Source organism: Luteimicrobium subarcticum, from assembly GCF_002798015.1.
GTDB classification, from domain to species: domain Bacteria; phylum Actinomycetota; class Actinomycetes; order Actinomycetales; family Cellulomonadaceae; genus Luteimicrobium; species Luteimicrobium subarcticum.
Window position 1 is genome coordinate 397791 of sequence record NZ_PGTZ01000006.1, and the last position, 115343, is coordinate 513133.

At 73.8% G+C, this 115343-nt stretch carries 98 protein-coding genes and 1 tRNA gene (2 of these 99 cut by a window edge); 50 read left to right on the top strand and 49 right to left on the bottom strand.

Annotated features, from left to right (window positions below; translation table 11 throughout):
- Nucleotides 1-216, bottom strand: the 5' end (the start) of a protein-coding gene (ychF, locus tag CLV34_RS02490; protein ID WP_100348652.1) for a redox-regulated ATPase YchF. 870 nt of this gene lie to the left of the window's left edge; 216 of the gene's 1086 nt are visible here — the first part of the coding sequence; the start codon lies at nt 214-216; the stop codon falls past the left edge of the window.
- A 68-nt stretch (nt 217-284) separates the two neighbouring features.
- Nucleotides 285-1139: a C39 family peptidase gene (locus CLV34_RS02495; RefSeq protein ID WP_100348653.1), complete on the bottom strand. Its 855-nt coding sequence runs from the start codon at nt 1137-1139 to the stop codon at nt 285-287.
- Between the two features lie 131 nt (nt 1140-1270).
- On the opposite strand from CLV34_RS02495, the gene CLV34_RS02500 reads away from it, so the two are divergent.
- Nucleotides 1271-1846: a GNAT family N-acetyltransferase gene (locus CLV34_RS02500; RefSeq protein WP_100348654.1), complete on the top strand. Its 576-nt coding sequence runs from the start codon at nt 1271-1273 to the stop codon at nt 1844-1846.
- 35 nt (nt 1847-1881) lie between these two features.
- Complete coding sequence (locus tag CLV34_RS02505; protein WP_100348655.1) at nt 1882-3381, top strand: DNA recombination protein RmuC; 1500 nt, start codon at nt 1882-1884, stop codon at nt 3379-3381.
- A gap of 18 nt (nt 3382-3399) precedes the next feature.
- On the opposite strand, the gene CLV34_RS02510 is transcribed toward CLV34_RS02505, so the two are convergent.
- On the bottom strand, nt 3400-4452 hold the full coding sequence (locus CLV34_RS02510) for a 4-hydroxy-3-methylbut-2-enyl diphosphate reductase (protein ID WP_245858995.1): 1053 nt from the start codon (nt 4450-4452) through the stop codon (nt 3400-3402).
- A gap of 162 nt (nt 4453-4614) precedes the next feature.
- Here CLV34_RS02510 and xseA point away from each other — a divergent pair, with 162 nt between their 5' ends.
- The 6 genes from xseA to CLV34_RS02540 all read left to right on the top strand — a co-directional run bounded on the left by xseA (nt 4615) and on the right by CLV34_RS02540 (nt 10354).
- Entirely contained in the window at nt 4615-5949 is a 1335-nt protein-coding gene (gene xseA, locus CLV34_RS02515; RefSeq protein ID WP_211289326.1) for an exodeoxyribonuclease VII large subunit, read from the top strand.
- A complete protein-coding gene (locus CLV34_RS02520; RefSeq protein ID WP_100348657.1) occupies nt 5946-6263 on the top strand; it encodes an exodeoxyribonuclease VII small subunit in 318 nt (105 codons plus the stop codon). The genes xseA and CLV34_RS02520 overlap by 4 nt, the downstream gene beginning before the upstream one ends.
- A complete protein-coding gene (locus CLV34_RS02525) occupies nt 6260-7270 on the top strand; it encodes a carbohydrate kinase family protein (RefSeq protein ID WP_342747192.1) in 1011 nt (336 codons plus the stop codon). Before CLV34_RS02520 ends, CLV34_RS02525 begins: the two co-directional genes overlap by 4 nt.
- A 59-nt stretch (nt 7271-7329) precedes the next feature.
- The gene (locus CLV34_RS02530; RefSeq protein WP_100348658.1) at nt 7330-8019 is read left to right on the top strand and encodes a carbonic anhydrase; all 690 of its coding nucleotides are present in this window, start codon (nt 7330-7332) and stop codon (nt 8017-8019) included.
- Between the two features lie 15 nt (nt 8020-8034).
- Nucleotides 8035-8847, top strand: a complete 813-nt coding sequence (locus tag CLV34_RS02535; protein ID WP_100348659.1) for a TrmH family RNA methyltransferase — start codon at nt 8035-8037, stop codon at nt 8845-8847.
- An 88-nt stretch (nt 8848-8935) separates the two neighbouring features.
- Complete coding sequence (locus CLV34_RS02540) at nt 8936-10354, top strand: class II fumarate hydratase (RefSeq protein ID WP_100348660.1); 1419 nt, start codon at nt 8936-8938, stop codon at nt 10352-10354.
- 121 nt (nt 10355-10475) lie between these two features.
- On the opposite strand, the gene CLV34_RS16260 is transcribed toward CLV34_RS02540, so the two are convergent.
- Nucleotides 10476-11540: an ABC transporter permease gene (locus CLV34_RS16260; protein WP_157803669.1), complete on the bottom strand. Its 1065-nt coding sequence runs from the start codon at nt 11538-11540 to the stop codon at nt 10476-10478.
- Nucleotides 11541-11640: 100 nt separating this feature from the next.
- Between CLV34_RS16260 and CLV34_RS02550 the strand changes: the two genes are divergently transcribed.
- Nucleotides 11641-12285: a TetR/AcrR family transcriptional regulator gene (locus CLV34_RS02550; protein WP_100348661.1), complete on the top strand. Its 645-nt coding sequence runs from the start codon at nt 11641-11643 to the stop codon at nt 12283-12285.
- Nucleotides 12286-12298: 13 nt separating this feature from the next.
- Here CLV34_RS02550 and CLV34_RS02555 read toward each other — a convergent pair whose 3' ends face one another.
- A complete protein-coding gene (locus CLV34_RS02555; RefSeq protein WP_100348662.1) occupies nt 12299-12790 on the bottom strand; it encodes a MarR family winged helix-turn-helix transcriptional regulator in 492 nt (163 codons plus the stop codon).
- A gap of 69 nt (nt 12791-12859) precedes the next feature.
- Here CLV34_RS02555 and CLV34_RS02560 point away from each other — a divergent pair, with 69 nt between their 5' ends.
- From CLV34_RS02560 to CLV34_RS02585, 6 genes are all read left to right on the top strand, one after another.
- Nucleotides 12860-13960 carry an FUSC family protein gene (locus CLV34_RS02560; protein ID WP_100348663.1) on the top strand — a complete coding sequence of 367 codons (1101 nt, stop codon included), beginning with the start codon at nt 12860-12862 and terminating at the stop codon, nt 13958-13960.
- 191 nt (nt 13961-14151) lie between these two features.
- On the top strand, nt 14152-17451 hold the full coding sequence (locus CLV34_RS02565) for an FtsX-like permease family protein (protein WP_100348664.1): 3300 nt from the start codon (nt 14152-14154) through the stop codon (nt 17449-17451).
- Entirely contained in the window at nt 17448-20366 is a 2919-nt protein-coding gene (locus tag CLV34_RS02570) for an FtsX-like permease family protein (protein ID WP_100348665.1), read from the top strand. Before CLV34_RS02565 ends, CLV34_RS02570 begins: the two co-directional genes overlap by 4 nt.
- An 85-nt stretch (nt 20367-20451) precedes the next feature.
- Nucleotides 20452-21435 carry an ABC transporter ATP-binding protein gene (locus tag CLV34_RS02575; protein WP_100349169.1) on the top strand — a complete coding sequence of 328 codons (984 nt, stop codon included), beginning with the start codon at nt 20452-20454 and terminating at the stop codon, nt 21433-21435.
- Nucleotides 21432-22148 carry an ABC transporter ATP-binding protein gene (locus CLV34_RS02580; protein ID WP_100349168.1) on the top strand — a complete coding sequence of 239 codons (717 nt, stop codon included), beginning with the start codon at nt 21432-21434 and terminating at the stop codon, nt 22146-22148. Before CLV34_RS02575 ends, CLV34_RS02580 begins: the two co-directional genes overlap by 4 nt.
- 77 nt (nt 22149-22225) lie before the next feature.
- The gene (locus CLV34_RS02585; RefSeq protein WP_100349170.1) at nt 22226-25837 is read left to right on the top strand and encodes an ATP-binding cassette domain-containing protein; all 3612 of its coding nucleotides are present in this window, start codon (nt 22226-22228) and stop codon (nt 25835-25837) included.
- A gap of 65 nt (nt 25838-25902) precedes the next feature.
- Here CLV34_RS02585 and phoH2 read toward each other — a convergent pair whose 3' ends face one another.
- The 3 genes from phoH2 to CLV34_RS02600 form a co-directional block, all read right to left on the bottom strand.
- On the bottom strand, nt 25903-27315 hold the full coding sequence (phoH2, locus tag CLV34_RS02590) for an RNA 5'-3' helicase PhoH2 (protein ID WP_100348666.1): 1413 nt from the start codon (nt 27313-27315) through the stop codon (nt 25903-25905).
- A 340-nt stretch (nt 27316-27655) separates the two neighbouring features.
- Nucleotides 27656-29302, bottom strand: coding sequence for an MDR family MFS transporter (locus tag CLV34_RS02595; protein WP_100348667.1), 1647 nt, complete (start codon nt 29300-29302; stop codon nt 27656-27658).
- Entirely contained in the window at nt 29299-29943 is a 645-nt protein-coding gene (locus CLV34_RS02600; RefSeq protein ID WP_100348668.1) for a PadR family transcriptional regulator, read from the bottom strand. The genes CLV34_RS02595 and CLV34_RS02600 overlap by 4 nt, the downstream gene beginning before the upstream one ends.
- An 84-nt stretch (nt 29944-30027) precedes the next feature.
- Between CLV34_RS02600 and CLV34_RS02605 the strand changes: the two genes are divergently transcribed.
- Together CLV34_RS02605 and nhaA (CLV34_RS02610) are read left to right on the top strand one after the other, a co-directional pair.
- Nucleotides 30028-31533 carry an amidase gene (locus CLV34_RS02605; protein WP_245858918.1) on the top strand — a complete coding sequence of 502 codons (1506 nt, stop codon included), beginning with the start codon at nt 30028-30030 and terminating at the stop codon, nt 31531-31533.
- Nucleotides 31534-31787: 254 nt separating this feature from the next.
- Nucleotides 31788-33059 carry a Na+/H+ antiporter NhaA gene (gene nhaA / locus CLV34_RS02610; RefSeq protein ID WP_245858919.1) on the top strand — a complete coding sequence of 424 codons (1272 nt, stop codon included), beginning with the start codon at nt 31788-31790 and terminating at the stop codon, nt 33057-33059.
- Between the two features lie 12 nt (nt 33060-33071).
- Here nhaA (CLV34_RS02610) and CLV34_RS02615 read toward each other — a convergent pair whose 3' ends face one another.
- Nucleotides 33072-34559 (bottom strand): XRE family transcriptional regulator, encoded by a 1488-nt coding sequence (locus tag CLV34_RS02615; protein WP_245858920.1) that lies wholly within the window; start codon nt 34557-34559, stop codon nt 33072-33074.
- A 202-nt stretch (nt 34560-34761) separates the two neighbouring features.
- On the opposite strand from CLV34_RS02615, the gene aceA reads away from it, so the two are divergent.
- Both aceA and aceB read left to right on the top strand, forming a co-directional pair.
- Nucleotides 34762-36126 (top strand): isocitrate lyase, encoded by a 1365-nt coding sequence (gene aceA / locus CLV34_RS02620; RefSeq protein ID WP_425436164.1) that lies wholly within the window; start codon nt 34762-34764, stop codon nt 36124-36126.
- Nucleotides 36127-36142: 16 nt separating this feature from the next.
- Nucleotides 36143-37918 (top strand): malate synthase A, encoded by a 1776-nt coding sequence (gene aceB / locus CLV34_RS02625; protein WP_100348671.1) that lies wholly within the window; start codon nt 36143-36145, stop codon nt 37916-37918.
- Between the two features lie 117 nt (nt 37919-38035).
- Here aceB and CLV34_RS02630 read toward each other — a convergent pair whose 3' ends face one another.
- Together CLV34_RS02630 and CLV34_RS02635 are read right to left on the bottom strand one after the other, a co-directional pair.
- Nucleotides 38036-38272, bottom strand: a complete 237-nt coding sequence (locus CLV34_RS02630) for a hypothetical protein (RefSeq protein WP_100348672.1) — start codon at nt 38270-38272, stop codon at nt 38036-38038.
- Nucleotides 38273-38389: 117 nt separating this feature from the next.
- Nucleotides 38390-39925 (bottom strand): type I restriction enzyme endonuclease domain-containing protein, encoded by a 1536-nt coding sequence (locus tag CLV34_RS02635; protein WP_100348673.1) that lies wholly within the window; start codon nt 39923-39925, stop codon nt 38390-38392.
- A gap of 231 nt (nt 39926-40156) precedes the next feature.
- On the opposite strand from CLV34_RS02635, the gene CLV34_RS02640 reads away from it, so the two are divergent.
- The 5 genes from CLV34_RS02640 to CLV34_RS02660 all read left to right on the top strand — a co-directional run bounded on the left by CLV34_RS02640 (nt 40157) and on the right by CLV34_RS02660 (nt 43660).
- Complete coding sequence (locus CLV34_RS02640) at nt 40157-41869, top strand: polymorphic toxin-type HINT domain-containing protein (RefSeq protein ID WP_157803670.1); 1713 nt, start codon at nt 40157-40159, stop codon at nt 41867-41869.
- The gene (locus CLV34_RS02645) at nt 41827-42330 is read left to right on the top strand and encodes a hypothetical protein (protein WP_157803671.1); all 504 of its coding nucleotides are present in this window, start codon (nt 41827-41829) and stop codon (nt 42328-42330) included. Before CLV34_RS02640 ends, CLV34_RS02645 begins: the two co-directional genes overlap by 43 nt.
- A gap of 207 nt (nt 42331-42537) precedes the next feature.
- Nucleotides 42538-42867: a transposase gene (locus tag CLV34_RS02650; RefSeq protein WP_100348676.1), complete on the top strand. Its 330-nt coding sequence runs from the start codon at nt 42538-42540 to the stop codon at nt 42865-42867.
- 51 nt (nt 42868-42918) lie between these two features.
- A complete protein-coding gene (locus tag CLV34_RS17315; protein ID WP_100348677.1) occupies nt 42919-43197 on the top strand; it encodes a toxin C-terminal domain-containing protein in 279 nt (92 codons plus the stop codon).
- Nucleotides 43198-43240: 43 nt separating this feature from the next.
- Nucleotides 43241-43660 (top strand): hypothetical protein, encoded by a 420-nt coding sequence (locus tag CLV34_RS02660; RefSeq protein WP_211289327.1) that lies wholly within the window; start codon nt 43241-43243, stop codon nt 43658-43660.
- A gap of 18 nt (nt 43661-43678) precedes the next feature.
- Here the strand turns inward: CLV34_RS02660 and CLV34_RS02665 are convergent, their stop codons facing one another.
- From CLV34_RS02665 to CLV34_RS02680, 4 genes are all read right to left on the bottom strand, one after another.
- Nucleotides 43679-44056 (bottom strand): hypothetical protein, encoded by a 378-nt coding sequence (locus tag CLV34_RS02665; protein WP_100348678.1) that lies wholly within the window; start codon nt 44054-44056, stop codon nt 43679-43681.
- A gap of 29 nt (nt 44057-44085) precedes the next feature.
- Nucleotides 44086-44718, bottom strand: a complete 633-nt coding sequence (locus tag CLV34_RS02670) for a nucleotidyltransferase domain-containing protein (RefSeq protein ID WP_100348679.1) — start codon at nt 44716-44718, stop codon at nt 44086-44088.
- 127 nt (nt 44719-44845) lie between these two features.
- Nucleotides 44846-46033 (bottom strand): MFS transporter, encoded by a 1188-nt coding sequence (locus tag CLV34_RS02675; RefSeq protein WP_245858921.1) that lies wholly within the window; start codon nt 46031-46033, stop codon nt 44846-44848.
- 52 nt (nt 46034-46085) lie between these two features.
- Nucleotides 46086-46370 carry a DUF3175 domain-containing protein gene (locus CLV34_RS02680; RefSeq protein ID WP_100348680.1) on the bottom strand — a complete coding sequence of 95 codons (285 nt, stop codon included), beginning with the start codon at nt 46368-46370 and terminating at the stop codon, nt 46086-46088.
- A gap of 115 nt (nt 46371-46485) precedes the next feature.
- Here CLV34_RS02680 and CLV34_RS02685 point away from each other — a divergent pair, with 115 nt between their 5' ends.
- Nucleotides 46486-47391 (top strand): sulfurtransferase, encoded by a 906-nt coding sequence (locus CLV34_RS02685; RefSeq protein ID WP_100348681.1) that lies wholly within the window; start codon nt 46486-46488, stop codon nt 47389-47391.
- 139 nt (nt 47392-47530) lie between these two features.
- Nucleotides 47531-47995: a SufE family protein gene (locus CLV34_RS02690; protein WP_211289328.1), complete on the top strand. Its 465-nt coding sequence runs from the start codon at nt 47531-47533 to the stop codon at nt 47993-47995.
- Between the two features lie 14 nt (nt 47996-48009).
- Here CLV34_RS02690 and CLV34_RS02695 read toward each other — a convergent pair whose 3' ends face one another.
- Genes CLV34_RS02695 through CLV34_RS02705 form a run of 3 tightly spaced genes read right to left on the bottom strand, consistent with a single transcriptional unit; the run spans nt 48010 to nt 50875 of the window.
- Complete coding sequence (locus CLV34_RS02695) at nt 48010-49344, bottom strand: sensor histidine kinase (protein WP_100348682.1); 1335 nt, start codon at nt 49342-49344, stop codon at nt 48010-48012.
- Nucleotides 49341-50027, bottom strand: a complete 687-nt coding sequence (locus CLV34_RS02700; protein ID WP_211289329.1) for a response regulator transcription factor — start codon at nt 50025-50027, stop codon at nt 49341-49343. The genes CLV34_RS02695 and CLV34_RS02700 overlap by 4 nt, the downstream gene beginning before the upstream one ends.
- Nucleotides 50024-50875, bottom strand: coding sequence for a COG4705 family protein (locus CLV34_RS02705; protein ID WP_100348683.1), 852 nt, complete (start codon nt 50873-50875; stop codon nt 50024-50026). The genes CLV34_RS02700 and CLV34_RS02705 overlap by 4 nt, the downstream gene beginning before the upstream one ends.
- 93 nt (nt 50876-50968) lie before the next feature.
- On the opposite strand from CLV34_RS02705, the gene CLV34_RS02710 reads away from it, so the two are divergent.
- The 4 genes from CLV34_RS02710 (at nt 50969) to CLV34_RS02725 (ending at nt 53927) form a co-directional block, all read left to right on the top strand.
- Nucleotides 50969-51649, top strand: a complete 681-nt coding sequence (locus CLV34_RS02710) for a phosphatase PAP2 family protein (protein ID WP_100348684.1) — start codon at nt 50969-50971, stop codon at nt 51647-51649.
- Nucleotides 51646-52299: a DedA family protein gene (locus tag CLV34_RS02715; RefSeq protein WP_245858923.1), complete on the top strand. Its 654-nt coding sequence runs from the start codon at nt 51646-51648 to the stop codon at nt 52297-52299. Before CLV34_RS02710 ends, CLV34_RS02715 begins: the two co-directional genes overlap by 4 nt.
- A 104-nt stretch (nt 52300-52403) precedes the next feature.
- Complete coding sequence (locus CLV34_RS02720) at nt 52404-53147, top strand: COG4705 family protein (protein WP_245858925.1); 744 nt, start codon at nt 52404-52406, stop codon at nt 53145-53147.
- Nucleotides 53148-53156: 9 nt separating this feature from the next.
- The gene (locus CLV34_RS02725; protein WP_100348686.1) at nt 53157-53927 is read left to right on the top strand and encodes an ABC transporter permease; all 771 of its coding nucleotides are present in this window, start codon (nt 53157-53159) and stop codon (nt 53925-53927) included.
- A gap of 6 nt (nt 53928-53933) precedes the next feature.
- On the opposite strand, the gene efeB is transcribed toward CLV34_RS02725, so the two are convergent.
- The 5 genes from efeB to eda form a co-directional block, all read right to left on the bottom strand.
- A complete protein-coding gene (efeB, locus tag CLV34_RS02730; protein WP_245858927.1) occupies nt 53934-55220 on the bottom strand; it encodes an iron uptake transporter deferrochelatase/peroxidase subunit in 1287 nt (428 codons plus the stop codon).
- Nucleotides 55217-56449, bottom strand: coding sequence for an iron uptake system protein EfeO (efeO, locus tag CLV34_RS02735; RefSeq protein ID WP_100349179.1), 1233 nt, complete (start codon nt 56447-56449; stop codon nt 55217-55219). Before efeO ends, efeB begins: the two co-directional genes overlap by 4 nt.
- A gap of 32 nt (nt 56450-56481) precedes the next feature.
- Nucleotides 56482-58140 (bottom strand): iron uptake transporter permease EfeU, encoded by a 1659-nt coding sequence (gene efeU, locus CLV34_RS16545; protein WP_100348687.1) that lies wholly within the window; start codon nt 58138-58140, stop codon nt 56482-56484.
- A gap of 156 nt (nt 58141-58296) precedes the next feature.
- The gene (locus CLV34_RS02745; RefSeq protein ID WP_100348688.1) at nt 58297-59409 is read right to left on the bottom strand and encodes a sugar kinase; all 1113 of its coding nucleotides are present in this window, start codon (nt 59407-59409) and stop codon (nt 58297-58299) included.
- Nucleotides 59406-60113: a bifunctional 4-hydroxy-2-oxoglutarate aldolase/2-dehydro-3-deoxy-phosphogluconate aldolase gene (gene eda, locus CLV34_RS02750; RefSeq protein ID WP_100348689.1), complete on the bottom strand. Its 708-nt coding sequence runs from the start codon at nt 60111-60113 to the stop codon at nt 59406-59408. Before eda ends, CLV34_RS02745 begins: the two co-directional genes overlap by 4 nt.
- A 146-nt stretch (nt 60114-60259) precedes the next feature.
- Between eda and CLV34_RS02755 the strand changes: the two genes are divergently transcribed.
- A complete protein-coding gene (locus CLV34_RS02755) occupies nt 60260-60937 on the top strand; it encodes an IclR family transcriptional regulator (RefSeq protein ID WP_245858929.1) in 678 nt (225 codons plus the stop codon).
- Nucleotides 60938-60955: 18 nt separating this feature from the next.
- On the opposite strand, the gene CLV34_RS02760 is transcribed toward CLV34_RS02755, so the two are convergent.
- Complete coding sequence (locus CLV34_RS02760) at nt 60956-61345, bottom strand: universal stress protein (RefSeq protein ID WP_100349180.1); 390 nt, start codon at nt 61343-61345, stop codon at nt 60956-60958.
- Nucleotides 61346-61447: 102 nt separating this feature from the next.
- Between CLV34_RS02760 and nhaA (CLV34_RS02765) the strand changes: the two genes are divergently transcribed.
- Entirely contained in the window at nt 61448-62854 is a 1407-nt protein-coding gene (gene nhaA / locus CLV34_RS02765; protein ID WP_245858931.1) for a Na+/H+ antiporter NhaA, read from the top strand.
- 33 nt (nt 62855-62887) lie between these two features.
- Here nhaA (CLV34_RS02765) and CLV34_RS02770 read toward each other — a convergent pair whose 3' ends face one another.
- Entirely contained in the window at nt 62888-63430 is a 543-nt protein-coding gene (locus CLV34_RS02770) for a DsbA family protein (RefSeq protein ID WP_100348691.1), read from the bottom strand.
- A 110-nt stretch (nt 63431-63540) separates the two neighbouring features.
- Between CLV34_RS02770 and CLV34_RS02775 the strand changes: the two genes are divergently transcribed.
- On the top strand, nt 63541-66186 hold the full coding sequence (locus CLV34_RS02775) for a phosphoenolpyruvate carboxylase (RefSeq protein WP_100349182.1): 2646 nt from the start codon (nt 63541-63543) through the stop codon (nt 66184-66186).
- A gap of 113 nt (nt 66187-66299) precedes the next feature.
- Nucleotides 66300-68132, top strand: a complete 1833-nt coding sequence (locus tag CLV34_RS02780; RefSeq protein ID WP_100348692.1) for an ABC transporter ATP-binding protein — start codon at nt 66300-66302, stop codon at nt 68130-68132.
- Nucleotides 68133-68141: 9 nt separating this feature from the next.
- Here CLV34_RS02780 and CLV34_RS02785 read toward each other — a convergent pair whose 3' ends face one another.
- The 7 genes from CLV34_RS02785 to CLV34_RS02810 are packed head-to-tail and all read right to left on the bottom strand — an operon-like array spanning nt 68142 to nt 74903.
- Nucleotides 68142-68756 (bottom strand): class I SAM-dependent methyltransferase, encoded by a 615-nt coding sequence (locus CLV34_RS02785; RefSeq protein ID WP_100348693.1) that lies wholly within the window; start codon nt 68754-68756, stop codon nt 68142-68144.
- A gap of 58 nt (nt 68757-68814) precedes the next feature.
- Nucleotides 68815-69363: a CAP domain-containing protein gene (locus tag CLV34_RS02790; protein ID WP_100348694.1), complete on the bottom strand. Its 549-nt coding sequence runs from the start codon at nt 69361-69363 to the stop codon at nt 68815-68817.
- 3 nt (nt 69364-69366) lie between these two features.
- Nucleotides 69367-70449 (bottom strand): glycosyltransferase, encoded by a 1083-nt coding sequence (locus tag CLV34_RS02795; protein WP_100348695.1) that lies wholly within the window; start codon nt 70447-70449, stop codon nt 69367-69369.
- Complete coding sequence (locus tag CLV34_RS02800) at nt 70446-71447, bottom strand: glycosyltransferase (protein ID WP_100348696.1); 1002 nt, start codon at nt 71445-71447, stop codon at nt 70446-70448. Before CLV34_RS02800 ends, CLV34_RS02795 begins: the two co-directional genes overlap by 4 nt.
- The gene (locus CLV34_RS02805) at nt 71437-72237 is read right to left on the bottom strand and encodes a glycosyltransferase (protein WP_157803672.1); all 801 of its coding nucleotides are present in this window, start codon (nt 72235-72237) and stop codon (nt 71437-71439) included. The genes CLV34_RS02800 and CLV34_RS02805 overlap by 11 nt, the downstream gene beginning before the upstream one ends.
- The gene (locus tag CLV34_RS16270; protein WP_157803673.1) at nt 72143-73438 is read right to left on the bottom strand and encodes an O-antigen ligase family protein; all 1296 of its coding nucleotides are present in this window, start codon (nt 73436-73438) and stop codon (nt 72143-72145) included. The genes CLV34_RS02805 and CLV34_RS16270 overlap by 95 nt, the downstream gene beginning before the upstream one ends.
- Nucleotides 73428-74903 (bottom strand): sugar transferase, encoded by a 1476-nt coding sequence (locus tag CLV34_RS02810; RefSeq protein ID WP_245858933.1) that lies wholly within the window; start codon nt 74901-74903, stop codon nt 73428-73430. The genes CLV34_RS16270 and CLV34_RS02810 overlap by 11 nt, the downstream gene beginning before the upstream one ends.
- Before the next feature lie 218 nt (nt 74904-75121).
- Between CLV34_RS02810 and CLV34_RS16275 the strand changes: the two genes are divergently transcribed.
- Complete coding sequence (locus tag CLV34_RS16275) at nt 75122-76687, top strand: tyrosine-protein kinase domain-containing protein (protein WP_170044547.1); 1566 nt, start codon at nt 75122-75124, stop codon at nt 76685-76687.
- 31 nt (nt 76688-76718) lie between these two features.
- The gene (locus tag CLV34_RS02825) at nt 76719-77741 is read left to right on the top strand and encodes a glycosyltransferase family A protein (protein ID WP_100348699.1); all 1023 of its coding nucleotides are present in this window, start codon (nt 76719-76721) and stop codon (nt 77739-77741) included.
- Between the two features lie 6 nt (nt 77742-77747).
- Here the strand turns inward: CLV34_RS02825 and CLV34_RS02830 are convergent, their stop codons facing one another.
- Nucleotides 77748-78281 carry a peptidase gene (locus CLV34_RS02830; RefSeq protein WP_100348700.1) on the bottom strand — a complete coding sequence of 178 codons (534 nt, stop codon included), beginning with the start codon at nt 78279-78281 and terminating at the stop codon, nt 77748-77750.
- 118 nt (nt 78282-78399) lie between these two features.
- Nucleotides 78400-80130 carry a DUF4012 domain-containing protein gene (locus tag CLV34_RS02835; protein WP_170044549.1) on the bottom strand — a complete coding sequence of 577 codons (1731 nt, stop codon included), beginning with the start codon at nt 80128-80130 and terminating at the stop codon, nt 78400-78402.
- A gap of 214 nt (nt 80131-80344) precedes the next feature.
- Here CLV34_RS02835 and CLV34_RS02840 point away from each other — a divergent pair, with 214 nt between their 5' ends.
- Nucleotides 80345-80968, top strand: a complete 624-nt coding sequence (locus tag CLV34_RS02840) for an arsenate reductase/protein-tyrosine-phosphatase family protein (RefSeq protein ID WP_245858934.1) — start codon at nt 80345-80347, stop codon at nt 80966-80968.
- 74 nt (nt 80969-81042) lie between these two features.
- On the opposite strand, the gene CLV34_RS02845 is transcribed toward CLV34_RS02840, so the two are convergent.
- On the bottom strand, nt 81043-82191 hold the full coding sequence (locus tag CLV34_RS02845; RefSeq protein ID WP_100348703.1) for a DUF2235 domain-containing protein: 1149 nt from the start codon (nt 82189-82191) through the stop codon (nt 81043-81045).
- 85 nt (nt 82192-82276) lie between these two features.
- Nucleotides 82277-82549, bottom strand: coding sequence for an acylphosphatase (locus CLV34_RS02850; RefSeq protein WP_100348704.1), 273 nt, complete (start codon nt 82547-82549; stop codon nt 82277-82279).
- An 81-nt stretch (nt 82550-82630) separates the two neighbouring features.
- Here CLV34_RS02850 and CLV34_RS02855 point away from each other — a divergent pair, with 81 nt between their 5' ends.
- From CLV34_RS02855 to CLV34_RS02870, 4 genes are all read left to right on the top strand, one after another.
- The gene (locus CLV34_RS02855) at nt 82631-83062 is read left to right on the top strand and encodes a DoxX family protein (protein WP_100348705.1); all 432 of its coding nucleotides are present in this window, start codon (nt 82631-82633) and stop codon (nt 83060-83062) included.
- A gap of 55 nt (nt 83063-83117) precedes the next feature.
- The gene (locus CLV34_RS02860; RefSeq protein ID WP_100348706.1) at nt 83118-83624 is read left to right on the top strand and encodes a phage tail protein; all 507 of its coding nucleotides are present in this window, start codon (nt 83118-83120) and stop codon (nt 83622-83624) included.
- 89 nt (nt 83625-83713) lie between these two features.
- Entirely contained in the window at nt 83714-84640 is a 927-nt protein-coding gene (locus tag CLV34_RS02865; protein WP_100348707.1) for a Ppx/GppA phosphatase family protein, read from the top strand.
- A 38-nt stretch (nt 84641-84678) separates the two neighbouring features.
- Nucleotides 84679-85986 (top strand): ion channel protein, encoded by a 1308-nt coding sequence (locus CLV34_RS02870; RefSeq protein WP_245858935.1) that lies wholly within the window; start codon nt 84679-84681, stop codon nt 85984-85986.
- Here the strand turns inward: CLV34_RS02870 and CLV34_RS02875 are convergent.
- From CLV34_RS02875 to CLV34_RS02900, 6 genes are all read right to left on the bottom strand, one after another.
- A complete protein-coding gene (locus CLV34_RS02875) occupies nt 85974-87632 on the bottom strand; it encodes an MFS transporter (protein WP_100348708.1) in 1659 nt (552 codons plus the stop codon). The genes CLV34_RS02870 and CLV34_RS02875 overlap by 13 nt on opposite strands.
- A 33-nt stretch (nt 87633-87665) precedes the next feature.
- Nucleotides 87666-88163, bottom strand: coding sequence for a hypothetical protein (locus CLV34_RS02880; protein ID WP_100348709.1), 498 nt, complete (start codon nt 88161-88163; stop codon nt 87666-87668).
- Between the two features lie 141 nt (nt 88164-88304).
- A tRNA-Met gene (locus CLV34_RS02885) sits at nt 88305-88378 on the bottom strand.
- An 88-nt stretch (nt 88379-88466) separates the two neighbouring features.
- Entirely contained in the window at nt 88467-91499 is a 3033-nt protein-coding gene (locus CLV34_RS02890; protein ID WP_100348710.1) for a UPF0182 family membrane protein, read from the bottom strand.
- Nucleotides 91500-91637: 138 nt separating this feature from the next.
- The gene (locus CLV34_RS02895) at nt 91638-92858 is read right to left on the bottom strand and encodes a YlbL family protein (protein ID WP_245858936.1); all 1221 of its coding nucleotides are present in this window, start codon (nt 92856-92858) and stop codon (nt 91638-91640) included.
- Between the two features lie 46 nt (nt 92859-92904).
- Nucleotides 92905-93957: a Rossmann-fold NAD(P)-binding domain-containing protein gene (locus CLV34_RS02900; protein ID WP_100348711.1), complete on the bottom strand. Its 1053-nt coding sequence runs from the start codon at nt 93955-93957 to the stop codon at nt 92905-92907.
- A 175-nt stretch (nt 93958-94132) separates the two neighbouring features.
- On the opposite strand from CLV34_RS02900, the gene CLV34_RS02905 reads away from it, so the two are divergent.
- Nucleotides 94133-95596 carry a zinc-dependent metalloprotease gene (locus tag CLV34_RS02905; RefSeq protein WP_100348712.1) on the top strand — a complete coding sequence of 488 codons (1464 nt, stop codon included), beginning with the start codon at nt 94133-94135 and terminating at the stop codon, nt 95594-95596.
- A gap of 9 nt (nt 95597-95605) precedes the next feature.
- On the opposite strand, the gene CLV34_RS02910 is transcribed toward CLV34_RS02905, so the two are convergent.
- Nucleotides 95606-96172: a M48 metallopeptidase family protein gene (locus CLV34_RS02910; protein WP_211289330.1), complete on the bottom strand. Its 567-nt coding sequence runs from the start codon at nt 96170-96172 to the stop codon at nt 95606-95608.
- A gap of 201 nt (nt 96173-96373) precedes the next feature.
- Here CLV34_RS02910 and CLV34_RS02915 point away from each other — a divergent pair, with 201 nt between their 5' ends.
- Nucleotides 96374-97498, top strand: a complete 1125-nt coding sequence (locus CLV34_RS02915; RefSeq protein ID WP_245858937.1) for a ThiF family adenylyltransferase — start codon at nt 96374-96376, stop codon at nt 97496-97498.
- Between the two features lie 55 nt (nt 97499-97553).
- On the opposite strand, the gene CLV34_RS02920 is transcribed toward CLV34_RS02915, so the two are convergent.
- Nucleotides 97554-97970, bottom strand: a complete 417-nt coding sequence (locus CLV34_RS02920) for a WhiB family transcriptional regulator (protein ID WP_100348714.1) — start codon at nt 97968-97970, stop codon at nt 97554-97556.
- Nucleotides 97971-98396: 426 nt separating this feature from the next.
- On the bottom strand, nt 98397-100448 hold the full coding sequence (locus tag CLV34_RS02925; RefSeq protein WP_100348715.1) for an ATP-dependent DNA helicase UvrD2: 2052 nt from the start codon (nt 100446-100448) through the stop codon (nt 98397-98399).
- A 191-nt stretch (nt 100449-100639) separates the two neighbouring features.
- Between CLV34_RS02925 and CLV34_RS02930 the strand changes: the two genes are divergently transcribed.
- Entirely contained in the window at nt 100640-100858 is a 219-nt protein-coding gene (locus CLV34_RS02930) for a mycoredoxin (RefSeq protein ID WP_100349186.1), read from the top strand.
- A gap of 49 nt (nt 100859-100907) precedes the next feature.
- Here the strand turns inward: CLV34_RS02930 and nudC are convergent, their stop codons facing one another.
- Nucleotides 100908-101879: an NAD(+) diphosphatase gene (gene nudC, locus CLV34_RS02935; RefSeq protein WP_100348716.1), complete on the bottom strand. Its 972-nt coding sequence runs from the start codon at nt 101877-101879 to the stop codon at nt 100908-100910.
- Between the two features lie 116 nt (nt 101880-101995).
- On the opposite strand from nudC, the gene CLV34_RS02940 reads away from it, so the two are divergent.
- Nucleotides 101996-102910, top strand: coding sequence for a phosphotransferase (locus CLV34_RS02940; RefSeq protein WP_100348717.1), 915 nt, complete (start codon nt 101996-101998; stop codon nt 102908-102910).
- Nucleotides 102911-102936: 26 nt separating this feature from the next.
- Here the strand turns inward: CLV34_RS02940 and CLV34_RS02945 are convergent, their stop codons facing one another.
- The gene (locus tag CLV34_RS02945) at nt 102937-106422 is read right to left on the bottom strand and encodes an ATP-dependent helicase (protein ID WP_100348718.1); all 3486 of its coding nucleotides are present in this window, start codon (nt 106420-106422) and stop codon (nt 102937-102939) included.
- Nucleotides 106419-109802, bottom strand: coding sequence for a UrvD/REP family ATP-dependent DNA helicase (locus CLV34_RS02950; protein WP_245858938.1), 3384 nt, complete (start codon nt 109800-109802; stop codon nt 106419-106421). The genes CLV34_RS02945 and CLV34_RS02950 overlap by 4 nt, the downstream gene beginning before the upstream one ends.
- Before the next feature lie 136 nt (nt 109803-109938).
- On the opposite strand from CLV34_RS02950, the gene CLV34_RS02955 reads away from it, so the two are divergent.
- Together CLV34_RS02955 and CLV34_RS02960 are read left to right on the top strand one after the other, a co-directional pair.
- Complete coding sequence (locus CLV34_RS02955; protein ID WP_100348719.1) at nt 109939-110616, top strand: TetR/AcrR family transcriptional regulator; 678 nt, start codon at nt 109939-109941, stop codon at nt 110614-110616.
- A gap of 154 nt (nt 110617-110770) precedes the next feature.
- The gene (locus CLV34_RS02960; RefSeq protein ID WP_100348720.1) at nt 110771-110995 is read left to right on the top strand and encodes a DUF3107 domain-containing protein; all 225 of its coding nucleotides are present in this window, start codon (nt 110771-110773) and stop codon (nt 110993-110995) included.
- 49 nt (nt 110996-111044) lie between these two features.
- On the opposite strand, the gene CLV34_RS02965 is transcribed toward CLV34_RS02960, so the two are convergent.
- The gene (locus CLV34_RS02965) at nt 111045-111686 is read right to left on the bottom strand and encodes a ferritin-like fold-containing protein (protein ID WP_157803675.1); all 642 of its coding nucleotides are present in this window, start codon (nt 111684-111686) and stop codon (nt 111045-111047) included.
- A 249-nt stretch (nt 111687-111935) separates the two neighbouring features.
- Here CLV34_RS02965 and CLV34_RS02970 point away from each other — a divergent pair, with 249 nt between their 5' ends.
- From CLV34_RS02970 to CLV34_RS02980, 3 genes are all read left to right on the top strand, one after another.
- Nucleotides 111936-113672 carry a DEAD/DEAH box helicase gene (locus CLV34_RS02970; RefSeq protein ID WP_425436165.1) on the top strand — a complete coding sequence of 579 codons (1737 nt, stop codon included), beginning with the start codon at nt 111936-111938 and terminating at the stop codon, nt 113670-113672.
- Nucleotides 113673-113796: 124 nt separating this feature from the next.
- On the top strand, nt 113797-114576 hold the full coding sequence (locus tag CLV34_RS02975) for an SH3 domain-containing protein (protein ID WP_170044551.1): 780 nt from the start codon (nt 113797-113799) through the stop codon (nt 114574-114576).
- Between the two features lie 116 nt (nt 114577-114692).
- A protein-coding gene (locus CLV34_RS02980; protein ID WP_100348723.1) for a uracil-xanthine permease family protein crosses the window boundary here: on the top strand, nt 114693-115343 show its start. It continues 783 nt past the right edge of the window; the window shows 651 of its 1434 coding nt (coding positions 1-651); the start codon lies at nt 114693-114695; the stop codon falls past the right edge of the window.

Here is a 115343-nt window from a genome sequence, read left to right on the forward strand (position 1 = left end):
GTCGACGAACGACACCGTCGCCGGGAGCGTGCGCTCGCTCGTGAACACCTCGGCGAGCTTGTCCAGCCGCGGGTCCGGGAGCGGGACGACGCCGACGTTGGGCTCGATCGTCGCGAACGGGTAGTTCGCCGCGAGAACCTGGTTGCGCGTCAGGGCGTTGAAGAGGGTGGACTTGCCGACGTTGGGGAGGCCGACGATCCCGATGGTGAGTGCCACGGGAGCCAAGTCTACGGGGGCGTCCGGGCCGGTGGGCACAGGCGAGCCTGCCCCACCGGCCCGTCGCGTCAGCCGACGACGCCGCGGTCGTCGGCCCGCAGGGACAGGTCCGACACCGAGATGTCGAACGTCTTCGCCGACTTCTCGTACCCACCGGCCAGGCCGGCCGCGGGGTCGACGATCGTCACGGTGCTCCCGCCGTTGCGGTACCCGACCGCGATGACGAAGTGCCCGATGTCGCGGTTCGGGTGGTTGTTGTAGTGCGTCTTGACCTCGTGCGTGTTGATCACGACCGGGATGTGGTAGCCACCGATGTCCGCCCGGATGATGGCCTTGAGCTCCGTCGCGCTCGGAGCGGAGATCGCCTCGTACTGGGAACCGCGGGACCCGGCGACCCACCGCATCCCGTTGCGCACCTGGAGGCGGTCGCTCCCGGCCGTCGTCGTCTTGATCTTCGCCGCGACCTCGGCCTGCGTCTTGTTCGTGTGGAAGTACTTGGACGCGATCGCGACCGACGTCGGACCGCACCAGTAGCCGGTCTTCTGCTGCTGCCAGAGCGCGACCGCGCTCTTCGTCGGGTTGCTGCTGCTGCCGACCAGCGAGTACTGGCTCGGGATCGGGCGGTAGCACACACGGGTCGTCGCGGCCGCCACGCTCCCCGGCCCGGCGGCGACGGAGGCCGAGGCGCACGGCGAGGTGAGCGCACCCAGACCACCCGCGCTGCTGCCGGAGCTGACAGGCACCCCCTTCGACGAGACCGACTTGAGCGTCGAGAGCCGGTGGGTGGCCGCGGAGCTCCGCGCACCCCAGGACTTGCCCTGGTCACCCGTGACGGTCACGGCCGACGCCGCGACAGGAGCGGCCACCAGTGCGAAGCCCACCGCCGCCGCGGCGGCGCGAATCGCTACGGTTCGAATCTTCATCTTGTCCCCTTGCTCGGCGAACAGGGTCGCCCGTTTTGCGGCCCTTCGGGCGGATGGTACAGGCGCGAACCACGCACCGGCGCCGCCGTCCGCCCGGCCCGGCTCGTCGACGGCAGGGGTACCGTCGGGCCATGTCCGGCCTGCTCACCCCCCGCCTCGTCCTGCGCCCCTGGGACCCCTCCGACCCCGCCGACGTCGACTTCCTCTTCGACACGTACTCACGCTGGGACGTGCAGCGGTACATCGGGCGCGTGCCGCGCGTCATGGAGGACCGGGCCGAAGCTGTCACGCTCGCCAGGCGCTGGTCCGACACGGCTTACCAGCAGCCCCTGGGCATCCGTGCCGTGACCCGAGCGAGCGACGGGCAGCGGCTCGGCTCAGTGCTGCTCAAGCCGATCCCCGCGTCCGGCACCGCGGACCCTCCGCAGCCGTCGGGCGACGTCGAGATCGGGTGGCACCTCCACCCGGACGCGTGGGGCCACGGGTACGCGACGGAGGCCGCGTCGGCGGTGCTCGCCGCCGGGTTCGCGTCCGGGCTGGACCGCGTCGTGGCGGTCACGCACCCGGACAACGTCGCGTCGCAGGCCGTGTGCCGTCGCCTCGGGATGCGCTCGCTCGGCCTCAGCGACGCCTACTACGACGTCACGTGCGCCCTGTTCGAGGCGCGCTCGGACGCGGTGCCCGGGGCGGCAGCGCGTGGCGAATGACACGGGTGTCAGTAGCGCCTGACACCCTGTGACCCATGACGACAGTGCTGCTCGCCGCCGGTGCCCTCCTCGTCGGTCTCGTCCTCGGTCTGCTGCTCGCGCAGGTCCGCCAGGGCGGCCGCTCGCGCGACCTCGAGATCCGCGCCGCGCGCGCCGAAGAGGCCCTGAGCGCCGTCCAGGAGTCGGGCCGCCAGCAGCTCGAGAGCTCCCGCACCACCGCCCTGCACCAGCTCGAGGACCACCGGCGACAGACCGCCGAGCAGGTCGCAGCCCTCCAGCGTCAGGCCGACGAGCGGGTCGCCCAGGCCGACCGGGGAGCGAAGGAGCAGGTCGCCCTCGCCGAACGTGCGGCGGCGCAGCGGGTCGCCGCGGTCGAGGCCGACCAGGCACGGCTCGCCGAGCAGTTCCAGGAGGTCGCGAACAAGGTCCTGTCGGTGAACAACGAGCAGTTCCTCGCCCTCGCCACCGAGCACCTCGGCAAGGCGCAGGTCGCCGGCAAGGCCGACCTGACCGCCCGCCAGGAGGCCGTGCAGGCGCTCGTCGGGCCGCTCGCCGAGAGCCTGCAGAAGATCCAGCAGCAGGTCGAGGAGTCCGAGAAGCAGCGCCTCACCGGCACGCTCGACCTCAAGCACCAGGTCGTCGAGATGCGCACCGAGGCCGAGAAGCTCCGCAACGAGACCTCGCAGCTCAAGAACGCGCTGAGCAAGTCCCAGGTGCGCGGGGCGTGGGGCGAGATGCAGCTCAAGCGGCTCGTCGAGTCGGCGGGCATGCTCGACCGCGTCGACTTCGAGGAGCAGGTCCAGGCCGCCGGCGGGTCCCTGCGCCCCGACATGGTCGTGCGGCTGTCCGGCGGCAAGAGCGTCGTCGTGGACGCCAAGGTCTCGCTCGCCGCCTTCCTCGAGGCGCAGGCCGCCGAGGACGACGCGACCCGTGCCGAGCGCCTCGCCGCGCACGCCCGGCACATGCGCACGCACGTCGACGACCTGCACCGTAAGGAGTACTGGGAGCAGTTCTCCCCCACGCCCGAGTTCGTCGCGATGTTCGTGCCCGCCGAGTCGTTCCTGTCGGCCGCGCTCGAGCAGGACCCGGCTCTGATGCAGTACGCGCTCGAGCGCAACGTCATCCTCGCCACCCCCATGACGCTCCTGGCGCTGCTGCGGACCGTCGCCTACTCGTGGCGCCAGGACGCGCTCGCCGAGAACGCCCAGCAGGTGCTCAAGCTCGGGCGCGAGTTCCACAGCCGGCTCGTCACCATGACCGGGCACGTGACGCGCGTCGGCAAGTCGCTGACCAGCGCGACCGACAGCTACAACAAGTTCATCGGCTCGCTCGAGCGCAACGTCCTGACGTCCGCGCGCCGCTTCGCCGAGCTCGACGTCATCGACCGCAGCCAGGTCATCGGCGAGCTCGACGGCATCGACGAGGCCGTGCGCCCCATCACCAAGGCCGAGCTCCTGCCCGCCGAGGCCGGCGACGTCGTCGCCATCGACGACAAGCCCGAGCCCGTCGACGGGACCGCGCGCGCTGCCGGCTGACCTGCAGGCAGGCCGCGGTCAGCCGGGCTGGATGCCCAGGTTCCGACGTCCGCCGCGCTCGGGGCGCCCTGCTGTCTCCGACCCCTCGAGCGAGGCACGCAGCTCGCGCGGCAGCGAGAACATGAGGTCCTCGGTCGCGGTGCGGACCTCCTGCACGTCGCCGTAGCCGCGCTCCGCGAGGTACCTGAGGACGTCCTCGACGAGGATCTCCGGCACAGACGCGCCGGAGGACACGCCGACGGTCGTGACGCCGTCCAGCCACGCCGGGTCGATCTCCGCCGCCCGGTCGATGCGGTACGACGTGCGGGCGCCCGCCTCGAGCGCGACCTCGACGAGCCGCACCGAGTTCGACGAGTTCGCCGACCCGACCACGATCACCAGGTCGCACTCGGGCGCCAGCTTCTTCACCGCCACCTGACGGTTCTGGGTCGCGTAGCAGATGTCGTCGCTGGGCGGGTCCTGCAGCGTCGGGAACTTGTCGCGCAGCCGGCGCACCGTCTCCATCGTCTCGTCGACCGAGAGGGTCGTCTGCGAGATCCAGATGACCTTGTCGGGGTCGCGGACCGTCACCGAGTCGACGTCGTCGGGCGAGTTCACGATCTGGATGTGCTCCGGCGCCTCGCCCGCCGTGCCTTCCACCTCTTCGTGCCCGGTGTGGCCGATGAGCAGGATGTCGAAGTCGTCGCGCGCGAACCGCACCGCCTCGCGGTGCACCTTCGTGACGAGCGGGCACGTCGCGTCGATCGTGTCGAGGTTCCGTGCCTCCGCCGCCTCGCGGACCGCCGGGGACACCCCGTGCGCCGAGAAGACCACGCGCGCACCCTCGGGCACCTCGTCCGTCTCGTCGACGAACACCGCGCCACGCTCGCTCAGCGTCGCGACGACGTGCTTGTTGTGGACGATCTCCTTGCGCACGTACACCGGCGCGCCGTAGTGCTCGAGCGCCTTCTCGACCGCCACGACGGCCCGGTCCACGCCCGCGCAGTAGCCGCGCGGCGCCGCGAGCAGGACGCGGCGGGCGGCGGTCGTGTCACGGGCGCCGGCCACGGTGGCGTCGGACGGGACGCGCACGGCGGTCGGCACGAAGGGCACGGGAGAGGTGGTGGTCACACCCCGATTCTAGGTGAGCACGCCCGAGGCTCCCGGGCGCCCGCTGTGCGCACGGTCACGTCGAGCCGCCCGGTGCGCCGGTCTCGGGTGCGACATGTCGGTGCCGTCGGGCACAGTGGGGCCGTGCCGCCGCCCTCCACACCCGCGCCCACCCCCGCACCCGACCTCCCTGCGCGCGCCCTCGACACCACCCCCGAGAACCCGTGGCCCGTGCGGCTCCTGTCCTCCAAGATCGAGGACTACGTGAGCCGTATGTCGCCGCTCTGGGTCGAGGGACAGGTCGTCGAGCTCAACCGCCGACCGGGCGCCGGCCTGCAGTTCATGACGCTGCGCGACACGGACGCCGACATGTCGTTGACGGTCGCGATGAGCACCCACGTCCTCGCGGGGCACGGGGACGACGTCGCTCCGGGAGCACACGTCGTCGTCCACGCGAGGCCGGGCTTCTGGCCCCGCCGCGGCACCCTCCAGCTCCAGGCGCGGGAGATCCGCGCGGTCGGGCTCGGCGAGCTGCTCGCCCGCATCGAGCACCTGCGTCGCGTGCTCGCTGCCGAGGGACTGTTCGACCACGACCGCAAGAAGCCGCTCCCGTTCCTGCCGGGCACGGTCGGCCTCGTCTGCGGGCGCGAGTCCAAGGCCGAGCACGACGTCGTCGTGAACGCGCGCGAACGGTGGCCCCAGGTCCGCTTCGAGATCCGTGAGGTCGCGGTCCAGGGTCCGTCCGCGGTGCCGCAGGTCAGCGCCGCGATCGCCGAGCTCGACGCCCGCCCGGACGTCGACGTCATCGTCGTGGCGCGTGGCGGCGGGGCCGTCGAGGACCTCCTGCCGTTCAGCAACGAGACCCTCGTCCGGGCGGCGGCCGCCTGCAGCACCCCCCTGGTGTCGGCCATCGGGCACGAGACGGACGCCCCCCTGCTCGACCTCGTCGCCGACTACCGCGCGTCCACCCCGACCGACGCCGCGCGCCGGATCGTGCCCGACGTCCGCGAGGAGCGTCGCGGGGTCGCGCTCGCCCGCGAGAGGTTGAGGTCCGCCGTCCGGACGCGCGTCGACCGGGAGCAGGCCGGGCTCGACGCCTTCCGCTCGCGGCCCGTCCTCGCCGACCCGGTGACCATGATCGACCGGCACGAGGAGCTGGTCGCCCACCACCTGCGCATGGCGCGGCGGGCGTTCGGTGACCGGGTCACCGCGGCGTCGGCGCAGGTCGACCGGCTCGCCGCGCAGGTCCGTGCACTGTCCCCCGCCGCGACGCTCGCACGCGGGTACGCCGTCGTCCACGGCCCGGACGGCCACGTCGTCCGCCGGCCGGACGAGGTGTCCGTGGACGACCGGCTGCGACTACGGTTGGCCGACGGGGAGCTCACGGCCACCGTGACCGCTCCCGCGCCCGGCACGGCGCCTCCACCCACCCCGAAGAGCAAGGACCGCACGACCAGGACGAAGGGAACGCGACCGTGACCCCCCGCTCCACCCCCGAGACCGGCAGCAGCGTCGGCAGCACCGAGACGACCGAGAACGTCGACGACGTCGCCGCCCTCGGCTACGAGGACGCGCGCGACGAGCTCGTGGCCGTCGTCGCACGGCTCGAGGCCGGCGCGTCGACCCTCGAGGAGTCGCTCGCCCTCTGGGAACGCGGCGAGGCCCTCGCGGCCCGCTGCCAGCAGTGGCTCGACGGTGCCCGCGAACGACTCGCGAGCGCCCGGGACGGAGACCGTGGGAGCCACGACGTTCCTGACGACACCGGCGTGCCGTCCGACCAGGAGGACCAGTGACCGGCATCATCCCCGCCACCACCCCCGCCACCGCGGACGGCACCACTGACGGCGAAGCACGGACCGGGAGTGCGCTCGTCGTCGGCGAGGCGCTCATCGACGTCGTGAACCGCCCGGACGGGACCGTCGACGCGCACCCGGGCGGCAGCCCCGCGAACGTCGCGCTCACGCTCGGCCGGCTCGGCCGCCCCGTCCGGCTGCTCACGTCGTTCGGGCGTGACGCGTACGGCGAGCAGGTCCGGGCGTGGCTCGACGAGTCGTCGGTCGAGCTCGTCCCCGGCTCGGACGACGCCGAGCGCACGTCCACCGCGACCGCGACGCTCGACGCGACCGGCTCGGCGTCGTACGAGTTCGACATCACGTGGCCGGCACCCGAGGCGCCGGCCACCCCCAGCAGCGCCGACGGGAGCACGACCGCGCCCCTCGTCGTGCACACGGGCTCCATCGCGACGTTCCTCGAGCCGGGGGCCGCGGGCGTGCTCGAGCTCGTCCGCGCGGCGCGCGCGACGTCGACGATCACGTTCGACCCGAACATGCGCCCGTCCCTGCTGCCCGAGCCCGACGTCGTGCGCCCGGTGGTCGAGGCGTTCATCGCCCAGTCGGACGTCGTGAAGGCGTCGGACGAGGACCTCGCCTGGCTGTTCCCGGACGTCGACCCCGTCGAGGTCGCGCAGACGTGGCTCGGCCTCGGGACGTCGCTCGTCGTCGTCACGCTCGGCGGCGACGGCGCGGTCGCGGTGACCGCGGCGGGCACGGTCCGGGTCGATCCCGTGCGGGTCGACGTCGTCGACACGGTCGGCGCGGGCGACTCGTTCATGGGCGCGCTCGTCGACGGCCTGTGGCACGCCGACCTGCTCGGTGCCGGCCGACGCGGCGCCCTCGCCGCGATCGACGACCGCACGGTCGAGGCGGTCCTCGGCCAGTGCGTCCGCGTCGCCGCGATCACCGTGTCCCGCGCGGGCGCGAACCCGCCCCGGCGCCACGAGGTCGCCGCGACCGAGCTCTGAGGCCGCTCGCGCGACCCCGAACACACCACCGACCCTCGACCAGGACAGGACCGGACACCATGCCCGAGAACCACGCCTCACTCCCCTCGACCACCCCGGACGTCGCGCCCGGCTCGCCCGCCATGGCGTGGGGTCAGCTCCGCGAGGGAAACCGCCGGTTCGTCTCGGGCGACGTCATGCACCCGTCGCAGGGGGTGGACCGCCGGCGCGAGCTCGCAGCGTCGCAGGCGCCGTTCGCCGTGGTGTTCGGCTGCTCGGACTCGCGGGTCGCCGCCGAGATCATCTTCGACCGGGGTCTCGGCGACCTGTTCGTCGTGCGCACGGCGGGGCACGTCATCGACACGACCGTGCTCGGCTCGATCGAGTACGGCGTCGAGGTGCTGGGGGCGAGCCTGATCGTCGTGCTCGGACACGACTCGTGCGGCGCGGTCGGCGCCGCCGTGCACACCCTCATGACGGGTGAGCAGCCTGCAGGCTTCGTCCGCGCCGTGACCGACCGGGTCATCCCGTCGATCGTCGGCGTCACCAAGGGAGGGGCCGAGGCCGTCGCCGCGATGAGTCCGGCGACCCTCCTGACGGAGCACGTCAAGCACACCGTCGAGATGCTGCACTCGTACTCGGGTGCGCTCGCGAGCGCGGTGGCCGAGGGGCGACTCGCCATCGTGGGCGTCCAGTACGACCTCGCCGAGGGCGTCGCGAACCTCGTCGAGGTCGACGGCGACGTCGCCGAGCAGCCGATCAGCCGCTGACCCGAGGAGCCCGCCGTGCAGCGCGTCACCGTCCGCAACGCCACGTTCCAGCAGTGGCAGACCCTGCTGACGAACCGGAACAAGCGTCACCGCGCCGGGGCGACCGTCGTGCAGGGCGTGCGGCCCATCACGCTCGCCGTCGAGGCGGGCCTGCCGGTGCGCGCCTGGCTGATCGACGGTGAGGGCAGCCTGTCGTCCTGGGCGAGCGAGCTCACCAGCCGGGTGCGCGCGGAGCGGTTCGCGGTCGCCCCGGAGCTGCTGCGTGAGCTCGGCGGCAAGGACGACGACACCCCCGAGCTGCTCGCCGTGGTCGGGCTGCCGTCCGACGACCTCGACGGGATCGCCTCCCGTGCCGGCGACGACGCGTTGCTCGCCGTCGCGCTCGACCGGCCGACCAGCCCGGGGAACGTGGGCACGGTCGTCCGGTCGGTCGACGCGTTCGGCGGCCACGGCGTGATCGTGACGGGTCACGCAGCCGACCCCTACGACCCGAAGGCGGTGCGCGCGAGCACGGGCTCCGTGTTCGCGGTGCCGGTGGTCGGAGCGGCGTCGGCCGCCGCCGTCACGGACCGGATCGACGCGCTCGGCGACGGCGTGCAGGTGGTCGGCACCGACGAGGACGGTGACGTCGACCTGCGCGACGTCGACCTCACGATGCCGACCCTCGTGGTGACCGGCAACGAGACCCGTGGGCTGAGCGCACCGTGGCGCGAGGCGTGCGACGTGGTGGCACGTATCCCGATGCGGGCCAGCGCGGCCAGCTCGCTCAACATGGCGACCGCGACGTCCGTCGTGCTCTACGAGGCGCTGCGTCAGCGCGGGGTGTGACTGCGAAGGGTGTGCCGGCAGACGGTGTGACCCCCGTCACGGGGTGCTGGCGCCGGAGCACCCGGACGGGTGCGGCACGATAGAGAGCATGACTCTTCCAGTGACCGGCGACGACGCCGCGTACCGCATCGAGCACGACACGATGGGCGAGGTCCGGGTCCCCGCGGACGCCCTCTACCGGGCGCAGACGCAGCGCGCCGTGGAGAACTTCCCCATCTCCGGCACCCCGCTCGAGCGGTCGCACATCGAGGCGCTCGCCCGCATCAAGAAGGCGGCGGCGCGCGCCAACGCCGAGCTGGGCGTGCTCGACCAGGACGTCGCCGACGCCATCGTCGCCGCGGCGGACGAGGTCGCGAGCGGGCGCTACGACAGCCACTTCCCGGTCGACGTCTACCAGACCGGGTCTGGCACGAGCTCGAACATGAACACCAACGAGGTCCTCGCGACGCTCGCGACGCGCAGCCTCGGCCGTGACGTCCACCCGAACGACCACGTCAACGCGTCGCAGTCGTCGAACGACGTGTTCCCGACGTCCGTGCACGTCGCCGCGACCGCCGGCGTGGTCGGCGACCTCGTGCCGGCTCTCGAGCACCTCGCGGACGCGCTGGGCGCCAAGGCGACCGCGTGGGCAGAGGTCGTGAAGTCGGGCCGCACCCACCTCATGGACGCGACGCCCGTCACGCTGGGCCAGGAGTTCGGCGGCTACGCGGCCGCGATCCGCTACGGCGTCGAGCGCCTGCAGTCCGCCCTCCCCCGCGCGGCCGAGGTCCCCCTCGGCGGCACGGCCGTCGGCACGGGCATCAACACGCCGGCCGGCTTCCCGCAGCGCGTCATCGCCCTGCTCGTCGAGGACACGGGTCTGCCGCTCACCGAGGCGCGCGACCACTTCGAGGCGCAGTCCGCACGTGACGGGCTCGTCGAGCTGTCGGGCGCGCTGCGCACCGTCGCGGTGTCGCTCACGAAGATCTGCAACGACCTGCGCTGGATGGGCTCGGGCCCGAACACGGGCCTGGGCGAGATCTCGATCCCGGACCTCCAGCCGGGCTCGTCGATCATGCCGGGCAAGGTCAACCCCGTCATCCCGGAGGCCGTCCTCATGGTCGCCGCGCGCGTGGTCGGCAACGACGCGACGGTGGCGTGGGCGGGCGCGAGCGGCTCGTTCGAGCTCAACGTGCAGATCCCCGTGATCGCGCAGGGCGTCCTCGAGTCGATCCGCCTCCTCGCGAACGCGTCCCGCGTGCTCGCCGACAAGACCGTCGACGGCCTCGTCGCCAACGTCGAGGCCGCCCGTGCGTACGCGGAGTCGTCGCCGTCGATCGTCACACCGCTCAACCGGGTCATCGGGTACGAGGCGGCCGCGAGGGTCGCGAAGCACGCCGTCGCGAACAGCCTGACGGTGCGTCAGGCCGTCATCGACCTCGGGTTCGTGGAGCGAGGCGAGGTGACCGAGGCGCAGCTCGACACCGCGCTCGACGTGCTGTCGATGACGCGTCCGCCGCAGGGCTGACCGACCCGCTCGGTGCCCACGAGGTGCCCCTCGAGAACGTGATCGTGGCCCCTCCAGCGTGCTGGAGGGGCCACGATCACGTTCTCGACAGGTGGGGGTGCGTGCCTGGGAGTGATCCCGGTCAGGCGGGCGTCGGCAGGAGCCGGTGACCGTGCGCCTCCCCCGCTCCGGACGCCTCCTCCTCCTCCGCCCGCTCTGCGTCGGACGCCCCGGTGGCCCCCCTCCCGGCGCGCCCGAGCAGCAGCGCCGCACCGAGGACGACGACCCATGCGGCGAGCGTCAGCAGCGGTGCCGCGGCGTGCGCGCCACCGAAGAAGGTGACCTCGCGCAGGGCCGAGACCATCGCCCCGGCGGGGAGCCAGGGCCCCACCGCACCCCACGCACCGGGCAGCAGCTCGGGAGCCGACGCCGCCGCGGACGACGGGTTGCCCATGAGCATCACGAGCACGCCGCCGACGACGAGCCCCGCGCGGCCGAGGACGGACCCGAGCCCGGCGACGACGAGCGCGCCGGCGGCGGTCCCGAGGGCGACGATCCCTGCGACGGCCGCGTAGGAGCCGGGGAGAGCGCCGAGCCACGGACCGAGCACCGCGCCGACGAGCAGGCCGGCGGCGACCGAAGCCACACCGATCGCGGCGAGCCGTCGGGTGCGACCGCGCACGACGAGCGAGGCGAGGATCCCCGTCGCCATCGAACCCATGACGGCGGGCAGCACGCCCGCGGCGAGCACGGCTCCGCGGGCGTCGTCGGCAGGTGACGGCACGACGTCGGTCACGGTGACGACCGGGGCGGGGACGTCCCGGCCCGCGGCCTGGGCGGCGGCGGTCGCCGTCCCGGTCGCGGCCTGCTCGAGGAGCTGCGCGACCGCGGGGCTCGCGGCGGACGCCACGTCGAGCCGGACGCCGTCCTGCGCGAGGACGAGCGCGCCGTCGACGTCGTGGTCGGCGACGGCGGCCCGCGCGGCGTCCTCGTCGGCGTACCGGGTGACGTCGAACGCGCCGGGTGCACGGGTGTCGAGGGCCCGCTCGACCTGCGCGGCGCTCGTGTCGGGGGCGACGAGCGCGAGCGGGACGTCGTGCGCGCCCGCGCGCGCGGCCGGGTAGGCGAACGCGGTGACGAGCAGCGTGACGAGCAGGGCGAGCGCGCCCCCGAGCCCGATGGCCTTGCGCCAGGTGGTGGTGCTCATGACGACCCTTCCTTTAAAACGAACGTTCGTTCTTCTTGATCCAGCATCGCACCGCGGTGGTCCCCGGTCAAGAACGATCGTTCGGTTTAGAGTGAGAAGCATGTCACCACGCGTCTCCGAGGAATACCGCGAAGCACGCCGCACCGAGATCCTCGACGCCGCGCGCGCCCGCTTCGCCCGCGACGGCTTCCACCAGACGTCCATGGACGACGTCATCCGCGAGGCCGGGCTCTCCGCCGGCGCCGTCTACGGCTACTTCCCGAGCAAGACGGCGCTCGTGCACGCCGTCGTCGACGACGCCCTCGCCCGCGTGCTCCGCGCGTTCGACGCCGCGAGCGCCGAGATCACGCAGACCGCCGGGGATCCTGGCGCCGAACCCCTCGACGGCGCCGAGGTCGCCGGGGCCGTCGTGGACCGCGTCATGCAGCTGCTCTCGGGAGCCGGGATCGACACGTCGCGCATCGCGCTGTTCGCCTGGGCCGAGACGATGTCCGACGAGGAGCTCCGCGTCCAGGTCGCCGCCCGCCTCGTCGAGCTGCGCGGACGGTTGCGCGGGCTCGTGACCGCCGCACCCTGGAACCCGTCGGCGCCCGTCCCCGACGACGCCGCCGACGACGCCGCGCTCGCCCTGCTCGCCGCACCGATCGGCACGATCGTCCAGAGGCACGTCGTGGGTGACGCCGACGGCGCCGCGCTCGCCCGCGGGCTCGCGGCGCTCGCGCGGTCCTGGGCGCCCCGCCCGTAGCGGGGGGCTGCAGTCAGCCGCCGTCCGGGAGCTCGAGCCGCCCCAGGACGCGCGCGAGCAGGCCGGCGAGGACGTCCACCTCGTCGTCGTCGAGGTCGGCGAGCACCGAGCGCTCGCGGGCGACCTGCTGCGGGAACAGGGTGTCGACGAGGTCGCGCCCGGCAGCGGTCAGCCCGACGAGCACGCCGCGGCGGTCGTGGTCCGGGACGGTGCGCTTCACGAGACCGGCGCCCTCGAGGCGGTCGAGCCGCTTGGTCACGGACGCGGCGGGCGCCCGCGTGACGGTCGTGATCTCGCGGGCGCGCAGCAGCCGGTCGGCCCTGCGCAGCACCGCGAGGACGTCGAACTCGGCCCGCGTCGTGCCGTGCGCGGCGAACGCCCGGTCGGCGAGCTCGTCGAAGAGCGCGGAGATGCGCGTGACCCGTGCCATGACCGGGACGGTCGACGTGTCGACGTCCGGGAGGCGCTCGGCCCACTCGGCGCGCAGCCGGTCGACGTAGTCCATGGCACGAGGATACGGAACAGTTCGTTTACTAGTGAACTATCTTTGAATCAACCGGTAGACTGGGGGGCGATGACCTCCTCCGCCACCCTGCCCGACGCACCCTCGACGCCCGCGCGCACCGCCTGGCGCTCCACCTGGCGCGCCAGCCTCGTCGTCCACCCCGGGAACGCCGACCACGCCGACCTGTTCGTCGCCCTGCGCGCCGGGCTGACCGTGCTCGTCGCCATCGCGCTCGCCGCGCTCGCTGGCCACCGCGACGTCTCCGGGTTCGCCGCCCTCGGTGCGATCGCCGCGGTCTACGGCCGCCTCGCCGACCCCGTCGGCCGCGCCCGTCTTGTCGGTGCCGCCGGGCTGCTCCAGGTCGCCGTCGTCGCGACCACGAGCGCCGTCGCCTGGGCCCTCGCCACGCACGGTTCTGCGACGTTCGCGACGTGGGCCGTGCCCGTCGTTCTCGGCGCCGTCGCGTGGCTCGCCTGCGCCGGCTCCGCCGCCCTGCGCACCGGACCGCCCGGAGCCACCCTGCCGGTGTTCGCCGCCGCCGCCGGCCTGCTCGGCGACCCCACGGGCGCCGTCGTCGCCCAGCGCACGGTCGCGACGGTCGCGGGCGCGCTCGTCGCCGTCCTCGTCGTGGCCGCCGTCGGCGCGCGCACCGCCGCCGGACGCGCCCGCGCCCGCATGCCCCTCGCCCCCGCGCTGCCGCCCGTCGCCGACTGGCAGCTCACCGCCGCCCGGACCGGGCTCGGCGCACTCGTCGGTGCCGTCGCCGCGCAGGCCGTCGGCCTCGGTCACCCCGGCTGGGCCGCCGTCGGTGCGACCGCCGTCCTGCAGGGCACCTCGCACACCCAGGTCGTCGTGCGGGCCCTGCACCGCGGAGCCGGGACCGCCGTCGGCGCGGTGCTCGCCTGGGCGGTCCTCGACGTCCACCTGCCCTTCTGGGCCCTCGCGCTGGTCATCGCGTCGCTCCAGGTCGTGACCGAGCTGATCGTGGCGCGGCACTACGGCATCGCCATGCTGACCATCACGCCGATGGCCCTGCTCATGGTGTCCCTCGCCGGTTCGGTCGACCCCGCCCAGCTCGCCGGGCAGCGGGCGTTCGACACCCTCCTCGGTGTCGCGGTCGGCGTCCTTGTGCTGCTCGTCCTCCCGCACCGGGCTGCGAGCGCCGCGTAGCTGCCGCGCCCGCGGCCCGTCTTCACGCGTCACCGCGTTACCCGGCGCACCCCGACCTGTGCCTATCATGTGCCCCAGCAGGCAGGGGCGTAGCAGGTCACAAGCTTGGGAGCGCTCCCACGAACTTCGGTCGGAGCCTGCTCCCGGCGCCGCCACCCTTGGCCCAGTCGACGACGAGGCGGAGGGGCTCTGTGCGCTGGACCTGGAACGTGCTCCGGCACCGCGCGCTCGCGCAGCGTGCCCTGTTCCTGCCCGTGCTGGCGGTGACGGTCGTGAGCGCGACGCTGCTCGGCACCTTCGCACTCCTCCTCTCCGCGGGCCAGCACCGCGCGCTCGAGATCGGCCTGGAGCGCCAGCCCGTCGCGCAGCGCGAGATCGACGCCCGGTACATGCTCGAGGACGACACGGCCGGGCCCTCGGTCCTCAGCACGGGGAACGCCGCGCTCGACGACTTCCTCGGGTCGCTGCCCGTCGACCGCACCGCGTGGCTCTCCTCGCAGATGTACGAGGTCGACGGCACCGCGGAGGCGCGAGCCCCGTACGTGTACGTCGCCTCCTACCCGGTGGTCGCGGACGGCACCCGGCTCGTCGACGGCAGCCTGCCGACGTCGGCGACGGACGCCGCGGGGCACCTGCAGGTCGCGATCCCCCAGGAGGCCGCCCAGGCCTACGGCTGGCACGTCGGCTCGGTGGTGCGGGCGAGCGACGCCGCCGGGTCGGGACCCGCGACGTTCGTCGTGACCGGCACGTTCGAGCGGACCGGCGCGCTCGCCCCGTGGTCGCGGGACGTGCTGGCCGGAGCCACGCACGACCCGTCGCACCCCGTGGTCGGGTCGTCGCACACCGCCCGCACCCAGGCGTGGGGCCCGTTCCTCGTGACGCCCGACGCGTTCACCTCGGGCAGGGCGACGCTCGTCCAGGCCGACCTCGTCGCAGCGCCGCGCTTCGGGGACACGGCCGCCGCCGAGGTGACCTCGCTGCGCGACCGCCTCGGGACCGCCCGCGCGACGCTGTCAGCGGCGACGCCCGACGGCGTCGCGAGCTTCCTGCTGACGACACAGCTACCCCAGACCATCGACGCTGCAGAGACCGCGCTGGGCATCACCCAGGTGGGCCTCGTGATCGTCGGGCTCGTCCTCGTCGTGCTGACCGTGACGGTCCTCCTGCTCGCGGCCCGCCTCCTCGCCGAGCGTCGCGCCGCCGAACAGTCCCTCATGGCGTCGCGCGGCGCGACGAACGGCCAGATCCTCCGGCTCGCCGCGCTCGAGTCCCTCGCCGTCGCGGTCGTCACGACCGCGATCGCGCCGTGGCTGTCGTCGCTGCTCTACCGGGTCGTCACCGGCGTGGGGCCGTTCGAGCGCGCCGGTCTGCACACCGACCCTGGACTCCCCCGGGCGCTCTGGGTGACCTGCGCCGCCACGGCCCTCGTGCTCGCCGGCGTCCTGCTCGGACCGGTGCTGACGCGTCGCGCCGACGTCGTGGACGCGGACCCACAGGTCGTCCGCCGGAACCGCGGCGGCGGGCTCGCGCGCACGGGCGCCGACCTCGCGCTCGTGGTGCTGGCCGCGATCGCCCTCGTGCAGCTGCGGACCTACCGCACGCCCGCTCCGGGCGGCGTGGACGGCATCGGCTCGCTCGACCCCGTGCTCGTCGTGACGCCCGCGCTCGTGCTGCTCGCGGGGGGCGTCCTGGCGCTCCGGCTCCTGCCGCACGTCGCGCGCCTGTGGGAGCGGGCCGCCGCACGCAGCCGCGCGCTCGTCGGGCCGCTGGCCGCGTGGGAGGTCGCCCGCCGCCCCGGGCGCGCCGCGGGCGCCATGCTGCTGCTGACCCTCGTCGTGGGGGGCGGCACGTTCGCCCAGTCGTTCCTCGCGACGTGGCACGGCTCGCAGCTCGACCAGTCCGACCTCGCCGTCGGCACCGACGTCCGCGTCGTCTCGGCGGCCCGCACGCCGCTCGCGGCATCGGCCACCGTCTCGTCCGCGCCGCACGTGCGCCGCGCGGCCGCGGTGACGGACCGGTCGGTCACCGTGGGCTCCCCGTGGGCCACCAGCAGCTTCGTCCAGGAGCAGCTCGTCGCGGTGGACACGACGCACGCCGACGACCTCCTGCGGGGACGCACCGACGCCGCCGGCTGGTCGCGCTCGACCGCCGCGCTGCACCCGACGACCGCGCTCCAGGGCGTGCCGCTGCCGGGCGCACCGACCGACCTCGTGCTCGACCTCACCTCCTCGAGCACGCCGGCCCTGGCCGGCGGACTCTTCGTCTCGCTCGTCGTGCAGGACGCGCACGGCGGCCTGACCTCTGTCGACCTGCGCACCCAGGAGATCGACGGCACGGCGTCCGACGTGGTCGTGCCGCTGGGGTCGGCCGCCGCCGGGTCGACGCTCGTCGGCGTGAAGGTGGCGGTCATGCCGACAGCGGCCGACGAGATCACCCTCGCCAGGACGGCGGACGGCCTCGGCCTCGACCTGACCGTCAGCAACCTGCGCGTGGTCCCCTCCGGCGGGGACGCGACCGACGCCGCCCCGGTGCCGCTCGACAGCGTGGACTGGACCGCGAGGGGCCTCACCGGGCCGATCACGGGCCCGGACGCGGGCTCCTCCGTCACGCACGTCGCGCACGACGGCGACGCGCTCCGCCTGTCGGAGTCGGTCGACGCGGTGCGTGCGCGCTCCAGCGGCATGGGTCTCTTCGCCGTCACCACGCCCGCGGCGACGTCGAGCGGCCCCGTGCTCGTGACGCCCGGTCTGCTGTCGTCCGTCGGGAGCAAGGTGGGCGACCAGCTCACGGTCGACCTCGGTGACGCGACCGTGGACGTGACGGTCGCCGGAACGGTCGACCACCTGCCGGGCGAGCCCGGGACCGACGGCATCCTGGCCGACTCCACCACGCTGGCCCGTGCGTACCTGCTCGCCGGCGGCACCGCGTCGCTCACCGACGAGTGGTGGCTGCAGGTGCCGGACGCCGACGCGGACGCCGTCGCGGCGGACCTCGTCGACGTCGGTGCGGCCACGACGCGCGTCGCAGCGCGGGAGGACGCCACCGTCGGGCCGCTCCACGTCGGCGTCGTGGCCGCACTGTGGATCGTCACGGTGGCCGGCGTCGGCCTCGCGGTGGCCGGCCTCGCGCTGAGCGCGACCTTCTCGGTCCGGACGCGACGGCTCGAGCTCGCGCGGCTGCAGGCGGTGGGCGCCTCGCGCCGCGGGCTGGTGCGGTCCGTGCTGACCGAGTACGCCGTGCTCGGCAGCCTGGGCGTCGTCGCCGGGCTCGCGCTCGGCGCGCTGCTCGGGCGCGTGATCGTGCCGCTCGTCACCGTGTCGGCGTCCGGCGGCCCTCCCGTGCCGTCGGTGCTCCTGCACGCGGCCTGGACCACGCAGCTCCGGCTGCTGGTGGTGCTCGTCGTGCTCGTGGGCGTCACCGTCGCGACCACGACCAACGCACTGCTGCGCCGTGCCTCCGGCGAGCTGCTCCGCCTGGGGGACGACCGATGACGACGACCACCCGTCCCCGCTCGGGCCGTCGCCCGTCGGCGCCCTCCGTGCGCCGCAGGCTGCGCGCGACGACCGCCGACGCGCTGCTCGTCCCGCGTCGGCGCGCGGGCGCCGACATCGGCCTGCTCGCGCTGGCCGCCACGCTGCTCGCGGCGACCGTCGCGCTCGCCCTGCTGATGCCGCGGGTGCTGCTGCGCTCGGCGGACGACGCGGCGCACGGCATGGTCGCCGCCGCCGGCCACGACGCCGACGTCGTCGTCGAACCCGGAGGGCCGGTCACGAGCGACGACGACCCCGGCTCCGCCGACGGCACCGACGCCGCCCTCGGGCTCCAGGACGACGCGAACGCCGTCGGGGACAACCTCACGGGCGCGGTCGGCGACCTGTACGCGCCCGCGGTCTCCTCGATCACCAGCCAGCCGGCGACCGCGACCCGGACCGACGCCTCGGGCGCCGCGCACCACCTCTCCACCCGTCTCGCCTACGTCACCGACGGCACGTCCACCACGCCGCCCGTGCGCTGGGTCGCGGGGTCGGCGCCCGCCGTGGTCCCGGTGCACGAGACCTCCGGCCAGGACGTGGACGACGACGCCGCCGTCGTCCACGAGGTCCAGGTCGGCCTGTCGAGCACCGCCGCGCACCACCTCGGGATCGACGTCGGGACCTCGCTGGCCCTCACCCTGCCGGCGCACGGCGCCGCCACCCACGTCGTCGTCAGCGGCCTGTACACGCCGGTCGACCCCTCGGCCGCAGTCTGGGTCGACCACCCCGATCTGCTCGCCGCCACCCCTCCAGCGCCGCACGCGACGACCGAGGGCACGGTCGGGCTGCTCCTGACGGCGGGCTCGCTCGAGGACGCCGAGCGCTGGTACATGAACCAGAGCTTCACGGAGAGCCTCCGGTTCCCCGTCGCCCCGGACACGATCGACGCGGGCTCGACGCAGTCCCTCGAACGGTCGTTCCGGCGGGTCTTCGCCCAGCCCCACGTCCTGACGCAGTGGCTCGTCTCCGCCCCGACGGTCCGGACGACGCTCCTCGACGTCCTCGTCGCGTACGACGCCCGGCAAGCCGCGGCCGACGCGCAGAGCTCGGTGCTCGTGCTGGGCCTGGCCGGTGTCGGTGCGCTCGCCCTCGTGCTCGCAGCCCGCCTGCTGGTCGAACGGCGGCGCACGTCCCTGCTGGCCGAACGCGCCCGGGGCGCGTCGACCGCGTCCGTCGCCCTGCGCGCCGCGGTCGAGAGCGTCCCGCTCACGCTCGGAGCCGCGGGCGTCGGCGCGCTCGCCGCCTGGCTGATCCTGCCCGACGCCCGGGGCTCGTGGACCGCCGCAGCAGCGGTCGCCGTGGTCGCCGCACTCGCACCACCCGTCACGGCGGCCGCGCTCGTGCACCGCGCATGGTCGGGCCGGCGGCTTCCGGCGAACCGCGCCGACCGCCGGCGCCTCCTCGGCCGACGTCGCGCCCGGCGCGTGACGGCCGAGCTCACGCTCGTCGTCGTCGCGCTCGCTGCGCTCGTGTCCGTCCAGCGCCGCGGACTGCTCGAGACCCGGACGGCGCACGTCGACCCGCTGCTCGCAGCGACCCCGCTGCTGCTGGCCGTCGCCGCCACGATCGTCCTGCTGCACGTGATGCCACCCGTGCTGCGCGCCCTCTCCCGACGCGCGCAGGCGGGCCGCGGGCTCGTCCCGGTCGTCGCGACCGCACGCGCCGGGGCGGCGTCCGGGACGGCGATCCCGCTGCTGACGCTCACGGTGGCCGTCGCGCTCCTCGTCTTCTGCGGCACGACCGTCGAGACCGTCCGGCACGGCCAGGAGCACGCGGCACGGTCCGTGGTAGGCGCCGCGGTGCGCGTCGACGGGCCCGCGACCGAGGCCGACGTCACCGCGCTGCGCCAGGCGCCGGGCGTCACCGCGGTGGCCGCCGTCGCGCTCAGCCACGCCCGGTCGCTCGGCGGCGACAGCGGGGTCACGGCCGACGTCGAGGCCGTCGACGTCGACGCGTTCGCGACGATCCTGCGCGCCCACGGCTGGAACCCCGCCCCGGGCATGACCGACCTCGACCAGGCGTCCGACGGGGAGATCCCGGTGCTCGTCTCGCCGTCCCTCGCGGCGGCGACCTCGGCCTACCAGCCCGAGGTGCTCACCCGTTCGGGCGAGGTGCGGCTCCGGGTCGTCGGCGAGGTCCCCGAGGGTCCGGACGTCGAACCGATCGTCCCGGGAACCGCCACGACCTCCACCACCCCGACGGTCGCCGACGGCCTCGTCCTGGTCGACCGCACGACCCTCGACGCCTTCGACACCGCCCGGGCGGCCGACGGCACGCAGGCCGCCGACCAGGGCGAGGAGCCCGCCCCGACGACGATCACGACCGTCTGGGTCGACGGCCCCGGCGCCGCCTCGGCCGTGCACGCCGCGGGCCTCGACGACCGAGCGGACCTGCACGTCACCACGCACGCCGGCTGGGTCGACGCGACGCGCACCGCACCGCTCAACGCGACGCTCGTCGCGCTGCTGGTCGGCACGGGGCTCGCGCTCGCGCTGCTCGCCGCGCTCGCCCTCGCGCTGACGGTCGTCGCCACGTCGGGCGAGCGCGGACGGACCATCTCGGCGCTGCGCACGCTCGGTCTCGACGCGCGCACCGCCCGGTCGATGACCTTCGGCGAGCTCGTCCCCCTCGCGGTCGCGACGCTGGTCGCGGGGACGCTCGTCGGCATCGCCGTGCCCGGGCTGCTCACCCGGTCCCTCGGGCTCGACGTCGCGACCGGGCGTCCCGGCACGGTCGCGCTCGCCGTGTCGTGGCTCCCGCCCGCGCTCGCGGTCGTGGTCGTGGGCGTCTCGCTCGTCGTCGCGGTCCGCGTGGAGTCCGCGGCGCGGCGGCGTGACCGGCTCGGCGACGTGCTCCGGGTGGGCGAACGATGACGGGGCGACCGACGACACGGACGAGACCGCCGGCGCCCCGGGCGGCGACGGACGCGGTGGACAGGATCGACGAACGGATGCGGCGATGACGACGAAGCTCGACGAACCCACGTTGGGCGCCCTCGAGGAGCGCGCCCTACGACGCCCCGGCACGTTCGGCGAGCACGCCCTCGTGGCGTGCGACTCGCTCGTGCGGATCTACCAGTCGGAGGGCATCGAGGTGCAGGCCCTGCAGGGCCTCGACCTGCTGGTGGACGCGGGAGAGCTCGTCGCGATCGTCGGGGCGTCCGGGTCGGGCAAGTCGACCCTGCTGGCGGTGCTGTCGGGCCTCGACGCCCCGACCGCGGGCCGGGTGCGCGTGGGCGACTGGGACCTCATGGCCATGAGCGCGCGCCAGCGCGTCGACTACCGCCGCTCGATGGTCGGGTTCGTCTGGCAGCAGACCGCGCGCAACCTCGTCCCGTACCTGACGGCGGCCGAGAACGTCGACCTCCCCATGGCGCTGGCCGGCGTCCGGCGCAAGGAGCGCGCGACGCGCACCGCCGACCTGCTCGCGATGCTGGGCGTCGCGTCCTGCGCCGACCGCCGGCCGGGCCAGCTCTCGGGCGGCCAGCAGCAGCGCGTCGCGATCGCCGTCGGCCTCGCGAACCGCCCGCAGGTCCTGTTCGCCGACGAGCCGACGGGCGAGCTCGACACCGCGACGTCGGCCGACGTGCTCGACGGCCTGCGCACCATCAACCGCGAGCTGGGCACGACGGTCGTCGTCGTCACGCACGACGCCGGCGTGTCCGAGCACGTGCAGCGCACCGTCGCGATCCGCGACGGTCGCACGTCGTCCGAGGTGGTACGCACCACGCGCACGCACGAGGACGGCACCGAGCACACCGTGGCCGAGGAGTTCGCGGTGCTCGACCGCGCGGGCCGGGTCCAGCTCCCGCAGGAGTACCGCGAGACGCTCGACCTCGTCGGCCGCGTGCGGCTCGCGCTCGAGGACTCGCACATCTCCCTGTGGCCCGACCGGCCGCGTGCGGCCACCCCGACCGTGCCGGACGAGGAGACGACCCGATGACGACGACCGTGACCTCCCCCGCCTCCGCGGCCACGACCGACGCGATGGTCCGCGTCGAGTCGCTGGCCCGCACCTACGGCACCGGCGACACCGCCGTGCACGCGCTGCGCGACGTGTCGTTCACGATCGCCCCGGGCGAGCTGGTGGCGCTGGTCGGCCGCTCGGGGTCGGGCAAGACGACGCTGCTGAACTGCGTCGGCGGCCTCGACCGCCCGGACGGCGGACGCGTGGTCGTCGCCGGCCGCGAGGTGTCGTCGCTCGACGAGGACGGCCTCGTCGACCTGCGCCGCGACGTGGTGTCGTACGTGTTCCAGACGTTCGGGCTGGTCCCGGTCCTGTCCGCCGCCGAGAACGTCGGCGTCCCGCTGCGCCTGCGCAAGCTGCCCGCGTCCGTGCGCGAGGAGCGCGTCGCGCTGCTGCTCGACCTCGTCGGGCTGGGCGACCACGCCGAGCAGCGCCCGGGCGAGATGTCGGGCGGCCAGCAGCAGCGCGTGGCGATCGCGCGCGCACTCGCGAGCTCCCCGCGCCTCCTCATCGCCGACGAGCCGACCGGTCAGCTCGACACCGCGACCGGCCAGGCCGTGATGGCGCTGCTGCGCGCCGTCGTGGAGGCCGAGGGCATGACCGCGATCGTCTCGACGCACGACCCCCTGATGATGTCGCTGTCCGACCGTGTGATCCGGCTCGCGGACGGCCGCGTCCTGGCCGAGTGACCCGCTGCCCCGCGGACGACACCGACCGGACAAAGTCCGAGCGCAGGACCCGGTCGATCGCCTACCGTCGGGACACGATGACCCTCACCCCCACGGCGGACACGCACGCGCCCGACCCTGACCGTACCGCCGCCGCTCGTCCCGCGTCCGACGACCCCGCCCGCCGGGTCGACTGGCGACGCCTGCGCTCCCGCGCGTCGCTCGCCGCCCTCCTGGTGCTCGTCGTCGCGGCCGTGCTGCAGACCCTCGGCACCGTGGTCGCCGGACGGCTCGCCGAGCAGCCGACCGGGCGCGGAGTCGTCGCGCTCCTGGTCTGTGCCGCCGGGTCGGCCGTGCTCTTCACCGGCGGCAGCTTCGTGTGGTCGACCGTGGCCGACCGTGCGGAGGGCCGCCTGCGCACCGACCTGCTCGCCGCGGCCCTGCACCAACCGCTCGAGACGCTGACCGAGCAGGCCGTCGGCGAGGTCCTCGACCGTGTCGACGACGACACCCACGAGATCGGCTCCCTCGTCCGCCTCCAGGTGTGGATGGTGCTGCGCACCGCGTTCGCGCTGGTGCCCATGTGGGTCGTCGCGGGCCTGACGTGGTGGCCGTCGTGGTTCGTGTTCCCCCTGATGTCCCTGGCGACGTGGTGGCTGATCCGCGGCCTGCTTCCCCGCATCGCGGAGCGCAAGGTCCTCGAGGAGATGGCCTGGACCGACCACGCCGCCGCCCTCGAGGAGGGCGTGGCCGGCGCCGACGACCTGCGCACCAGCCTCGGCCAGCCGTTCGCGGTCCGGCGCCTGGCGCGCCTGTCCGCGGTCGTCCACGAACGCTTCGAGCGGGTCGTCGACCTCGAGCGCCTCCTGACCCGTCGCGCCGGCCTCCTGCTGTACTCCGCGCTGTCCCTCGTGGGGATCGCCGGGGTCGAGCTCGTGTCGCGGGGCAGCCTCTCGGTCGCACAGCTCGTCACCCTCTTCCTCGTCACGACGACGTTCGTGGGGCAGTTCGCCCGCGTGGCCGAACAGCTCCCCGACATCCAGGCCGGCCTCGGCGCCGTCGTGCGCATCCGACAGATGTTCGCCGCGCCCGTCGAGCCCGTCGGCGGGCGGCCGGTCCCTGACACCGGCCTCGACCTCGAGCTCCGCGCGCTCGACTTCGCGTACGCGGAGGGCACGTTCCGCCTGCACGACGTCAACCTCACGGTCCCGGCAGGACGGACCGTCGCGCTGCTCGGCCGGACCGGCTCCGGCAAGTCGACGCTCGCGTCCCTCGTGTCGCGCGCGGTGGAGCCACCGGCCGGCACGGTGCTGCTCGGCGGCGAGGACGTGCTCGACCTCGACCTGCACGACCTGCGCACGAGCGTCGGGACCGTCACGCAGCGCACCGAGATCCTCGCCGGGACGCTCGCGGAGAACATCACGCTGTTCGCCGACGTCCCGCGCGCACAGATCCAGGACGCCGTGGCGACGCTCGGGCTCGCCGAGTGGGTCGCCGGGCTGCCCGACGGCCTCGACACGACGCTCGGACCGGGCGGCACCAAGCTCTCCGCGGGCGAGGAACAGCTCGTCGCGTTCGCCCGCCTGCTCGTGAGCGACGTGCGGGTCGTCGTGCTCGACGAGGCGACCGCCCGCATGGACCCGCTCACCGAGGCCCGCGTGGTCGCCGCGTCGCAGCGCCTCCTGGCCGGACGCACCGGCATCCTCGTCGCGCACCGGCTCACCACCGTGGCCCGCGCCGACCTCGTCGCCGTGCTCGACGGGGGACGCGTCGTCCAGACGGGCCCGCGCGCCGAGCTGGCCGCAGCGCCCGGACCGTTCCGCGACCTCCTGCGCGCGGGCTCGGTCGACGGCTCGGTCGACAGTCCCGTCGACGGCGTCGTCGAGGATGCCGCCCCGTCGCGCGACGAGCACCCGCCCGGTGCCGCGTCGGGGCGCCCGGGCGCCCCTCGCAGCGTGCCCGACGACGCGCGGGCCGTCGGTGGACGCCGACGCACCGGGACCGCCCCCGTGCTCCCCGCCCCCGGCGACGGGCCGTCGCTGGCACGCGGCATCGCCCACGCGCTCGTCGTGCGCCCCGCGTGGGGACTCGTCGCCGTCCTCATGTTCACGATCACGTCGCTGTTCGGCGCGCTCGGCGCCGTCACCGGGCTCGTCTGGGGCACCATCGTGCAGGACCTCCAGGCGGGCACGGTCGACCGACGGCTCGACGTCCTGCTCATCCTGTGCCTCCTGATCGCGCCCGTCACCCTCGCCGTGGCCGTACACCGGTACCCCCGCTGGTGGATCGAGGTGCTGCTGCGTGTCCGGATGAGCGTGCTCGTCGGTCAGACCGGCCGCCGTCGCCTCACCCGGACTCCGCCCGGCGAGGTCGTCGCGCGCGCCATGGACGCCGACCGGTTCGCCCGCTATGCCGACCGGTGGGTCGACTTCAGCACCGGGCTCGTCATCGCCGTCGTGACCGCCGTGGCGGCGGGGACCGCGATCGCCGGGCTCGTGCTCCTCGCGGTGATGGTGGCGTCCGCGCTCGCCTCCGCGCTCGGGCGGCCCGTCGCCGGACGGTCTGCGGCCCGCTCGTCGGCCGCGCGCGCCCGCTTCGGCCGGTCGCTCGTCTCGGCGCTCGAGTCCGCCCGCACCGTGAAGCTCGCCGGCCGGACCCCGCAGGTGCACGCCCACCTCCAGGACGTCGACAGCGGACGCGTGCGCGCCGCCGTCTTCGAGCACCGGGTCCAGGCGCTGCTCGACGGCGTGCCCGTGGTCATGGTCCAGCTCGGCGTCGTGGCCGCGTGGGCCGCGTACCTCGCGGGCGTGTGGGACCTGGCCGTCGCGATCCTCGTGGCGAACGCCGTCAACGGGTTCGACTGGTTCGGGCGGGTCGCGGGCGCCGTCGTGACCGAGGCGCCCGGCACCCGCGCCTGGCAGCGGGCGACCGCGCGCCTCGCCGGCGGCGGGGACCTCATGGACGTGCCGGACGGCGTCGACCTCGTCACGGGCGACGCGCCCGCGCCCCCACCCGTGACCCGCACCCCGCTGCAACGCCTCGAGCTGAGCGGTCTCGACGTCGTCCACGAGGACGGCACCGTGGGCGTGAGCGGCGTCGACCTCGTCGTGCAGCGTGGCGAGCTCGTGCTGCTGCTCGGGCAGGTGGGCTCCGGGAAGTCGAGCCTGCTGTCGGCGCTCGCCGGTCTGCTGCCGCACACCGGCGCGATCCGGTGGAACGACCGCGACGTCACCGAGCCCGAGGTGTTCCTCCGCCCCGGCCAGGTCGCGCACATCGCGCAGGCGCCGCGCGTGCTCTCGGGGACCTTCGCCGACAACGTGCGGCTCGGTCACGAGCGCGAGCTCGAGCGACCGGTCGACGACGCCCGCCTCGGCCGCGACGTCGAGGACGCCGGCGGCCTGCACGCCGTGGTCGGTCACCGTGGCGTGCGCCTCTCCGGCGGTCAGGTCCAGCGGCTCGCGCTCGCTCGAGCGCTCGCCGCCGACACCGAGCTGCTGCTCGCGGACGACGTCTCGAGCGCCCTCGACGCCACTACCGAGGTCGAGCTGTGGCGTGCGCTGCGCGCCCGGCGGACCACGGTCATCGGCTCGACCTCGAAGCGGGCGGCGCTCGCGCAGGCCGACCGGGTCGTGGTGCTCGTCGACGGACGCGTCGCGGCGACGGGACCGTGGTCCGAGCTCGCGCCGACGTGGGGCTCGCTCGCCGGCTGACGAGCGAGCCCGCGTCCGGTGCTGGAGATGCCGGACAGGCGGTTGGTGGGACGGGTCGCGGACTCTCAGACCTCGATCTGCTCCAGCATGTCGGTGACGAGCGCGGCGACCGCCGAGCGCTCCGACCGCGTGAGGGTGACGTGCGCGAACAGCGGGTGCCCCTTGAGCGACTCGATGACCGCCGCCACGCCGTCGTGCCGCCCGACGCGCAGGTTGTCGCGCTGCGCGACGTCATGGGTGAGCACCACGCGGGACGACTGCCCGATGCGCGACAGCACCGTGAGCAGGACGTTCCGCTCGAGCGACTGCGCCTCGTCCACGATGACGAACGCGTCGTGCAGGGAGCGTCCGCGGATGTGGGTCAGCGGGAGCACCTCGAGCAGGTCGCGCTCGATGATCTCCTCGACGACCTCCTTCGAGACGACCGCGCTCAGGGTGTCGAAGACGGCCTGAGCCCACGGGTTCATCTTCTCGGCCTCGGAGCCCGGCAGGTACCCGAGCTCCTGGCCGCCCACCGCGTACAGGGGGCGGAACACCATGACCTTGCGGTGCTGGCGGCGTTCCAGCACCGCCTCCAGCCCCGCGCACAGGGCGAGCGCCGACTTGCCCGTCCCGGCGCGGCCGCCGAGCGACACGATGCCGACGGCCTCGTCGAGCAGCAGGTCGATCGCGACGCGCTGCTCGGCCGACCGTCCGTGCAGCCCGAAGACGTCCTGGTCGCCGCGCACGAGCTGCACGTGCTTGTCGGCGGTGACACGGCCGAGCGCGGACCCGCGCGGCGAGTGGATCACGAGACCCGTGTGGCACAGCAGCGGCCCGGCGGTCTCGACGGTGGTCGGGTCGAGGTGCGCGAGCTCGAGCGACTCGTTCTCCCACAGCTGCGACATCTGCTCGTCGGACAGGTCGATCTCGGTCATGCCCGTCCAGCCGGAGTCGACGGCGAGCTCGGCGCGGTACTCCTCCGCCTGCAGGCCGACGGCCGACGCCTTGACCCGCATGGGCAGGTCCTTCGACACCACCGTCACGAGGTGCCCCTCGGCGGCGAGGTTGGCCGCGACCGAGAGGATCCGCGTGTCGTTGTCCCCCAGCCGGAACCCGGCGGGCAGCACGGACGAGTCGGTGTGGTTGAGCTCGACGCGCAGGGTGCCGCCCGCGTCGCCGACCGGGATGGGGGTGTCGAGGCGACCGTGCTGGATCCGGAGGTCGTCCAGCATCCGCAGGGCGGACCGGGCGAAGTAGCCGAGCTCGGCGTGGTGCCGCTTGCCCTCGAGCTCCGTGATCACGACGACCGGCAGGACGACGTCGTGCTCCGCGAAGCGAAGGATCGCCCGCGGGTCGGACAGCAGCACCGACGTGTCGATCACGAACGTCCGACGCGGTTCGCCGTCGGCGTCCGTGCCGTCCGGTGCCGCGACCCGCACCGGCTCCCGCGTCGGTGCGGGCACGGTCTGGGTCAGGTCCTGCTGGGTCTCGTCCATGGCTCGGCTCCCTCCGGCGCGTGACGCGCCTCGGTACCGCGCACGGCGGGCGTCGGGTCCCACCCGACAGCCGCCGTCGCTCGGCGGTGGGTTGGGACAGTCGGCCGGTCCCGACGAAGGACCGGTGCCGGCCCTCCCCCGCGGAGCATCAACTCCATGGATCGGCCTCCCGGCGGGCGACGAGCGTCGCCCTTGTCGGCAAACTACGCCCGTGTGGTTCCCTGGCGCGAGCGATCCGTGCGCGCGCCGCGAAGACGTCACGAGAAGTTAACCCGGGCCCGGACGCGCCAGCGGCCCGGCCACGCGCGCACGCGTGACCGGGCCGGGACGAGTCCGCAGGTCAGACGGTCGCGGGCTGCTCGTCGTCCTCGGTGTCGACGGCGGCCGGGCCGGACGCCGGTGCGTCCTGCCCTCGACGGGTCGACGACATGAACAGCGCGGCGACGCCACCCACGACGAGCGCGGCGATGACGAGGAGCAACGTGTCCTTGACCGCGACGGTGAACCCGTCGCCGACGGCCTGCTGCGCCGCGGCGCCGATCTGCTTCGCGGCCGAGGCCGGCACGTCGGCGGGCGGCTGGAATCCCTGCTGCAGGCTGTCCGCGGAGAGCTCGCTGCTCGCGAAGATCTTCTCGAACGGCGCCTGCAGCTGGCTCGGCAGGGTGGACGCCACCGAGCGGGCCGCGTCGGGGATCGTGGTCGCGAGGCGACCGGTGAGCATCGCCACGATCGCGGCGGACCCGACGACGCTGCCGACCTGGCGGATGGCGTTGAACGCGCCCGCTCCTGCTCCCGCGGTGCGGTGGTCGAGGCCCGCGGTCGCGAGGTTGACCAGGGGCGAGAAGACCATGCCCGTCCCGATGCCGAACGGGAGCATGCAGAAGATCAGCGTCGCCTCGGAGACCTCGGGCGAGAGCACCGCGTACACGAGGGCGAGCGACACACCGATGAACGCGAATCCTGCGGCCACGACCCACTTGCCGTTGACCTTGTCGGACAGGCGCCCGGCGAACGGCGCGACGACGCCCGACAGCAGCGACGCAGGCAGGTTGACGTAGGCGGCGTGCAGCGGGCTGAGGCCGAGGATCGTCTGCAGGAAGATCGTGAGCGGGAAGAAGATCCCCAGCATCGCGAACGAGATCATGAACGCGGAGACGTTCGCGAGCGAGAAGTTCCGGTAGTGGAACAGGCGCAGCGGCAGGAGGGCCTTCTCGCCCAGCCGGTGCTGCCGCAGGACGAACACCGCGAGCACGACGAGGCCGACGCCCACGAGCTCCCAGATGGTGACCGGGCCCCAGATCTTCCCCCACTCGTAGGTCTCACCCTCCTGGAGGGCGAACACGACGAGGAAAAGCCCGGCGACGGCCAGCACGGTGCCGATGACGTCGAAGTACCGCTTGTGGGTCTCGAGGTGGGGGACGGTCATGACCGTCCAGACGAGGGCGACGACACCGACGGGGATGTTGACCCAGAAGATCCACTCCCAGCCCCAGCTCTCGACGAGGATGCCGCCGAGCACCGGGCCGGCGATGGTCGCGACACCCGCGACCATGCCCCAGACGCCGAGCGCGGCGCCGCGGCTCTTCGGCGGGAAGACGCGCGTGATGACGGCCATGGTCTGCGGCGTCATCGCGGCGCCGCCGACGCCCTGGATCACTCGCGCTGCGATGAGGACGCCGATGGACCCGGCGAACCCGCACGCTGCGGAGGCGACGGTGAACACGACGAGGCCGACGAGGAACATGCCGCGGGGGCCGTAGCGGTCACCGAGGCGACCGGCGGGCAGCATGAGCACGGCGAACGACAGCAGGTAGGCGCTGTTGACCCAGCCGACGTCGGTGTAGGACGCGCCGAAGGCCTTCTGGATGGACGGGACGGCGATGTTCACGATGGTCGTGTCGACCATGATCATGAAGAAGCCCAGGACGAGCGGCGGCAGCACGCTCCAGGGGCTACGACCCTTGAGGTCGACGACGGGGGCGCTCATGCGTGGTCCTTCGTGGGGGTGGTCGCCGGGAGGGCGACGGGATGGATGTGGGGGTCGGTCGTGCCGGGTGGCACGGCGGACCAGTCGAGGTCGCCGGACTCGATCTCGGCGACGGTGCGGCGCAGCCACGCGATCTGCGCGCCGCGGAGCTCGAGCTCGTAGAACGCGTCCAGGAGGTACCGGCGTGGCACCCCACGGGCGACGGTGCTGTCGAGCACCGCGGCCATGCCGGCCCGCTCGTCCTCGACGGTCGAGAGCCGCTCGCGCAGCAGCGCGGCGACGTCGTCTGCTGCGAGCGCGTCGGCCTGGCTGAGGCCGACGTCGAACGCCGGGTACTCGCGGGCGAGGGTGCTCAGCAGGTGGCGGGTGCGCTGCGTGTGGGCGGCGCGTCCGGCGTCGGTGATGGCGTAGGTGGTCCGTTCGGGACGGGCGCCCTCGCGCTCCGTGGCGACGGGGGCGGCGAGCGCGGTCCGTTCGAGCCGCTCGACGGCGTGGTAGATGGACCCGACGGACACGGGCATGCGCAGGTCGTCGTGGTGCTTGCGCATGATCCGGAGCAGCTCGTAGGGGTGCTTCGGACCCTCGCGGAGCAGGCCGAGGACCACGAGGGCCATCGTGCTGAGCTCGCGCGGAGCCATCATCGTCTTCCCCTTGGAGTGTTCCGACCGGAATAGTTCACTCGGAAGTGTACGCCATTCGTCGACGGTGGCCTACCGTCGATCCCTGTGTCCCCCCTGTCGACCCCTCCGACCACCACGACGGCACCGCAGGACCACCACGACCTCCCTGCGCTCGACCTCGCCGCCGCGCTGCGGTCCGGCGACCTGTCGCCCGCGGAGGTCCTCGACTCCACTCTCGACCGAGCCTCCGACATCGGCGAGCGAGTCGGCGCCTTCGTGACCCTCGCCCCGGAGCTCGCCCGCACCCAGGCCCGCGACGCCGAGCGGCGGCTCGTCGCCGCACGCCGGTCGGGCCGCGACGGCGTCGCCGACCTCCCGCCGTTCCTCGGGGTGCCGTGCCCCGTCAAGGATCTCGACCAGGTCGCTGGGGTCCCCATGGCCGCCGGGTCACGGGCGTTCGACGGGTTCGTCCCCGACACCGACGACGGCGTGGTCAGTCTGCTGCGGGCCGCCGGCACCGTGATGGTCGGCAAGACCAGCACGCCCGAGCTCGGGCTCCCCTGCTACACCGAGCCCGACGTCGGGCCGACCGCCCGCACCCCCTGGGACCTGACGCGGTCCGCCGGCGGGTCGAGCGGCGGGGCCGCCGCAGCGGTCGCCGCGCGCATCGTCCCCGTCGCGCAGGGGTCGGACGGCGGGGGCTCGATCCGGATCCCCGCGAGCGCCTGCGGTCTCGTCGGGCTCAAGCCGTCCCGCGGCCGGGTCAGCCCCGGGCCGGCCGGGGTCGACGGCCCCGGGCTCGGCGTCGCCGGCGTCCTGACCCGGACCGTGCGGGACACGGCCGCCTTCCTCGACGTCCTGGCCCAGCCATGGCCCGGCGACTGGTTCTCCACCCCGCCGGGGCCGCCCGGACGGTTCCTCGCGGCCTGCGACGCCGACCCCGGGCGGCTGCGCGTCGGCGTCCTGACGCAGCCGGTGATCGTCGACGACGCACCCGTCGCGGACGCCTGCCTGGCCGCCGCCGAGCAGACGGCCCGCCTCCTCGCAGACCTCGGACACACCGTGGACGCCGCGCCCGTGCCCTTCCCCGCGGAGGCGTGGTCGTCGTTCGAGGCGCTGTGGGCCGTGGGGGCGCTGTCGGCGCCGGTGCCGCCCGAGCGCGAGCACCTGCTTCGTCCCCTGACCCGCTGGCTGCGCGAGACCGGACGGGCCACGTCCGGCCTCGCCTACGCCCAGGCCGCGTCGGGGGCGCAGCGGATCACCCGCCAGGCCGCGGCCGCGTGGGCGTCCTTCGACGTCGTGCTCACCCCGACGCTGGCCCAGCTCCCCGCGCCGGTGGGCAGCATCCGGGACGACGACGACCCCGCCGCGGACTTCCTCGCGCAGTGCCGCTTCACCCCGTGGACCAGCGTCGCGAACCTCACCGGACGACCGTCGGTGAGCCTCCCCCTGCACCGGGCCGCCGGCGCGGCCGAGGGCGGCGGCGAACTGCCCGTCGGCGTGATGCTCACCGGACGATGGGCCGACGACGCACGCCTGCTGTCCCTCGCGGCGCAGCTCGAGGCGGCGCGCCCGTGGACCGGACCGGCCCCGACGCTGCCCGGCCGATAGGATCGCCGAGGTGCGCCGGGAAGTCTGGTCGGCAACGTCGGGCGCTGGCGCGTCCCGACGGCTCTCGTGACCCATCGCGCCCTGCGGGGTGCCAGCCGACGGAGGACCGACCCGCCACCATGACGGACCACACCGACCCGCACCGTGATTCCCCCGGCGGTTCCCCCGCAGACGGCTCCGCCGACGGCTCTGCCGACCGCCCTGCTGACGGGCCTGCCGCGCCCGGCGCCCCCGCTGCGCCCGACCGGGGAAGCGTGCGCGCACGCTACGACCGGGCCGCGCGCTGGGTCACCGGCGAGCGCACCGGAGGTCTGCTGCTCGTCGTGGCCGCGGTCCTCGCCCTCGCCTGGGCGAACTCCCCCTGGCGCGACGCGTACCACGACCTCGTCGCCGCGGAGGTCGGTCCGGCGTCTTGGCACCTGCAGCTCACCCTCGGTGAGTGGGCGGCCGACGGGCTGCTCGCGATCTTCTTCTTCGTGGTCGGGCTGGAGCTCAAGGAGGAGATCGTCGCGGGCAGCCTGCGCGACCCGCGCCGGGCTGCGGTCCCCGTGCTCGCCGCCGTGGGCGGGATGGTCGCGCCCGCGGTGGTGTTCGTGGCCGTGGTGCACCTTGCCGGCGACCCTGCGGCCGCGCACGGCTGGGCGATCCCCACGGCGACCGACATCGCGTTCGCGCTCGCCGTCCTCGCGATCTTCGGACGCGGCTTGCCCACCCCGGTCCGCACGTTCCTCCTCACGCTCGCCGTCGTCGACGACCTGCTGGGCATCACCGTCATCGCGACCGTGTACACCGAGACGGTCCGCCTCCCGCTGCTCCTCGCGGCGGTCGCGGGCGTCGTCCTGTTCGGGGTGCTGGTGCGGTTGCGGCGCCCCCGTTGGTGGTACCTGCTGCCGCTCGGGCTCGCCGTCTGGGCGCTCGTGCACGCGTCGGGCGTCCACGCCACCGTCGCGGGCGTCCTGCTCGGCTTCGTCGTGCCCGTGCGCGCCGTGCACGGCGAGCTCGTCGGACGGGCCGAGCGCTACGACCACCTCTGGCGTCCCGTGTCGGCCGGGCTCGCGCTCCCGCTGTTCGCGTTCTTCGCGGCGGGTGTCACGCTCGTCGGCGGCGAGGGCGTCGTCCACGTCCTCACCGAGCCCATCGCGCTCGCCGTGATGGCGGGGCTCGTGATCGGCAAGCCCGTCGGCGTCATGCTCGTCACCTGGGCCACCGTCCGGCTCACGCCCCTGCGGCTCGCCCCCGGGGTCGGGGTCCGCGACCTGCTGCCGGTCGGGATGCTCGCCGGCATCGGCTTCACCGTGGCGCTGCTCATCTCCGAGCTGTCGTTCACGGACGGCACGCCCGCCGACCTGCTCCACACGGAGACGGCCAAGGCGGCCGTCCTCGTGGGAACCGTGATCGCCGCGGTGCTGTCCGCGTTCCTGCTGCGGCACGACGCGAAGGGCGTCCGCCCCGCGGACGTCAACGAGGACGGCGTCGACGACGGCGAGTCCCCGCGCATCGGCGCCCCCGACGACCCGGGCTACTGAGCGGAGCGCAGTTCAGGCGGCGCCGTGCGGCCGGTGCCGCTCGAGGAACATGTAGACCTCGGTCGTGTCGACGCCCGGGAACGACCCGACGGGCAGCGCCGCGAGCATCGACGCGTGCGGTGCGGGCGCGGGCCACACCTGCCCCTCCCAACGGTCCGCGAGCACCCCGGCGGGACGTCGGCAGCACGACTCGTCGGGGCAGCGCGACACGTCACGGTGCGGCGTGTCCCGGCCCAGGAACCAGCGCACCTCCGCGAACGGGACGCCGACGCTCACGGAGAACTCGCCGTCAGCCGTGCGCTGCGTGCGCGTCGTGCACCAGAACGTGCCCGCCGGGGTGTCGGTGTACTGGGAGAACGGGCTGAGCCGGTCCTCGACGTCGAAGATCGTCCGGGCCGTCCAGTGCCGGCACACCGGCTGCCCCTCGACCGCCCCGAGCGGGTCGGCCGGGAACCGGACGCCGTCGTTCTCGTACGCCTTGTGGATGACCCCCGACTCGTGGACCTTCATGAAGTGGACGCGCAGCCCGAGGCGTGACGTCGCGAGGTTCGTGAAGCGGTGGGCCGCGGCCTCGTACGAGACGGCGAACGCGTCGCGCAGGTCCTCGATCGAGATCTCGCGCCGTGCCTTCTGCCCGGCGAGCAGCTCGCCCGCCGCGTCCTCGGGCATGAGGACGGCCGCCGACAGGTAGTTCGACTCGACGCGCTGGCGCAAGAACTCGGCGTAGTCCGCGGGTTCGGTGTGCCCCAGGACGTGGCTCGCGAGCGCCTGCAGCACGGCCGTGCGGGAGAACCCCGTGGCCCGCGACCCGCCCGGCAGGTACAGCCGGTGGTGGCGGCGGTCGATGACCGAGCGCGTCGTCTGCGGCAGGTCGCTCACGTAGTGCAGCGAGAAGCCGAGATGGGCGGCGATGTCGGACGCGACGCGCTGCGAGATCGGCCCGCCGGTGTGCCCGACCGCGTCGAGCAGCTCGCGCGCGGCCTGTTCGAGGTCCGGGAAGTAGTTGTCCTGCGCGCGCATCTGCGCCCGGAGCTCGGTGTTGGCCCGCCGCGCCTGCTCGGGCGTGGAGCGACGCTCACCGTGCAGCTCGACGATGGCGCGCTGCAGGCCGACGAGCGCCTCGAGCGCGTCCGTGGGCAGCGCCTTGCCCACCCGGACCGCTTTGATGCCCAGCGCGTCGAACAGGGGGCCGCGCTGCGCCCGTTCGAGCTCGATCTCGAGCGCGGCCCGGGGGCTCGGCGCCTCGGTCGAGAACAGGTCGTCCAGGCTCGCGCCGAGCGCCTTCGCGATCTGCTGGAGCTGCGAGAACTTCGGCTCGCGGCGGCCGTTCTCGATCATCGACACCTGCGAGGGGGCGCGGTCGATCGCGGCGGCGAGCTCCTCGAGCGTCATGCCCTGCCGGGTGCGCAGGTGCCGGACGCGGCGCCCGATCGTCAGCGCGTCGGGCTCTTCGTCGAACGTGCCGCCCGCGGGGACCGTCTGACCTGTCGAGGTAGCCATGACCCATGGTGACATCGCCACAGGGTTGCGCGGGACAGAAGAACCGAAGAACTTCTGCCGTTCTTCTGTCCCCGGACGGTTGCCGGCGGGTCGAAGGTCGTTCCACCGGGCCGTTCGGCAGAAGGTAGGCCGGACCCTCGGTAGCCGGTACATGCCGGTCCCGGGCGCCCCGCCCGGGCACAGCACGCAGAGGAGAGACGCCGTGAGCACCCCGACGATCGTGACCCGCCGCCCCGAGCCCCGTCCCGCCACCCGCCCCGGGGACCAGCGCGAGACCGCCGCCGACATCGAGCGCGCCTGGCGCCACGACCCCCGCTGGGCCGGCGTCGAGCGCACCTACTCGGCGCAGGACGTCGTCGACGTGCGAGGTCCGGTCCGCGAGGAGCGCACGCTCGCCCGCCGCGGCGCCGAGCGGCTCTGGGAGCTCCTGCACGCGTCCGAGCGGTCGGGCCGCAACGAATGGGTCGCCGCGCTCGGTGCGCTCACCGGCAACCAGGCCGTCCAGCAGGTGCGCGCCGGCCTGCAGGCCATCTACCTGTCCGGGTGGCAGGTGGCCGCCGACGCCAACCTGTCCGGGCAGACCTACCCCGACCAGTCCCTCTACCCGGCGAACTCCGTGCCCGCCGTGGTGCGGCGCATCAACAACGCGCTGCTGCGGGCCGCGCAGGTCGAGTCGACGGACGCGTCCGGCCCCGGCGTCGACCAGCCGAGCGACTGGCTCGCGCCGATCGTCGCGGACGCCGAGGCCGGGTTCGGCGGTCCGCTCAACGCCTACGAGCTGATGCACCAGATGATCGAAGCCGGCGCGGCGGGCGTGCACTGGGAGGACCAGCTCGCGTCCGAGAAGAAGTGCGGCCACCTCGGCGGCAAGGTGCTGATCCCGACCCAGCAGCACGTGCGGACGCTCAACGCGGCCCGGCTCGCGGCCGACGTCGCGGGGGTGCCGTCGATCATCGTGGCCCGCACCGACGCCCTCGCCGCCGACCTGCTGACGTCCGACGTCGACGAGCGCGACCAGGAGTTCTGCACCGGCGAGCGCACCGCCGAAGGGTTCTACCGGGTGCGGAACGGCATCGAGCCCGTCATCTCCCGCGGCCTCGCGTACGCGCCGTACGCCGACCTGCTCTGGGTCGAGTCCGGGGAGCCGGACCTGCAGCTCGCCCGCAAGTTCGCCGAGGCGGTCCACGAGCGGTACCCCGACAAGCTGCTCGCGTACAACTGCTCGCCGTCGTTCAACTGGAAGCGCCACCTGTCCGACGCGGAGATCGAGAGCTTCCAGCGCGAGCTGTCCGCCATGGGCTACAAGTTCCAGTTCATCACCCTCGCGGGCTTCCACGCCCTCAACCACTCCATGTTCCAGCTCGCGCGCGGCTACAAGGAGCGCGCCATGAGCGCCTACGTCGAGCTGCAGGAGGCCGAGCTCGCCTCCGAGGCCGACGGGTACACCGCCACCCGCCACCAGCGGGAGGTCGGCACCGGCTACTTCGACCGGGTCGCCACGGCCCTCAACCCGGACAGCGCCACCCTCGCGCTCGCCGGGTCCACCGAGACCGCCCAGTTCCACTGAGCCGAAGGACGAGACCATGACCACCCTGACCGACCACACCGACCACCGCTCGACGACACCGGGCGCCTGCCCCACCGAGGACCGGGGGGACGGGCCGACCGGCCGCGCCGACCGTCCCGGCACCGCCGGCGCGGGCAGGCTCACGATCTGCACCACGCGCGGCCTCCCCCACCGGTACGACGAGATCCTCACGCCCGAGGCGCTCGCGTTCGTCGCCGCGCTGCACGACGAGTTCCTGGCCCGCCGTCACGACCTGCTGCTCGAGCGGCAGCGGCGGCGCCGGCAGATCGCCGACGGCATCGACCCGGACTTCCGCCCCGAGACGCGCCCCGTGCGCGACGACCCGACCTGGCAGGTCGCCGGGCACCGCGGCGCACCGGGGCTCGAGGACCGGCGCGTCGAGATCACCGGCCCGACCGACCCGAAGATGACGATCAACGCCCTCAACTCCGGGGCGAGCTGCTGGCTCGCCGACGCCGAGGACGCGTCCTCCCCCACCTGGGGGAACGTCGTGGGCGGGCAGCTCGCGCTGCACGACGCGATCCGCGGCCGTCTCACCCACACCGCGCCGCCCGCGCCGGACGGGTCGTTCGGCAAGGTCTACCGCGTCACCGCGGGCGACGAGGGCCAGGACCTCACCGGCCTGCCGACGATCATCTTCCGGCCGCGCGGCTGGCACCTCACCGAGAAGCACCTCCGGTACACGGACCGGGCGGGGCGCCCGCAGCAGGCGTCCGCGGCGCTCGTCGACTTCGGGCTGTACTTCTTCCACAACGCGACCGAGCTCGTCGAGCGGGGACGCGGGCCGTACTTCTACCTGCCGAAGCTCGAGGGGTACCGCGAGGCGCGGCTGTGGAACGACGTGTTCGAGCGCGCCCAGGACTGGATCGGGATGCCGCACGGGACCGTCCGCGCGACCGTGCTGATCGAGACGCTGCCGGCCGCGTTCGAGATGGACGAGATCCTGCACGCGCTGCGCGACCACTGCGCGGGACTCAACGCCGGCCGCTGGGACTACCTGTTCTCCGTGATCAAGTGCTTCCGGACCCGTGGGCCGCGGTACGTGCTGCCCGACCGCGGACGGGTGTCCATGACGGTCCCGTTCCTGCGCGCGTACACCGAGCTGCTCGTGCAGACCTGCCACCGGCGGGGCGCGCACGCGATGGGCGGCATGAGCGCCTTCATCCCCGACCGCCGCAACCCCGAGGCGAACGCGCGGGCGTTCGCGCAGGTCTCCGCCGACAAGCGGCGCGAGGCCGGTGACGGGTTCGACGGGTCGTGGGTGGCGCACCCCGACCTCATCCCGGTGGCGATGGCCGAGTTCACGTCCGTGCTCGACGGACGACCGCACCAGCTCGACCGGCAGCGTCCCGACGTGCACGTCACCGCCGACGACCTGCTCGACGTGGCCTCGGCGCGACCCGCCGACGGGACGTCCGGGGTGACCGCCGCCGGGCTGCGCGCGAACGTGTCCGTGGGCGTCCGGTACGTCGAGTCGTGGCTGCGGGGCGTGGGCGCCGCGGCGATCGACCACCTCATGGAGGACGCTGCCACAGCCGAGATCTCCCGGTCGCAGGTGTGGCAGTGGGTGCACAACGGGACGTCGACCGAGACGGGGGTGCCGGTCACGCGCGAGCGGGTCGAGGCGATCCTCGCCGAGGTGGCCGACGACCTGCCCCGCCCCGAGGGCAACCGGGTCGACGACGCGGTGGCGCTGTTCCGGCACGTCGCGCTGGACGACGAGTACCCGACGTTCCTCACGATCCCCGCGTACGCGCAGTTCCTGGGCTGAGCGGTCCTTCCCCGGCCTCCTGGCCCACCGTTCGTCCGGGGGCGTCGTGCCGGGTGATCTCGTCCCCCGCAGCACCGTGCGAGGGATGAGATCACCCGGCACGTGGGCGGTGCACGGTCAGCAGGCCTCGAGGAACCAGCCCTGGTACCAGACGCCGTCCTCCTTGAACCAGCCCTTGTACCAGCACTGCTCCTTCTTCATGGCGACGACGGACCCGCCGCCGCCGTCGTGGTGCGCTCCGAGGACGCCGGAGCTCGCCGCCGCGCCCCCGGCGACGACGAGCGACGCGGCGAGCGCGCCGACGACCAGCCGGTGGCGCAGCGGTGAGCCGGTGCGAGCAGACGTGGTGTACATGTCGATCTCCCCCTTGCCGATCCTGAAACCTGGCCAGGGCGCGGTGGCGCGACCTGTGAGGGGAACGACCTGCCTGGGACGCCCGGTGATACGCAGCGCCCGGAGGTTCACCCGTCTTCAGGCGGCCCGGAGCGTCATCGCCTCCAGCTGCTCCATGACGAGCACGACGGCGGCGTCGCGGTCGTCGGGCGGGTAGTCGTACTTCGTCAGCAGACGCCGGATGGACGCACGGATCTTGGCCCGCACGTCGTCGCGAACGGTCCAGTCGGTCTTCGCGTCGCGGCGCGCGACCGCCACGAGGTCGCGCGCGATCTGTGCGAGCGTCGCGTCGGCGAGCGCCGACTCCCCCTCGGCGACCGCGTCGTACAGGGCGAGCTCGTCGGTCCCGAGCGGCGGATCGAAGCGGGCGCCGCGGGCCGCCTCGTCGCGAATGTCCCGGGCCATGTCGACGAGCGCGGCGATGACCTCCGCCGACGTGAGCTGCTGGTTCGTGTACCGGTTCATGAGCTCGGCGAGCCGTTGGGCGAACGCCCGCTGTCGGGAAAGGTTCCCACCGGCCTGCGCGCGGGCCCCTTCGAGCACGGCGGCGCGGAGGGCCTCGATCGCCAGCTGGGGGTTACGGACGGCCTGGGCGTGCGCGACGTATTCGGCGTCGAGCTCGGTGAGGCTCGGCACGGTGAGCCCGGCGGCGGCGTAGATGTCGACGACCCCGTCGGCGACGAGGGTGCTGCCGATGATCTGAGCGAGCAGCCGCTCGACGTCGTCGGGGATCGGTTCGCCGCGCGCCTGCCGTTCCTCGGCGTCGAGCTTTCCGGTCCACACGCGGACCTCTTCGAAGAAGCGGACGTCCGCCTCGACGTCGGGCAGGGAGCCGGCGCCGCCCGCGATCGCCCAGGCGCGTCCGAGCTTCGCAGCGAGCCTGCGGAACGCGTCCCCCCGGCTCTCGCTGCCGACGGTGCCGGCTGCGTCGACGGTCTCGAGCGGCGGCGTCGAGGGGCTGCGCAGCCACGACACGGTGTCGAGGACGGCGGTGGCGTACGCCTTCGCGTCCTGCCGGCGGAGCCGTCCGCGCCAGTCGAACGGCGCGAGCACGTCGCCCAGCGACCGCACGATCTCGCGCACGGCGTCGCGGGCCGCCTCGACGGGCCGGCCCACGGGCCGGGTCTCCTGGTCCGTCCGGGTGTACTCCTGGAGCGCGGCGGCGAGGTTCTCCGCCACGGGCGCGTAGGCGACGAGCAGGCCGGCGTTCTTGCCCCGGAACGTGCGGTTGACGCGCGCCAGCGTCTGCATGAGCAGGGCACCCCGCATCGGGCGGTCCAGGTAGAGCGTGTGGAGGGGCGGCGAGTCGTACCCGGTGAGCATCATCTCCTGGACGATCACGAGCTCGAGCTCGTCGTCGGGGTCCTTGAGACGTTGTTTGACGACGTGGTTCTCGGAGTCGCGCCGCACGTGCCGGGCCACCGGGTCCTTGTCGGCCGGGCCGCCCGAGTACACGACCTTGATGCGCCCCGCGTCGAGGGCGTCGGCGTGCCAGTCGGGACGCAGTGCGACGATCTCGTCGTAGAGGCGGGCGCAGATCTCGCGCGTCGCGCACACCACCATGGCCTTGCCAGGGGTCTGCGGCCGGTCCGGCGTGCCGAGGAGCTCGAACATCGGCGCCGTACACCGCGTTGAGGACGGCGACCGTCTTCTCGACGCGCGGTCTTCGAGCGGTGGCCGGACCGCCAGCACCGATCGGCACTGTGAGGCGCGCGCCGTCGACAGGGGACTACTCCCCATCGTGGACGGTCGCCCGGTTCAGATAGGGTCGCCGGCTATGGGGGCGCAGAGGGACAAGATGCTCGGATGTGGTGCGCGGTGACTCGTCCGTCTGACTGGTCGCCGGTGGGTCTGGATATCGATCCGACGCCGGGTGATCCGGTGCTGGTGCTGGCGGGGGGCCGGGACTACCTGGACGTCGCCAGCGCGATCGACGACGCAGCGTCGGCTCTGGACCGCCTGTCGGTCGACGGGACGGTCTCCCAAGCGGTGGATGCGGTGATGGACCGCAAAGAGGACGTCATCGCTGATATCCGCAAGGCGCACGGCCGGTACGAGGCCGCGGGGAACGCGTTGGTGTCGTATGCGGGGGTGCTGGACCGGGTCCAGTCCGACACCCTGGCGGCGTTGAACAAGGCCATCGGCGCCTTGGACGAGTCGGCGGACGCGACCGGGACGAAGTCACGCTGGCAGCAGCTCGCGGACGACGCCCAGGATCCGCACGAGAAGACGGTCTACCAGCACAAGGCCGACGCGGCGTCGGACCGGGTGTCCGCGGCGCACGGTGTGGTGAACGCGGCCAAGGGTGACATCGACACCGCGGTGGCGGACCGGGACCGGGCTGCGGACAACGCCATCTCCCAGATCGAGGAGATCACCAGTCACGACGACCTCAACGACTCCTGGTGGGACAACTGGGGGTCCAAGGTCGTCGCCGCGATCGCCGACATCGCCGACGTCATCTCGACCATCGCGGGGATCTTGGCGATCGTCGTCGCGTTCATCCCCGTCGTCGGCACAGCTCTCGCCGGCGTCCTCTTAGTCGTGGCCGCGGTAGCGGCCATCGTGTCCGCGTTAGCGAACATCGCCCTCGCCGCCACCGGGGAACGCTCCTGGACCGAGGCCGGGATCGCGATCGCCGGCGCCGCCCTGTCCGTCATCGGGCTCGGTGCGGCGGCGAAGGCCGCCACGGGCCTGTCGAAGGTCGCCCTCAAAGCCGGCGCGCGCGAATCGTTGGCCGGGCTCAAGGGGCTCGCGAAGGGCGGGATCAAGAACAGCATCAAGGGCTTCGGGAAGAAGGCCGCGTGCAAGGTCGGGTTCGGGACCTGCTTCACCGCCGGGACCCTCGTGCGCACCCCCGACGGCCACAAGCCGATCGAGAGCCTCCGCGCGGGCGACAAGGTGCTCACCCACGACCTCACCGCCGGGGTCGACGTCCTTGAGACCGTCGAAGAGACCTTCGTCCGCACCACCAGCACCCTCTACCACCTCACCATCGCCGGCCAACGGGTCACCACGACCGACGAACACCCCTTCATGGTCGCGGGGATGGGCTGGATCGCGGCCCGCGACCTGCGCCCCGGTGACCTGCTCGTCACCGGCACCCTCGACACCGGCGGACCCACCGGGACCGTCACCCTCGACGCCGTCGAGATCGAGCACAGCGACGAGACCGTCTACAACATCCACGTCCACACCCACCACACCTACTACGTCCTCGCCGGCCTTACGTCGGTCCTCGTCCACAACTCTGGGCCAGACTGCGGGGAACCGATCGGCGGCCGCTTTGGCGATGCGCTCGGATCCGAAGATTTCCACGGCAGCGATTACAGCCTCGATGAGATGGTGGGCTTCGTCAACGGACACACTGACGACGGCAACATCGCCCTTGGGCGACCGTCGCCACGCGACGTCGAGGAGACGCTCCGACGCGCCAGCCCCAAACTGTTGCCTGGGCAGAACTCGTCACGATTCGATTATGGCGACACACGGGTCATCATCAATTGGGACATGCCGTGGAAATCAACCGCATACCGACCAGACAGGCCCCCGAGATGAACAAGTCTCACGTTGACGACTGGTCATCGCGCCTGGTGCCCGATTCCGAGTTTGAGAGCCTCCGAGATGCAGTGGTGGCGACACCCGACGGCTCATCCTTGAAATTCGTCGACCTCGTCACTGCCTGGCGTGCGCACGTGAGAAGGATCGTTGAGGACCTGCCCCTGACCGAGGACGACCGGCACGCCTGGGGCGCCTACGACCTCGTCGCCGCGATGTCGCTCCGGAGCATGGTGGCGCGTGGCCTGCTTCAAGACCTCGCCGAAAAGTTCCCAGGGGCGTTCCGCGCTATCTCGGAAGCTGACTCGACGCTCCTGGATATCACCGAACACGACGAGCAAGGGATCGCCGTGCTGCTGGACGACACGGGCCCAAGGTCGGCCGACGAATGGTGGTGGTTCCGTATTCCGCGCTCAGGGCCGATTCGACAGGAGCTCGATAGGCTGGCCCCTTCCCTGTGACCGAATGGCGAGAACATCGTCGCCGGAGGTTGCGATCGCGCTGACTCAGAAGTGGTTTGGGCATGAGCCGTCCGCCTGTACGTTCACGACGGAGTGCCGATAGACAATGACTCGACCGTCTATTTGAGGACTCCCGGCAACGGCGCTTGACCCTGATCTTGGACACGCTGATTCCGGCACGGCGCTGGGGAAGCGAGAATCCAAGGGATGGCTAGGAAGAGTTACACGGACGATTTCCGGCAGCGGGCGGTGGACTTGTACGAGTCCACGCCGAGGGCGACGTTGAAAGGCATCGCTGCGGACCTCGGGATCTCCCGCGGTGCGCTGAAAGAGTGGGTCGACAAGCACGGCTCCGGGACGACGACCGCTGGCATGGCGTCGCCGCTCGCGGCGGGTCGGGCGGAGTCGCAGGCGGCGAAGGTCCTCCGGCTCGAGGCCGAGAACGCGAGGCTGGAAGCGGAGAAGCTGAAGCTCGAGACGGAGCGGGACATTCTCCGTCGGGCGGCGAAGTATTTCGCCGGGGAGACGAACTGGTGAACCGCTTCCAGTTCGTTGGGGACAAGGACAGGTACCGCGTGAAGCGGTTGTGTGAGGTCATCAAGATCGCGAGATCGTCGTTCTACGTCTGGCTGGACGCAGCCCCGCGGCGGGCGGCCAGAGCGCCGGACGACGCTCGGATACGCCCAGAGGATCCCTCCGCAGCGAGCCCCTTTTGATTCGCACGGCCAGGACGTGTTCTCGAACGGAAAGCGGTACATCACGCGCGACATCGACGGCCATAACACATCAAATTGCTGGAAGGTCTTCAACAAGCAAGGGGAAAGAATTGGAACCTTTGACTCCGAACTCAACTACATCAAGCACTGATCGCTTCGCGATCGAAGTCGCATCACTCGATCCACCCCCACGCATGCGTGACGCCGTCGGGGCAACGGGACGCATCACGATCGGAGACTTCAGCGAGATCTTCTTCATGGACCTCTCGTACTGGGGGGTCGACCAGTACGAACGCAGTTGGCGTTCCGCACTGCGGCATTTGCTGAGCGGAGATGGCAGCATCTCCTGCCTGGTGTCATCGATCACAGAGCCGTCGACCAGCAACTTTGTCTTCACGTGGCCCCTGTATCGTCTGACAGAGGACGTCGCGGTTCGAAACTCCATCTTGTTCCTCGATGAACTCGACTCGCCGTTCGACGCCGAACAACCGTGGAAATCCGTGCGACCTCGACGTGTCACCGACGAAGACGGAGACCGAATTTCGGAGTGGCGCGTGAGCATCGCAGCCATACGCGAATTCCTGGTTGGCCCACCCGCGAGCAGTGCGGAGTGAAGGGGGCTCCGCGTCCCCTCAGAGTCCGTGGGCCGCGAGTCCGTCGACGAGAGCCTGAGCATTCTTGAGCATCGCCCCCACGACAGCGGGGGACAGATACGTCGTCCCGTACTGACTGGATGCTTTGTCGGCGAGAACACGCCGGAGGTTCTTCGCGAGCTGCTCACCGAGCGGCCGGATCCCCGCGAGGACTCGCACGGCTTCGTCATGCGACTGCCCCTGTGGCGCCCCGCCGAGGGATACGCCGCACATGGCGTCAGAGGCTGCGATGGCCGCGAGGACTGCAACCCCTGCGGCCACCTGTCGATCCGCGGGCTCCTCGCCCATGACGAGCTGCGCGACCTCGAGGTACTTCCGCGCCATCTCGGCACGCATGCGAACGTCGGCCTTCGTCATGGCACGCATCCGCGGCGGAGGCTTCGGGTTCATGCGGCGAGCGCCGACCAGTCGATCGGCACACCGGTCAGGTACCGCAACCCGTCCTGGAACGACGCGACGATCGGGTCGTCCTGGCTCACGGCCTGCCGTAGGAGATCCAGGTCTGCCAGGTAGATCTGCGCGGGCTGGCCCGTCCAGGCGGCAACCCGAACCGACAGATCGCCGACCAACGAGTCGGCCTCCAACGACGTCCGGTCATCGACGACGACAAGGAGGTCGACATCGGACTCGAGGCTCGCCTCGCCGCGCGCCACCGACCCGAACAGGGCGATCGTCGGCGGGCTCGTCCTGTCGCTCGCGGTCCACTGCACCGCGAGCGCGTCGACACGCTCCCGCAACAGGGAGATCGCGTCCGGGCTGCGCAGTGCTGCGTCGAGCGCCGGGTAGGCGAGGTGCTCAGTGTTCATGCTGTACATGACGGCCGCGCCGGCCCGCTCACCGTGGACGATCCCGTGCAGGACAAGCTTGTGCAGGATCGTCCGCACGCTGCTGTACGCGCCAACCCCAGCGATCTCGTGGACCCGGCGGCCCGACAGCGGGCGCCCCGCGCGCCACAGAGTCCTGACCACCGGGGCTTCGAGCTGGCCCGCCCAGGCGCGTTCCGGGTACACCCAGTCCATCGCTTCATCCCCTCGCAAGAACTATCGGAAGACCGATACTATTATTGGTATTCCGATACTTCAAGACGCGTTAGAGGGCCGACGAACACCGGCCAGCGTGCGTCATCCACGAGAGCTCGGTGCGCCGTCAGGCGCGTGCCGGGAACGCCGAGCGCGACGCCACGACGCTGGCGACCGCACCCGCGACGATCACGACGCCCACCCACGGCAGCGCGCCCTCGCCGTGCGCGCCCAGCACCCACGACCCGAGCGCCGCTCCCCCGGCGATGCCGGCGTTCGACGTGGTGTTGACGAGCGCACCGGCGACGTCGGCGGTGGCACCGTGGGCGCGGATCGCCGCGGTCTGGAAGACCGTCGGCACCGGGCCACCGAACGCACCGCACCACACGGCCGCACCGGCGAGGACCACGCCGAGCGTGGGGTACCCGAGCCCGACGACGACCATGCCGACCGCGACCGAGCCCAGCACGGCGAGCGTCGCGGTGCGGGGGCTGCGGTCGAGGCGCGGTCCGGCGAGCCAGAGCCCGATCAGCCCCATCCCGGACAGCACGAACAGCACGGGCCCGACGGCGCCCGACGACAGCCCGGCGCCCAGCAGGACCACCGCGATGTACGTGTAGAGCGTGTAGTGGCCCAGGAAGGTCAGCGCGTTCGTGCCCACGACGACGCCCAGCCGCGTGCGCCGCGTCCGGAGCACGTCGTCACCCCGGGGCGCGGGGGCCGGGCCGACCGGAGGCAGCGTCGCGAGGACGAGCGCCGCGGTGAGCACGCACGCGACGGCGAGCACGGCGAACGACCAGCGCCACCCGGCCGCGTTCCCGAGCGACGTCACGAGCGGCACCCCGATCATGAAGCCGCCCGTGCCGCCGAGCGTGACGACGGTCATCGCGCGCCCCACGTGCAGGGGCCCGACGAGCCGCGCGGTGTACGCGATGCTCAGCGAGAAGAACAGCGCGTGCGACACCCCGCCGACGGCCCGCGCAGCGGCGAGCACCGCGAAGGTGGGGGCGAAGCACACGGCGACGTTGCTCACCGCGTACGCGAGCAGGGTCCCGAGCAGCAGCGGCCGCCGCGGCAGACGCCGCGTGCCGAGCGTGAGCGGCACCGCGAGGACGGCGACCACCCCGGCGTAGACCGTCACGAGCAGGCCGGTGGTCGACTCGTCGAGGCCCAAGGAGTCGCTGATGTCAGGCAGCAGGCCGATGGGGGCCATCTCGGTGGTGATCGCGACGAGGGTCGCGATCGCGAGGGCGACGAGCCCGAGCCACGCGTCGCGGACGGTGCGGTCGTCGGGCTCCGCGGGCTGGTCGATCACTCCCCCCACGCTACCGAGTCGGCGACCTGCCCCGCGTCGGCGGGGCCGTTCGTCAGTCCTCCCGCCCGTAGAGCACCCGGAGCTCGTGCTTGGCGTCCTCGAGGACCGCGCGCCGCCCGGCGGGGAGGTTGTCGCCGGCCCGGTTGACGTAGAACGTCAGCATCGACATCGCCGACGCGTACGGCGTGGTCTTGCGGCGGGTGCTCGCCTCGGCCGAGTCACGCAGGGACCGCGCGATGCGCGCGGGGTCGTCCCACGTGAACACGCCGTCGTCGAGGTCGAGCGCGTCGGAGTGCGCGGTGACGTCGCCCGACCACGTGTCCGCCTCGTCGCCCATGACTCCACCGTGCACCGTCGGCCGGTATGTCGCCCGTCGGACACGTCGTCCCGCATCGTGGGATCACACAGTCCACGGGATGGGAATCACCGCCCTGCGGGCCTAGGCTGGCACCATGCCTGCTGCCCTCGACACCACGTCCGCCAAGATCAACGAGTACGCGCACCCGGAGCGCCTCGTCTCGACCGCCTGGCTCGCCGAGCACCTCGACGACCCCGACCTCGTCGTCGTGGAGTCCGACGAGGACGTCCTGCTCTACGAGACCGGCCACGTCCCCGGTGCCGTCAAGATCGACTGGCACACCGACCTCAACGACCCCGACGTCCGCGAGTACATCAGCGGCGAGCAGTTCGCCCGCCTCCTCGGCTCGAAGGGCATCGGCCGCGACACGACCATCGTCGTGTACGGCGACAAGAACAACTGGTGGGCCGCGTACGCCGCGTGGGTCTTCACCATCTACGGCCACCAGGACGTCCGCCTCCTCGACGGCGGCCGCAACCTCTGGGTCGCCGAGGGCCGCGAGCTCACGACCGACGCGCCGGCGCCCGAGGCCGTCGACTACCCGATCGTCGAGCGTGACGACGTGACGTTCCGCGCCTTCAAGGAGGACGTCCTCGCGCACATCGGCAACGGTCCCCTCGTCGACATCCGCTCCCCGCAGGAGTACACCGGCGAGCGCCTGCACATCCCGGACTACCCGGAGGAGGGCGTCCTGCGCGGCGGCCACGTCCCGACGGCGCGCAACGTCCCGTGGGCGACCGCGGTCGCGGCCGACGGCACCTACAAGCCCCGCGCCGAGCTCGAGGCCATCTACCAGGAGGGCGGCCTCGGCCTCACCGAGTCCGACGCGGTCGTGACGTACTGCCGCATCGGCGAGCGCTCCAGCCACACGTGGTTCGCCCTGCACTTCCTGCTCGGTCTGCCCGACGTCCGCAACTACGACGGCTCGTGGACCGAGTGGGGCAACGCCGTGCGCGTCCCGATCGCCAAGGGCGAGGAGCCGGGCGAGGCCGCGGCCTGACGCCACCCCTCTCCCCAGAGCGCAGCAGGACGACGGCGCCGCCCATCCCTGGGCGGCGCCGTCGCTGCGTCCGCACGCTTCTCGGCACGTCTGCCGAGACGTCGGCACACGGAAGGGTCTCTGGTGGAAGGATGGGACCGTGACCGAGAGCCCCGCGACCGAGAACCTGCCCGACCTGCCTGAGGTCCTGGCCGAGATCCGCGACGACTTCCTCGCGCTCGGCGAGAAGGACCGTCTCCAGCTCCTCCTCGAGTTCTCCCGCGAGCTCCCCGAGCTGCCCGCACGGTACGAGAACGCCCCCGGGCTCCTGGAGCGCGTCGAGGAGTGCCAGTCGCCCGTCCGCGCGTTCGCCGAGGTCGACGACGCCGGCCTCGTGCACCTGTACGCGACGGCTCCCGCCGAGGCGCCGACCACCCGGGGCTTCGCGTCGATCCTCGCCCAGGGCCTCGACGGGCTGACGCCGCAGCAGGTGCTCGACGTGCCCGACGACTACCCCACCAGCCTCGGCCTGACCCACGCCGTCAGCCCGCTGCGCCTGCGCGGCATGTCCGGCATCCTCGGCCGCGCCAAGCGCCAGGTGCGCGAGCAGCTCGCCGGCGCCTGACGACTCCGCGAGGATCAGGGGACGGGCCGGTCGAGGTCGTCGGCCGGAGGGCCCGCGAGCGGCAGCGACACGACGAACCGGGGCGGGCGGACCTGCTCGAGCGTGACGTCGCCGCCGGCCAGCCGCGCGACCCGCCGGGCCAGCGGCAGCCCCAGCCCGGACCCCGACCCCGCCGCCTGCCATCCCGGCTCGAAGACGACCTCGAGATCCGCCGTCTCGACGCCGGTGCCGTCGTCCTCGACCACGACGCGCACCTGACGGCCGACGAGCTCGGTCCGGATGTCGACGCGCGAGGTCGCGTGCCGGACCGCGTTGGCGAGGACCGGGGCCAGGGCCTGCGCGGCCACCGCGCGCGGGGCGCCGACCTGCACCCCGTCGACCCCGTGGACGCGCACCAGCACGCCGGGACGTCCGCCGACCGTCGCGACCGCGCTCGACACGACGGCACGGACGTCGCTCACCGCGTCCCGCGCGTGCTCGCCGCGGCTGATCGCGAGCAGCGTCTCGACCACCCCGGTGAGCGAGTCGGTCGCGGCGACGATCGTCCGGAGCCGCAGCCCGGGCTCGCCGTCCGCGGGGACGTCCATCGCGACGAGCTCGGCCTCGGCCCGGATGACGGTCAACGGGGTGCGGATCTCGTGGGCGAGCTCGGCGGTGAGGCGTTGTTCAGACCGGATCGCCTGCGCAGCGCGCTCGAGCAGACCGTCGAGGACGGCGCCGAGCTCGGAGATCTCGTCGTGGACCGGGCCGAGCGCGAACCGGCGGTCGAGGTCTGCCGCGCTCCAGTCGGCGGCGTCGCGCGCCATGCCGGCGACGGGGGCCAGGGCACGCCGCGTCGTCCACGCGACCAGCGCCGCGATCGCCGCGACGACCACGAGGCCGACGAGCCCGGTGACGAGCGCGGCGAGGTGCTTGGTCGACTCGTACCCGCCGATGGGGAGCCCGACCACGACCACGTCACCCGTGGTGCCGGGCACGGGACGCGCCTGGAGCAGCCAGTCGTCACGCTCGACATCGACCCCGGCAGGACCTGCCGACACCTCGTGTGCGACCTGGTCGATCGCGCCGCCCGTGGGCCCCACGACGGCGGTGCCGTCGGGGGCGAACACCCACACCGTCGCGTCGCGCGCGCCCGACGTGTCGACGGCCACCGTGCCCCGGTCGTCGACGGTGAGGTCGTCGAGGACGGCGTCGACGCGGTCCTGCAGGGCGGACTGGGCGTTCGCCGCGACGGCCCGGTCGAGCACCAGCCAGACGGCGCCCACGAGCAGCCCGATCCCGGCGAGCGCGACGACCGCGGTCGACAGGACGATGCGCGCGCGCAGGCCCGTGGGCCACCGAGTCCTCATCGGAGCGTGTACCCGACGCCCCGGACGGTCTCGACCTCGACCTGCGCACCGACCCCCGCCAGCTTGACGCGGACGCGCCGGACGAACGAGTCCAACGTGTTGTCGGCGACCTGGGCACCGAGCGGCCACCCGGCGGCGACGAGCTCGTGGCGCCGCAGGACGTCACCGGGACGACCGGCGAGCGCGGCGAGGATCCGGAACTCGGTCGGGGTGAGACGTTCCTCGCGCTCCCCCCACGCCACCGCGTAGCGCGCGGGGTCGAGCCGGAGCCCTGTCGCGCCCGCGGCCGGCCTGCCGCGGTGGGCCAGGGCCGCGACGCGCACCTGCAGCTCGGCGAGCGCGAACGGCTTGGTCAGGTAGTCGTCGCCGCCCGCGCTGAACCCCGACACCACGTCCGTCAGGGCGTCGCGGGCCGTCAGGAACAGGACGGGGGCGTGCTGGCCGGCGGCACGCAACGCCTGGCACACGTCTCGCCCGTCGGCGTCGGGCAGGCCGATGTCGAGGACCAGCACCTCCACCCCGGAACGTGGCCCGAACGACCGGACGGCCTCGTCACCGCGGTGCGCGAGCCGCACGTCGTGGCCGGCGCGGGTGAGCGCCTCGCGGACCACCCCGCGGATCCGCGCGTCGTCCTCGCACACCCCGACCACGACCACGTTCGCATCGTAGGTCGACGTGGTCATGCGTGGTCGGTCGTGGCGACGGGCGCGCCGTCCGCCGCCGCATCGCGCGAGGTGCCGCGCACGGCGTCACGGGGAGCCTGCTCGACGTCACGCCGACTCACCGTGAGGTAGGCGACGAGGAGCGCGATGAGGACCAGGAACACGCCGCTCGTGACCGTGGTCCCGAGGCCCAGGCCGCCGTCGGCGCGGGGCTGGGACAGCAGGTCACCGATCGATGCGCCGAGCGGTCGGGTCAGGACGTATGCCGCCCAGAACGCCGCGACCGCACCCAGCACGTGCAGCCGGAAGCTGAGGGCGACGGCGGCGATCGCGCCGGCGAACAGCACCACGGACCAGAGGTAGCCGAGCCCGAGGCTCTCGGCGATCAGGTCGCCAGCCGCCGTGCCCAGCGCGAACGTGAACAGGATCGCCGTCCAGTAGAACGCCTCGCGGCGGGTCGTGACGATGCTGTGGATCGAGAGCGTGCGCTCCTGCAGGTACCAGATCATGAACGTCGCCGCGAGAGCGACGGCGAACACCACTGTCGTGACCCACAGAGGGACCCCGAGGTCATCCACGAGGTGGTCCGTGACCAGCGTCCCCACGACGCTGATCAGCACGACCGCGACCCAGTACACCGGTGCACGGTAGGCACGCAGACGGAGCTGGACGACGAGCACCGCCACGAGGACGGCGCCCACCAGCACCGCAGCGGCCACGAGGCTCAGGCCGAGCGTGCCGGTGAGCCAGTCGGCGAACGTCTCGCCGACCGTCGTGGCGAGCACCTTGATGATCCAGAAGAAGACCGTGACCTCGGGGACCTTGTTGATCAGGGCTCTGCCCGGGACGGCGCGGGTGTCGGAAGTCATGCACGGAGCCTGTCGGACCGTCCCTGACCACGACCTGACTGCACCGTGCGACCGGTCAGGTGCGCGTCAGGTCCGGCGGCCTAGCGTCGTCCGATGCTCCCCCGTCGTCCCGCGCTCCCCGCCCTGCTGACAGCACTCCCGTTCGTCGCGCTCCTCGTGGCGGTGCTCGCCGCCTCGAAGGGGCCCCTCGCCGTGGACCGCTGGTGGGTCGACGTCGTGGGTGCGCTCCGTACGCCCTGGCTCACGACGCTCATGAGCTGGGTCAGCGCGGCCGGCGGTGGGCTGTTCGGCGGTGTGGTCGTTCCCGCGCTCGTCGCCCTGGTGGTGTGGGGGGTCGCCTCGGCGCGCGCAGCGGCAGGGTTCGTCGCGGTCGAGCTGCTCTCGCTGGTCGCCGTGCAGGTCGTCAAGCACGCGGTCGCCCGTCCCCGACCACCGACCGCCACGGTCGCCGACCTGTTCTCGTCGTTCCCCTCCGGCCACACCGCGCACGCCGCGACGATGACCGCGCTCCTCGTGGTGCTGCTCCGACGCCGCTGGCTGGTCGTCCTCGCGGTGTCGTGGACCACCGTGATGGCGCTGAGCCGCACCTACCTGGGCGAGCACTGGCTCTCCGACACGGTGGCGGGCGCGTCGCTGGGCGTCGCCGTCGTGCTCGCGTGCGCGCCCGCGCTCACGACCTGGAGCGTCTGGCCCTTCCGTCCGGTGCGACGGCAGCCGCCACCGGGCGGTCCCGCCGGGTCGTCCCGATCGGCGACCCACGGCGCGACCTCGTGAGCGGCCTCCTCGACCCCGCCGTGCTCCTGACGCACGCCGGTGCCTGGGTCGCCCTGGTGATCGCCGTTCTGATCCTGGTCGAGACCGGCCTGCTGTTCCCGTTCCTCCCGGGGGACAGCCTGATCTTCACCGCAGCACTGCTCGGTCCCGTGATCGGGCTGCCTCTGTGGTGGTTGGTCGTCGTGGTGACCGCGGCGGCCGCCGCCGGCGACACCGTCGGCTACGCGATCGGTCGTCGGTGGGGCCGCGACCGGTTCCGGCCCGGCGCCAAGGTCCTGCGGCCCGAGCGGCTCGAGCGGGCGGACGCCCTGCTCGGCCGGTACGGCGGCCGCGCTGTCGTGCTGGCTCGGTTCGTCCCGTTCGCGCGGACGTTCGTCCCACCCGCCGTCGGGATGTCGTCGATGCCCTATCGGACCTTCCTGCGCTGGAACGTCCTCGGGGCCGCCGCATGGGCGACCGGGTGCGCGCTGGCCGGCCACTGGTTGGGGCACGTCCCGTTCGTGGCCGCGCACGTCGACCTCATCGCCACCGCGCCGGTCCTGCTCTCGGTGCTTCCCCTCGTCTGGCACGCCCGCCGGCGTGCCCGGAAGCGGCCGGCAGCGCCGACGGCCGACGTGGCCGACGTGGCCGACGCCTCGGCACGCACCTGATCAGGTTTCCGGCAGGTCCGCCGCGAGAGGGTCGGCGCATGGTCTCGGTGCACCCCTATGACGCTTCGGCACGATCCCCGCGCGCCCTGCGACGGGTCCCCGAGGTGACCCTCGCCTTCTGGGTCCTCAAGGCGCTGTCGACCGCGCTCGGCGAGTCGACGTCCGACTGGGCGGTGCAGACGCTCGGACCCGTACCGGCCGTGCTCGCCGGCTTCGTCGTGTTCGTGGTCGCGCTGGGCGTCCAGCTGCGCACGGGCCGGTACCGACCGGTCGTGTACTGGGCTGCCGTCGCCGCGGTCGGCGTGTTCGGGACCATGTGCGCGGACGTCGTGCACGTCGGCCTCGGCGTCCCGTACGCCGTGTCCTCGACCGCGTACCTCCTGGTGCTCGCAGGCGTCCTGGTGGCGTGGCACCGCGTCGAAGGAACGCTCGACGTGCACGACGTCACGACCCTGCGCCGGGAGCTGTTCTACTGGGCCACCGTCGTCGCGACGTTCGCGACCGGGACCGCGGTCGGCGACCTGGTCGCGTCGACCGGCGTCGGCTACGGCGGCGCGATCGTGCTGTTCGCCGTCCTGCTCGTCGTCCCGGCGATCGGGTACCGGTACCTGAGCTGGAACGCCGTCGCGGCGTTCTGGACGGCGTACGTCCTGACCCGTCCGCTCGGCGCCTCCGTGGCCGACTGGGCCGGGAAGCCGCGTCCCGACGGCGGCGTCGGGATCGGCCAGGGGCTCGTCACGCTGGTGCTGCTCGCCGCGATCGTCGTCGGCGTCGCGGTGCACGCGCGCCGGTCGCCCGAGACGCGCCCCGCGCCCCGCGTCGTGCGAACAGGGGTCGGCGCTCCGTAGGCTCGGCGCGTGCCCACCACGCCGAGCGTCGCCGTCGTCGTCGCGCTCGTCGTCCTGACCCTGCTCGCGGTCGGCGTCGCCGCAGCCGGACACCTGGGCACGGCCCGCCAGACGGCGACCGCCGCCGTGCGCGCCGTCGTGCAGCTCTGCGTGGTCGCCCTGGTGATCACGGCCGTGCTCGGCTCGCTGGCCTGGTCGTTGCTGTTCACGGCGGCGATGCTGGGCATCGCCGTCCACACCACGGCGCGCCGCGTCGGGGCGCCGCGCGCCTGGCCCTGGGCCGCGGTCGCGATGGCGAGCGGGATCGTCCCGGTGCTCCTCGTGATCTTCGGGACGGGTGCCGTCCCGCTCGACGGGCCGTCTCTCGTCCCGTTCGCGGGGATCGTGACCGGCGGGACGATGACCGCGCACTCGCTCATGGGCCGCCGGGTCTTCGCCGCCCTGCGCGACGAGCGCGGCGCCTACGAGGCCGCCCTGGCGCTCGGGCTGCTGCCGCGCGACGCCGTCGACGTCGTGGCCGCCGACGTCGTCCCCGAGGCGCTCGTGCCCGGCATGGACCAGACGCGCACGGTCGGGCTCGTGACCCTCCCCGGTGCGTTCGTCGGCGTGATCCTCGGCGGGGGGACGCCCGCCCAGGCGGCCGCGGCCCAGGTGCTCGTCCTCGTCGGGCTCCTCGCCGCGCAGTCGCTGACCGTCACCGTCGCGTTCCAGCTCGTGCGGCGAGGACGTCTGGTACCCGACGACCTGCGCTCGCTCGTGGGCAGGTCGTCGGGCGCCTGAGGCCCGTCACCCGAAGAGCGGCTCCGCCACGTAGTGCCCGGTCGCCGGTGCGGGCGGCACCGCGAACACCCCGGACCCGACGTGCGAGATGTACTCGTTGAGGCGGTCCGACCGGCCCAGCTTCGTCTGCATCGTCACGAACGCCGCGGGGTCGTTCATGTACGCGATGAAGAGCAGCCCGGCGTTGATCTGGCCGTACTCGTCCATGCCGTCGGTGAAGTTGTACGAGCGCCGCAGGATCTTCAGGCCGCCGTTGTTCTCGTGGGCGGCGAGCGCGACGTGCGAGGTCGCCGGGATCACGAGCTCGCCCGACGCGTCCTTGCGCGCGAAGTCCGGGGTGTCGAACTCCTGCGTCCCGGACAGCGGCGCACCCTCCTGCTTGGTGCGGCCGAAGACGGCGTGCTGGTCCCCGATCTGGTCGGCGTCCCAGTTCTCGATGTTCATCTGGATCTTGCGGGCCACCTGGTAGGTGCCGCCCTGCATCCACGCCTGGTCGGTGCCGTCGTGCCAGACGAACTGGTCGAGGTCCGCGTCGGTCTTGATGTTGCGGGTGCCGTCCTTGAAGCCCATGAGGTTGCGGGGGGTCGTCTGCCCCTTGCCGGCCGACGCGCGACCGAACCCCATGACGGTCCACCGGACGACCGCGGTCCCCCGTGCGAGCCGCGAGAGGTCCCGGATGGCGTGGTACGCGACCTGAGGGTCCTCGGCGCAGGCCTGGAGCGACAGGTCGCCGCCGGTCAGCTTCGGGTCGAGCCGGTCGCTCGGCAGCTCGGGGAGGTGGTCGAACCGCGCCGGGCGGTGGCGTGCGAGCCCGAAGCGGTCGTCGAACACGCCCGGACCCAACCCGAGGGTCACTGTCAGCGCGTTCGGCCCGAGGTCGGCCGCCTCACCCGTGTCGGTCGGCACTCCGGACGGGCGTGACGGCTCGACGGTGCCGAGGTTCCGCCCTGCCTGGAGCTGCGCGATCGACGCCGACCAGCGCGCCAGCAGGACCTGCAGGTCGCCGGCGTCGGTCGTCGTGAGGTCGTAGGACGCGAAGACGACGTACCGCTGCGGCGGGGTGGCGATGCCGCCCTGGTGGGTCTGGTCGTAGAACGGGACCGCGGTCTCGGACACGTCGGCCGGGGCGTCCTCGTCGGCGCGGGCGTGCGCGATCGCGGCGCCGCCCAGACCTCCGGCGAGCGCACCCGCCGCGAGGCCGGCGACGCCGCCGCCGAGGAACGAGCGGCGGCTCAGGCGCCGCCGCTCGTCCGGGTCCGCCGGGTCGTCCCGGCGGTCGCGCAGCGTGGTCACTGGGCGGTCGCCACCTTCTCGGCGATCTTCGACAGCGGCTCCTGCAGCGCCTGGACGGCCTGGCTGAGCTTCGCCGAGTCGGACGCCTTGAGCGCCGCCGTGTAGGTCGTGTAGCCGCCGACAGCGTCCGGGTCCTCGTAGCCGGCCAGGAGCGTCTTGACGTCGTCGAAGCGGGTGCTCACGGTGTCGGTCAGGTCGGGGTCGATCTTCTCGAGGCCCGGCTTGAGGTAGGCGAACGCCTGCTCGGCACCCTCGACGTTGCTGGCGAAGTCGACGAGGTCGATGTGCGAGTAGAGCTCCTCCTCGCCCTTGATCTTGTTGGCCTGGACCTCCTCGAGCAGGCCCGCGGCACCGTTGGCCAGGTCCTCGGGCTTGTAGGTCAGGCCCTTCGAGAGCTCGGCGAGCTTGCCGACGTTGGTGTCGAGCTCGGCCGCGAGCTTCTTCGTGCCGGTGGTGATCGCCTTCTTCTGGAACAGGTCGCGCTCGACGGCGTGGAACCCGTGCCACCCGACCGCGGGGTCGAGGTTCGAGGCGCGCATGTCGATGAGGTAGTCGAGGTTGCCGGAGTTGTCGGTCGGGTCGGTGCCGGGCAGCGTGAAGCCCTCGACGTCGGACTCGACCTTCTCGTAGAACGGGCGCGCCTGGCCGTAGGCCTGCTGCGCGGCGGCGACGTCGCCCGAGTCGACCGCGGTCTTGAGGGCGCCGACGGCGGTCACCATCCCGGCGACCTGCCCGTCCACGTAGTCGCCGTAGCCCTGGGTGCCGTCCTGGAGGAGGGCCTGCGTCGACCCGGTGGGGGTCGCCGCCTTGCCGGTCACGGTGAACGCGACCGTGTCGTTCTGCGCCCCCGGGCAGTACACCTGGTACTGGCCGCCGCCGAGCGTGACCGTGAAGCTGACGGGTGCCAGGCCCGGCGCCAGGTTCTCCTTCTCGCCGACGATCCGGTCGTCGCTGAGCAGCTCGAACTCGGAGATCGCGGCCGAGTCCTTGTTCGTCACCGTGAAGGTCACCGGACCCGCAGGGACCGACGCCGTCGACAGGTCGCACGCGTCCGAGCCGGACGCCGACGTCAGGGTGACGTCGACCTTCGAGACACCGCCGCTCGCGGCCGGTGCCGGGTCGCCGGACGACGAGTCGGACGAGCAGGCGGCGAGCGACGCCACGAGGACGCCGGCCAGGCCGACGGCGCCGAGCGTCGTGCGGGCGCGACGGGAGGGGTGGTGTGTCATGCGTGTGTGCTCCTGGATCGTGGACGCGCGCGTCACGGGGTGGACGCCGAGGCGGCGTCGGGGACGGCGGACGCGGTGGGAACCGCCTTCGCAGGACGAGTCGTCTGGGGCGGCGCCACGCTCTGGACGGCGACGGTGGCGGCCGCGAGGCGGCGACGACCACGCAGGCCGGCGACGGCGAACCCGAGCGCGGCCGCGAGCAGCACGGCCGGTAGGTAGAGCTTCCACAGCAGCCGGTCCTGGGCGTCGTGCCGGTGCGCGGCCACGGCGGAGACCACCTGGCTCACGTGAGCGGGGTCGACGGTCCAGTCGGGGGCGGCGCCGGGCAGGTCGGCGGCGTCGACGGTCACCGTGCGGCTGGCAGCCAGGCCGCCGCCGGACAGGGTCAGGACGGTCTTCGTGGCCTGCGACGCGTCGAGCAGCACGTCGTCGCCGGTCGTGGTGGCGTCGGTCGTGACCTGCTGCGTCCACGCTGCCTCGAACGGCCCGGGCGCGGTCTGCGGGTTCACCCCGACGGGCAGCCGTCCGCCGCCGTACGTCGTCAGGTCGGCGAGCGTGACGGTCGCAGGCAGCGACGCGCCCGGCGCGTCGGTCGTGAAACGCGCCTCCTGCGCTGCGACACCGTCGACGACGGTCGCGACGCCCGGGTGCCCGGCGAGCGAGACGGTGCTCGCCGGCCGGCCGTCGGTGCCGGTGAGGGCCAGGATGCGCTGGCCTCCGGTCAACGTGGCGCTCCCGACCTGGGTGGGGTCGTCGGCCGACGCCACGGCGGGCGCGGCCGAGCGGTCGTCGTACGTGCCGACGGCGGGCACGAGGACGGCCAGGGCGACGGCCGCGACCGCGAGGCCACCCGCGACGGTGAGCTTGAACCGCACCGCGCCCGCCGCCGAGAGCCGGTGCTTCTGCGGCCACAGCGCGAGCGCGAGCATGGGGACGACGTAGAGGAACCAGCCCAGCACCTCGACGACGCGCGGGTCGGCCGGGATGCCGAGGACACCGGTGATGAGCGCCGCGCGGACGCTGCCGGGCGGGGTGAGCCACGCCAGGTCGACGGTGCGGCCCTGCCCCACGGTGATCCACCCGGCGCCGTGCGCCGTGTGCAGCATGCTGACGACGAGGCCTCCGGCCACGAGGATCAGGAACACGCTCGTGATCTGGAAGAAGCGCCCCAGGTTGAACCGGACCCCTCCCTGGTAGATCCCCACGCCGAGGGCGACCGCGACGACGATCCCCAGGACCGCGCCGGTGACGGCGGCGACGGTGCTGGTCGATGCCTGAAAGGTCGCCAGCAGGAAGACCGACGTCTCGAAGCCCTCCTTGAGGATCGCGAGGAACGCCATGGCGACCAGTGCCCATGTCGTGCCCTGCGCGAGGGCGTCACCGGCAGCGGCCTCGAGCTCCTTCTTCATGCCGCGTGAGTGGCTGTTCATCCACACGACCATGCTGGTGACGAACAGGATCGCGACCAGCGAGATGATCGACTCCATGCCTTCTTGCGCGGCCTGCGGCAGGCTGCGCGAGACCAGGTCGAGCGTCACGCCCACCCCGACGCTGAGCAGCACCGCCGCGACGACGCCGCACCACATGGGCACGAGCGACGCGCCGTTGCGCTTGAGGAACGTCGCGAGGATGCCGACGACGAGGGCCGCCTCCAGGCCTTCACGCAGGCCGATCACGAACGTCCCGAGCACAGTTCTTCCCCGCAGTTCCGCCGGTGGTGTGTGGATCGCCGACGAGGGCCCTCCAGGGGCCGACGGGTCGGTCGACGGAGGTCAGCGTAGCCTCACCTGACCTCCGTCGACCAGATTCCGAACCAAACTCGTTACGGAATCACGATCCGCGACCCGTCACCGCCGGACGCGCGCGCTCCCGCCGCCGGCGAGCCGGCGCACCTCGGCAAGCGTCGCCATCGACGTGTCACCAGGCGTCGTCATGGCGAGCGCACCGTGCGCCGCGCCGAGCTCGACGGCCTCGGCGACCGTGCCGCCGGACAGGAACCCGTACGCGAGGCCGGACGCGAACGAGTCGCCACCGCCGACGCGGTCGAGGATCTCGAGCCCGGGCCGGTGGGTCGCCTCGGCGAAGCCCTCGGCGCGCGACCACGCGACGGCACCCCAGTCGTTGCGGCTCGCGGAGCGGACCCCGCGCAGCGTCGTCGCGACGACCCGGAAGTCGGGGTACGAGGCGGCGGCGCGCTCGATCATGGCGCGGAAGGCGCGCGTGTCGCTGAGGTCGGCCGAGCTGTCCTCGACGTCCACCCCCTCGACCTCGAGCCCGAGGGACGCGGTGAAGTCCTCCTCGTTGCCGATCATGACGTCGACGTGCTTCGCGAGGCGCTGGTTGACCTCCTGCGCCCGCTCGGTGCCGCCGATCCCGGCCCAGAGCGACGGCCGGAAGTTGAGGTCGTACGACACGACCGTGCCGTGCGTGCGGGCCGCGGCCATGGCGGCCTCGGCGACGTCGGCCGACGCGTCCGAGAGCGCCGCGAAGATCCCGCCGGTGTGCAGCCAGCGCACCCCGCGCCGCCCGAACAGGTCGTCCCAGTCGACGTCGTCGGGCGTCATCGCGGCGACGGCCGTGTGGCCGCGGTCGGAGACGCCGACCGCGCCGCGCGCCCCGTAGCCGCGCTCGGTGAAGTTGAGACCGTTGCGCACGCGGCGGCCCACGCCGTCGTCCGACGCCCAGCGGATCCACGACGTGTCGACGCCGCCGGCCAGCACGAGGCCCTCGACGAGGCGACCGACCTCGTTGTCCACGAGCGCGGTCACCACCGCGGCCCGCAGGCCGAAGACGCGCGCCAGCCCGCGGGCGACGTTGTACTCGCCGCCGCCCTCCCACGCCTCGAACGAGCGGGCGGTGCGGATGCGGCGCTCCCCCGGGTCGAGCCGCAGCATGACCTCGCCGAGCGACACGACGTCGTACGCGCAGTCCTCGGCGGGACGCAGGTCGAGGGCGCTCATCGTGCCACCGCCCCGGCACCGGCGCTCGTCCCGGCGCCCGTCGTCGGCCGGGCGGCCGCGGCGGCCTCCACCGCGGCGCGCGCCCGGCGCGCCACCTCGTCGAAGTCACCCGCGGCGAGGAGCGACTTCTCGACCATCCACGACCCGCCGACCGCGAGCACCGACGGCAGCGCGAGGTAGTCGCCCGCCGAGGACGCGTCGATGCCGCCCGTGGGCACGAACCGCAGGCCCGGGAACGGCGCGGACAGCGCCTTCACGGCGGAAGGGCCGCCGACGACGGACGCCGGGAACAGCTTGACGGCGTGGAGCCCGAGGTCGAGGGCCGTGATGACGTCGGTGGCCGTGGCGACGCCGGGGAGCACGGGCACGCCCCGCTCGCGGCAGCGCTCCACGACCGCGACAGACAGCCCGGGCGAGACGACGAACCGCGCGCCTGCGTCGACGGCGGCGTCGACCTGGGCCGCGGTGATCACGGTGCCGGCGCCGACGAGGACGTCGGGACGCTCGGCGGCGACGGCCGCGAGGGCGTCGCGGGCGGCGGCGGTGCGGAAGGTCACCTCGACGACGGGCAGGCCGCCGTCCGCGAGCGCCGCGGCGGCCCGGAGCCCGGTGGCGGCGTCGTCGACCACGAGGACGGGCACGACGCCCGCCGTCCCGAGGTCGGAGAGGTCGACCGGTGCACCGGTCGCGGGGGCGGTTGTCATCTGGACTCCTTGGTCGACGGCTTCGTCTGTGCTACGGTCGTCTCATTCCGTCATCGTGAACGAACGTTCCGCAGTGATGATCGACCATAGCAGGAGGACCCGTGGCACCGTCCAGCGACCCCCCCGTCGGATCCCCTGTCGGATCGGTGGACAAGGCTCTTCTCACCCTCTCGGCGCTCGCCGCCGTCGGCCCGGACGGCGTCCCGCTCGGCGACCTCGCGACCCGGCTCGGGCACCTCAAGCCGTCCCTGCACCGCACGCTCGCCGCGCTGCGCCACCGCGGGTTCGCCGAGCAGGCGCCGGACGGCTCGTACCGGCTGGGCCCCGCCGCGATCGCGCTCGGCAGCCTCTGGACGCACGACGACAACCTGCCCGCCCTGCTCCGGCCGACCCTCTCGGCCCTGTGCGCCGCCACCGGCGAGCTCGTCCATCTCGGCGTGCTCGCAGGGCCCGACGTCGTCTACCTCGACAAGGTCGAGCCCGAGCGCGCGGTGCGCGTGCGGTCGTCCGTCGGGCTGAGCCGTCCCGCCGCCACCACGGCCCTCGGACGCGCGCTGCTCGCGTGCGACCCCGCGCACGACGCCTCCGAGATCGCGGACGCCCGCGCCCGCGGGTGGTCCCAGGAGCGCGAGGAGAACGAGGCGGGCATCGCGTGCGTCGGGCTCGCCGTGCTCCGGGACGGCGCGGCCGTCGCCGCGGTCAGCGTGACGGTGCCCGTCGAGCGGCTGCCGGCGCGACGGGCCGCGGAGCTCGCCCGCACCGCCCGCGAGGTCGCCGCGGCGACGCTGCCGCCCGGGTACGCGCTGGCACCGGCCGCCCGCTGACCGCGCCGGACGGGCCCGTCAGGCGTCCGGCGTGCCCTTGACGACGAGCACCGGCACGGGTGAGTCCAGCAGCACGCGCTGCGTCGTCGTCCCCAGCAGGAACATGCCCACGTCGGGGCGCCGCCGGGCGCCCAGCACCACGAGCTCGGGCTCGATCCGCTCCGCCGCGTCGAGGATCGCGTCCGCGGGGACCTGGTCGTGCGTGCGGAACACGACGGGCGGGTGCGCCAGCGCGTCGGGCAGCTGGGACGCGGCGTGCGCAGCCTCGGAGTCGGCGCGACCGTCGTCGGCCTGCGCGGTGAGGCACAGCAGCGCGAGCGTCGTACCGCGGCGGGTCGCCTCGTCGACGGCGACCTCCAGCGCGGCGTTGCCCTGCGGGGTGTCGTTGTACGCGAGGAGGACCGTCACGACGCCCATTGTGCGCCAGGACAGCGCGTCCGGGCGCGGCGACCGCCCCTCGACGCACCGGAGCCGTTGCGCGACGCGCCGCAGGTGGGCAGCGTTGCCCCCGTGAGCGAGCGCGACTCCCCCGGCATCCCCCTGACCCTGTCGGCACCCCGGCCCGGGCCGCCGCTGCGCGTCCAGATCCGGCCCGTGGCACCGAGCCTGCGGCGGTTCCTCGCGACCGAGGCCGGGGGCGCGATGCTCCTGCTCGTCGCGACGGTCGCCGCCCTCGTGTGGGCGAACTCGCCGTGGTCCGCGTCGTACGGGACCTTCTGGGGCACCGACGCGGGCGTGCACGTCGGGCGCTGGGGGCTCGACATGACGCTCGCGGAGTGGGTCAACGACGTCGGCATGGTCGCGTTCTTCCTCATCATCGCGCTCGAGATCAGCCGCGAGGTGGCGAGCGGGGAGCTGCGCGACCGTCGGACGGTGGCCGTCCCGGCGCTCGGCGCGCTGGCCGGCCTCGCCGTCCCGGCCCTCGTGTTCGTGGCGTTCACCGCCGGCACGCCCGACGTGCACGGCTGGGGCGTCGTGATGTCGACCGACACCGCGTTCCTCATCGGGATCCTCGGGCTGTTCGGGCCTCGCTGCCCCGACCAGCTCCGCCTGTTCCTGCTCACCCTCGCGGTCGTCGACGACATCGGCGCCATCACCGTCATGGCGGTCTTCTACACGCCGGACCTCGTCGTGCTGCCGCTCGTCCTCGCGGGCGTCGTCGCGGTCGGCGTCCTCGTGATGCGCTGGCTGGGCGTCTGGCGCATCACGCCGTACGCGCTCGCCGGCGTCGCCCTGTGGTTCTGCGTGCACGCGTCGGGCGTGCACGCCACCCTCGCGGGTGTCCTCCTCGGACTGCTCGTCCCGACCGCGGCCGCGCGCCCGCGCCAGCTGCAGGACCTGTCGCGGTTCGTCCGGCTGCTCGAGCTCGAGACGACCGCCGAGCGCGAGCACCAGGCCGAGCTCGCCGCCCGGGCCGCCGTCCCGGTCAACGAGCGGATCCAGCGGGTCCTGCACCCGTGGTCGGGGTTCGTGATCGTGCCGCTGTTCGCGCTGGCCAACGCCGGCGTCCGGCTCGACGGGGAGACGTTGTCGTCCGCCCTGACGTCGCGCGTCGCGATCGGGGTCGCGGTGGCGCTCGTCGTCGGCAACACGATCGGCGTGTTCGGCGCGTCGTGGATCGCCCTGCGGACGGGTCTCGGCGTCCTGCCGGGTCGCGTGCGCGAGAGCCACCTGCTCGGCGGCGCGATGCTCTGCGGGATCGGCTTCACGATCTCGCTGTTCGTCACCGAGCTCGCGTTCACCGACGAAGCCGTCAAGGAGCAGGCGAAGATCGGCATCCTCGCCGGGTCGCTCGTCGCTGCGGTGCTCGGGACGCTGGTGCTGCGGTTCTTCGGCGAACGCTCGCCGCTGTGCTCCCCCGGGGTCGAGGCGCTGCCCGCGTCGCTCCCCACGGGCTCGTGGCTGCCCCCGGCGTGAGGCCCGTCGTCGACAGGCGCCCGCAGGGAAGGGTCAGCGTGGCTCGAGCGGCTTGCTGAGCTTCAGCGACTCGACGGCCGCACGCAGCCCGTCCGCGGTCACCCTGCCCCGGTAGCGGTGTCCGTTGAGGAACAGGACGGGCGTGCCCTCGACACCGTGCGCGAGGCCTTCCGCGTAGTCCTCCTCGACCGGTCCGCGGAACCGCTGCGCCGTGTCGCCCACCACGCACTCCTCGCCCACCCCGGCCTCCCGCGCTGCGGCCACGAGGCCCGCGGCGGACAGGTCGGCGCCGTGCGCGAGCAGCGCGTCGTGCATCTCCCAGAAGCGGCCCTGGTCGGCCGCCGCCTCGGACGCGAGCGCCGCCGCGAGGGCGTGCGGGTGCACCTCGAACAGAGGGAAGTGCCGCCACACGAGGCGCACCTTGCCGTGCGACGACGCCACCAGGTCGTCGACGAGCGGCGCCGCGTCCTGGCAGTACGGACACTCGAAGTCCCCGAACATCACGACCGTGACGGGGGCGTCGACGTCCCCCCGGACGTGCGGACGACCGGGGACGAGCGCGTCGCGATGACCCATGCCACCCATCATGCCCACGATCCGACCCGGTAACACGTCGGTGACGGTCGCCGGTTACCCTCAGTCACGTGCTCTCGAACGACGTAGAACGTGGCAACGCCCGCGACGAGATGCCCGAGCCGCTGCGCAACGACGTACGACTGCTGGGCGAGCTGCTCGGCACCGTGCTGCGCGAGTCCGGCGGCCAGGACCTGCTGGACGACGTGGAGCGCCTGCGCGCCCTCACGATCGCCGCAGCCTCCGAGAACGGTGCCGCGACCTCGATCGCGCACGCGGAGGAGCTCATCGCCGGCTTCACCCCGGAACGTGCGGAGGACGTCGCCCAGGCGTTCACCTGCTACTTCCACCTCGTGAACCTCGCGGAGGAGAACCACCGGGTCCGGGTGCTGCGCGCCCGCGAGGCCGGTCTCTCCCCGACGCAGTCGCGCGCCGAGGACTCCCTGCCGGCCGCGGTCGCGCAGCTCGCGGGCGAGATCGGCACGGAGGAGACCCTCGAGCGGGTGCGCCGGCTCGAGTTCCGTCCCGTGCTCACCGCGCACCCCACCGAGGCGCGCCGCCGCGCGGTCGCCGGGTGCATCCGCCGCATCACGACGCTCCTGGAGCGCCGCGAGCTCGAGCAGCTCGGCGGGGTGGCCCTCGCGGACAACACGCGCCGCCTGCTCGCCGAGATCGACGACCTGTGGCGCACCGCTCCCATCCGGACGACCAAGCCGTCGCCGCTCGACGAGGTCCGCTCCGCGATGGGCGTCTTCGACGAGACGCTGTTCAGCGCGTTCCCGGACGTCTACCGCCGGCTCGACGGCTGGGTCAGCGGCGAGGACGCGGGCACCGAGGCGCCCGCCATCCGCCCGTTCCTGCACCTGGGCTGCTGGATCGGCGGCGACCGTGACGGCAACCCGAACGTCACCGCGGACATCACGCGGACCGCGACGGGCATCGCGCACGAGCACGTCGTGAGCGCGTACCAGAAGGTCGCGGCCCGCGTCAGCCGGACGGTCACGGTCGCGGAGGCCAGCACGCCCGCGTCGGACGACGTGCTCGCGCTCGTCGCACGCGTGCGGACGGTCGACCCGGAGCTCGTCGACGCCCTCGCGGCGCGCGCCGGCACGGAGACGCACCGGCTCGCGCTGGCGCTCGTGGCCCGCCGCCTCGACGTCACGCTCGACGAGGGTGCGCCGCTCGCGTACCGGAGCGCGGACGAGCTGCACGCCGACCTCCTCACGATCCAGGCCTCGCTGGTCGCGGCCGGCGCCCGCCGGGTCGCGTTCGGCGACCTCCAGGACTTCGTGTGGCAGGTCGAGACCTTCGGCTTCCACCTCGCGGAGTTCGAGGTCCGCCAGCACTCGCAGGTGCACCGCGAGACCCTCGCCGAGATCGCCGAGGCCACCGCCGACGGCAGCCCGCTCGACCCGGCCGCGCTCGGCGACCGCTCGCGCGAGGTCCTCGACGTCTACCACGCGATCTCGGAGATCCAGGACCGGTACGGGGTCCCTGCCGCCCGGCGGTACATCGTGTCGTTCACCAAGAGCGCCGAGGACCTCGCGAACGTGTACCGGCTCGCCGAGTGGGCTGCCGGCCCGGACGGCACGCTGCCCGTCCTCGACGTCATCCCGCTCTTCGAGACCTTCGAGGACCTCGAGGCCAGCACCGACATCCTCGAGGAGTACGTGCACCACCCGCGCGTGGTCGCGCGCCTCGCGGAGACCGACCGGCGCCTCGAGGTCATGCTCGGCTACTCCGACTCGTCCAAGGACGTCGGTCCCGTCTCGGCGACCCTCGCGCTCTACTCGGCACAGAGCCGCATCGCGCAGTGGGCCGACGACAACGACATCGAGCTGACGCTCTTCCACGGCCGCGGCGGTGCGCTCGGCCGCGGCGGCGGCCCGGCGAACCGCGCGATCCTCGCGCAGCCGCCGCACTCCGTCGACGGGCGCTTCAAGCTCACCGAGCAGGGCGAGACGATCGCGGCCCGGTACGGCAACTCGACCATCGCGGTGCGCCACATCGAGCAGGTCGCCGCGGCGACGCTGCTGCACGGCGCGCCGTCCGTCGAGGCGCGCAACGCCGGCGCGGCGGAGCGCTTCACGGACCTCGCCGGCCGCCTCGACGAGGTGTCCCGCGCCCGGTTCTTCGCCCTGGTCAAGGCCGACGGCTTCCCGCAGTGGTTCGCGCACGTCACCCCGCAGGAGGAGGTCGGGCTGCTCCCGCTGGGCTCGCGCCCCGCGAAGCGCGGCCTGTCCGTGAGCTCGCTCGACGACCTCCGGGCGATCCCGTGGGTGTTCGCGTGGACGCAGGCGCGCATCAACCTCACCGGCTGGTTCGGGCTCGGCTCCGCGCTCGCCGGGGTGGGCGACCTGGAGCTGCTGCGCGACGCCTACGCGTCGTGGCCGCTGTTCTCGACGATGATCGACAACGTCGAGATGTCGCTCGCGAAGACGGACGAGCGCCTCGCCCGCCGCTACCTCGACCTCGGGGACCGCGACGACCTCGCGGAGCTCGTGCTCACCGAGCTCGAGCTGACGCGTGAGTGGATCCTCAAGATCACGGACAAGGAGCGCGTGCTCGCGAACCTGCGCGTGCTCGGCCGGGCCGTGCAGCTCCGTAGCCCGTACGTCGACGCGCTGTCCCTCATCCAGCTGCGTGCGCTGCGCGCGCTGCGCACGGGGGACCTGCCCGAGGACGAGAAGGCGACGAACCAGCGGCTCCTGCTGCTCACGCTCAACGGCGTGGCCGCCGGCCTGCAGAACACCGGCTGACGGTCCCCGCACCGACGACGACGGCGCCCTCCCCGGGGAGGGCGCCGTCGTCGTCTCGGCAGGACGTGACGGCCCGCCGCGCCGCGCCGCGGACCCGCCACTACCGTAGGGCCGTGGGCCTGCCGGGGGACGCGAGCGGACCGGGCGCCGTGGACGAGATCCCGACGCGCCGCTCCTTCGTGGCGCGAGCGGCCCGAGCCCGGGCGGCCTTCCACCGGGTCTCCCGCTCGTTCTCCGGGGTGGGTCGCAGGCTGGCCCTCCTCTCCGCCGTGTCCGTCGTCGCCGGGATCGCCGAGGCGGCCCTGTTCGCCCTCGTCGCGGCGATCTCCGTCAGCCTGTCGCAGGGCTCGGGCGTGGCGTCCCTGACCTGGGGCGCGTCCGACGCCGAGATCGCACTGGGGCCGGCCTTCGTCGTCGCGCTGGCGCTCACGCTGGTCCGCGCGGGGATGCAGCTCTGGCTGTCCTACCTCCCTGCGCGACTGAGCGCCGACGCCGTCACGACATTGCGCCACCGGCTCTTCGCGGCGTTCTCCGACGCCTCCTGGGAGATCAAGTCGCGTGAGCGCGAAGGCGGATTCCAGACGCTCATGACGGCCAACGCCGAGGCCGCGTCCCTCGCCGTCGTCGGTCTGGGCCGCGCTATCGCGTGGGGCCTGCTGTTCGTCTCGCTCCTCGCGACCGCGATCGTCATCAGTGCGGTGGCCGCGCTCGTGCTCGCCATCGCGGCAGTGGTCCTGCTCCTGGCCCTGCTGCCGCTCGGGAAGATCATCCGTCGCAACTCGGAGGCCGTGAGCGCCAAGAACGTCGACTACGCCGGCAGCATCCAGGAGGTCGCGGTCCTGGCGGAAGAGCTCGAGGCGTTCGGCCCGAGCCCGTCGTTCCGCGACGGCCTCGACCAGCGGACCGACGCCCTGCGCCACCACCTGCTCGTGGCGCGCTTCCTCGGGAACGGCGTGGGGACGGTCTTCCAGAGCGTCGCGCTGCTCCTGCTCGTGGCCGCCCTGGCCGTCGTCTGGGCCCTGGACGTCGGCGACCTCGCGTCCCTGGCGGCCGTCGTGCTCATCCTCGTGCGCTCGCTCAGCTACGGACAGCAGCTCCAGACCTCCCTCAACATGGTCGACCAGCAGCTTCCGTACCTGACCCAGCTGGAGACGGCGATCGACCACTACGAGGCCCACCACGAGCAGGACGGCTCCGAGCCGCTCCACGGTATCGGCCGGATCGGGCTCGAGTCGGTCCAGTTCGCCTACACCCCCGAGCGGCAGGTCCTCGACGAGGTCACGTTCGAGGTCGGTTCGGGCGAGGTCGTCGGGATCGTCGGTCCCTCCGGAGCAGGGAAGTCGACCATCACCCAGATGCTGCTGCGCCTCCGCCGACCGGACGCCGGGCTCGTCACCGTCGACGGTCGCGACGCAGCACAGTTCCGACGCGCGGACTGGCGCCGCCGCGTCGCCTACGTCCCGCAGACACCCCAGCTCGTGTGGGGCTCGGTCGCGGAGAACATCCGCTTCTTCAGAGACGACATCACCGACGAGGCTCTGCGCGACGCTGCCCGACGCGCAGGCCTGCACGACGAGATCGTCGGGCTGCCCGACGGCTACGCCACCCGGCTCGGCCAGCGTTCCTCAGGGCTGTCGGGGGGCCAGAGGCAACGGTTGTGCCTGGCCCGCGCGCTGGCCGCCGACCCTGACGTGCTCGTGCTCGACGAACCGACCAGCTCGCTCGACGTGAGAGCCGAGGTGCTCGTCCAGGAGACGATCGCCAGCCTCCGCCCAGGTGTCATCGTGTTCCTCGTCGCTCACCGGCTGTCGACCCTGTCGGTGTGCGACCGGGTCATGGTCGTGGTCGACGGCCGCGTCCAGGACTTCGACACCGTCGACCGGTTGCAGCTCCAGAACTCCTTCTTCGGGGAGGTCTCGGAGATCACGCGCGCTCAGACGCTCTGAACCCAACGGTCACGACGGGCGCTGCCAGATCGTCGTGTGCCCGAAGTCGAACTTGTAGGGTGCCAAGCCCTCGATCGTCTCGTGGGGCCATGAGGACAACCGTTCGTGCGCCGCCCGATAGTAGGGCCGTTGCGAGTCGTCGAGCGCCAGATGGCCACCCGGGCGGACCTTCGACATCGCCGCGGTGGCGCACCGGACGCGTGAACGCCCGTCGACCACGACGAGATCGACGGATTCGTCGGGCAGGTCGTCCACCGCGGCGACGTACGCGTCGTAGTCCCCGCCTGGCGCGGCGACGTGACGGATCTCGACGTTCGGCACGTCGGCGAAGCGCTCGGTGAGCAGGGACGCCCACTCCGTGTCGTGCTCGACCGTCACGACCTTTCCGGCTCGCTGCGCGAACCAGACGGTCGAGCCACCACCGCCGAACTCGAACACCGTCGTCTGCGGTCCGACGATCTCGTCGAGGCGTCGGATCACCGCGAACGCGAGCCACGGCAGCCCGACGTCGAGCGGCATGCGACGGCTCCGCAGCGTGCGAGGCAGGTTGACCACCTCCTGCGGGCGCCGCGCCAGCTCGCCCGCCAACTGTGTCGCCGTGCGGACCTTGCTCTGAAGCGTCATCCATCCCCTTCTTTCAATTCGTGAGCGTACGACGTTGCAGCGCTGTGCGCTCGCGGGCCTACGGCCCGAGAAAGACCTCCGAGCACGCCATCTGGCCGCCGGAGAGGGTGCAGGCGGTCCCGACGCGGGTCAGCGACGGGTCCAGGAGGTTCTGCCGGTGACCGGCGGACGCCATCCACGCCGACACGACGTCCGAGGAGGGTTCGTCGGCCGGTGCGCGCGACAGGTTCTCGGCTGCGGTCCCGTACGGAGGACAGCGCTCGGTCACCGGGCCGAGCGGAGCGTGTTCGAGGGCACCGGAGGACGGAAGGTCGGCCGCACGCTCGCCGGCAGCGGCATCGGCACAGCCCGACCGGGTGAGGGCAGGCCGGCCGACGGCTTCTCGACGGTCGTTGGTCGCGGCGACGAGGGCGTCGGCATAGGCGCGCGGGTCGATCGGACTGCCCGCCCTCCGCTCACCCCCTCCTGGCGACGCCCAGGTACCGGTCGTGTCCGCGGGACGCGGGCCGGAGGCGTCTCTCACGACGAGCAGCGCCCCTCCACCGACGAGTGCTGTCCCGACGATCAGGAGGACCACCCCAGCAGGACGGCCCTTCCGCTGACCCACCGGTCACGCCTCCACCGACGCGCCGAGCGCGCCGTAGAGATAGAGCGCCGCTGACTCCCGCGAGTCGAGATCGGGGAGCGTCGCCAGCACGGCCCGCGGGGCAAGCGGTCGAGCGGTCGCCGCGAGCAAGGCGTCCGCGAGCGCGCGGACGTCTCCCTCCCGGACCACATGGTGCCCCTGCGCGCGCAGCCACGGAGCGAGGCCCGTGCCGTCGCTCGCGACGATGGTGCGCCCTTGGCGCAGCCCTTCGCGGATGGGCAGCCCGACCTGCTCCCGCCACCGTCGACGTCGGCGGGACGGCAGCACGAGCACCGCGCCGTCGCGGACGACCACCAGCGCGTCGTCCCGGCGGAGGGGCCCACTGAGCTTGCGGCTCAGGGGCCGCAGGGCGCACCACGCCGCGACCTCGTCCGCGAGGGGTCCCCCGCCGACCAGGACCAGACGGGCCTTCGGGTCTGCGGCCTCCACCGTCGTCCACGCGGCCATCAGGTCGCGGACACCCTTGTGCTCCGCCAGCTGCCCCAGGAACACGACGCCTGTGCCGGAGCCCGACGCCGTCACGCAAGGGCTCGGCAGGTCCAGCACGAGGCGTGCCTCGACGCGCTCCGCGCCCGGCAGCCCCCGGTAGAGCGCCTCCGCGTCCGGCGTCGCGTACGCGATCCGGCTGAGAGACACGTGCACGTAGGCACCGAGAAGCACGGACGCCGTCCGCTCGACCAGGGCTGGCACCCGCCGCCCCGCCCCGATCAGGTCGACGAGCCGAGCGTTCTCCATGGCGTGCGCCACGATCGGTCTTCCTCTGCCGCGGCGCACCACACCCGCAGCCCGCCACGTCGCCACGACCGCGACATGGAGCGGGAGGTAGCGCATCCACAGCGGCTCCCACGTCTCCAGGAGCCGTGCGTCGCTCGCCCAGACAGCCCGGATCAGTCCTCGGGCGTCGACCTTGACGAACTCCGGGCCGGGTGCGCCGGTGGTCTCATAGCTCAGGCGCAGATAGAGGTTCACGCGACCGTCGCCGAAGGCACCAGCGCCGTCGAGATGGTTCTCACGCAGCTGTGGCAGGAGCCGAAGGATCTTCGTCATGCTGTCGCACCCGCGTGGTTCGACGGCTGCACGCGAGCGCGCACCCGTCGCGCGACGCCCACCGGGTACCCGGCCATCTTGGCGAAGTCACCGGTGACGACGACGACCGGCACCAGTGCGAGGCCGGCGGTCGTGGCACCGCCTCGTTCGTGGCACAGGACCCGTCGGACGAACTTCGCGAGATAGAGCCAGCCCCCGACGAGGAGCACCGGGACGGCTGCCGGACGTCGCGACGCCAGCACCGCGACGCCCAGCGCGTACGCGGCATACCGCGCGGCGTGGCGTCGGCGCCACAGGTCGGCCCGGCCGTCTCCGCGCGCGTACCGGTAGTACTGGCGCGCGAAGGCCGCCAGGCTCGGGCGGGCGTCCCAGGTCACCACGGCCTCCGGGACGAACGCGAAGGTCGCTCCGAGCCGCTTCAGCTCGAGGTCCAGGACGAGGTCCTCGCAGTAGTCGAGCCACTCGGGGTATCCCCCCGCTTCACGCCATGCTGCCCGGGTGACGCCGAGAGAACGGCTGGAGGGCAGGAACGTCGCCGGATCGATCTCGTCCCGCAACGGCGTGATGACCGCCGCCAGGGCCTGCGCGAACGGCGTTCCGCCTGCCGGCTCGAAGAAGCCGGCTGCGACGTCGGCGCCATCTCGCAGCGCGGCAGCGAGCGCCTCGACCCACCGCGGGTGCAGAGTGGTGCCGCCGTCGGTGACCAGCACGTGGTCGTGCCGTGCCAGCTCGATCGCGCGGTTGCGGCCCTGCGCGATGTTGAGCCCGGGCACGACCTCGACGCGCACCGCGGTGCGGCCCGGCGGGCGCCAGGTCGCGAACAGCTCGGCCGTCCCGTCCGTCGAGCCGCCGTCGACGACGACCAGCTCGGCGGGCGCGACCGTCTGCCGAGCGAGCGTCTCGAGGAACGCCGGCACGGACGGCGCCTCGTCGAGGACCGTCAGGACGAGCGACACGGAGGCCGCGTCCCGGACCGTCTCGCTCGGCTCACTCGACATGGTCCACTCCTGCCGTACGGTCGGCGACGGCTCGGCCCGCCGCTGCGTCGACCGCCGGGTAGCGGTGCCGCAGGTGGCGTCCGTCCACCACCAGTGCGGGGTAGCGCGTGTAGAAGGCAGCCATCGAGCGGAGCTCGTGCCACCAAGGCCGGATGCGCAGCCCGGTGGTTGCGCGGGCCCAGCCGTGCACCCAGCGCACGTCGCCCACGAGCCGGACGGTCATGCCGTCCGACCAGGCCCGCATCCCCTGGTCGGAGTCCTCGTAGTAGACGAAGAAGCGCTCGTCCCAGGCGCCAAGCTCCACGAACCACTCGCGCCGAGAGGCCACCGCGGCACCGATCGCCCAGCAGACGTAGACGGCCTCCCCCGGCTCCGCGACGATCCGGTAGCGCGAGCCGCCCGTGGGGCGCAGGCGGTTGAGCACCTTCGCCGACAAGGTCGGGAACCCGCGACCGTTCGGCTGCACCGTCCCGTCGTCGTGGAGCAGCTGCGGCGCGACCAGCCCCCGCTCGCGGTCGATCTCACGGGCGAGGGCGTCGAGCGAACCGGGGTCGACGGCGACGTCGGGGTTGACGAAGGCCACGTAGCGGCCACGAGCGGCGGCGAGCCCCACGTTGTTGGCCGCCCCGAACCCCGCGTTCCGCGGCTGGCGGACCACACGGGCACCGAGCGACTCCGCAAGCTCTGCCGACCCGTCACGGGACGCGTTGTCCACCACCACCCACTCGACGTCCGGCGGCAGGTGCCGCGACCAGTAGGCGGCCAGGTCGCCGGCGCTCTCGTACGTCACCGTCACGAGACTCCAGCGCGGACTGGCCGACGACGCCGGCGACGCAGAAGAAGAAGACATAGGGAAGGACCTCGATCGACTGGTAGACGACACTCTCCAGCAGCGCGCCGAGCATCCCTGCGCGCAGCCACGCGGCCTCGCGCGGCACGCCGGCACGCACACCGAGCATGAGGGCGTAGAACAGCACGACGCCGAGCAGCCCGAAGCTCAGGAGCTGCTGGAAGAAGCCGGACTCGACGACCCCGACGGTGGTGTCCCCGAGGTTGCGGGTCACGTTCGACGCCATGCCCGTGTACTGGCCGACCAGCAGCCCGGAGCCGAGCCACTGCTCGACCGAGCGGTGCCAGAGCCCGATGCGGACGTCGTTGCCCGAGCCCGCGAGGTCGAACGAGCTCAGGCCGCGGTCGAAGTAGGCGCGCCCGAGCCCGAGCGACACCAGCGCGACGAACGCGAGCACCCCGGCACCGACGAGGCGCAGCCGTGCCCCGAGGTCGCGCGCCGAGAGGAGGTAGAACAGACCACCGGCAGCGAGCACGAGGTAGCCGGAGCGGGAGTACGACAGGACGACGCCGGCGAGCGCCAGGGCCGCCGCGGCGAGCACGTACGTCCGGCGCCCGCGACGGTAGACCTCCAGCAGGAGGAACGTGAGCAGGGCCGCGGCGAGCGGGTAGTGCAGGTACGACCCCGTGAGGGATGCCGGCCGGACGGTGCCCCCGAGGCTGGCCTCGTCGGACGACGGCAGGACGCTCCAGCCGCGGAACTGCTGCAGCAGGGCGGTGCCCACGAGCGCCGTCGTCACCAGGGAGAGAGTCGGGCCCACCGCGATGCGCGACGCCGCGGGCAGCTCGAGCCCGCCGTACACCACGAACATGGCCGCGAAGAACACCATGACGCCGGCGTAGTACCAGAAGTAGCCGACGTTCTGGACGAGCGAGGTGAGGAGGCACGACGCGACCACCACGACGACGAACCCGTAACCGAGCGCGCACTGCACGCGTGCTCGCGGGCCGGGCCGCGCGCCAGCGGCGAGCAGCACGAGCGTGAGCACGACGAAGGCACCGAGCTGGATCGCGTACCCCGCGGTCTTGCCGACCGTCACCTCGAAGACCCCGCGCGACACCGCGGCGAGGCACGCGAGGAGGAACACGACCGTGAGCCCCGGACTGGCCCTGACGGCAGCAGCCCGACCGTCAGTAGGCACCGGCGCCCACCATGACCGCCCGCGCCGTCCGCGACAGGATCAGGAGGTCCCCGACGACGCTCCAGTTCTCGACGTACCGCACGTCCATCCTGATGCTCTCGTCGACCGTCAGCTCGGATCGGCCCGAGACCTGCCAGAGCCCGGTCATCCCCGGCTTCACGAGGAGTCGGCGCGAGGCGAGGTCGTCGTAGAGAGCGACCTCCGCGGCCACCTGCGGGCGGGGACCCACGAGGCTCATGTGCCCGCGCAGGACGTTGACGAGCTGCGGGAGCTCATCGAGCGAGTAGCGCCTCAGGACGCGTCCGACACGCGTGACCCGCGGGTCCTGGTGGGGCTTGTAGAACAGGCCGACCTCCGCGGCCCCCTCCAGCGCGAGGACCTCCTCGAGGTGGCTCTCGGCATCGACCACCATGGTGCGGAACTTCAGCATGTGGAACGGGTGCCCGTCCTTGCCGACCCGCTCCTGGCGGTACAGGACGGGTCCGCGATCGGCGACGACCAGTGCGACGAGCAGTCCGACGAGCAAGGGCGTGAGCAGGATAAGGAGGACGGCTGCGCCGACGACGTCGAGAGCGGTCTTCGCGACGTAGCGCCGTCCCGTGAACTGCGGCTCGTCCACGAACACCAGCGGGAGCCCGTCGACCGGGCTCACCACGACGCGCGGCCCGGCGACGTCGACGAGCCCCAGGCTCAGCGCAAGGTCGATCCCCGTGCCCTCGAGGTCCCAACCGAGCGATCGGACCGTCTCGGAGTCGACCGCGTCGGAGCCCGCGACCGCGACGGCCGACGCGCCGAGCTCGGTGGCAAGACGCGCGGCGTCGTCCACGCCGCCCAGCACGGGGACGCCGGCGACGTCGCCGCTCGGCTCGCGCTCCTCGGGCACGCACACCCCGACGACGCCGTAGCCGGCCTCCGGCAGATGCTCCAGCTCGTCGATCATCCGCGCGGCCTGCCCGCGCGAGCCGACGATCAGGACCGCCGAGGTCAGCTCTCCCCGCCGACGGCGACGGCGCAGCCAACGCCGCCAGGCCAGGCGCGTCAGCAGCAGGAAGACCACGCCGACCGGGGCGGTCATGGCGAGGTAGCCCCTGCCGATCTGCATGTGCAGGAGGTACGCCACGACGGCGACGGCGGCGAACAGCCGCCACGTGACGCCGAGCACCCGGGCGTACTCGCGGGGGCCGCTGCCCACCAGTCGTCGGTCCCGCGTGCGCCCGACGCTGAGGACGGCCAACCACACCAGCGCGAGGACCAGCGAGAGGCTGAGGTAGGTGGGTGAGAACGTGCCGTCCACGCGCGCGGCACCGTTCGCGTCGAACCGGACGACGTAGGCGATGGCCACGGCGACGGCGACCGCGAGCGCGTCGGTGGACGCGACCTGGACGGCGTACCTGCGCCACCAGTGACTGGCCGGGAGGGGGCGGGACGCGCCGGCTGCGGCGAGCGCGCCCGAGGCGGTCCCCACCTGCCTGCTGCGTACGTCCTGGCTCGACATCTCGCCCCCGTGATGCTCGTTGCTCGCTCGCTCCGCGGTGCCGACGTTCTCTTGGAAAGTACCCTGCACTCCTCGACACCGCGCGACGTCCCGAGCGCGTCGGAGCCCCCACCGGAGCCCGCAGCGCAGGCGCGATCGTGGCCCGACCGACACAATGCAGTACGGACGGAGATCGACGAGGGGACTTCGTGGAGCTTCAGGACTTCGTGGCGACACTCCGCAAGCGTTGGCTGACGGTGGTCGTCTGCACGCTTGCCGGCGGTCTGCTGGCGTTCACGCTGGCCGCGTTCCAGACACCGATGTACACGGCGTCGACCCAGCTCTACGTCTCCGTCCAGGGCGACTCGTCCGCCGGTGCCCTCGTGCAGGGGGCGAACTACTCCCAGCAGCAGGTCACGTCGTACGTCCAGCTGGTGTCGAGCCCGAAGGTCCTGGCGCCGGTGATCGACGACCTCGGGCTCGACATGAGCGCCGCGGCGCTCGCTGACCACGTCTCCGCCACGTCGCCGAAGAGCACCTCGCTCATCGTCGTGCAGGTCGAGGATCCGAGCGCCTCGACCGCAGCCCTCGTCGCCAACGCGACCGCAGAGCAGCTTCGCGAGGAGATCTCCGCGCTCGAAACCCCGACCGACGGCGGCGCGTCCAAGGTGAAGGTCACGGTCGTCCGCGAGGCGGACCCACCGATGTCGCCGTCGTCCCCGAACATCCGGGTCGACGCGACGCTCGGCGTCCTGCTCGGCCTCGTCGTGGGCGTCGGCTGGGTGATGCTGCGTCGCGCGCTCGACACTGGCGTCCGTGACGTGGAGGCCGTGTCACAGGTCACGGACGTCCCGGTGATCGGAGGGATCGCGTTCGACAAGCAGGCGGCCGCGCACCCGCTCGTGCTCGAGTCCAGCCCGCACAGCCCGCGCGCAGAGGCGTTCCGCAGGCTCCGGACCAACCTGCAGTTCATCGACGTGGGCGGCGGGCCGCGCACGGTCGTCGTGACGTCGTCGCTGCCCGGCGAGGGCAAGTCGACCACCGCCCTGAACCTCGCGATCACGCTCGCGGCGGCGGGGACGCGGGTGGCGCTCGTCGATGCCGACCTCCGGCGACCCACCATCGCGACCTACTCGGGGCTGGAGGGCGCCGTGGGTCTGACCACCGTCCTCATCGGGCAGGCGGACCTCGACGACGCGCTCCAGCCGTGGGGCAACGCGAACCTCCGCGTCCTCGCAGCAGGGCAGGTCCCCCCCAACCCCAGCGAGCTCCTGGGCTCCCAGGCCATGAGCGACCTCCTTCAAGAGCTCGCTCGCCGGCACGAGATGGTGATCCTCGACGCCCCGCCGATCCTGCCTGTGACGGACGCGGCCGTCCTCGCGCGCATGGCGGGCGGGGCGATCGTCGTCGCCGGCGCCGGCATCACCCGCAAGCACCAGCTGCGCGACGCGCTCGGCGCGCTGGACGCGGTCGGCGCACGTGCCCTCGGCATCGTGCTCAACCGGCGCAAGGCGTCCGAGGACTCCCACTACTACGGCGGCTACGGGTACGCGACCGAGGACGCAAACGGACGGAAAGGCGCGGCCGCGCCCCCGCCCCGCTCGAGCCGCCCTGTCCCCCGGCCGCCGACCCCGCAGGAGCCGGGAGCAGCACCCGATGGCGGGGACGACGACCTGGAGGACGGCACGTGGCCCGGCCAGACCTTGACGGAGTCCCGGATCGACGAGATGCGCACCCGTCACGCCGCGCGTGCCGCCGAACGGGGCGCGGACTAGTGCAGGCGCCGTTGCGTCGACGGGACGCAGCATGAGTCCCGCCCAGGTGGTGGTCGCCGTGCTCACCTTCGGCCGCGACGACGGCCTGCGCGGCATCCTGGACGCGCTCGCGTGCCAAGACGTCCCGCCTGAGACGACGGTCGTGGTCCTGACGGTCGACAACAACCCGGCCCCGTCCGCCCGACCGGTCGTCGAGGTGGCCCGCATCGCACACGCGGACGACGGCCTGACGTTCGACTATGCACACCAGCCCAGGCCCGGTATCCCGGTCGCCCGAAACACTGCCCTGGACCGGGCGGCCGCGCGGGGCGCGGACGCGCTGGTCTTCATCGACGACGACACGCGACCCGAGGCGCACTGGCTGGTCAACCTTGTCCAGGCCTGGCGCGACTCGGGTGCCCAGCTCGTTGCCGGCAGCTCGCGCCGGACGGTGCACACGACGCACGATCCGTGGGTCGACGCCTCCCACCACTTCGACGACACCTTCGTCCCGGTCCTTGCTCGCGTGCGTCGGTCCGTCACGCGGGCAGCCTGGACGCTGCCGTCCGCGCCGACCGAGAACCTGCTGCTCGACCTGGCGTTCCTCCGGCGTTCGGGTCACCGTTTCGACGAGCGGATCGGTCTCGGGGGTGGTTCCGACCTCCTCCTGACGAGCCAGGTGACCCGATCCGGCGGCCGGCTCGCGGAGGCCAGGGACGCCGTCGTCGTCGGGACAGTGCCTGCCGAGCGCTATACGCGGACGTGGGTGCTGCACCGCGCCCGGCAGCGCGGCAACGGACTCCAGCGCGTGGCCTGGCTCCGGTCGCGCGGCACCGCGGAACGAGCGCGCGTCACAGCGCGTGGCGCGGCGATCGGGCTCGGCGCGCTCGCACTCGGCGGGATCGCCGCCGTCGGGGGTCGCGTCGTGGGCTCGCTGCCCCTCCGCGCCCAGGGGGAGTTCGCCTTCTGGTACGGCGTGGCGCGGCTGGCCGCGTGCATCGGCGTCGTCTACCTCGCGTACGGCCGCACCGAACGCCGCTGGGGGATCGACGCCAGCCCGGACGGGATGCCCTGAGCGCCCTCAGGCGCGTCGGCTGCGGACCGTCATGACGACGCCCGCGCCCACGACGATCAGGCCGAGCGCCCCGACGGCGTACGGGAGCACCTCGGCTCCGGTGGCCCCGAGCGTCGTCTGGCTGGAACCGGCGACGACACCGGCGTCACCGGACGAGACGACGACCTGCTGCGTCGAGAGCTCGGCACCACCGCTCGTCGCCGTCAGGGTGAACGTGTACGTGCCCGGGTCCGCGAACGTCAGGGAGTAGCCTGCCGTCCCCGACGCGTCCGTCGTCTTGGTGACCGCTTTCGCGCCGGCGACCGTGATCGATGCCGACGGCACGGCCGGGTCTGCAGAGGTCACGGTTCCAGTGACCTCCGTGTTGGCCGGACCGTGGAGGGTGCACGTGATGGTCTGCCCGACGACGGGTGTCGTGTCGGAGAGAGGGCACGTGCTGCTGAAGTCCCCGGCGCCGTAGTCGTCCGCGAACGCCGCGGACGGAAGCATGACGAGTGCTGAGGCGCTGACAGCGAGGGCGATGGTGCGACGAGCCGTCATGGCCGTCCCCCAGAGGGCTAGGCGGGCTACGGGAATGTGCGCCGTCGGAGCGGCGTGACCGGCTGACCTTGCTCAGTCTTACCGTACCGGGCCAGATGCGCACGTGGAACCCCACGAGTCAGCGGCAGGCCGACGCGATCGTCGCCCGGCCGGCCTGACGCGCGGTCGGCGTGCTGCGGACCAGGACGTCGCCCGCCTGGCCGGTACCCGTGTCCACGACGAGGTGGAGGGTGGCGCGCCCGCCCGGCGCGAGGGTGAACGTCCGGGCCCCCACCGAGAGCCCGTCGTGGACCTGCGCAAAGAGCCCCTGGGGCCCGGGCGTCGCCCGGGCGGACACGATGCCGCCCCCGGTCGGCGCGTAGACGAGGACGTTCGTCCGGGTCTCTCCCCGCGGCACGACGCCGGAGAAGCCGACCAGGTAGCGCGGCAGGTCGGCTGCGCCCGAGGGCGCCCGCGACGACAGCGTGACCGTGACGTCCAGCCGCTGGGACCCGTCGGCACGGCACTGTGTGGCACGGCCGGAGACGTCGAGGTCCACGTAGTAGCCGAGCTTCGCCTGAGTCCCGTCCTCCAGGTAGATCCCGACCACGGGCGAGGTCCCGGCGCGCGAGGTGCGCAGACCCTGCAGCTCGCCCGCCAGGACGGTGCCGTACACCTCGGCCTGCTCGTCCTCTTCGGCCGACCACAGCATGATGCGACCGTCGCCCGCGGCGCGCGCCAGGGCGTCGACGACCGCGCGCGTGCTCGTCGCACCACCGAGCAGCGCCGTGAGGACCGCGTGCGAGGCGTCGGCGAAGTACGCGTCCTGCGCGGCAGCCGTCGCACGGTCCTGGTAGACGCCGTTGAGCAGCAGGGGGCCGGCGGTGGACGCGGTCAGCGTGGTGCCGTCCACCCGCACGGGGCCCGTCGCTCCGAGGAGCGTCCCGAGCGCCACCGGGTCCACCGAGACGACCCCGTCGACCTTTCCGCCGACGACCTTCTCCCACAGCGCCGCCGCGAGCTGCGCGGACCTCGGGAAGTCGGGCGTGAAGGTGACGTCCCGCATGTCCGTGACGAGGTGGGTCCCGAACAGCGCGCTCTCCGCCGTGGCGAGCGGCAGGACCGGCTCCTTCGTGGTGAGCGTGCTGCCGGCGCGCTGGTCGACGACGTCGATCCGCCCGTGGTCCGCTCGCAGCAGGAGCACCGACCCGGGGATCCCGCCCGTCGCACGCTGCTCGGCGTTGTTCTGGACGAGCACGAGATAGTCACGGGGGCCGTCCGCGCCGAGCATGGCGGGGAACAGCCGTGCGACCTTGGACGCGGTCGCGGTCGTCCGGGAGATGCCCACCACCTGGTCCCGGAACGCGTCGAAGGGTCGCGCGACGGACCCCACGAGCCCTCCCGTGTCGACCGCGTCGAGCTGGACCACAGCGGCCTTGACCGCCTCGTCCGAGGCGATCACGCGGGGCGCGACGCGCGCGACCGGTGCCGTCGAGACGCCACCCGAGCTCGGCGCGAGCACCGCAGGGTCGAGCACCGTGCTGGCGTCCACGAGCCCTGGCAGCGCGTGGTGCGACAGGTCGTCCGCAGTCGTCGTGACGAGCTGCGTGGCGCGCACGTCGTCGCCCAGCACCGGCAACGACCGTGCGACGGACCACAGCGGTCCGTGCGACGCCTCGCGCGCCGTCGTCGTGCGGGATGCGAGGCTGGCGAGCGTGCGCCGCGCCCCCTCGTCGTCGCCGGATCTCACCTGGGACTCGAGCACGACGATGTCGGCTCGGGCGGCGGTGAGCGCATGCTGGGTGCGGACTGCCCCGATGGCCAACCATGTCACCGCGCCGAGCAGCAGCACCGCCAGGACGAGGGCCAAGAGGACGGCTCGCCGGCGGGGACCGGTCTGGCGTCGGGGGCGGTCGCGGCGCCGCACACGTCCCGGGCGCCCCGGACGCACAGGAGGACGGCTGGCCACTGTTGCCGTGCTCCACTCGTCGCCCCAGCCCGGATGCGTCACGCAGCCCATGGTGTCGTGCCGTGTGCTGCAGCGCACCCTGGCCCGACGACCGTCCGTGCGCGAGCATGGGAGCGTGACACTGCCGCCCGCCGCCCCTGGCGCTCAGGGGGCGCCGCTCCGTCGCGTGCTGTTCGTGTGCACCGGGAACGTGTGCCGGTCGCCTGCCGCCGAGCGGCTCACGGCCGCGCGGCTCGGTCGGGCCGGCGCGGCCGGCGACGGCGTCCTCGTCCGCTCCGCCGGGACGGGCGCGCTCGTCGGCGCGCCGATCGCGCCACCGATGGCGCGGCTCCTCGCGGACCACGGCGCCGACCCGACAGGTTTCCGGGCGCGCGCGCTCACGCACGAGATGGTCGAGGAGGCCGACCTCGTCCTCGCCCTGTCGCGCGAACACCGGTCTGTCGTGGTGGGACTCGACCCCAGCGCGCTGGCCCGCACGTTCACCCTGCGCCAGCTGGCACGCTTCGCCGCGCTCGGCGCTGGCGCGACGCCGACGCCGCACAGCGGTGGGTCCACGCCCTCGGTCGGTGAGCGGCTGATGGCTCTGCGCGACGCGGCCCGCTCGGGACGCCGGGCGCCGGCCAGACCGGAGGACGACGACGTCGCCGACCCGTACGGGCAGCGGAGCGCCGCGTACCGGCGCAGCATGCAGGAGATCGAGGCCGCCGTCGACGCCATCGCGTCGGCAGTCGGGGCGTGACGGACCGGATCGAACCGCGACGAGCTCACCGGGCTGATCCTGCCGCGCATCACCCGAGCTCTGGGAGACACGTCCTAGCGGAACGTGAGCGTCCGCGTGTCGCCGTCGAGGAACGGGAGCGGCTCGACAGGAAGAGCGCCGTCCGCGGCGTCTCGCCACCAACCGATGTTGACGGCCTCACGCGCGTACACGGAGCCGTCGACGCGGCTCATGCGGTCGGCGTGCGCGGCGATCGACGCGACGTACACCTGCGTCGGGTCGGGGGCCGGGACCCCGCCGAGCCGCCGGCGCCAGCCCCCGCCCGGCCCGCCGGACCGCCGGAAGCGCGGGTGCCGGCGCAACGAGTCCACGGCGTTGACCACGGTGAACAGCGGGCCCGGTCCGGGCGTCGACACGTAGGGTGCGTCGTCGTCGACCTGCGCGGCGACCCGCTGCTCGTCGACGACGAGCCCCGCGGCCCGCGCCTCGCCGAGCATCCACCGCAGCGCGACGTCCGCGAGGCCGCGGTGCGCGCCGCCTCCCCCGACCTCCGAGTGCGAGCCGGGGAACCACACCTGCTTGACCCGTCCGGGCGGGTCGTCCGGCGCGACCGACCACAGGCACGGCTCGAACTTGATGCGCCGGTCGTCGATCGACAGCGCCTGGCGGGCGCACCGGACCGACGCCGACAGCGACACGTCGTGGAACCGCGCCCGCTTGAGGAACGGCGCCGGCACACCGAGCGCCCCCACGGTGTCGAACACGCCGAGGAACGTGATGGCGGTCTCCCGGTAGCAGTGAGCGGCCTTGAAGGCTGCCCGGCGCGCACGACCGTCCGGCGTGTAGTCGCGGTAGGCCTGCTCGGCGCCCGCGAGGCCGTCGTGCACGACCTCGTCGCCGCGCAGCAGCCCGACGGACGCCACCATGCCCGCGACGGACCGCGCGGTGTACGCACCGCGCGAGAACCCGATGACGAAGATCTCGTCGCCCGGGTCGTAGTTCATGGCGAGGAACCGGTAGCAGTCGATCACGTTGGCTGTGAAGCCATACCCCCACGCCCCGCCCAGGACGCGGTCCGCGAGGTAGCCGCGCGCGCCCACGCCGCCGATCGAGTAGACCATCTGCTGCACGCCGTCCACGGGGGCGTCGGTCCGGACCGCACGGGCGATCTTCTCCACGTTGGTGACGTGACGGTTGACCGCCGAGCCCCACGTGCCGTCGCAGCACACCACGAGCCGTTTCATGCGTCCCTCCCCGGGCCGTCCGGCGCCGGTGCCGGACCTGTACGCAGATCCCTGTGCGGAGATCCTTGTGCAGGAGGAGGGCGGCTCAACCGCCGGTGATACCCGGCCGCTCGACGTCGACGCGGTCGACGTCCCCGGGCGTCCCGTCACCGCGCAGCCAGGCGACCAGCCGGTCGAGCGCGTCCGCCGGCCCACGGGCGGTGACGCGGACCGTACCGTCCGGCAGGTTCTCGGCCGTGCCGTCGACCCCCAGCCGCTCCATCTCGCGACCTGTCGTCCACCGGAACCCGACGCCCTGCACGTGACCGTGGACGACGGCCACGAGCGGCCCGTCGGCGCCGCCCTCGTGCTCACCCATGCCCTCATGCTGCCCCGACCGGCGTCGACCTGCTCGACCGCCTAGCGTCGGGCGCACACGCACCAGCCACAGGAGGAACAGATGGCGGAGATCGGTCGGACGCTGCGCGCAGCAGGACAGGTCGGGCTCGGCGCGGCGCTCGCGTTCGCGGGCACGACGCACCTGACGACGGCCCGGGAGGAGTTCCAGGCCCAGGTGCCGTCGTGGTTCCCGGCGGACCCGGACGCCGTGGTGCTCGCGTCGGGCGTCGTCGAGATCGGCCTCGGGGCGGCACTGCTCGCCACGTGGCGACAGCCCGCGCGCGCGGTCGTCGGGGCGACCGCCGCAGCGTTCTTCGCGGCGGTGTTCCCGGGAAACATCGCCCAGCTCACCGAGCACCGCGACGCGTTCGGCCTCGACACGGACGCCAAGCGGATCGCCCGCCTGCCGTTCCAGGCGGTGCTGATCGCCGGAGCGGTGGCGTGCACGGGCGTCACGAAGGTCGTCCGCGAGAAGACGACGAACCGCACCTGAGGGTCGCCCTGGGGATCGCCGCGCGGACGACCGGTCCGCGCGGGACACTGCGAGCATGCCGCAGTTCGTCGTGAACCCGCGCCGCACCGACCCGTACAAGCAGTTCAAGTTCCGGGTCACCTGGGACAACCAGGTCGTGCCCGGCATCGTCAGCGTGTCGGGTCTCGCCCGCCGCACCGAGGTGGTCGAGCTGCGCGCGGGCGGCGACCCGTCGCTCGTCCGGCACAGCCCGGGCCGCACCACCTACGAGCCCGTGACCCTGGCCCGGGGCGTGACCCACGACAAGGCGTTCGAGGACTGGGCCGAGCGGGTGTGGTCGTTCGACGCCGCGGCCGGTGCCGAGGTCAAGCTCCAGTCGTTCCGCAAGGACGTCCTCATCGACCTGCTCAACGAGGCCGGACAGCTCGTGGTCCGCTACGTCCTGCACGCCGCGTGGCCGTCCGAGTACCTCCCCCTGCCCGAGCTCGACGCCGGTCTCGCCGCGACCGCGTTCGAGCGGCTCGTCCTGCAGCACGACGGGTGGAGCCGCGACCGGTCCGTCACCGAGCCCGTCGAGCCCTGAGGCGACCTTCCCGCCCGTCCACGCGTCGGCCTGTCCGACGGGCGGTCTGGCACCCGTCGCGGACGCCCGTGACTGCTAGCGTCGCGGCCATGCGCCTCGGGGTCCTCGACGTCGGCTCGAACACGGTCCACCTGCTCGTCGTCGACGCCTACCGGGGCGGCCCGCCGCTCCCCCAGGCGTCGCACCGTTCGACGCTGCGGCTCATGCGGTTCCTCGAGCCGTCCGGCGCGATCAGCGCTGCCGGCGTCGACGCCATCCTCACCGCGGTGGGCGATGCCGCCGAACAGGCCCGCGAGGCAGGTGTCGACGAGCTGCTCCCGTTCGCGACGTCGGCGATCCGCGAGGCCGTGAACGGCCCGGAGGTGCTCGACCTCGTGGCCGAGCGCACCGGTGTCGAGCTCCGGGTGCTGTCGGGCGAGGACGAGGCCCGCATCACGTACCTCGCCGTCCGGCGCTGGTACGGGTGGTCGGCCGGACGCATCCTGCTGCTCGACATCGGCGGCGGGTCGCTCGAGGTCGCGTCCGGAGACACCGACCACCCCGAGCTCGCCGTCTCCCTCCCGCTCGGTGCGGGGCGCTCCACCGCGACGTTCCTGCCGGACGACCCGCCCACCGACGAGCAGGTCGCCGCCCTGCGCCGGCACGCGCAAGAGGTCCTCGCCGAGCCCGTCGAGCTCTTCACCAAGCTCCCCGGCCCGGCGCACGTCGTCGGCTCGTCCAAGACGATCCGGTCGCTCGCCCGCCTCGCCGGGTCGGCGACCGACGGCGTCGGCGCACGGGACCGCAACGTCCTGACCCGCGCGGCGCTCGACGACTGGCTCCCCCGGATCGCCCGGATCCCCGTCGGCGCGCGCGACGCCCTGCCCGGCATCACCGCGGACCGCGCCTACCAGGTCGTCGCCGGCGGGATCGTCCTGTCGGAGACGATGCGCGCGCTGCGGGTGGACGAGCTCGACGTGTCGCCCTGGGCGCTGCGCGAGGGTCTGATCCTGCGTTACCTCGACGACCTGCGCTGATCGCGCGCTCCACACCCACCGTCGGTAGCGTGCGCGATGTGACCGCGCCCGATGCACCCGTGAATGCCATCACCGACGACGAGTTCCGGGTACCGGTCGCGAGGCTGCTCGCCATGACCCCGGTGGGCATCGTCGTCGGTGCGTTCTGCGCCGTCAGCCTGTGGGCGCTCTCCGCGCTCGCGGGCGTGCTCCAACGGCTCGTCTGGGACGACCTGTCACAGGCCGTCGGCCTGTCGGCGGACAGCAGCTGGTGGATCCTCCTCGTGCTGACGGTGACGGGCCTCCTCGTGGGGCTCGTCGTCCGCTACGCCCCCGGTCACGCCGGCCCCGACCCCGCCACGACCGAGCTGGTCGCGGCGCCCGAGCCGCCCGGAACCGTGCCCGGGCTGGCGGTCGCGCTCGTCCTCATGCTCGCCGGTGGCGTCAGCCTCGGCCCCGAGAACCCCATCATGGCGATCAACGCAGCACTCGTCGTCGCCGCGGGGGTGAAGTACCTCCCGCGCACGGCCGTGCCCGAATGGGTCGGCCTGTCGACGTCCGCGACCATCGGCGCGATGTTCGGCACGCCGGTCTCGGCAGCGCTGCTCCTCACCGAGTCGGCCGACGGGGACCGCCGGATCCCCCTGTGGAACCGTCTCTACCTCCCGCTGGTCGCGGCCGCCACCGGTTCCTTCGTCATGCTGCGCTTCACCGACCTCGACCTGTCCATCGGACTGCCCGCGGAGGACGTCGGCGGCGTCGTCGACGTCCTCCTGGCCGTCGCCGTCGCGGTCGTGGTCGCAGCCGTCGGGGTCGCCGCCTCCCTCGTGTTCGACCCCCTCCACCGCTTCGTGCACCGGCTGCGGAACCCGGTCGTGCTCCTCACGGTCGCGGGCGTCGTCCTCGGCCTGCTCGGCGTGCTCGGCGGTCCGATCACCCTCTTCAAGGGCCTCGACGAGCTCAAGGAGCTCCCCGGCGAGCTCCCGTCGACCACGGCGGCGGGATTCGTCGCGATGGCGGGCGTCAAGCTCGTCGCCCTCCTCGTCGCGAGCACGGCCGGGTTCCGCGGCGGACGCATCTTCCCGGCCGTCTTCATCGGCGCGGCGCTCGGGTTCGGGGTGCACGCACTGTGGACCGAGGTGCCGCTGACGCTGGCCGTGACGGCCGCCGTCGTCGGCATCGTCGTCGCCGCGACGCGCAACGGCTGGGTGAGCCTGTTCCTCGCGCTCGCCGTGGTGCCGCAGATGAACCTGCTCGTCCCGCTGCTCTTCGCGACGCTCGCGGCGTGGCTCGTCGTCGCGAACCGCCCCGAGCTGCGTGCGGAGCCGATCGACGAGCCGGACGCCTCCGGGCCTCACGCCGCCTGACGCAAGGTCCCGTCCTCCCCCGGGCTCGCCGCAGCGGCACCCTCGTCCGGACCGCCGGGCAGGAGCCGCGCGAAGAACAGGGCGACGCCCGCGATCAGCGCCAGCACGGCGAGGCTCGCCCGCAGCCCGACGAGCCGGGCCGAGGTGTTCTCGTCGAGCACCGCGTCCACCTGCGTGGGCGAGAGGTCGGCCTGCTCGTCCAGCGCCGCGGCGAGCTGGGCGTCGGACACGAACGGCACACCGCTGTCGAGCTCCACGGTGGCGTGCTGGGCGACCTCGGCGCCGAGGTCCGCGTTGTCCCCCAGCCCGATGAAGAACGTGGCAGACAGGGCACCGACGAGGACCGAGCCGGCGAGCGCGGTCCCGAGCGACGCACCGAGGTTGGTCGCCGTGTTCTGCAGACCGCCGACCTCGCCGCTGCGCTCGTCCGGGACAGCGGACACGGTGACCGCACCCAGCTGGGACGACAGCGCCCCCACGCCGAGACCCGCGAGCAGGAGCGGCACGGTGACGACGCCGGCCCCCGCACCGGCCTCGAGCGCCGCGACGAGCGCGACGATCCCGGCCAGCAGCAGGCCGATGCCCGCGGTGACGACGGTGCGCGGCGAGGCGCGCGGCCACCACCGCGGGATCCCGAGGGCCGCGACGAGCAGCGTGACGGACAGCGGAAGCAGCCGCACGCCGGTGTCGAGCGCGCTGAGCCCCAGGGCGACGGACAGGAACAGAGGGATGGTGAAGAACAGACCGGCCTGCAGCAGGAACTGGAAGAAGAACATGGTGAGCCCGCCGACGAGCCGCGCGTTGCGCAGCATCCCGAGGTCGACGAGCGGCTCGGCGCCGCGCGCCACCACGCGACGTTCCCACACGGCGAACAGCCACAGGACGACCACACCGCCCAGCACGAGCCACACGGTCGGCGACAGACCGAGCAGCTCGGGCGCCGAGGGCTTCGGTCGCACCCATCCCCACGTGCCCGAGCGCAGGACGCCGAGCACGGCCGCACCGAGGCCCAGCGCGGACAGGACGACACCGCCGCCGTCCAGTCCGGTCCAGCCCTCCGCGGGGACCCCACGGAGGCGTCGGGTCAGCAGCAGGATGACGAGGACCACGCCGACCTCGCCGACGAACACCAGCCGCCAGGTCCAGAAGGTCGTGACAGCACCCCCGACGAGCGGCCCGGCGGCGACCGCGACGGCCCCCGCGGCGGCCACCAGGCCGTACGCCCGGGGCCGGCCGGGCGCGGCGACGTTGGCGGCCACGAGCGCGACGATCGCGGGCATGATGAGCGCCGCCCCCAGGCCCTCGAGCACCGACCAGCCGACGATGAGGACGGTGAGGTTCGGTGCGAGCGCGGTCGTCGCCGAGCCGACGCCGTAGACCACGCAGCCGACGGCGAACGCGAGCCGGTGCCCGATCATCGTGCCGATCCTGCCGCCCGTGATCATCGCCGTCGCCATGACCAGGGTGTACAGCGTGATGGCCGTCTGCACGCCGGTCACGGTCGTCCCGACGTCCTCGGCGACCTGCGCGATCGACACGTTCATGACCGCGCTGTCGAGCGTCATGAGGAACTGTCCGGCGGCGAGCGTGAGCAGCACGGACGCCGCTGCTGTCGCGCTGCCTGCCGGCGTCGTGCGAGCGGTCATCGTCGCCTCCTCGTCGTCGGGCGGTCGTCGGGGTCAGTGCAGCGCGACCTTGAGCAGCGCCACGAGCACGCCGAGCAGCGCGCCGGCCGTCGCCCCGAGCAGCCGTCCGCGCAGGTCGAGCCCACCGCGTGCGCACGCGACCCAGCTGTACACGGCGAGCAGCGCGATGGTGGCGCCGAGCGCCGCCCACCCGGCACCGGAGAGGTCGGCCCCCAGCACCTCGGCCAGGAGCAGCACGACCAGCGGGACGAACGAGACGAAGAGGATCGGGAGCGTCTCGACGAGCGCGAACCGGAACGCCGCGAAGGGGTGCGTCCGGTGGCTGAGGGCCGCGCCGATGGTCACGGCATGGAGGTGCGCGAGCCAGTACACGAGGACGGTGCCCACGATCGCCACGCACAGCTGGCCGACCGTGTCGAGGTGCCCGGCGCCGTACGCGATGGCGGCGGCGCACACGACCGTCCCCGTGATCGCGCCCTCGCCGCCGCGGACCAGGCCGGTCGGGTCGACATGATGCTCCTGCTCGGCCATCGCGACCCTCCCGTCCGCGCGGGGGCACCGTTCGGTCGCCACCGTCACGCCCTACCGTCCCGGTAGTCGGCGTGGAGTGCCACCCGAGCCGAGAAAGCACTCAGGCCCGGAGATCCGAAGATCTCCGGGCCTGAGCCTTTGTGGCGGGGGCGGGATTTGAACCCGCGACCTCTGGGTTATGAGCCCAGCGAGCTACCGAACTGCTCCACCCCGCGTCGACTCCGTAAGACTACGTGACGAGTGGCCCCGCGACCAAATCGGCGCCGTCGCAGGGCTGCGGCGGCGCCGACCCGGGCGGTCCGGCTACCCGCCCGTGGGCGTCGGGGTCGGGGTCGGCGTGCTCGTCGCCGCGCTGCCGGCCGCGGCCTTGTCGAGCGCGTCGGACGCCGCCGTCGCGTCCTCGACCGCCTGCTGCAGGCGCTGCTGCGCCTCGCCGTACGCCGTGAAGTCGCTCTTCGCGAGCGCCGCCTGCCCCTCCTTCAGCGCCTGGTTGGCCTCGGACAGCGCGGCGTCGAGCTGCGCCTGCGCCGACGCGGTCGCGTCCGAGCCGTCCGACGTCCCGCCACCGCCGGTGTCGGGGCCGCCCGTGTCCGAACCCCCCGCCGTCCCACCCTTGCCGGCGTTGTCGGCGTCGCCGGCGGTCGCGCCCGAGTTACCGCCGAACACCTGGTCGAGCGCCTCGTCGAGCGTGCCGGCGTAGCCCACCTTGTCGCCGAAGCCGACCAGCACGTTGCGCAGCAACGGGTACGCGGTCCCGGACTTCGACTGGACGTACACGGGCTGCACGTAGACGAGACCCCCGCCCACCGGCAGCGTCAGGAGGTTCCCGAGGATCACGTCGGAGTTGCCCTGCTTGAGCAGCGAGACGTCGTTGGCGACCGCGGGGTCCGAGTTGAAGTTGTTCTGCGCCTGACCAGGTCCCGGCACCGACGAGTTGCGGGGCAGCTCGAGGAGCCGCAGCTTCCCGTAGTCGGGCGAGACCTTGCCGGCCGTGGAGCCCGCGTCGGCGTCCGCCGACAGGAACCCCGTGAGGATCTGCCTGTCGGTCGTACCGCCGGGAACGAAGGTCGACGTCAGCGAGAACGATGGGGAGTCCTGGTCGGGCATCTGCAGCGTGAGGTAGTACGGCGGCTGGAGCTGCTGGGTCGCCTCGCCGGTCGTCGACGGGTCGTCCGGGACCTTCCAGAAGTCCTGCCCGCCGAAGAACTTCGCCGCGTCGTCCACGTGGTAGCGGGTGAGCAGCGTGCGCTGCACCTTGAAGAGGTCCTCCGGGTAGCGGACGTGGCTCATGAGGTCGCCCGACATCTTCGAGAGCGGCTCGATGGTGCTCGGGAAGACCTTCGACCACGCCTTGAGCACCGGGTCGTCCGGGTCGAAGGCGTAGAGCGTCACATGGCCGTCGTACGCGTCGACCGTCGCCTTCACGGAGTTGCGGATGTAGTCGACCTGCTGCGGCGCGAGCGCCTCGATCGACTGCGACCGTGCGGTCACCGCGTCGGACGTCGCCGCGTCGAGCGCGGTCCGCGCAGCGTACGGGTAGCCGTCCGTCGTGGTGTATCCGTCGACGATCCACTGCACCCGGCCGTCCACCACGGCGGGGTAGCTCCGGCCGTCGAGCGTCAGGTACGGGGCGACCTTGTGGACCCGCTCGCGCGGGTCACGGTCGTACAGGATCTGCGAGTCGCTCGTCACCCGGTCGGAGAACAGGATCTGCTCGGACCCGAACCGGATGGCGTACATGACCTTCCGCGCGAGGCTCCCGACGTCGGGGCCACCGTCGCCCGAGAACGTGGAGTTGACCTGACCGCCCTCGTCGTCCGGGTAGTCGAGCTCCCACGGATCGGTGCCCTGCGGCGCCCCGACGATCGAGTAGTCCGGCAATCCCTGGCCGAAGTAGATTCGCGGCTCGTAGTCGCCCAGGCTGCCCTTCGTCGGGATGTCCTTCTCGAAGAACGACGGCTTGCCGTCCGACGTCGTCGTGTTCCCGTACGCGGCGACCAGCCCGTACCCGTGCGTGTAGACGGTGTGGTCGTTGACCCAGTTCTGCAGGCCCGCGCCGAGGCCCGACAGGTCGAGCTCACGCGCAGCGATCACCGTGTCCTGGCTCTTGCCGTCGATCGTGTACCGGTCGACCGCCAGCGTGTCCGGGAAGTTGTAGTACTGCTTGATCTGCTGGATCTGACGGAACGACGGGCTGACCACCTGCGGATCGAGCAGGCGGATCTGCGTCGTCGTGCGGGCGTCCGCGCTGAGCGCGCCCGACTTGGCCTCCGTGGTGGCCGAGTACAGCGAGTCGTCGACGTCCGTGAGGCCGTAGGCCGCCTTCGTCGCGTCGATGTTGCGCTGGATGTACGGCGTCTCCTTGGACTGCTCGTTCGGGTTCACCTGGAACCGCTGCACCACGGCCGGGTAGATCCCGCCGATGGCGATCGCGGCGACCACCATGAGCCCGAGTCCGATGCCGGGCAGGCGCCAGTCCCCCCGGACCGCGGTGAGCACGAACAGGAGCGCGACGATCACCGCGATCCCCGCGAGGATCGCCTTCGCAGGGAGCACGGCGTTGACGTCGGTGTACCCCGCACCCGCGAACTTGTCGCCGTTCGACGACATCAGCGAGTACCGGTCGAGCCAGTAGTTCGCCGCGACGAGCAGCAGCAGGACGGCACCGGTCACCGCGAGCTGGACGCGCGCGGCGCTCGTCGTGTGCAGACCCTTGCCGCCCGCACCGCCGACCCGCAGCCCGCCGTACAGGTAGTGCGTCGCGACGGCCACGATCACCGAGAGGATCGCCACGGCCACGAGGAAGCCGACCACGAACCGCAGGAACGGCAGCGTGAAGACGTAGAACGACACGTCCTTGTGGAACTGCGGGTCGTCGACGCCGAACGAGACCGAGTGCATCGCGAGCTGGACGGTCTTCCAGGCACCCGACGTCGCCGCGCCCGCGAACAGGCCGAGGAGGACCGGCAGGCCCCACGTCACGACGCGGCGGAGCGGCTCGATCGCCTCCCGGTACTGGTCGAGCGTGGCCTGCTCCGGTGTCGACGGCGCGTAGATCGGCCGGTTGCGGTACGCGAGCGTGATCGACAGCCAGACGCAGCCCGCCATGAGCAGGAAGCCCAGCAGGAACAGAACGCCACGGGTCAGCCACTGCGTCCACAGGACGTTCGAGTAGCCCACCTGGTCGAACCAGAGGACCTCGGTGCCCAGCCGGGACACCACGACGACCGCGATCACCACCAGGACGAGCACGACGAGCGTGACCAGCAGCGGGCTGCGGCGCCTCGCCGCGGACGCACCGCTGCGCGAGGGACGGGACGGTGGCGCGAAGCTCAAGGAGACCTCAGTTCCGGGGGTAGTTCCGGGGCTTGTTCCGGGGCACGGACGGACGCGTGGTCCCAATCTCCCACATGCGACGCCCCACGTCAGAGGCTGTGCACCGCCAGGGAGGAACCCGGACGTCCGCCGTACAGGTCAGGAGCAGGTCGGCAGGTCGGCCGTGTCACCCGCGCCGATCGCCGCGAGCTCCTGCCGCGCCTGGTGCAGCGTGCTCATCGACACGACGTGCAGCCCGTCCGGCACGTACCCGACGACCTCGTCGCAGTTCGACGCCGGCGCCAGGAACCATGTCGCGCCGTCGCGCTTCGCCCCCGCGAGCTTCTGCCGGATGCCGCCGATCGCGCCGACGGTCCCGTCGACGTCCATGGTGCCCGTGCCGGCGACGACCTTGCCGCCCGTGAGGTCCTCCGACGTCATCTTGTCGATGATCGCGAGCGCGAACATCGTCCCCGCGCTCGGTCCGCCGATGTCCTCGCCGAGGTTGATCGTGATGTCGACCGGCATGTCGTAGCTCACGGCCGGGTAGAAGCCCACCGTCGGCTTGCCGTCCGCGTTCTTGCCCGTCACGACCTTCACGTCCTGGGCCTTGCCGTCCCGCGTGATGCCCAGCGTCACCGTGCCCCCCGGCGCGACCGCGTAGAGCTCGTGCAGGAACGCGTCGTACGTGTCGAACGACGACCCGTCGACCGACGTGATGACGTCGCCCTTCTGCAGCACGCCGACGGCGCCGCTGCCCTTCACGACGCCCGCCACCGACAGCACCACGGGGACCCTGTAGCCCAGCTCGGTCAGGGCGGCGGCCTCGGCGTTCTCCTGCGACGTCGTCATCTGCGCCTGCGAGACCTGCTGCTCCTGCTCGCGCGTCACGGTCGTCGGGTACACGGCGTCGCGCGGCAGGACGGCCGTGTCACGCCGCCACCAGCCCTCGAGGACCCGCTGCAGCGTCGTGGAGTAGCCGGGGCCACCGACCTCCAGCACGGTGAGCAGACGCAGCTGCCCCGTCGTCGGGTAGGTCTTGGCCCCGCTGATCGCGACCACGGGCTTGCCGTTGTCGGTGCCGAGCGTGTCGACGGTCGGGCCGGGGCTGCGGACCACGAACGGCGCCGGGAGGAACCCCAGGACCGCCACGAGCACCGCGGTCGCGAGCGCCGCGTACGACAACGTGCGCGAGCGAGCCGACATCGCCGGGACGGTCGACGTCCACGGGTCAGCAGCCGCCCCGTGCGCCTCGTGGAAGGTCTCCGGCGCGGACGCCGTCCAGGACGCCGGGACGGGCGTCCCGGCGGCTCCCCCGGTGGCGGGTGCGTCCACGGGCTGGTCCCGCTCGTCGTCTGGCGTGCTGCCCGGTGCGCTCACGCGCGCCATCCTCGCCGAACAACCTGGGAGCACGCGAGCCCTGACCTCATCGCCGCCCGCGCGCCTGGCGCCACGCCGCTGCGGTCCCGAGCAGCGCGACCGCAGCGCCTGCAGCGCCGAGGGCGGCGGCGTCGCGGCCGCCCAGGCGTCGGCCGGCGACCGTGAGGGTGCCGCGCCCGGACGCCGCCGCCTCGCGCACGCACGCCGCCGCACCGACCTGCGGACGCCAACCCGCCGCGTGGAGCCGGCGTGCGGTCACCGTCCACGAGTACACGGCGTAGAACAGCTCGTCGGGGGGCGAGGGGACGGCGCCGACGCGGTGCAGCTGCTCCGCGATCCCGAGGGCCGTCGCCCGGCTGAGCGTGAGCAGCCGGCGGTCCGCGAGCTCGGCGACCTGCGCGGACGTGAGCACGTCGGGCGACCCGTCGTCGTGGACGGTCCCGGCGGTCACCGTTCCCACGAGCCCGTGCTCGACCACCGCCTCGACGGCCGTCGCGAGGTCGTCCAGGTGCAGGAACTGCCACTCGCGCGCCGCGTCGCTCACCGCGAGGAGCCGCGGCGCCTCGAAGTGCCGGGTGACCAGGGTGTCGGCGCCCGGCCCGACGACCGGCGCCGCGCGGAGCACCGTCGCGCGCCGGACCCCCACGGCGTCCCGGAACGCCTGCTCGACCTGGGCGAGGAGATGACCCACACCGTGCCCGCCCGCGACCTCCGGAGCGACCGGGGCGTCGTCGTCCACGGGCGCGGCGCCCGGCCTGGCGCCGCACACCATCGCCGAGCCGACCAGCACCAGGTGCGCGTCCGCGGGCGCGGCCGCGACCACGCGCCGGACCAGGCCGGACAACGCCTCGCGGCGAGCCGGACGCCCGTACGCCTCACGGTCGAAGTCCGCGGTGTGCGCCACCACCACGACCGTCCGCGCGTCCGCCAGCCGCGTCGGGCCGGACGCACCGGCCGGTACGTCGGTGAGGTGACGGGCACGCAACCGCACTGCGAGGCCGCCCGTGATGCCACCGGCACCGACGACGACCAGTCGGGACTCCTCGGCGCCCCCCGCGGCCGCCGCGCTGCGCTCTGAGCGAAGCCGCCCCTCCTGCACACCTTCCACCCTTCTCCCGCCCGGCCCACGACCAGGCCGAGACGCTACGGTGAACGAACGACCGGAGGCGCGTCCCGCGGCGATCCTGTGGCCAAGATAGACCGCACCGGTCCCTTGCGCCGCGAGGCCGCGCCGAGCGACCGCGTCGAGCACCAGCCCAGCCGGAGGTTCACCCATGACCGCAGGACCCGACCAGCCCCACCAGCCCGACGACGCGAACCGCCCGTCGTCCTGGGAGGACATGCTGCGCTCGGTGTTCGGCGCCGACGCCGACGAGGCGCTGCGCGAGCTGCGAGCCCGCGGCTTCGACCCGGAGGCGCTGGGCGCGACGAGCGACCTGGCCGCCAACCCGCAGCTCCTCGGCCCGATCCTCGACCGGGTCCAGAGCATCCTCACGCAGCCCGGCGCCGGGCCGCTCAACGCGGACGTCGCGCACGACCTCGCCCGTCAGGTCGCCGTCACCGGCGGCGACCCGTCGGTGACCCTCGGCCAGCAGCGCGCCGCGACGGACGCGCTCGCCGTGGCCGACCTCTGGCTCGACGCCGCGACCGAGCTGCCGCCGTCGGGCGGGGAGCGCCTCGCGTGGAGCCGGTCCGAGTGGGTCGAGCGGACCCTGCCCGCCTGGAACACGCTCGCCGCACCGGTCGCGTCGTCCATGTCGGACGCCCTGTCCGGCGTGCTCGGCGAGCAGCTCGGCGGCATCGAGGGGTCGGTCCCGGGACTCCCGGCGCTGCCCGGGCTGCCGGCCGGCGCGCTCGGCGGCATCGACCCGGCGGCGATGTTCCGCTCCCTGGGCTCTGCCGTGTTCGGCATGCAGCTCGGTCAGGCCGCGGGCACGCTCTCGCGCGAGGTCTTCGGCGCGACCGACGTCGGCGTCCCGCTCCTGCCCGGACCCGCGACCGTCCTCGTCCCGTCGAACGTCGACGCGTTCGCCGAGGGGCTCGACGTGCCCGTCGAGGAGGTGCGGTTGTTCCTCGCGCTGCGGGAGGACGCCCACGCCCGGCTGTTCACGCACGTCGCGTGGCTCCGCGCCCACCTGCTCGGGCTCGTCGAGGCGTACGCCCGCGGCATCACGATCGACCTGCACGCGCTCGAGGACAAGGTGGCCGACGTCGACCTGTCCGACATGGACTCGCTGCGCGGCGCCCTGTCCAGCGGGGTGTTCGGGCTCGAGCCCACGCCCGAGCAGACGGCCACCCTCGAGCGTCTCGAGACGACGCTCGCCCTCGTCGAGGGCTGGGTCGACGAGGTCACGGCCCGTGCCGCAGCACCCCACCTGCCCCACGTCATGGCGCTGCGCGAGATGGTGCGTCGGCGCCGGGCCGCGGGCGGTCCCGCCGAGCAGACGTTCGCGTCGCTGGTCGGGCTCGAGCTGCGCCCCCGCAGGTCGCGAGACGCCGCCGCGCTGTGGGCGCTCATCGCCGCCCAGGAGGGCGAGGACGCGCGCGACCACGTCTGGGACCACCCCGACCTGCTCCCCACGGCCGAGGACCTCGACGACCCCGCGGGCTACCGCAGCCGGCGCGAGGCCGCGCAGGAGGCGTCCGCCGACCTCGACGCCGCGCTCGCCGAGATCCTCGGCGAGGCCGACGCACCCGACGATGCGGCGGACGACCCGGAGAGCCCCCGCGAGCCCTGACGCCCGGAGTCAGGCAGGGGCGTCGGGGCCGGCCCCCGGTCCGGACGACCCCGCCTGACGCCCGAACGACACGCCCTCGAGGTAGCCGCGCGCTCGCTCCGTGCGCGGGTAGTCGTCCAGCAGCGCCCAGAAGTCCGGCCCGTGGCCCGCGTGCAGCAGGTGCGCGAGCTCGTGCAGGATCACGTAGTCGAGCACCCACCCCGGCATGCCCTGGACGCGGTCGGAGATCCGGATCGACCCGTCGAGCAGCGTGCACGAGCCCCACCGCCGACCCTGGTTCGACGACCACCGCACGCTGGACGGGTGCGCCCGGTCGCCCAGGTAGCGCGCGGACAGCTCCGCCGCACGCGCCGCGAGCTGAGCGTCCGACGGGCGTCGCCGCTGCTCCTTCTCGGCCAGGCGCGCGAGCATCCGCTCGACCCACTCCCGCTCCTGGGCGCGCGAGAAGCGCGCCGGGATCGCGACGATCGTCCGGTCGCCGTCGCGGTAGGCGCTCACCGTGCTGACGCGCCGACGGCTGCGGCGCACCTCGACGACCGGCGCCGCGGCGGCGCTGGTCGATGTGCCCTGGGCCACGCCCCGACCGTAGCGGCGCCGACCGTCCACGAAAAGCAGGCGCGCGGGCCGGAGCACGTCCTGCCGCGACCCGGACGGCTTCGGAGCCGTGGCCCGCCCCCTCGCGGCACGCCCTGTGGACGACGAGCGACGGCCGGCGCGCGACCGTGCCACGGTGAGCGCACCCGCCCCGACCCGGGGCCACGCACCGGGAGGCCCACCGTGTCCGCACGCCCGTCGACCCGTCCTCCTGACGTCCCGCCCACACCCGACCGGGACGGCACCCCGGTGGCGCACCCGGCGGGCGCCCTGCTCACCGGGCCGCTCGCCCGTGCCCACCTGCGGCCGGGCATCGAGGTGCTGTGGCGCGGCACCGGCGAGCTCCAGCTCGGATCGGACCCCCGCTCGGCGGTCCGCGTCGACGGCCTCGCCCCCGCCGAGACGCGCTGGCTCGGCGCAGCCGGCTCGCGACCGCTCGCCGCGACCGCCCGGCGGCACGGCGTCACCCCGGACCGTGCCCTCGAGCTCCTGGAGGTGCTGCACCGGGCGGGCGCCGTCGTGGACCCGCCGCCCGTGGCCGACGACCCCGAGATCACGGCTCCGGGCGGCGGCGGGGGCGACCTCGCCGCCCTGTCGTCGGTCGACGCCGACGGCTGGGGCTCCCGGGTGCTGCGGCGCCGGGCCGCACGGACCGTCGCGGTCCTCGGGCTCGGACGGACGGGCGCCGGAATCGCCGCCGGCCTCGCCTCCGCCGGCGTGGGCCGGCTCGTCCTGGGCGACGCGCGACCCGTGCAGGCGACCGACGTGGGCGCTACCGGACACCGCCTGCGCGACGTCGGCGTCGCCCGCCAGGACGCCGTCGCGGAGACGGTCGCGCAGCTCTCCCCCGCGACCCACGTGCGCACCTCGTCCGCGGAACGGCTCCGGCAGGCGGACGTCGTCGTCCTCGTCGAGCACCGCGCCGCGGACACCGCGCGGGCCGGCCGCCTCGTCGGCGCCGACGTCGCGCACCTGTCCGTGGTCCTCCACGAGGCCGGCGTCACCGTCGGGCCGTTCGTCGACCCCGGCCGCACGCCGTGCCTGCGCTGCGTCGACCTGCACCGCCGCGACGACGACCCCCGGTGGCCGACCATGGCCGTCCAGCTCCGTCAGGGCACCTCAGGGGCCGAGGAGTCCGCGACCGCGAGCGTCGGCGCGGGGCTCGCCACCGCGCAGGTACTGGCCCGGCTCGACGGGCTCCCCGTGCGCACCGCGGGTGCGAGCCTCGAGGTGCTGTGGCCCGACGCGGTGCCCCGGATACGGCAGTGGCAGCCGCACGCGTCGTGCGGCTGCCACTGCGTCCCGTGAGTCGGCCGAGCATCCGGTCGTGCGGTCGGCCCGGTCGCGGCGAGACCGGGGCGCGTCACGCGACCTTGCGCGGCCGACCCCGACCGCGCTTCGTGGCGACGACCACGCCGTCCACGAACACCTGGCCGCCCCACACCCCCCAGGGCTCGCGGCGCTCGATGGCACCGGCCAGGCAGCCCGAGACCAGCGGGCAGTCCGCGCAGAGCGACTTGGCCAGCTCGACGTCGACCTGACGCTCCGCGAACCACAGCTCCGCGTCGTGCACCCGGCACGGGATGAGCCCCGAGACGATGCGGTCGAACTCGCGCGCGTCGCCCCCGTCCGTGCGCGCAGGGAAGGCCGTCGGAGCGACGGCCGTGCCGGCCGAGATGCCGGCCTGGGGGTCTGTCGAAGGGGGTGCAGCGAGGGGTGCCGTGGTCCAGGCGCCGGATCCACCCTGCGGGATCGTGTCGAGCAGCGTCGTGAGCCGCACGATGTCCTCCAGTTTCGTCCTGTCGTGGTGTCATTCTTGCGACAGGGACCCTGGGCCTCCGGCGGTGGTGCGGTGCACCGACCGACAGGAAAGGCCGCGGATCCCGGTAGGGTTCCGCGGCCTGGAGGACGGTCTTGTCAGACCGGTTGACACCAGGTGGAGGAACCGATGGGGCGGGAGTACCCGCGCTCGCCCCCGGGCCACGCGAGGTGGCGGGAGACATGCGTCGTCGGACGATCGATGGTCATGTGCTTGATCGTCACGAACTTGATCGACGTTGCGTTCATCGGTGCTGCCACCTCCTCTCGGTGTCTGGTGGGCCGCCCACCGGCCTCGGGCCGCGGACCGCCTACCTCACGGGTATCGGACTCCACGACAGTACGCCGCGCTCACGAAACGGGACAACCGAATAAACGAAGAAACTTCTCAGACGCCCTGGACGAGGTCCAGGAGCACGTCGCCGTAGCGGTCGATCTTGGCCGGACCGATGCCGTTGACCCGTGCCAGCTCCGGCACGGACGACGGGCGCGACTGCGCGATCTCGACCAGCGTCGAGTCCACGAGGATCGTGTACGCGGGCTTGCTCGTCTCTTTCGCGACGCCGGCGCGCCACTCACGCAGGACCTCGAAGACACGACGGTCGTCGTCGTCGAGCGCGTCGGCCTGCGCGCTGCGCCCACCACCGGCGGAGGGCGCACGCCGCCGGTCACGGGCCGGCTCGTCGGGCCACAGACCGTCGAGGAACCGGGTGCGCTTGCGCGACGCGCGACCGCCCGGGTGCCGCGACCGCCCGAACGACACCTCGAGGTGCTCGCGGGCCCGCGTGATCCCCACGTACAGCAGGCGGCGCTCCTCCGCGACGGCCTCGTCGGTCTCCGCGAACGAGATCGGCATGAGCCCCTCGCTCATGCCCGCGAGGAACACCGCGTCCCACTCGAGGCCCTTCGCCGCGTGCAGCGACGCGAGCGTCACGCCCTCGACCGTCGGCGCGTGCTGCGCGGCGGCGCGCTCGTCGAGCTCCGCGACGAGATCCGGCATGGTCGCCCCCTCGGGCAGGTCGTCGGCGAGCGAGACGAGCGCCTGCATGGCGTCCCAACGCTCGCGCACCGCGCCGCGCGCCGCCGGGGGCTGCGGCGCCCAGCCGACCGTGATGAGGACGTCCCGGGTCAGCTCGCCGACCGTCTGGTCGGCGTCCGCGGACCGCGCCGCCCCACGCAGCAGCACCAACGCGTCCCGCACGTCCTTGCGCTGGAAGAAGCGCTCCCCACCACGCACGAGGTACGCGACGCCCGCGGCCGCGAGCGCCTGCTCGAACGACTCCGACTGGGCGTTCGTCCGGTAGAGCACCGCGATCTCGGACGCCGGGACCCCGTCGGCGACCAGGCGGGCGACCCGTGCCGCGATCCCCGCGGCCTCGGCGGCGTCGTCGTCGTAGGCCGTGTACCGCACCGGCGGTCCGTCAGGACGCTGCGCGACGAGCTCGAGCGGGGCGTCCGGCCCACGCCGCCGGCCCGTGCTGCCCAGCAGCCGGTTGGCGAGCGTCACGACCTGAGGGGTCGACCGGTAGTCCCGCACCAGGCGGACCACCCGCGCGCCCGGGTGCGTGCGGGAGAACGTCAGGAGGTGGTGCGGGGTCGCCCCCGTGAACGAGTAGATCGTCTGGCTCGGGTCGCCCACCACGCACAGCTCGTTCCGGCCACCGAGCCACTGGTCCAGGAGGAACTGCTGCAGCGGCGAGACGTCCTGGTACTCGTCGACGACGAAGCGGCGGTACTGGCGCCGCACCTCGTCCGCGACGTGCGGCGTCGACCGGAGCATCTCGCCCAGCAGGAGCAGGACGTCCTCGAAGTCGATGACTCCGCGCTCCGTCTTGACGTCCTCGTACGCCTCGATCAGACGGGACACCGTGCGCGGCTCGAAGCCCGCCGGCGGGTCGCGGTCGATCGCGGCGCAAGCCGTCTCGTACTCGTCCGCGGTGACGAGCGACACCTTGGCCCACTCGACCTCGGACGACAGGTCGCGCACGGCGAGCCGGTCGACGCTCAGCCCGAGCCGGCGGGCCGCCTCACCGATCGCGGGCGCCTTGTGCTCGAGGATCTGCGGCGGGGCGCCGCCGACCACACGCGGCCAGAAGTACCCGAGCTGCCGCAGCGCCGCCGCGTGGAACGTCCGCGCCTGCACCCCCGCGACGCCGAGGCCGCGCAGCCGGGTGCGCATCTCGCCCGCGGCGCGCGCCGTGAACGTCACCGCGAGCACGCTCGTCGGGACGTAGACGCCCGTGCGTACCCCGTACGCGATGCGGTGCGTGATCGCGCGCGTCTTGCCCGTGCCGGCACCGGCCAGGACGCACACCGGACCCGTGAGCGCGAGCGCGACCTCACGCTGCTCCGGGTCGAGGGCCTCGAGGAGCGCGTCGGCGGACGGTGGGGCGGCGGGTGCGGCGACGGGCCGGGCGGGGTGCTGGGCGGAGGACGACATCGTCAGCGATTCTCGCAGCACACGGTGACACCGTGCTGCGCGCGTCCCCAGGCGTCGCCGGACGACGTGCCGGGAAGAACGGCGCGGGCCGCCGCGTTCACGCAGTGACCGTCTCGTCCGTCCCACCCGCAGGAGCAGCTCCCGTGACCGACACCGTCACCCCCGTCGTCCCCGCCGCAGGCACCGTCGTCATGTACTCCACCACCTGGTGCGGGTACTGCCGTCGGCTCCGCACCCAGCTCGACTCCGCGGGCATCGGCTACACGGTCGTCGACATCGAGGAGCAGCCCGAGACGGCCGCGTACGTCGAGAGCGTCAACGGCGGCAACCAGACGGTCCCCACGATCGTCTTCCCCGACGGCACGGCAGCGACCAACCCGAGCCTCGCCGAGGTCAAGTCGCGCCTCTGAGCGCGCCGCCGGCGTCGGGGGTCCGGGCGTCGGGGGTGTGCGACTGCGCTCACGCGCCCGGCAGCTCGTCCCCGAACCACTCCTCGACGAGCGCCCGGGCGATCGACGTCCGGCCCGGCAGACGCACCTGCCCCGACCGTGCCGCCGCGAGCAGCTCCGGCCGGGTGAACCAGCGGGCGTCGTCGACCTCCACGCCGTCGCACCGCACCACGGTGTCCCGCGCCGCAGCCCGGAACCCGAGCATCAACGACGCCGGGAACGGCCACGGCTGGCTCGCGCGGTACACCACCTCGCCGACGGTCAGACCGACCTCCTCGTGCACCTCGCGGCGCACCGCCTGCTCGACCGACTCGCCCGGCTCCACGTAGCCCGCGAGCGTGGACCAGCGGTCGGGCGCCCATGCCGTGTTGTGGCCCAGCAGCAGGCGGTCGTCGTCGTCGACGACCGTCATGATCACGGCGGGGTCCGTGCGCGGGAAGTGGTCGACACCCTCCGCGAGGCAACGACGCACCCACCCCGACTGCGTCACGACCGTCGGCTCACCGCAGCGCCCGCACCGCGGATGGCTCGCGTGCCACGCCGCGAGCGCCACCGACGCGGCGGCCAGCGCCGCGTCGTCCGCGGGCACCGTCGCCGCGAGGTCGCGCAGCGACGACCAGGGACGGCCGCGCACCAGGTCGGCCCACCGGCCGCTCTCGGAGATGCCCTCGAGCCCCGGCGGCGTCGCGTCCGCGTCGTCCGGCAGGACCAGCGCGAGCACCTGGGATCCGTCGAGCACCCCGAGCAGGACCCAGCGCAGCGCCGGCTGCTCGTCCGGGGCGGGGGCCGCGTCCCGCACGTCCGCCGCGGGCACCCGGACCAGCCCGGTCGTCGGGTCGCCGGCCAGCCGTCCCCGGTGCACGAGCACGACCCGTGTCGCGTCGTCCGCGAGCGCGTCGGCCAGGGCACCCGGCTCGCCGCGGCGCTCCGCCGCGCGGTCGATCGCCCCGGCGAGCGGGAGGGCGTCCCAGGCAGTCGTCACCCGCCCAACCTAGGCCACCGGGCACACCACGGCGCCGACGCCAGCGGGACGGCCCGCGATGACCGGCCCGCGACCGGTCGTGGCGGCGGTGCACGTGCCCCGTCTACGGTGGGGCCGTGACCCGCTCGCCGCTCGTGCTCGCCGCCCTGTCGACGCAGGCCCTCCACGGGCTCGCGGCGGTCGGCGTCGAGGCCGTGCGTGAGCGCGGCGACGTCGACGCCGCCCTCGTCACCGACGCGGACGGCGGCCGGTGGGTCGTGCGCGCACCGCGCAGCGCCGCCGCAGGCGCCGCCCTCGAGGCCGAGGTCGCGGTGCTCCGACTCCTCGCGCCCTACGTCGACGCCGGCGTCCTCCCGTTCACGATCCCCGTGCCCGAAGGCTTCGCACCGCTGCCCGAGGGGGGCCGCGCCGTCGTGCACGCGCCCCTCGACGGCGAACCCGTCGACCTGTCCCTGCTCTCCGCCGGGCCCGGTCTCGCCGCCGACCTCGGACGGGTCGTCGCGGCCGTGCACGAGCTCCCCCTGACCGTCGCCGCGGACGTCGGCCTTCCCGTGTACAGCGCCGAGGACTACCGGCTGCGCCGCCTCTCCGAGGTCGACGAGGCAGCCCGCACCGGGCACGTCCCCACCGTCCTGCTCGAACGGTGGGAGGCGGCGCTGGAGGACGTGACCCTGTGGCGGTTCCAGCCCGTCGTCGTGCACGGCGACCTCGGCCCCGAGCAGGTGCTCACCCGCGGCACCCGGGTGCGCGCCGTCACCGGCTGGTCCGACGTGTCCGTCGCCGACCCCGCGGACGACCTCGCGTGGCTGCTCGTCGCCGCGCCCGCCGACGCCGCCGAGTCCATCCTCGAGGCGTACCGCCTGCGCCGGACCGACCTCGCCGACCCGCACCTCGAGGACCGGGCGCTGCTCGTCGGCGAGCTCGAGCTGGCGCGGTGGCTCCTGCACGGCGTGCGGACCGGCCAGGACGACGTCGTGGACGACGCCGTCGAGATGCTGCACGAGCTCGCCGTGGCCGTCGCGGCGGGCTGACACCCGCCTCCGTCACGCGCCGCCGGTCACGCGCCGCGGACGAGCGCCTCCAGCCCTGCGAGGTCGAGCATGTCGGCCGGGCGTTCCTCCGTGCCGTCCGCGACGTAGTAGAACGCCGCCGAGACCCGCTCCACCGGCAGCCCCGACCAGCGCGACCACGCGAGCCGGTACGCGGCGAGCTGCACCTCCCGCGCCTGCCGCGCCTCCGCGTCGCGGGGCGCGCGGCCCGTCTTCCAGTCGACGACCACGGCCCCTGGCTCGCCGTCCGGGCCGGTCTGCGGGAACACGGCGTCGATACGGCACCGCACCACCACCCCGGCGACCGGTGTCTCGACGTCCGCCTCGATCGCGAGCGGCACCCGCTCCGCCCACGGCGACGCGAGGAACGTCGCCCGGAGCGCCTCGAGCTCGTCGTCGACGACCGCGCCGCGCGCGCCCGACCACGGGCCGCCGTCCTCCGGGTCCGGCGCCTCCGGTCCGACCAGCAGGTCGTCCGCGCTCCACAGCTCCTCGACGTCCAGGAGCGCCGGCTCGCCGTAGTAGCGCTCGACCCAGGCGTGGAACCGTGTGCCTCGCCGGGCGTGACGCGACGGCTCCTTCGGGACGGGGCGGCGGCGCGCCAGCGCGAACGCGTCGCGGTCGGCCGCGAGCGCGACGAGACCGGACGCGGAGACGTGCGCCGGGAACGCGACCTCCGCCCGTGCACCGTCCTGGTCGGCCCGCTCCGCGAGCAGCAGGCGGGCGAGGGCCACGAGGTCGTCGACCGGGGCGTCGGCACCAGCCGCGTCGTCGGTCGGTCCGTCGGTACCGGGAACGCCGAGGACCGTCGCCCCCGACTCCAGCGCGTCGCGCACCGCGTCGGCCGCCGCCTGCACCGCGGCCCGCGCGGGAGACACCGACGCCGACGCCTCGGCGGGCCACACAGAGGTGGCCGTCCGGTCGGCGAGCGGGTTGTCCTCCGGCTGGTCCGACCAGGCGGACCGGTCCACGAGCCCGTCGGCCGCGAGCTCCTCGAGGAACACCGACGGCTGCGTCGGCTGCGCCCGCTCGCCGCGCCACCACGAACCCGACAGGTGCAGCTCGCGGCGCGCGCGGGTGAACGCGACGTACGCGAGCCGCCGCTCCTCCGCGAGCTGGTGGGCGCCCGCGTCGCGCTGGAACGCCTTCACGGCGTCACGGAGCTCCTGCGGGTTCTCGGCGTCCTCGTGCGCGAGGTGGGGCAGGTCGTGCGCGTCGCCCCGCAGCGGGTACGGCAGTGCGCCGCGGTCCCAGAGCCAGCCGTTGTCGACGGGGTCTCCGTCGGCGTCGGTGCGGACGGACGGGAACGTTCCCTGGACGAGCCCCGGAACCGCCACCACGTCCCACTCCAGGCCCTTCGAGCCGTGCACCGTGATGACCTGGACGGCGTCCCGGTCGACCTCGCGCAGCGGCAGCTCGAGCCCGCGCTCCTCGTCGTGCGCGGCCTTGAGCCACGCGAGGAAGCCACCGAGGGTCGGCGCGTCCGCCGACTGCGCGAAACCGACGGCGACGTCGCGGAACGCGTCGAGGTGCTCGCGGCCCAGCTCCGTCGCGCCGAGCGCGCCCGCGGCGAACAAGGCCGCCGCCACGTCGACCTCGACGTCCAGGCCGAGCGACCGCTCCGCGAAGGTCACGAGCTCGGGCAGCGAGAGGTACGTGTGCGCGCGCACGGCCCGCAGGTCGGCGGCGAGCGCGGTGAGCCGCGTGTGCGCCGCCGCGGTGAGGACCCGGCCGTCGCGTGACGCAGCGCCGGGGGCCGGCAGGTCGTCGAGCGCGTCGACGATCGACCGGTGGTCGACGACGTCACCCTCGACGACGACCGAGTCGTCGTGCGCGGTGTCGGGCGCGGTGTCGGGCATGCTGTCGGGCATGGTCTCCCCGGCATGGAGGTGCGCACGCCGCTCGTCCGCGGCCGCGAGGTCGCGGGCACGGCCCGCGAGGGCGGCGAGGTCTGCCGCGCCGAGGTTCACGCGCGGTCCCGTGAGCAGACGGACCAGCGCGTCACCCCGCGACGGGTCGTGCACGACCTGCAGGAACGCGACGAGGTCGACGACCTCGGGCGTCGTGAGCAGACCCCCCAGCCCCACGACCTCGACCGGCAGCCCGCGTCGGCGCAGCGCCGCCTCGACCACGGCGAACTGCCGCCTCGCCCGGCACAGCACCGCAGTCGACGGGGGCCGTTCGCCCGGTCCGTGGGCGGCGCGGGCGGCCTCGATCACCGTCGCGACGTGCTCGGCCTCCTCGGCCTCCGTCGCGGCGAACCAGGCCGTGACGACACCCCGACCGGCGCCGGGCCGGGCGACGAGCGCCTCCACGTCCACCGTCGACGTCACCCGCAGGGGCGCCGCGGTGCGGTTGGCCGCTCCGAGGATCGCGTCGTCGTTGCGCCAGGACGTGCGCAGGCTCAGCACCCTCGCGCGGCCGCCCGCCGCGCCGTGGTCGAGCGCGCGCCGGAAGCGGTCCGGGAACCGCCCGATGCCGCCGGCGCTCGCGCCGCGCCAGCCGTAGATCGACTGGTGCGGGTCGCCGACCGCCGTGACCGGGTGCCCGTCCCCGAACAACGCGGCGAGGAGCTCGACCTGGGCGTGGGACGTGTCCTGGTACTCGTCCAGGAGGACCGCCCGGTACTTGCTCCGCTCGAGCCGGCCCACCACGGGGACGTCGCGAGCGAGGCGCGCCGCCACCGCGACCTGGTCACCGAAGTCCATCGCCTCCAGGGCACGCTTGCGCTCCCCGTACGCGGCGACCAGGTCGAGCAGGCGCGCACGCTCCCCGAGGCTCGCGAGGATCCGCTCGACGTCCGCGTAGTGCGCGGGCCGGCGCCCCAGCGGCACCGCCGCGATCCGCCGGGCGAGCGTCTCGAGACGCTCGCGGGCATCGGCGGGGGCCAGCAGGTGCTCCGCCAGGTTGCCGGCCAGGCTGCGCACCGCGTCGACGACCGTCGCGAACGCGGCGTCCGTATCGAGGTCGCCGGCCCACGCCTCGACGACCTCGGCGGCGACCTGCCACTGGCTCGCCTCGCTGAGCAGCCGGGAACCCGGTTCGACCCCGAGCCGCAGCCCGTGGTCGGCCACCAGCCCGGCCGCGTACGCGTTGTACGTGGACACGACGGGCCGGTCGAGCACCGTCAGCGCCCCCGACCCGGCGTCCGTGCGCGCGGCGAACACCGTGAGGCGCTGCTGCACCCGCTCCGCGAGCTCGCCCGCGGCCTTGCGCGTGAACGTCAGGCCCAGGACCTCCTCGGGGCGGACGTGACCGTTGGCGACGAGCCACACGACGCGCGACGCCATGGTCTCGGTCTTGCCCGACCCCGCGCCCGCCACGACGAGGAGCGGCTGGTCGGGCTCCGCCTCGATGACCTCCACCTGCTCCGGGGTGGGCGGCGGCTTGCGGAGGATCTCGGCGATGCGCAGCGCGCCGTACTCGGCGGGCTCGGCCCGTGCCACGCCGTCGCGCGCCGTCGTCCCGGGCGGCCGGGTTGCCTCCTGCGTCACGCGACCACCTGTCGTCCCTCGGGCTGGACCGGGCACGAGCGCACCGAGGCGCACGTCCGGCAGAGCTTGTTCTCACGGGCCTCGAACGCCGACCCGGACATCGTGCGCGCGACCTCGTCGACCACGGCCACCCACTCGGCGCGACCGTCCTCGTCGAGGCCGGCCTGGGTGCGCTCCGCCGCGCCCTTCGTGGCCCCGCCCACGTAGACCAGCCGGGCTGCGGAGGACACCGCGCCGTCCGGGACGCCGGCCGCGCCGTCGAGAGCGCCCAGGTCGACGGCGACCTGGTAGGCCCCCAGCTGCGGGTGCTCGGGCATGTCCTTCTGGGGCGGGGCGCTCGCCCCGGTCTTGAGGTCGACCACCTCGACCGTCCCGGGGCGGGGACCCGCCTCGACCCGGTCGACCGTGCCGCGCAGCACCGCGCGCTCCCCCACCTCGACCTCGAACGACGTCTCGACCGCGAGGACCTCGCGGCCCGCCACGTACTCGGCGAGCCGGCGCACCATCTCGTCCGCGCGGCGGCGCGTCTGGGTGGTCGGCCAGCCGGGCCGCAGCCCGAGCTCGGGGAACCGGCGGCGCAGCTCGTCGGCGAGCTCGTGGTGCCGGCCCGACGGGAGCGCCTCCGCGATCGCGTGGACGAGGGTGCCGAGGGTCTGGTGGGTGGCGTCCGGGGCGGTGCCGCCCACGCTCTCGAGCGCCCACCGCAGCGCGCACGCACGCACGGTCTCGACCTTCGACGGCGAGACCCGGACGCGCTCGTCGCCCTCGACGAGGGGCGCCTGCGACGACACGTCCGACGCGCCGTACCAGTCCTGCGGCCCCGCGCCGCGGACCCCCTCGCGGGCGAGGTCCGCGACGAGACGCACCGCGGCGGCTCCCTCCGGCGAGTCAGGGTCGGCGACGGCACGGCGGCGCGCCGTCGCGACGAGACCCCGCAGGTCGAGCGGCGCCCCGGGCCGGACGGGCACGCGCGCAGGTGCGGGGTCCGCGCCGTCGCCGTCCGGGACCGGCGGCGGCGGGACGACCAGGTCGCAGAACACCGAGGGACGCTCGTCGGGGTCGTCGACGGCGGTCACGAGGAGCCGCCGCCGCGCCCGCGAGACCGCGACGGCGAACGCCCGCAGCTCGTCCGCGAGCACGGCGCGGCGTGCCTGGGCGCCGTCGGGCGACCCGCTGACGTCGCGCCGGGCCAGGACCTCCACGAGCGCCTGCGAGCCGAGCAGCGAGTCGCGCAGCCGCAGGTCGGGCCACACGCCGTCCTGGACGCCGGTCACGACGACGACGTCCCACTCCCCGCCGGCGGCGCCGGCGGGCGTGAGCGCCGAGACCGACCCGGCGCCCGATCCCTGGGCGGCGAGGGTGTCGGCCGGCAGGTCCTGCGACGCGAGGTGCTCGAGGAAGCTCGCGACGGACGCCTGCGGCAGCCGGTCCACGAACGTCTCGGCGGCGCGGAACAGGGCGAGCACGGCGTCGAGGTCACGGTCGGCGCGGGCGCCCGCGGCGCCGCCCTCGAGCGCGGTCCGCTGCCACCGGGCGGCGAGCCCCGACGCGGCCCACGCGGCCCAGAGCACGGTCTGCGGGTCGGCGCCCGGGGCGTGCAGCGCCGTGCGGGCGGCGGCGACCACGCGGGCCACCGCAGCCGCCTGCGCGCGGACGGTGGGCGGCAGCGTGGCCGTCCGGGCGGGGTCGAGCGCGACCTCCACGAGGAGCGCGTCCGACGCTCGTCCGCCGCCGCCGGCCCGTTCCTCGGCGCGCAGCGCGCGGCGCAGGCGCCGCAGCCCGACGACGTCGAGGCCACCGACCGGCGACGTGAAGAGCTCCGCGACGACGAGGGCGCGCTCGTCCGCGGCGCTGTCCGCGTCCCCTGCCGCGTCCTCCGGCCGGTCCTCGACCGCGTCGACGCCCAGCTCGTCGGGCGTGTCCGGCGCGGCGTCGCCCGTGAGCGCGAGGCCCACGGCGGCGAGCAGGGGACGCACGGCGGGCTCGTCGCGCAGCGGGACGTCCGAGCCGAGCAGCGCGACCGGCACGGACGCGGCGAGCAGCCCGCGGCGCAGCGCGGCGAGCTGTCCGCCGGCCCGCGCGACGACCGCCATGCGGTCCCACGACGTGCCACGCAGCAGGTGCTCCTCGCGCAGGGCGCGCGCCACGTAGGCGACCTCGTCGGCCCCGGACACGAACGTGGCGACCTCGACGCTCTCAGCGCCCGAGCTGTCGGCAGACGGGCCGCGCGCAGGGTCGTCGGCGGCGGGGTCGTCGGCGGCGGGGTCGTCGCCGGCGGGGTCGTCGCCGGACGAGCTCGCGACGGCCGCTCGCCGATGAGCGGCCGCCCCGAGCGTGGGCACGGCGGAGGTGACGCGCCGCACGACGTCCCGCAGCGCCGGGCCGCCGCGGTGGACGGTCCCGAGCACGAGGGTCTCGGCGCCGAGGGCTCCGGGCTCGGCGGACAGCGGCGCGGACGCCCGGCCGACGAGCGACGGGTCGGCGCCGCGGAAGCCCTGGACGGCGACGTCGGGGTCGCCGAGCAGGACGAGGCGGGCGCCGTCGTCGCGCAGCACCCCGAGGAGCGTCGCCGTCGCGGCGGTGGCCTCCTGGTAGTCGTCGACCACCACGAGGTCCCACCGGGGGCGCGGGGTGCCGGGCAGCTCGTCGTCCCAGGCGCGCAGCGTCTCGGCGGCCTCGGCGACCACGACGGCGGGGTCGAACCGGGCGCCGCGGTCGGGCGTGCCCGCACCGAGCGCGGTCACGGCCTGGTACTCGTCGTAGAGCTGTGCGGCGAGCACCCACTCCGGGCGGTCCTTGGCCGCGCCGAGGGCGGCGAGCCGCGCCGGTCCGAGGTCGTGCTCGGCGGCGCGCATGAGCAGGTCGCGAAGCTCCTGACGGAACCCGCGCAGCCCCAGCACCTCCGGCGGGAGCCCCTCGGGCAGGTCGAGCGGTGCGCCCTCGCCGGCGACGTGCCCGGCGAGCAGCTCGGCGAGCAGGAGGTCCTGCTCGGGCCCGGACACGAGCATGGGCGCGGGCTCGTCGAGCGCGTCCGCACGGGCAGCGAGCACCGCGAACGCGACGGACGCGACGGTCCGCACGAGCGGGGCGGACAGGGTGCGTCCGGCGCGCGCCGTGAGGACGTCGCGGACCGTCGCCGCGCCACGACGGGTGGCGGACAGGAGCAGGACGCGGTGCGGTGCGACGCCCCGGACGAGCGCGTCGGCGGCGACCTCGACGGCCACGGTGGTGCGACCGGTGCCCGGGGCGCCGGTGACGAGGAGGGCGGCGCCGGGCGAGAGGCGCGCGGCGGCATCCACGACGTCCGCCTGCGAGGGGTCGAGGACGAGGTCGCGCGCGGCGTGCGCGACGGGGGCCAGGAGGCGGACGGCGGGGGTCACGGGAAGATCCCACCAGACGGGTCCGACAACCGGCCGCGCGGTGAACAGGTCGAGACCAGTCGTCTCGGCTGCCGATATCACCCTGGTCACCAGATGGACGCGACCCTACGATCGCAGCGAACGATCGGAGGTCCTGATGGCCGACACCCTGACGGCGCCGCGGCGCCGGCTCCCGCGTGCCTCGCGGCGCGCCCAGCTCCTCGGCATCGCCACCGAGCTCTTCGCGGAGCACGGTTACCACCACATCTCGATGGACGACATCGCCGACCGCGCCGGCGTGTCGAAGCCGGTCCTCTACCGCCACTTCCCGTCCAAGCTGGACCTCTACCTCGCCGTGGTCGACGCGTGCGCCGACCACCTGGTCCGCGAGGTCGAGGAGGCGCTCGCGCCGGCCCGTGCGCTCGAGGACGTCCCCGGGCAGACGGTCGTGCGTGCGGTGGTCGACGCCTACGCGACGTTCGCGCTCACGTCCGGCCGTGCCGCGTCGCTGCTGTTCGAGTCGGACGTCACGCGCGACGACACCGTCCGCGCCCGCGTCATGCGGCCCGACGTGACGATCGCGTGCTCGTTCGCCGACGTCCTGGTCCACCTGTCGGGCATGAGCCGGCAGCAGGCCGAGGTGCTGGGTCGGACCTTCACGGGCGTCGCCCGGACGGCAGCCGCCGAGATCGTCCGCACGCTCGCCGAGGCCGCGGACGACGAGCTCGGCCGGCGCGCGGCCGACGAGGTCGCCGACCTGCTCGCGAGCTTCACGTGGGGCGGCCTGCGCGACCTCGTCGTGACGGCCGACCCGCCGCAGACCGCCTCGGCCTGACACGGCGTCCACCGCCCGCGCGTCGTTTCAGCGCTCAGCGGATCACCGCCGCCAAGAGGCCTGCCGGACCGTGCGGCGCTCTAGGATTCCGGCAGGAGAGGCACCGATCGCGTCGCACCCGCGGCAGGCGGCGGTGCCGCCGGAGGGAGCTGAGGTGGAAGTCACGATCGGTGTGAAGCACCTGCCGCGCGAGCTGGTCATCGAGACCGAGCAGACGGCGGAAGAGGTCGCCAAGACGGTGTCGAAGGCGCTCCAGGGCGGGTCCACGCTCGAGCTCCAGGACTCCCGGGGACGCCGCTACGTCGTGCCGGCGGAGTCCGTCGGCTACGTCGAGATCGGCACCGAGGAGACGCGCCGGGTCGGCTTCGGCACGCTCTGACGTCGCGCGTCCGGCCGTCGCACGCCGACGGCCGGACGCGCGAGCGCCGCTACGGCGTGAGCCCGAGGTCCCGCATGCGCGACGCGTGGTTCTCGGTGAGCACTCGCGACACCTCGGCCCGGTCACCGGCCAGGCGGCCGAGCGCGGGGTGGTCCGCGAGGAGCTCCTGCACGAGGACGAGCGCCTCACCGGCGACGCGCCGCCCCCACAGCGACAGCCGCGCGGCGAGGACGGTGTCCCGCGCCGCGGCGTCGCGCACCGCGTCGGCGGACGCCGGGTCGTGCCGGACGGCCCCCACGACGGACCGCGTCCCGTCGTCGAGCGACGCGGAGCACAGCGCGCAGAAGTCCTCGGCGATCGACCGGCCCAGGTGCTCGCGCAGGACGTCCTCCTCCCAGCCGCCGGGCTCGGTGCGCGCGTCGAAGACGTCGAACACGCCCTCGTAGTCGCGCATCGCGGGGGCGGGGTCGCCGCCCAGCTCGACGAGGTGGGCGAGCGTCGCCTCGCAGCGCGCCATCGCCGCTGCGGCGCGCCGCGCGAGCGCGAGGCGCGGGACGGCGTCGAACGCCTCCGCGGCGTCCCGCCCGAAACGGCCGACGTCGTCGAGCTCGAACACCGCGACGAGTGCGAGCAGCTCGCACGCGTCGGCGTGCTCGCCGGTCGACCTGTCGGGGGGCGCGGCGGACGACATCCCCCCAGCATAGGGACGCCGCGGGTAGACTGGGGGCGTACAACGGTTGCCCGGTCGTCCTGCTTCCCGCTCGACCAGCTTCGACCCCGACGGGTCGACCACGTCGCACGTGGCCGACGTCCCGTCCCCGCATCGCGCGATCGGCTGCCGCCCGTGGCGCTCGTGCGCCCCCGGAGCCTGCCGCCCGGCCGAGGACATCTCGGTGCCGGCGGACGCGTCCGCGGCGCGAGCCCGACCCGACGAGGAACCGTGACGACCGACGTGACGACCGAGACTCCCCAGACCACCCCCGAGCCCGCCGACGTGACCGTCGACAGCGCCGCCGACGTGACCGTCGACGCGGCCGAGACGCTCGACGTCCCCGCGACGGACGAGGCCCCCACCCAGACGTTCGCCGACTTCGGCGTCCGCCCCGAGATCGCGGGCTCGCTCGCCGACGCGGGCATCGTCCACCCCTTCCCGATCCAGGCGATGACGCTGCCCGTCGCGATGGCGCGGCACGACATCATCGGCCAGGCGAAGACCGGTACCGGCAAGACCTTCGGGTTCGGCGTGCCGCTGCTCGAGCACGTCGTGTCCCCCGGCGAGCCCGGCTGGGACACGAAGCCCGACGCCGGCAAGCCGCAGGCCATCGTCGTCGTCCCGACGCGCGAGCTGGCGGTGCAGGTCGCCGGCGACCTCCAGAAGGCGTCGACCCGCCGCAGCGTCCGCGTCCTCCAGCTCTACGGCGGCCGCGCGTACGAGCCGCAGATCGAGGCGCTCCAGCGCGGCGTCGAGGTCGTCGTCGGCACGCCCGGACGCGTCGTCGACCTCATCAAGCAGCGGCACCTCGACCTGTCGCGCGCCACCACCGTGGTGCTCGACGAGGCTGACGAGATGCTCGACCTCGGGTTCCTCCCGGACGTGGAGCGCATCATCTCGGCGACGCCCGCCAACCGGCACACCATGCTCTTCTCGGCGACGATGCCGGGCGCGGTCGTCGCGATGGCCCGCCGCTACATGACGCAGCCGACGCACATCCGGGCCAACGACCCCGACGACGCCGGCGCCACCGTCAAGAACATCAAGCAGGTCGTCTACCGCGCGCACGCACTCGACAAGGTCGAGATGCTCGCCCGCATCCTGCAGGCCGACCAGCGCGGTCTGACGATCGTGTTCACGCGCACCAAGCGCACGGCGGCGAAGGTCTCGGACGAGCTGGTCGAGCGCGGGTTCGCCGCGGCGGCCATCCACGGCGACCTCGGTCAGGGATCGCGCGAGCAGGCGCTGCGCGCGTTCCGCTCGGGCAAGGTCGACGTGCTCGTCGCGACGGACGTCGCGGCGCGCGGCATCGACGTCGACGACGTGACCCACGTCGTCAACTACCAGTGCCCCGAGGACGAGAAGACGTACCTGCACCGCACGGGCCGCACCGGCCGTGCCGGCAACCGCGGCACCGCGGTCACGTTCGTCGACTGGGACGACGTCCCGCGCTGGAGCCTCATCGACAAGGCGCTCGGGCTCGGCGTCCCCGCCCCGGTCGAGACGTACTCGTCGTCCGAGCACCTGTACACGGACCTCGACATCCCCGCCGGCACGAAGGGCCGCCTGCCGAAGGCGCAGCAGGTCCGCGCCGGGCTCGACGCGGAGCGCCTGGAGGACCTCGGCGAGACGGGCAAGCGCACGTCGGGACGTCCGTCCGGGTCCCGCAGCGGTCACGACGGCGGTCCTTCCGGCGGCGGTCGGTCGGGCGGCACCCGGTCCGGCGGCGGTCGCTCGAGCGGCACCCGCTCCGGCGGTGACCGCGACGGGTCGCACCAGCACCCGCAGACGCGCCCCGCGACCGGAGGAGACGGCCACAGCGGGACCACGCAGGACGCCGGCGCGGCACCCACCACGTCGGCCGCGGGCGAGCAGGCACCGGCGCGCCGGCGTCGCCGTCGCCGTCGCAGCGGCGGTGCCGGTGGCGGCGCCACCGACGGCGCCCAGGGCACCTCGGAGGCCTGAGCACACCGACCCGTGACGAGAGGGGCGCACCCCGCGGGGTGCGCCCCTCTCGTCACGCTCGGCGGGCGTTCACCCCGCACCGGTGGTCGAATCGACCGCGGGGGTGACGACGATGACATCGACGATGCCAGGTCGACGACGACCGCGCCGGTCCGTGCTCGCGGCAGGGGCGGTGGTGGTCGCAGGGCTGTTCGGCGCGTGCCAGGCGCCCGCGCCGCCGACGGACGCGGTGGGCCCGCCGAGCGTCGTCCACGGACCGGAGCTGCGTGCGTCGGCCGTCGTGGCCGTCACGACCTACCGGTACGTCCTCCCGCTGCGGCTCTGGGTCCGGAGCAGCCCGTCGAGCACCGCGCGCGTGGTGGGGACCTTCACCCGCGGCACGCGGGTGAAGGTCGTCGGTTCGACGCACGGCTGGTCCCGGATCCAGCGCGGGACGGGGTACGGGTGGCTGCCCACCGCCCACCTCGCGGTGCACGCCCCGCCGCCCGCGCCCCGCCTGGCGGACCGGGTGGCGCACGCGTACGGCGTGGCGACGGTCCTCTACTCGACGACGTCCGCCTGCGGTCGCCTGACCACGAGCCCCGCGCAGGGCGGCGTCCTCGGGTGCTACGAGCTCGCGCACCCGGGACGGATCCGGGTCGCCGCGTGGATGCGTCACTACAGCACGATGTCGCCCCCGAGCCTGGGCCGGTCGCGCACCGACGTCACGGCGCGCCACGAGGTCGCGCACGACATGATCCGGCGCCGGTGCGGCACCGCGCTGCCGCGGGTGGCCGGGTCCCGGATCGAGCACGTCGCGGACGCCTACTCGCGGCTCTACGCCAACGCGCCCGAGGCCTACTACGGGTACACGGCGTCCGACGCGGCGAAGGCGCGCGCGATCCACGCGGGCCGCTGCTCCTGACCGGAGCGCAGGACGAGACCTGCCGGGGCGCGACCCCCGGGGACGTCGGGCGGCCCGCCGCCGACGGTGCGAGAATCCCCGTGACCTGAGCCCCGGACGACCCGCGGGAGACGTGCATGCCCACGACCACCCCCGACCAGCACGCCCGCCTCGCACGGTGGACCGTCCACGGCGACGGACGCAGCCCCTCCCCGGGGGGTGTCGTCGCACCGGACGAGCGGCTGACCTGGCCGCGGACCGTCGGGATCGGGCTCCAGCACGTCGTCGCGATGTTCGGGTCGACGTTCATCGTCCCGATCCTCACGGGCTTCTCGCCCGCGACGACGCTGTTCTTCTCGGCCGTGGGGACGGCCCTGTTCCTGGTGGTGACGGGGAACCGGCTGCCGAGCTACCTGGGCTCGAGCTTCGCGTTCATCGCGCCGATCCTCGCCGCGACGGGCTCGGACGGGAAGAGCGTGGCGGTCGGCGGGATCCTGCTGACGGGCCTGGTGCTCACGGCGGTCGGCGTGGTGGTGCAGGTGGCCGGCGCCGGGTGGATCAACCGGCTCATGCCACCGGTGATCACGGGCACCATCGTCGCGCTCATCGGTCTCAACCTCGCGCCCGCGGCGTGGAACAACTTCCGGTTGGCTCCGTCGGCGGCCGTCGTGACGCTCGCCGCGATCCTGCTCACGAGCGTGTTCTTCCGCGGCATCCTGGGGCGGTTGTCGATCCTCGTGGGGGTGCTCGTCGGGTACGCGGCGACGTGGCTGTGCGGGAACGTGCTC

Bases quoted from the DNA above. Each gene is read 5' to 3' on its own strand.
- CLV34_RS02550 (WP_100348661.1), top strand. From the start codon at position 11,641: ATGTCACCACGCGTCTCCGAGGAATACCGCGAAGCACGCCGCACCGAG.
- CLV34_RS02745 (WP_100348688.1), bottom strand. From the start codon at position 59,409: ATGAGCGCCCTCGACCTGCGTCCCGCCGAGGACTGCGCGTACGACGTC.
- CLV34_RS02930 (WP_100349186.1), top strand. From the start codon at position 100,640: ATGTACTCCACCACCTGGTGCGGGTACTGCCGTCGGCTCCGCACCCAG.
- CLV34_RS02670 (WP_100348679.1), bottom strand. From the start codon at position 44,718: ATGGACTGGGTGTACCCGGAACGCGCCTGGGCGGGCCAGCTCGAAGCC.
- CLV34_RS02965 (WP_157803675.1), bottom strand. From the start codon at position 111,686: ATGTCGTCCGCCGCGCCCCCCGACAGGTCGACCGGCGAGCACGCCGAC.
- CLV34_RS02560 (WP_100348663.1), top strand. From the start codon at position 12,860: ATGACCTCCTCCGCCACCCTGCCCGACGCACCCTCGACGCCCGCGCGC.
- CLV34_RS02800 (WP_100348696.1), bottom strand. From the start codon at position 71,447: ATGTCGAGTGAGCCGAGCGAGACGGTCCGGGACGCGGCCTCCGTGTCG.
- CLV34_RS02705 (WP_100348683.1), bottom strand. From the start codon at position 50,875: ATGACTTCCGACACCCGCGCCGTCCCGGGCAGAGCCCTGATCAACAAG.
- efeO (WP_100349179.1), bottom strand. From the start codon at position 56,449: ATGACACACCACCCCTCCCGTCGCGCCCGCACGACGCTCGGCGCCGTC.
- CLV34_RS02685 (WP_100348681.1), top strand. From the start codon at position 46,486: ATGCCTGCTGCCCTCGACACCACGTCCGCCAAGATCAACGAGTACGCG.
- CLV34_RS02585 (WP_100349170.1), top strand. From the start codon at position 22,226: ATGACCCTCACCCCCACGGCGGACACGCACGCGCCCGACCCTGACCGT.
- CLV34_RS02500 (WP_100348654.1), top strand. From the start codon at position 1,271: ATGTCCGGCCTGCTCACCCCCCGCCTCGTCCTGCGCCCCTGGGACCCC.
- CLV34_RS02770 (WP_100348691.1), bottom strand. From the start codon at position 63,430: ATGGGTCATCGCGACGCGCTCGTCCCCGGTCGTCCGCACGTCCGGGGG.
- CLV34_RS02530 (WP_100348658.1), top strand. From the start codon at position 7,330: ATGCCCGAGAACCACGCCTCACTCCCCTCGACCACCCCGGACGTCGCG.
- CLV34_RS02580 (WP_100349168.1), top strand. From the start codon at position 21,432: ATGACGACGACCGTGACCTCCCCCGCCTCCGCGGCCACGACCGACGCG.
- CLV34_RS16260 (WP_157803669.1), bottom strand. From the start codon at position 11,540: ATGAGCACCACCACCTGGCGCAAGGCCATCGGGCTCGGGGGCGCGCTC.
- CLV34_RS02635 (WP_100348673.1), bottom strand. From the start codon at position 39,925: ATGTTCGAGCTCCTCGGCACGCCGGACCGGCCGCAGACCCCTGGCAAG.
- CLV34_RS02665 (WP_100348678.1), bottom strand. From the start codon at position 44,056: ATGACGAAGGCCGACGTTCGCATGCGTGCCGAGATGGCGCGGAAGTAC.
- CLV34_RS02865 (WP_100348707.1), top strand. From the start codon at position 83,714: ATGCGCCTCGGGGTCCTCGACGTCGGCTCGAACACGGTCCACCTGCTC.
- CLV34_RS02650 (WP_100348676.1), top strand. From the start codon at position 42,538: ATGGCTAGGAAGAGTTACACGGACGATTTCCGGCAGCGGGCGGTGGAC.
- CLV34_RS02505 (WP_100348655.1), top strand. From the start codon at position 1,882: ATGACGACAGTGCTGCTCGCCGCCGGTGCCCTCCTCGTCGGTCTCGTC.
- CLV34_RS02495 (WP_100348653.1), bottom strand. From the start codon at position 1,139: ATGAAGATTCGAACCGTAGCGATTCGCGCCGCCGCGGCGGCGGTGGGC.
- CLV34_RS02955 (WP_100348719.1), top strand. From the start codon at position 109,939: ATGGCCGACACCCTGACGGCGCCGCGGCGCCGGCTCCCGCGTGCCTCG.
- CLV34_RS02575 (WP_100349169.1), top strand. From the start codon at position 20,452: ATGACGACGAAGCTCGACGAACCCACGTTGGGCGCCCTCGAGGAGCGC.
- phoH2 (WP_100348666.1), bottom strand. From the start codon at position 27,315: ATGGACGAGACCCAGCAGGACCTGACCCAGACCGTGCCCGCACCGACG.
- CLV34_RS02905 (WP_100348712.1), top strand. From the start codon at position 94,133: ATGACCGCAGGACCCGACCAGCCCCACCAGCCCGACGACGCGAACCGC.
- CLV34_RS02785 (WP_100348693.1), bottom strand. From the start codon at position 68,756: ATGACGCTTCAGAGCAAGGTCCGCACGGCGACACAGTTGGCGGGCGAG.
- CLV34_RS02860 (WP_100348706.1), top strand. From the start codon at position 83,118: ATGCCGCAGTTCGTCGTGAACCCGCGCCGCACCGACCCGTACAAGCAG.
- aceB (WP_100348671.1), top strand. From the start codon at position 36,143: ATGACCACCCTGACCGACCACACCGACCACCGCTCGACGACACCGGGC.
- CLV34_RS02540 (WP_100348660.1), top strand. From the start codon at position 8,936: ATGACTCTTCCAGTGACCGGCGACGACGCCGCGTACCGCATCGAGCAC.
- eda (WP_100348689.1), bottom strand. From the start codon at position 60,113: ATGACAACCGCCCCCGCGACCGGTGCACCGGTCGACCTCTCCGACCTC.
- CLV34_RS02630 (WP_100348672.1), bottom strand. From the start codon at position 38,272: ATGTACACCACGTCTGCTCGCACCGGCTCACCGCTGCGCCACCGGCTG.
- CLV34_RS02825 (WP_100348699.1), top strand. From the start codon at position 76,719: ATGAGTCCCGCCCAGGTGGTGGTCGCCGTGCTCACCTTCGGCCGCGAC.
- CLV34_RS02975 (WP_170044551.1), top strand. From the start codon at position 113,797: ATGCCAGGTCGACGACGACCGCGCCGGTCCGTGCTCGCGGCAGGGGCG.
- CLV34_RS02795 (WP_100348695.1), bottom strand. From the start codon at position 70,449: ATGACGAAGATCCTTCGGCTCCTGCCACAGCTGCGTGAGAACCATCTC.
- CLV34_RS02925 (WP_100348715.1), bottom strand. From the start codon at position 100,448: ATGTCGTCCTCCGCCCAGCACCCCGCCCGGCCCGTCGCCGCACCCGCC.
- CLV34_RS02600 (WP_100348668.1), bottom strand. From the start codon at position 29,943: ATGATGGCTCCGCGCGAGCTCAGCACGATGGCCCTCGTGGTCCTCGGC.
- CLV34_RS02880 (WP_100348709.1), bottom strand. From the start codon at position 88,163: ATGGCCGAGCAGGAGCATCATGTCGACCCGACCGGCCTGGTCCGCGGC.
- CLV34_RS02680 (WP_100348680.1), bottom strand. From the start codon at position 46,370: ATGGGCGACGAGGCGGACACGTGGTCGGGCGACGTCACCGCGCACTCC.
- CLV34_RS02570 (WP_100348665.1), top strand. From the start codon at position 17,448: ATGACGACGACCACCCGTCCCCGCTCGGGCCGTCGCCCGTCGGCGCCC.
- CLV34_RS02850 (WP_100348704.1), bottom strand. From the start codon at position 82,549: ATGGGTGAGCACGAGGGCGGCGCCGACGGGCCGCTCGTGGCCGTCGTC.
- CLV34_RS02710 (WP_100348684.1), top strand. From the start codon at position 50,969: ATGCTCCCCCGTCGTCCCGCGCTCCCCGCCCTGCTGACAGCACTCCCG.
- CLV34_RS02700 (WP_211289329.1), bottom strand. From the start codon at position 50,027: ATGACCACGTCGACCTACGATGCGAACGTGGTCGTGGTCGGGGTGTGC.
- CLV34_RS02775 (WP_100349182.1), top strand. From the start codon at position 63,541: ATGCCCGAGCCGCTGCGCAACGACGTACGACTGCTGGGCGAGCTGCTC.
- CLV34_RS02875 (WP_100348708.1), bottom strand. From the start codon at position 87,632: ATGACCGCTCGCACGACGCCGGCAGGCAGCGCGACAGCAGCGGCGTCC.
- CLV34_RS02615 (WP_245858920.1), bottom strand. From the start codon at position 34,559: ATGGCTACCTCGACAGGTCAGACGGTCCCCGCGGGCGGCACGTTCGAC.
- CLV34_RS02855 (WP_100348705.1), top strand. From the start codon at position 82,631: ATGGCGGAGATCGGTCGGACGCTGCGCGCAGCAGGACAGGTCGGGCTC.
- CLV34_RS02845 (WP_100348703.1), bottom strand. From the start codon at position 82,191: ATGAAACGGCTCGTGGTGTGCTGCGACGGCACGTGGGGCTCGGCGGTC.
- CLV34_RS02555 (WP_100348662.1), bottom strand. From the start codon at position 12,790: ATGGACTACGTCGACCGGCTGCGCGCCGAGTGGGCCGAGCGCCTCCCG.
- CLV34_RS02830 (WP_100348700.1), bottom strand. From the start codon at position 78,281: ATGACGGCTCGTCGCACCATCGCCCTCGCTGTCAGCGCCTCAGCACTC.
- CLV34_RS02595 (WP_100348667.1), bottom strand. From the start codon at position 29,302: ATGAGCGCCCCCGTCGTCGACCTCAAGGGTCGTAGCCCCTGGAGCGTG.
- CLV34_RS02695 (WP_100348682.1), bottom strand. From the start codon at position 49,344: ATGAGGACTCGGTGGCCCACGGGCCTGCGCGCGCGCATCGTCCTGTCG.
- CLV34_RS02660 (WP_211289327.1), top strand. From the start codon at position 43,241: ATGCGTGACGCCGTCGGGGCAACGGGACGCATCACGATCGGAGACTTC.